Here is a 114328-nt window from a genome sequence, read left to right on the forward strand (position 1 = left end):
GTCGGCGACGACAGCGCTGCTCAGCGTGCGGCGCTGCTGGCGATGCCGGGCATCGGGCCGTGGACCGCGGACTACGTGCGGATGCGCGTTCTCGGCGATCCGGACATCCTGCTGCCGGGAGACGTCGCCGTCCGCGCCGGGGCCGCCGCAGCCGGCATCATCGCGTCGAAGAAGATCGATGGTGCGGGCGGCCCAGCCGCCGAACTCACGACCTGGGCAGAACGCACGGCCCCGTGGCGCAGCTACCTCTGCGCTCATCTGTGGCGCGCAGCACCCGTTCGCACTCCACGACCTCGACAGACACGGACTACGTCCTCGACCACACCTTCGACCAAGGAGGTCTCATGACCGCTCTCATCCAGACCATCGACACCGCAGACGGGCCGTTCACCATCCTCGTCGACGAGCACCAGCGCGTCCTCGCCTCGGGTTGGACCGCGGACCACGACGAGATCGTCGGCCGACTGGCCGAGAAGAACCGTCCGGCAGAGGTCCGCGACGGCACAACCGATGCCGCGTCCGCCGTCCGCGCGTACTACGACGGCGATCTCTCCGCTATCGACGACGTGCCGGTGCGACAGTTCGGCACCGAGATGCAGCGGGCCGGGTGGGACGCACTCCGGCGCGTCACACCGGGGCAGCCGCTGACCTATACGGAGTTCGCCGTGGCCCTGGGCAGCCCGAGCGCTGTGCGCGCCGCGGCATCCATCTGCGCGCGCAACGCGCCGGCGCTGTTCGTCCCGTGCCATCGCGTGCTGCGGGGGGATGGATCGATGGGCGGCTTCGCCTGGGGGGTCGACGTGAAGGAGTCGTTGCTCGCCCGAGAACGCGCCGCACGGTGAATTCGAGCGGAGCGCAAACAAAATCCGGAATGGTTCTTGCCCTCAGCCGGTTCACAGGAATAGGCTGGAGGGCTGTCGCGCCGACCGGTGCGAGGCTTCGAGCCTGAGGAGGACACCATGATTTCGATCGCCGTCGCGCAGATCACCGTTCCTGGCTCGAACCCGGCCCACACCGCCACCCGGTTCTCGCGCGGCTGATTCCCGGCCGCCCGCCGCATCCAGGGCGCTGCGCTTCGCAGCCGCGCCCTCCACTCGAACCTCTTCCGCTCCACAACTCGTCTGAGAGTCATGTCCTCCTCGCCTTCTTCGTCTTCAACGTCCTCTTCGCTGTCCACGCCCCGGGCACTGTGGCGCCTCGCGCCTTTCGTAAAGCCGGTCGTCTGGCGCTTCGTCGGCGGTGCCGCCAGCGCGCTCGCTGCTGCGATCATCGCCCTGATGGTGCCGATCGTGCTCGAGCAGATCGTGCGCGGCCCCGTGCAGTCCGGCGCGGTCGGAATGATCGTCCTCGGCGCTCTCGCCGTCCTCGCTCTCGGCCTCGGCGAAGCCGTCATGGTCTGGCTGCGGCGCTGGTTCATCCTCAAGCCCTCGACCGAGGTCGAGTACCGGATGCGCACGCAGCTCTACTCGCGCCTCCAGACGCTGCCGGTCGCGTTCCACGACCGCTGGCAGTCGGGGCAGCTGCTCAGCCGCATGATGCAGGACATCGGCCTGATCCGCCGCTGGTTGGCGTTCGGTCTCATCCTGCTCGTCGTCAACATCCTGACGATCATCATCGGCTCCGTGCTGCTGTTCCGCTGGCACTGGCTGCTGGGCGCGATCTTCATCGTCACGGCGATCCCGCTGTGGATCCAGGGCTACCTCTTCGAGAAGCGCTACGGGCGCCTGGCTCGCCAGAGCCAGGACCAGGCGGGCGACCTCGCGACCAGCGTCGAGGAGAGCGTCCACGGCATCCGCGTGCTCAAGGCCTTCGGCCGCGGCAAGCACGCCCTCAACCGTTTCAGCACGCAGGCGGAGAGCCTGCGCGAGACCGAGCTCAGCAAGGCCCGCGCGATCGGATCGATCTGGTTCTGGCTCGACCTCATGCCGCAGATCGCGTTCGGCCTCAGCCTGATGTCGGGCATCTGGTTGATCGCGCAGGGCGCCATCGAGCTGCCCGAGCTGTTCGCCTTCTTCGCTATGGCGACCGTGCTGCGGTGGCCGATCGAATCGATCGGGTTCCTGTTCTCGTTCATGCTGGATGCCCGCACCGCGACCGACCGCGTGTTCGACATCTTCTCCGAGACGAACGCGATCACCGACCCGGAGAACCCCGTGACGATCGCGGAGCCCCGCGGCGAGCTCGCTTTCGAGAACGCGCACTTCCGGTACCAGGATGCCGGCGCTGCAGAGCGCGACCTGCTCGACGGCATCGACCTCGTGCTGCGCCCGGGGGAGACCATGGCGCTCGTCGGCCTCACCGGCAGCGGCAAGACCACCCTCACCACGCTCCCGACGCGCCTGTACGACGTGACAGGCGGGCGCGTGACGCTCGATGGCGTCGACGTGCGCGACCTGACGCTCGTCGAGCTGCGTCAGCACATCGCGATGGCGTTCGAGGACGCCACGCTGTTCTCGGCCTCGGTGCGCGAGAACGTGCTGCTCGGCCGCGCCGAGCTCGACGTCCACAGCGAAGAGGGCGAGCGCGTGCTTCGCGAGGCACTCGACGTCGCGCAGGCCGGGTTCGTCGACCAGCTGCCTGAAGGCGTCGAGACGGTCATCGGCGAAGAGGGGCTGAGCCTGTCCGGTGGGCAGCGCCAGCGTCTCGCTCTCGCGCGCGCCGTCGCGGCCAAGCCCAGGGTGCTGGTGCTCGACGACCCGCTCTCCGCGCTCGATGTCGACACCGAGGCTCTCGTCGAGGAGGCACTGCGCCACGTCCTCGCCGACACCACGGCGATGATCGTCGCACACCGCCCGTCGACGGTCGCGCTCGCCGACCGCGTCGCGCTGCTCGAGCGCGGGCGCATCACCGCCGTCGGCACGCACTCCGAGCTCCTGAGGACGAGCACGCACTACCGCCACGTGATCTCGAGCCTCGAGGCCGAGGAGGCCGCGCGCACCGGCGCGATCCCGATCATCACCGATCAGGATCTCGAAGAGGCCGAAGAGGCTGCAGCCGCGGTCGAAGCATCCACCACCGAGGAAGAGGAGGTGCAGGCGTGAGCACGGCACTCACCGGAACCCAGGGCGAAGACCGCTCCAACTACACCCGCGAGGAGAGCAAGGCGATCCGCCAGCGCTCGCTGCGTCTGCTCGGCTCGCTCGTGTCGCCGCTGAAGGCGCAGATCGTTCTCGCAGCGATCGTGCTCGTGGTCTCGACGGCGCTGCAGGTCGCCGGCCCTATCCTCATCAGCATCGGGCTCGACAAGGCGCTGCCGCAGGTCCTCGATCACGCGGACTGGATGCCGGCGTTCACGATCGGCTTCATCTACCTGTTCGCCGGTGCCACGGCCGCGGCGCTCATCGGCTGGTACGTCGTCGTCGCCGCTCGCATCACGCAGGCCGTGCTGATCGATCTGCGCAAGCGCATCTTCCTGCACACGCAGCGTCTGAGCCTGGAGTTCCACGAGACGTACACGTCCGGCCGGATCATCTCGCGCCAGACCAGCGACCTCGACTCGATCCGCGAGCTCCTCGACGGCGGTCTGAACAACCTCGTCTCCGGCGTGCTCTTCGGTGCGTTCACGTTCATCGCGCTCATCGTGTGGGACTGGCAGTCCGGTGTGATCTTGGCTGTAGCGGGCATCCCGCTGTACCTGCTCATGCGCTGGTTCTACTCGCGGTCGCAGGTCGTGTTCCGCGAGTCGCGCGTGATCAGCGCCAAGGTGATCGTGCAGTTCGTCGAGACGATGACGGGCATCCGTGCGGTCAAGGCGTTCCGCAAGGAGCCCCGCAACGACGTGACCTTCCAGAAGGTCGCCGGGGACTACCGCGATGTGAACCGTCGTTCGATGCTGCTGTTCGGCACGTTCGAGCCGGGCCTCATGGCGGTCGCCGCGCTGACGCTCGGCCTCGTCGTGCTCTGGGGCGGCATCCGCGTCGCCGACGGTGCGCTCACCGTCGGCGTGCTGCTGTCGGCCGTGCTGTACGTGCGCAACTTCTTCGCGCCCATGCAGGAGATCGCGATGTTCCTGAACTCCTACCAGTCGGCCACCGCCGCTCTCGAGAAGGTGTCGGGCGTGCTCGAGGAGCAGCCGACCGTTCCCGATCCAGAGGTGCCGGTCGATCTGTGGGAGTCGCGCGGTCACGTGCGCTTCGAGGAGGTCACGTTCGGATACTCGGGGGAGAAGACGATCCTCCCGAACTTCTCGCTCGACATCGCCGCCGGTCAGACGATCGCGCTGGTCGGCACGACCGGTGCGGGAAAGTCGACGCTCGCGAAGCTCATCTCGCGGTTCTACGACCCGTCACTGGGTCGGGTCACGCTCGATGGCGTCGACCTGCGGTCGCTGCATCCGAAGGACCTGCGCCGCGCGATCGTCATGGTCACGCAGGAGGCGTACCTGTTCAGCGGGACGGTGGCCGACAACATCGCGCTCGGGAAGCCGGATGCCACGCTCGACGAGATCAGGGCGGCGGCCAGGGCGGTCGGCGCGGACGAGTTCATCTCGGCCCTGCCCGACGGATACAGCTCCGACGTGAACAAGCGCGGCGGTCGGGTGTCGGCGGGGCAGCGTCAGCTAATCTCGTTCGCGCGGGCGTTCCTCGCCGATCCGGCGGTGCTGATCCTCGACGAGGCCACGGCGTCACTCGACATCCCGTCGGAGCGGCTCATCCAGGATGCGCTGCAGACGCTGCTCAAGGACCGCACGGCGATCATCATCGCGCACCGCCTGTCGACGGTCGCGATCGCCGACCGCGTGCTGGTGATGGAGCACGGACAGATCATCGAGGACGACGCCCCCGCTGCCCTCATCGGCGGCACCGGCAAGTTCGCGCAGCTTCACGCCGCCTGGCAGGAGACGCTGGTCTAGCGCGGGCATCCGCCCGCCCTGCGCGGGAGGGGTCGCGTCTGGTCGCCTGGCGGGTGCTGAGGCGACGACTTGCGACCCCTCCCGACACCGGAGACGCGATGGGGCGGGACCGATACGATCGGAACGTGGATCCGTTGTGGATGCTGGCCGCCGAGTGGTGGTGGATCGCCCCGACCGCTGTCGGAGCCGGTGCCGTCACCGCCGTCGGCGTGCGCCGCAGTCGTAAGCGCAGCGGCCGACGCCTGGCGCTGGATGCCGCGCGCAGCGATCTGCGGGATGCTCAGCGCGAGGTCGGCGAGCGCCGGCGTGCCGTGAAGGTCGCGCGGGCCGAGCATGCCCGTCTGGTCGCAGAGCGGACGGCATCCCGAGCCTCGAGCGCCGATGTCGCCAGCGGGCGGCGCGCGCTGAAGCAGGCCGAGTACGACGCCAAGGCCGCGTCCGCTTACGTCCGTGCACGGCGGGCGCGCGTCAGCGCAGCCCAGGCAGAGTTGCCTCGCGCATCCCAGGCCGACCGCTATCCGGTCGCACGGCTGCACAGGGCCCACGACGCCATCACGGCGCGGTGGATGGACTACGAGACCGACCCGGCGAAGCTGATCGCCTACCCCGTCATGAGCAACGGCAAGGATCCGGCGATGGCGGCGTTCCTCGCCGCAGCGCGGCGGGCACGCGACCTGCGGCCATCGTCGACGTCCGGTGTGACGCCGGCGGAGTTCTCGGCGTACCGGGATGCCGTAGCCGATCTCGAGCGCACGTTCGACGTCGCCGAGTACACGGCGAAGGAGCGGGCCGCAGGGCGCGACCCCGGTGCCTCGCAGGCCTGGCAGGAGACAGCGCACGACGTGCTCAGCCGGTCGGCGGAGGCACTGGACCGCGCTGCCGGGGCCGCGGCGTCCGCATTCGCGACGTGGACCGCCCGCCGCAAGCCGAAGGACGACGAACCCACGCGTTCGTGAGGCGACGCCGAGCCGCCTACGCGGGCAGCGCGCGCGTGCGGACGAGTTCCTGGTACCAGCGGCCCGAGTCCTTCACCGTTCGCTCCAGCGTGTCGAAGTCGACCCGGACGATGCCGAACCGCTTGGCGTAGCCGTAGCCCCATTCGAAGTTGTCGAGCAGCGACCACACGAAGTAGCCGCGCAGGTCGACGCCCCGCGCCAGCGCCCGGTGCGCCGCAGTGAAGTGGCGGCGCAGATAGTCGGTGCGCTCCGGATCGGGCACCGACCCGTCCTCGGCGACCTGATCGTCGAACGCGGCACCGTTCTCGGTCACCATGAGCGCCTGGCCGGGGAACTGCTCCGACAGCGAGACGAGCAGCTCCTCCAGTCCCTCCGGCGCGATGTTCCAGCCCATCGCCGTGTACGGACCCGGTTGCTCGACGAACTCGACGAGCTGATCGCTGCCCGGCCACGCGGTTCCCGCTGAGGTGCCCTTGTGCCCGTCGTTCTGCTGCTTCTCGGAGACGCCGTCCCAGAGCCGCACGGTCGCGGTGGAGTAGTAGTTGACTCCGAGCACGTCGATCGGCTGGTTGATGGTCTGCAGGTCGCCGTCCTGCACGAACGACCAGTCGGTCACCCCTGCGGTGTCGGTGAGCAGATCGGCCGGGTACTCGCCTCGCAGCATCGGGCCGGTGAACGCACGGTTCGCGAGAGCGTCGATCCGGCGCATCGCCTCCGAAGCGCCGTCGCCCTGCCCGCGCAGCACGTGGAAGTTCAGGGTCACCGAGTAGTCGGGGTCGCCGGCGGACGTGGAGCGCAGCGCCTGGATCGCCCTGCCGTGCGCGAGGTTCAGGTGGTGCACCGCCGAGAGGGCCGATGCCGGCTCGGTGCGGCCGGGCGCATGACCGCCCTGGCCGTAGCCGAGGTATGCCGAGCACCAGGGCTCGTTCAGCGTGGTCCAGGTGTGCACCCGGTCCCCGAGCGCCTCACCCATGACCGAGGCATAGCGCTCGAACGCGTCCGTGGTCGCGCGGGAGGTCCAGCCTCCGGCGTCCTCGAGGTACTGCGGAAGATCCCAGTGGTAGAGCGTGGCGACAGGCCGGATGCCGCGCGCGAGCAGTCCGTCGACGAGGCGCGAGTAGAAGTCGACCCCGCGCTGGTCGACGGCGCCGTCGACAGTCGGCTGGATCCGCGGCCACGCGATCGAGAAGCGGTAGGCCTGCAGGCCGAGCTCCGCCATGAGGTCCAGGTCCTCATCGAGCCGGTGATAGTGGTCGCACGCCACATCCCCGGTGTCGCCGTTCCACACCTTGCCCGGCGTCTTGCTGAACGTGTCCCAGATCGACGGCGTGCGACCGTCCTCCGAAGCCGCGCCCTCGATCTGATACGACGCGGTGGCAGACCCGAACGTGAACGATGGCGGAAAGACGAGGCCCGTGTCGCGGTAGTCGGCGGAGCCGGTCGTGGTCGTCATTCGGTTCTCCTGGATCGAGGCGTGGAGAGACCCCGCGTCGAAAGACGACGGAGCCTCGGTGGGGGAGGGGATCCGAGACCCCGCCGCCGCTACGAGGATGAGACCTGGATAGAGGCGATGACCTCGCCGTACTCGGTCTCGCCGACCTGTGTGAATCCGACGCGCTCGAAGAACGCGGCAGGACCCGCGTCACCGGCTTCGTAGATCACATCGACGTGGTTCATCCCTCGGGAGCGAGCCTCTTCGATCAGCGCCTCGACGGCGTACCGTCCGATGCCGCGACCCTGGTCGTCGGCATCCACATTGATGCGCCACAGGACCGACCGGAAGTGCTCTTCCGGAGCCTCGGGGTCGAAGTTCGCGCTGACGAATCCGACGACCTCGTTGCGGTCGAGAACGACGCGCTGCCAGGAGGTCTGCGGGTTGATGACGGTAGCGGCGATCCCGTACGAGACGGGCGCGAGGTACTGCTCCTGCCCCGGCTTCAGGGACAGATTGTTGACGGCGACGATCGTCGCAGCGGACAGTTCGACCACGCGCAGTTCAGTCATAGCCCCAGGGTAACCTCTCTGGACGAGTGCGGACAGAAAGAAGTCCGGGAACGTGGACTGGGGCACTCAGGTATCTTGGTATCGAGACAAATTTGACTCGTGAACGGAGAATCTCCCGGTGACCGACGACGCCATCATCTACACCTACACGGACGAGGCACCGGCTCTCGCCACCGCATCGCTCCTCCCGATCGTCCAGGCATACGCCGGCAAGGCGGGCATCGAGATCGAGACGCGCGACATCTCGCTCGCCGGCCGCATCCTCGCAGCCTTCCCGCAGCGCCTCACCGCCGAGCAGGAGGTGTCCGACGCCCTCGCCGAACTCGGCGGACTCGCCACGCTCCCCGAGGCCAACATCATCAAGCTGCCGAACATCTCGGCATCCATCCCGCAGCTGAAGGCGGCCATCGCCGAGCTGCAGGCCCAGGGCTACGACATCCCGAACTTCCCGGACGAGCCGTCCTCGCTCGACGAGAAGGACATCCGCGCTCGCTACGACCGCATCAAGGGCTCTGCCGTGAACCCCGTTCTGCGCGAGGGCAACAGCGACCGCCGCGCGCCGCTGGCCGTCAAGAACTACGCCAAGAAGCACCCGCACACCAACAAGCCGTTCGCCGAGGGCTCGAAGACCCGCGTCGCCACCATGGGGCACGACGACTTCAAGCACAACGAGAAGAGCTGGATCGCCGCGCACGACGACGTCCTCACCATCCGCCACATCGCCGAAGACGGCACCGTCACCGTCCTCAAGGACAACCTCAAGGTGCTGCCGCGCGAGATCATCGACGCGACCTTCCTGTCGGCAGCAGCTCTCGACGCGTTCCTCGCCGAGACGCTCGAGACCGCCAAGAACGACGACGTGCTCTACTCGGTGCACCTCAAGGCGACGATGATGAAGGTCTCGGACCCGATCATCTTCGGCCACGTCGTCAAGACGTTCTTCGCCGACGTGTTCGCGCGCTTCGGCGATCAGCTCGCCGCCGCAGGCCTCAGCGCCAACGACGGCCTCGGCTCGATCCTCACCGGACTCGCCGGCATCGAGGGCGGAGCCGAGATCGCTGCGGACTTCGAGAAGAAGATCGCCGACGGCCCCCGTCTGTCGTACGTCAACTCCGACAAGGGCATCACGAACCTGCACGTCCCCTCGGACGTCATCGTGGATGCCTCGATGCCGGCGCTCGTCCGCAACGGCGGCAAGCTCTGGGGCGTCGACGGCGCCGAAGATGACACGCTCGCCGTCATCCCCGACTCGTCGTACGCCGGTGTGTACCAGGCCGTGCTCGACGACGTGATCGCCAACGGCCCGCTGAACCCGGCCACGATCGGCACCGTCCCCAATGTCGGCCTCATGGCGCAGGCGGCTGAGGAGTACGGCAGCCACGACAAGACGTTCGAGATCGCCTCGGCCGGTCGCATCGAGGTCGTGGACGGCGACGGAACCGTCGTCATCGAGCACCATGTCGGCGCCGGAGACATCTGGCGTGCGACGCAGACCAAGCACATCCCTGTCATGGACTGGGTGAAGCTCGCGGTCACCCGTGCCCAGGCGACCGGGGCCCCTGCCGTGTTCTGGCTCGACCTCAACCGCGCACACGACGCGCAGCTGATCGCCAAGGTGCACCAGGCGCTCGCGACCCTCGACACCGATGGAGCGCAGATCTCGATCCTCGCCCCTGAAGAGGCGACCCGCTACACGCTGGCACGTATGCGCCACGGCCTGGACACCATCTCTGTCACCGGCAACGTGCTGCGCGACTACCTCACCGACCTGTTCCCGATCCTCGAGGTCGGCACTTCGGCGAAGATGCTCTCGATCGTCCCGCTGCTCGCCGGCGGCGGGCTGTTCGAGACCGGTGCAGGCGGATCGGCCCCGAAGCACGTGCAGCAGCTCGTCGAGGAGAACTACCTGCGCTGGGACTCGCTCGGCGAGTTCTTCGCGCTGGCCGCCTCGCTCGAGCACTTCGCGGACCGCACCGGCAACGAGAAGGCGCGTGTACTGGCCGAGACGCTGGATGCCGCAACAGGCACCTTCCTCGAAGAGGACCGCTCGCCGGGCCGCAAGCTCGGAACGATCGACAACCGCGGCAGCCACTTCTACCTGGGCCTGTACTGGGCTCAGGAGCTGGCCAAGCAGACCAAGGACGCCGACCTCGCAGCGGCGTTCGCGCCGATCGCCGAGAACCTGACCTCGAAGGAGCATGACATCGTCTCCGAGCTCAACGGCGCCCAGGGCCACGCGGTGGACATCGGAGGCTACTACCGCCCCGACGTCGCCAAGGTCGCGCAGATCATGCGCCCGTCGCAGACGCTGAACGGGATCATCGACGCGGTCTGATGCTGAGTCGACGAAAGGCCGGATGCTTGATGCATCCGGCCTTTCGCGTTTTGATTGGCGCGCGGTGTCCGCCTCGTTCGCGCTGTTCAATCCTGTTCGCGCTGCAGAAGTATCAGCAGCGTCGACAGGGAACAGCAGCGCTAGGCTGGGATCAGCAGCGCGAGGCTGGGAACAGCAGCGCGAGGAGGTTGTCTGCGGGGCGTCAGTAGTGGACGTTGACGCCGACACCCTGCGGCGTCCAGTTGAACAACCACTGCGCGCGCCACTCCGGCATGCCGACGCAGCCGTGACTCATGCGCGTGCCCCAGTTGCTGTGCCAGTAGACGCCGTGCAGCGCCTGGTCGCCATTGAAGTACATGACCCACTTGACATCGGGCTGGAAGTAGTGCGGCGCCTTGGTGAGATCGCGGTTGCCCATGTTCTGGCTCGACGTCTTCCAGCCGATGGGGTACGTGCCGGGATGGGTGTTGAATCCGTCGACACCGGAGGAGACGTACCAGGAGTCGACGACGACGCCGTTCTCGATGGCGCTGACGACCTGGGTGGACAGGTTCACGTCGATCTGTCGCAGCAGGGTGGTCGTCTTGAACGCGACCTCTTCGACCTCGACCGGCTGAACGGCCGTGCCGTTCTCGAGCTGCGCGGCGAAATCGGACGCGAGCGTGCTGGTGTCGCCGAGGGTGCGGCCGGTGACGCCGGCGGTCAGCTCCTGCAGGACGGTGCCGCTGCCGTTGACGATGGTCTTGGCGTCCACGGGAGCGCGATCGACCTTCGAGGCGAGGGCGTCGACGGTCTCCTGGATGGCTGAGGCGTCTGCGGAGATCGTCAGCTCGCCGTCCGTGTCGACGACGTCGAGCCAGGTCGCTGCGACGGCTGGTGACACCGGAACCGTCCGCTCGTCGCCGACGTAGAAGCCGATTTCGGCCAGCATGCCGTTCAGCTGGTCGGCGACCGCCGCGGCCTCCTCGTCGCTGACCGCAGCCGGTGCCTCTGCCGGCGCGGCGGAGAACTCGAGCGTGCCCGCACCGTCACTCATCGCCTCGGTGATGGCGCCGGTGAGCGCGTCGAGGTCGATGCCGGTTCCCGCGACAGCGGGGGTGGTCGTGTAGGACGCGCTGCCGGCGTCGAACGACACCTTCGCGTCGATCGCGTCCTCGTAGCTCGCGGGAACCAGGCCGCGCAGAGTGTCGTGCGCGACCTCTGGGTCGAGTGAGATGTCGGCGGCGATGGGCTCGGGCAGCCAGGCACCGACGTTCCACATCGGGTGCTCGGCGTACGCGGCATCCGCAAGAGCCTTCGCGTCGATCGAGGCGCCGAGCTCGGACCCGGTCACGACCAGGTCCTCCGCGGAGTCGGTGAGCGAGATCTGCAGGCCGGCGAGGTGCGCCTCGACGGTCTCTGCCGCGGCGGCCGGCGTCAGTCCACCGACCGGAACGCCGGCGATCGTCGTACCCGGTGCGATGAGGATCGTGGATGCCGCGCCCGCAGCGAGAAGCAGCGCGCCGACGCCGACGCCGACCCAGAGGCCGGTGCGATGCCTCTTCGGCGCAGGCTCGCGGGGAGCCCACTCGACTGGACGAGCACCGTCGATCGGCGGCATCGCTTGCGTGCTGGTCGTGGACTCGCCGGTGGCTTCACCGGATGCGGCGACAAGGTCGGTCACGATTTCACCCCCCGAGAGTCAACGCGACAGTTTCTCTATCATACGTGGCCGCAGATAACGAGCGGGCAACGGTTGAGACGATGATGCCCCGGGATCACGCGGATCCCGGGGCATCATCGATGCGGCCGTGCGTCAGCTGCAGAGCTGCTGCAGTGCGGTGGCCGACTCGGTGACGTCGCTGGTGATCGTGCTGAGGTCGCCGGCAGCGTCGAGATCCTGCTCTACGACGACCTTGGTGAGCACCTCGCCCAGTGCGACGAAGTCGTCGTACACGGCGGTGGTGGCTTCCTTGACCTCGGTGTTGGAGACGCTGTCGACGGTGTCGCCGAGCTTGCCGATGTACTCGTTGAACTGGTCGACGGTCGCCTGCGGGTCGGCGCTCGCCGGGTCGATGCTGGACATCGCGTTGCTGGCCTCGGTCAGCTGCGGGATGACGATGCCGCACGCGTCCTCGACGGACTGGTCGGTGTTCGTCTCCTCTGCGGGAGCCGAGTCGCCCGAGTCCGCCTTGTCGGACGTGGGCTCCTCAGCCGCACCGGAGCAGGCGGTCAGGCCGAGGACGGCGACGGTGGCGATGGCGAATGCTGCGATACGGCGGTTCATGTGATTACCCCTCAATGACGGCACCACGAAGTGCGGTGCTCGATTCTCCGGTCGAGAAACCAGTCAAGCACACCGGCCACGGGGGTCTCGATGGGCAGAATGACCCATGAGCCGCCGCAGGGTCAGCCCTCGACGATGGCGATGCCGTCGATCTCGACGAGCATCTCCTCGCGCGGAAGACCCGTGAAGACGGTGGTCCGCGACGGGAGAACGCCGCTCGGCGTGTGCGCCGCGACGAACGCGCCGTACGCGTCGTTCATGGCGGCGAAGTCGGAGCGCTGCGTGAGATAGACGCGCAGCATGACGACGTCGTCGAACGTCGCACCCGACGCCTCGACGATCGCTTTCACGTTCTCGAGCGTGCGGGTGGTCTGCGCGGCCACGTCGCCCTCGAACACGTACTCGTTCGTCGAGGGGTCGACCGGTCCCTGTCCGGAGACCTGGACGAACGGGCCCTTGCGCACGCCTTGCGAGAACGTGTGAGCTGGAGCGGGGGCGGCGTCGGTCGTGATTCGAGTCTTCGTGCTCATCACCTCAGCCTAGTAGCCTTGTTAGATGCCTCTACAAATTCCGGATCCGACGCTCGGCCCGTGGGCGAAGGCGTTCCCGGCTCGCTCGCATGGGCTGCGGCTGAGCGAGATCCCGGATGCTGGATTGTCGCTATCCGAGTTCAGCACTCCGGTGATGACCCTGCACGAGCAGTCGGTCGCCCACAACGAGCAGGCCGTGTTCGACTGGGCGCGCGACGTCGGCGTCGTGCTCGCACCGCACGGCAAGACCACGATGGCGCCGGCGCTGTGGCAGAGCCTCCTGGATGCCGGGGCCTGGGGCATCACCGTCGCGACGCCGTGGCAGGCCGCCGTCGCGGTGGATGCCGGCGTCCACCGCATCCTCATCGCGAACGCCGTCACCGACGTCGCCGCAGCCGCCGATCTCGGCGCCCACCTGGCTGCCGATCCCGCACTGCGGATCATCTGCTGGGCCGATTCGACCGACACGGTCGCCCTCCTCGCCGCCGCCGGCATCGACCAGCACCATCCGCTCGACGTCCTCGTGGAGATGGGCGGCGCAGGAGGACGAACCGGCGCCCGCACGATCGAGGAGGGCGAACGGATCGCACGTGCGATCGACGACGCCCCAGGATTGCGGCTCGCCGGCGTCGGCGGGTACGAGGGTCCGTTCGGACCCGACCGCAGCGACGCGTCGGTGCGAGCAGTGGACGCGTACCTCCAGACGATCGTCGACCTGCACCGCCGGCTGACCTACGGCGAGGGGCCGACGCCCATCCTCACTGCCGGAGGCAGCGCCTTTCCGGACCGCGCAGCCGCCGTGCTCGCGCCGCTGCGCGGCGAGGCCGAGATCGTGCTGCGCTCCGGTGCCTTCCAGATCCACGACGACGGGTTCTACTCCCGGATGTCTCCGTTCGGCTCACTCACCGGCACCGCCCCGCTGCGCTCGGCCATGCACGCCTGGGCCCGTGTCGTCTCGCGACCAGAGCCGGGCCTCGCGCTGCTGGATGCCGGCCGCCGCGACGTGCCCTTCGACATCGACCTCCCCATACCGCAGTCGGTCGCGGGCGACGTCACCGCGCTGAACGATCAGCACGCATTCCTCTCCCTCGCCCCCGGCGCGCAGGTGGCCGTCGGCGACGTCGTCAGACTCGGGCTCTCGCATCCGTGCACGGCGTTCGACAAGTGGCGGGTCATCCCGGTGATCGACGATCCGGATGCCGATGATCCGCGCGTGATCTGGGCGGTGGCGACGTGCTTCTGAGTGCCGAGCAGGCTGGAGCCGGCCGGGTGCGCGTGTACCGCGGGGCGACCGTCGTCGACGGCACAGGAGCCGATCGGTACCGTGCGGACGTCGCGATCGAGGGCTCGACGATCGTCGCGGTCGTCCGCGCCGACGACGACGACGAGGCTCTCGAGCTTCCCTCCGGCGCGGTGGAGATCGAGGCCGACGGTCTGGTCCTCGCACCCGGCTTCATCGACATGCATGCGCACAGCGACCTCGCCGTACTCACGGGCGCCGATCATCAGGCGAAGATCAGGCAGGGCGTCACGACCGAGGTCATCGGGCAGGACGGACTCGGCTATGCACCGCTCGACGACGTCGCGGCATCCGCCGTCCCCGCGCAGATCGCCGGCTGGAACGGCGCTCCTGCCCTGCACATGACGGGCGGAGTCCCGTGGCGCACGGTGGACGAGCTGCTCGCCGCGATCGACGCGGCGACGGTCGCCAACGTCGCCGTGCTCGTGCCGCAGGGCAACCTCCGGATGATGACCATCGGGCACGAGAACCGTCCGGCGACTCCGGATGAGCTCGAGGCCATGTGCGCGCTGCTCGGCGCGGCCCTGGACGCCGGAGCCTTCGGAATGTCGAGCGGCCTGACCTACACACCGGGCATGTACGCCTCCACCGCGGAGCTGGAGACGCTCTGCCGCGTCGTCGCCGAGCGCGGCGGCTACTGGGCTCCGCACACCCGCAGCTACGGCGCCGGTGCGCTGGACGCGTACCGTGAGGCGCTCGACATCGGCCGCCGCACTGGATGCCCTGTGCACCTCACGCACGCCACCATGAACTTCGCCCCCAACCGTGGGCGGGCCGCCGAGCTGCTCGCCCTCGTCGACGAGGCGATCGCCGACGGTGTGGACGTCACGCTCGACACCTACCCGTACCTGCCAGGGGCGACGACTCTCTCGGCCCTCCTGCCCAGCCGCCTCGCGGCGGGCGGCGATCTCGTCGCCGGCATCCGGTCGCTGGACGACGCTCAGCGCGAGCAGGTGCGCGTCGAGCTCGAGGACATCGGGTGCGACGGCTTCCACGGGGAGCGGGCCGACTGGTCGCAGATCGAGGTCTCCGGCACCGCGAACCCCGCGCTCGCGCACCTGGTCGGGCGCACGATCGATGAGATAGCCGGTACCGAAGGACGCCGTCCCGTCGATGTCGTCCTCGACACGATCGTGGCGGATGCCGGGGCGACAGGCATTCTCATGCACATCGGCGACGAGCAGAACGTGCGCGCGATCATGCGGCACCCCCGTCACACGGGCGGCAGCGACGGCATCCTGATCGGCGCGAAGCCGCACCCGCGCGGGTTCGGGACCTTCCCGCGCTACCTCGGCCACTACGTGCGCGAGCTCGGCGTCCTCCGCCTCGAGGAGGCAGTGCAGCACCTGTCCGCCGCTCCGGCGCGACGTCTCGGCCTCGACCGCGGGGACACGCCGCGCGGCGTCATCCGTGCCGGCGCCATGGCCGACCTCGTGCTGTTCGATCCTGAGATGATCGCCGCCGGCGCGACATTCGACGATCCACGCGCGGCTCCGGTCGGCATCCATGAGGTGCTGGTGTCCGGCGTCGCGGTGATCTCCGGCGGCGAGGTCGCCGGCGCGACCCCGGGCAGCGCCCTGCGGATGCCACCGCCGCCGCACCGTGCCACGGTGCCGCTGATCGACTCGACGATCGATCCGCAGGCGGCTCCGTTCCTCCTGCATCACGATGCGCCGATCATCGGGTCAGGAGACCTCTCGAGGATCGCCTCCCTGCTGCGCGATGCCCTCGACCTCGCACCGGATGCCGCCCCAGAGGCCCCATCGATCCTGCTGCGCGTTGACGAGAGCCTCGGTGGGGAGGAGTCCTTCCGCATCGACGTCACCGCCGAGGGTGTCGAGCTCATCGGCGCCGCTCCCGTCGGCGTCTTCCGTGCCGCGATGGCCCTGCGGCAGCTGTGCACGCCCGAGACCGCGATCGCCACTCGTATCCCGGCCGGTGTCTGGCAGGGTGAGCCGGCGTATGGATGGCGGGGAGCGATGCTCGACGTCGCTCGGCACTTCCGCCCGGCCGATGACGTCCGTCGCCTCATCGATCTGCTGGCGATGCACCACCTGAACGTGCTGCACCTGCATCTCACCGACGATCAGGGCTGGCGCTTCGAGGTCCCCGGATTCCCGCGGCTCACCGAGATCGGTGCGCGGCGAGAGGCCACCCAGCGCGGCCACGGCCCGCGTGCGACCGTCGAACCCGGCGTCCACGAGGGCTTCTACACGACGGCCGAGCTGCGCTCACTGGTCGCATACGCGGCCGACCGCTTCGTGACCATCGTGCCGGAGGTCGAGCTGCCAGGTCACGTCCAGGCTGCGCTCGCCGCATACCCCGAGCTCGGCAACACCGACATCGGTGAGAGGGTCACGGCGCCATGGGAGCGGTTCGGCGTGAACCCGCGCGTGCTCGCGCCCACCGACGAGGCGCTCGACTTCGGCCGAGCCGCGATCGACGCGCTGTGCGACATCTTCGACTCGCCGTGGATCGGGATCGGCGGCGACGAGGTGCCTGTCGACGAATGGGCGCAGAGCGCTGCCGCCGGCGAACGGATGCGTCTGCTCGGGCTCGCGGAGCCGCACGACGTGCAGCCCTGGTTCACCGAGCATTTCGTGGCGCATGTCCACTCGCACGGCCGCACGGCCCTCGCGTGGGACGAGGTTCTCGAGGGCGACGTGCCCGATGGCGTGCGGATCCTCGCCTGGCGAGGACCGGCTGCGATGGCGGAGGCGCTGCGGCGCGGCATCCCGGTGGTCGGATGCCCCGATCTGGAGGCGTATCTCGATTACCGCCAATCCGAATCGGCGGACGAACCCGTGCCGGTCGGACCGCCCTTGACCATCGAGCGCGCCTACACCCTGACGCTTCCGGCCGGCGCCGTCGGCGGACAGGCGAACACCTGGACCGAGCACCTGCCCACCAGGGATCGGCTCGACTACGCGATGTTCCCGCGGCTGAGCGCGATCGCCGAGCGCCTGTGGGCCGGGGGAGAGCCGGGCGAAACGGAAGCATTCCTGCGGCGTCTTCCGCTGCACCTGCGGCGTCTCGCGCGTGCCGGGGTGCAGTATCGTCGGCTCCAGGGCCCGACACCCGATCAGCGACGAGACGGAATCCCTGGAAAACCGATAAGCGTCGCCGATCGCGAACGACACGTCTCCGACCTGGTCGCCGGTTTCCGCCATGGCCCAGCTCATGCTCCGAAGGTGAATTGACAGATATGTCCGAGACGGGTGAACCGCGACAGGCCGCACCGGCCGCGCGAACCAACGCGGCGACGCACGCCTTCGGGTCGTCGCAGAACCTCCGATCGCGCACCAAGGTCCTCCCGGAGCACGCCAGAGGACACAACCGCGCGCTCGTGCTGCAGACGCTGTACCACTCCGGATCGATGAGCCGGGCTGATCTGTCGAGGGAGACCGGCCTCACCCGCGTCACCATCTCTGACCTGGTCGCCGAGTTCATCGCCGACGGCATCATCATCGAACTCGGCATCCGCGAGACGGTCGGGCCGGGCAAGCCGCCGATCCTCGTCGACATCGACCGCCTCGGTCACCAGATCATCGGGTTGGATCTGTCTGATGCCGAGGTGTACCGCGGTTCGGTCATGAGCCTCGACGGCGACGTGCTCGAGCGCCGCGAAGTCGCGAGGCCGGCGCCGTCGGACGGCGAGGGCGCGTACGCCGCTGTGCGAGGGCTCGCGGAGGAGCTCGTCGCGGCATCCACGGCGACGCTGCTCGGCGTAGGGGTCGGCACCCCTGGCATCGTCCGGCCGGACGGCGTCGTGCTCAGCTCGCCGAACATCGGCTGGACGGACTTCGCGCTGGAATCCGAGCTCGGCCGCGATCTCGGGCTGCCGGTGATCGCCCGCAACGACGCGAACGCCGCGGTGCTGGCGGAGTACACGTTCGGCGAGGCTCGCTCGGACTTCGTCCTCATCAAGATCGGGTTCGGTGTCGGCGCCGGGCTCATCTCCGGCAGCCAGCCGCTTCTCGGCAGCCGGTACGCCGCGGGCGAGATCGGTCACGTCGTCGTCGGCACCGACGGCGGCCCGCACTGCGTGTGCGGTCGTGACGGGTGCCTCGAGGCCTGGCTCAGCGTCAGCCGACTGCGCGACGAGATCGCCGCCGATCCCGCATCCCGCGACGTGGTCCTGCGCGATGCCGGAACCCGGATGGCGATCGCCATCGCACCGATCGTGACCGCGCTCGACCTCTCCGAGATCGTGCTGTCGGGGCCGCTCGACCTGCTCGACGGGACGTTCATCGACGCAGCTACCCGGACTCTCCGGTCGCGGACCCTCGAAGGCGTCTTCGATGACGTCGTGATCCGTCCGACCCAGCAGCCGGATATCGTGCTCCGCGGAACGGCTGTGATGGTCCTCTCGAGCCAGCTCGGCGTCTCCTGAGGACGCCGCACTCTGAGACAATCGAACTGTCTTCCCCTTCTTCCCCGCGGCAGCGCTCATCGCGTTCGCAGTCCGCTCGCTTCTGAACAGGAGATCGCCGTCCATGGCTGAAGTCGTCATCGTCGAGAACGCCCCCGCTGCGGGTGCGCTGGTCGCGGATGAGATCGTTCGTCTCATCACGGAGAAGCCGGATGCCGTGCTCGGCCTGGCGACGGGTTCGACGCCGCTGCCGGTGTACCAAGCGCTGCCGCCGCGTCTCGCGGGAGTGGATGTCTCGCGCGTGCGCGGATTCGCCCTCGACGAGTACGTCGGCATCGACCCCGCTCACCCCGAGAGCTACCGCTCGGTGATCACCCGCGAGGTCGTCGAGCCGCTGGGGCTGGACCCCGAGCTGATCCGCACGCCCAACGGTGCCGCCGATGGCGTGCAGCACGCGGGTGACGACTACGAGGCGGCGATCGAGGCTGCCGGTGGCGTCGACCTGCAGATCCTCGGCATCGGCACCGACGGACACATCGGTTTCAACGAACCGGGATCCTCCTTCGCATCGCGCACGCGCGTGAAGACGCTCACCGTGCAGACCCGTGAGGACAATGCGCGGTTCTTCGACTCGATCGACGACGTTCCGATGCACTGCATCACCCAGGGCCTCGGCACGATCCTGCGTGCACGTCACCTCGTGCTGCTCGCGTTCGGTTCTGGGAAGGCCAGGGCCGTCGCTGCCGCGGTCGAGGGGCCGGTCAGCGCGATCCTCCCGGGGTCGGCGATCCAGCTGCACGAGCATGTCACGGTCGTCGTCGACGAGGCGGCGGCATCCGAGTTGAAGCTCGCCGACTACTACCGCTACACGTTCGACAACAAGCCGGCCTGGCAGGGCCTCTAACCCGGGCTGGCGCTTCCGAGCACGTCGGGCCACGCGATCGGGAGCAGGTGCTCGAGGCTCAGCGGTGCGAGTTCGAGCGTGCCGATCGCGTCCGGTGTGATCCAGCGGAGCTCGGCGAGTTCGGCCTGCACGGTCACGGCATCCGCCTCGATCGTCAGGGCGAACGCGTCGGCGATCACCCGGTGGCCGGGTTCGTTCGCGGCGGCGGAGATGAAGCGCCCTAGCGGTCGCATCGCGTTCTCGTCGATGCTGAGCCCCAGCTCCTCCTCCAGCTCGCGGGCGAGCGTCTGCGCCGGGTTCTCGCCGGCCTCCGGTTTGCCGCCCGGTTGCATGAATGCCGTCGTGCCCTGTTTGCGCACGACGAGGACACGTCCGCTCTCATCGTGGATGACGGCGGCGCTGACGTGGATGTCAGGCATGCGCGAACACCTTTCCCGGAGCCAGGATGCCGAGCGGATCGAACACGGCCTTGATCTGCCGCTGCAGCTCCCACTGATCCTCGCCGAGCTCGTCAGCGAGCCAGCGGCTCTTCAGGATGCCGATGCCGTGCTCTCCGGTGAGGGTGCCGCCCAGACGTACGGCGGCGCGGAACAGCTCGTCTGCTGCCGCCCAGACGTGGTCGGGGACCTCGCTGCCCTCGAAGATGAAGTTCGGGTGCAGGTTGCCGTCGCCGGCATGCGCGACCGTCGGGATCGTGAGCCCGTAGGCGGCTTCGATCCGAGCGATCTCGTCGAACATGGCCGGAAGCGCGCTGCGCGGCACCGAGACGTCTTCGATCAGAGTGGTGCCGAGGGCTGCCATGGCGCCGTGCATGGACCGCCGGATCGCCAGCAGCTGCTCGCCCTCCGCGCGGTCGGTCGTGAGCGTCACGGTGCCGCCTGACGCGCGCAGCGTCTCGGCGATGCGCGCAGCCTCGGCGGCGGCCGCAGGGCCGTCGGTCTGGATCGTCAGTTGTGAGGTGGTGGCCGCCGGCGCAGGCAGGCGGAGGTGCGCGTGCACGGCGGCGAACGCCGGGGCATCCATCAGTTCCATGATCGCGGGCTGGACTCCGGATGCCGTCACCGCCGCCGACCCGGCGGCCGCAGCGCGCACGGTCGGGAACAACGCGGTGAGGGTGCAGACCTCGCCTTCGACGAGTCTTCTCAGTTTCAGTGTGGCACCGACGACGACGCCGAGCGTCCCCTCTGATCCGATCACGAGCGCTGTGAGGTCGAGCCCGGTGACGCCCTTGACGCTGCGGTGGCCGAGGTGGAGGAGCCGGCCGTCGGCGAGGACGAGGTCGACGCCGAGCACGGCATCCCTGACGACGCCGTACTTCGCGCACAGCAGCCCGCCGGCGCCGGTGGCGATGTTGCCGCCGACCGTGGAGATGTCGCGGCTGGCGGGGTCCGGCGCCCACCACAGGCCGTCCTCGGCCAGGCGCGCGTTGAGCTGGGCGTTCAGGATCCCCGGTTCGACGACGGCGAGCAGATCGTCCTGTCGCACCTCGAGCACGCGATTCAGACGCATCGTGGACAGCACGATCTCGCCGGGGCCGGCGTTCGCGGCTCCCGCGAGACCGGTGCCGGCGCCACGCACGACGACGGGTGTGCGGGTCGCCGTCGCGATGCGCATCGTCTGCTGCACGTCGGCGACGGTTCGCGCGTGGACGACGGCGATGGGCCGCCCGGGGGAGCGGTGACCCGACCGGTCCGCCCTGGCGGCCTCGAGCGAGACCTCGCTCGCATCGACGATGTCGCCGAGTGCGTCGCGCAGGGCCGCGACCACTGTCACTTCAGGGTTCTCCGACCGGCGAAGAGACCCGCGGCGACCGCGACGACGGCGAACGCCACGCCGGCCCATGCCTGGCCCATCGACCACCAGGCGAGCGTGACGCCGGCGTAGATGAGCAGCTCGACGGCCGCGCGGATGAACGGATGCAGTTGCAGCACGGGACGCGGTGAGAGAAACAGCGCCCAGATCAGCAGCACGATCAGCGGGGAGCCGATGCCGAAGACGAGGTTCCACGGGAAGTCCCACATCGCGAAGCCCCACAGCGCCAATGACGCGAGCGCCACGACCAGGACGACGGCCCTGACGATGTCGAGCGGGGTGATGTTCGGACGGTTGACACCAGGCACGGCGTCGGGGGCTTCGGACATGCCTCCAGTCTATTCGGCGGGGGCGAGGGCCTCGTTCGTCGTCGCCGGCGCGAGGAGGTCTGCGGCGGTGTCCTCAACCGGCGCCGCGGTGAGAGGACTCTCCTCTGTCGACGCGTCCTCCGTCGATTCGGGGCTCGATGGAGTCTCACCGGTCAGCGCGTCGTCAGCCGCAGCGCCGTCGGTCGGAGGGGCGACGTCGGACGGCTCCTCCGGCGCAGGTTCGTCCGCAGCAGCATCGGCCAGTTCCTGGCAGGTCGGGCCGGAATAGAGCTCGGCCAACGTGGTGATCTCCTGCTCCCCTCGGCTGTCACCGAGGACGTAGCCGATCGAGACCTCGATCTGCGCTGCATCCTGAACCTGCGCGTCCGTCGGCCTCAGATCGACAGTGCCGGCGCCCTGCGCCGAGAGAATGGTGCGGTAGACACCGGCATCCGTGCCGGCGGCGCCTTCGACGACGACGCGGACGTTCGCGTCGGGAGCGCCGCTGAGTGGTACGGAGTACTGGGGCACCAGACCGTCCTCGCCGGTGCATGTCTGCGCGGCGGGCTCCCAGCCTGGAGCTCCGCTCGGTACCTCTGGCTCGGGTTCTGGTTCCGGCTCGGGTGTCGACGGCGGCTCGGTCGATTCGCTTCCGTCGCCACCTGCTCCGCCTGCGGGCCTCTCATCGCTCACCGGCGTGCTCGCTGCGGGAGGCGCTGCCTCCTCCGGCGCGGTGGCGGGCGGCGGCGCCTTCCGCGGCGCCACGTAATCGTCGCTGTCGTCGGGCGCTGGGAGCTCGAGGACGAGCATCTCGTCCGCCTCGATGTCGTTGCCGGGGACGAGCTCGGACGAGATCGACGAACCGTCCGCGTCTCCTGCGCTGGGGAGCGAGGTCACCGGGCTGGCGCTGACGAGCCCGGGGACGATCGTCGCTGCCGCTACGACACCCGCGACGACGAGGGCCGCCGAGCCGGCGCCGACCAGTGCGCCGATCCCCGAGATGGCGCCGCCGGGAGCCGCACCCGATGTCGAACCGGCGGCTGCACCTGACCCGCCGAGCGTCGTTCCCTCGAGGCCGCTCGGTGCGCCGGCGCCGGTCGCGACGACAGCGCCGGAGACGACGTCCGACGGCATCCCCGTGACGGCGATGGCCGGAATCCTGCCCTGCTGGAGCAGCGCGGTGTACCCGGCGGCTCCCGTGACGCCGAGGACCAGCGGGAGAAGGACGAGCGCGAGCCTGCTGGAGACGTCCTTGACCTCACCGGCGACGATGATGCACCGGGCGCAGTCGTCGAGGTGCGCGTCGAGCCGTCTCTGATCGCGCGTGCTGAGGTTGCCACGGGAATGGGCACCGAGGTGCGCGATCGTCCAGTGGCATTCGGAGTCGGATGCCGTGCTGCCCACGTGCGCCTGGATCCAGGCTTCGCGCAGGCCCTCGCGGGCACGGAAGGCGAGCTGAGACGCCGCGCCGGCCCTCATCCCGAGCAGCGGGGCGACCTCGGCGGGCTTCATCTGCTCGATCTCGGTGTACCAGAGCACTTCCTGCCAGCGCGTCGGCAGTCCGCGGAAGGCGTGAGCGGTGAGGCTGCGATCGAGGGCCTCATCCGCAGCCTGCTCGGTGCTCTCCGGGTCGACGATGGATTCGAGCTCGTCGATCGGGGTCTCACGGCGGGCGCGGCCCCAGGCAGCCGCCGTGTTGCGGATGCTCGTGAACAGGTATGCGCGGAAGGAGCCGTTCGGCCCGCCGCCGCGGACGACGGCCTGGAAGATGCGTGCGAACGCCTCTTGGACGAGGTCGTCAGGGTCGATGCTCGACGTGATGGATCGCGCGACGGCGATGCCCGATGGGTAATGACGGCGCCACAGTTCGCTGAACGCGTCTGCGTCGCCTGAGCGCGTGCGCAGGATCAGATCTGCGTCGGCTGTCTGGCCTGTCTCGAAGTCGTTGTGCACAGTCATCCATTGGTCGTGGGGCGAGGATGTGCCTCCACATGAACAAGCGCGCGAACTGGTTCCTCTCGACGCGCCCGAGCCATTGTCTCTCGAAAAGCTGAGTGAGGCCACCCCTGTGGAGAACTCGCATACAGCTCGCCGCAATCCGGGCATCGGCGCGCGTGGGCGCGGTTCAGCGGATGCGCGCTCCGGTCTGCACGTGCCTCATCTGCAGGTTCTCGTCGAGCAGCACGGCGTCGCCGAGGAACCCGGGAGCCAGTTGCCCGAGCTGGGAGTCGAGTCCGATCGCCCTCGCCGGGGTCGAGGTGAGCGCGCGCACCGACTCGACCAGCGGGACGCCGGCCTGGACCGCCCGTTGCAGCGCGACGTCCTGTGTGAGCGTGGATCCGGCTATCGAGCCGGTATCGTCCGCTCTGGCGACCCCGTCGGTCACCGTCACTCTGACTGCACCGAGGTCGTACCGTCCGTCTGCACTGCCGGCCGCCGCCATGGCATCCGTCACCAGCGCCACACGCCCGGGTGCGGAATCGAACAGCAGCTTGATGACCATCGGGTTCAGATGGATGTTGTCGGCGATGCCCTCCAGGACCACCCGGTGATCGGCGGCCGCGGTGAGGACGGGCCCCGGTGCGCGGTGATGGATGCCCGGCATCGCGTTGAACGCGTGCGTGAGGATCGTGGCACCAGCGTCGAACGCGGCGGCGGCCAGCGCGGCATCCGCGCTCGTGTGGCCGACGGCAGCGGCAGCACCCGACGCGACGATCATTCTGATGGCGTCGATGCCGCCAGGCAGCTCCGGGGCGATAGTGACCTGTCGCACCGTGCCGCGCCCGGCGTCGAGCAGCCGCTGCACGTCGGCCGCAACCGGCTCGCGCAGCAGCGACGGCTCGTGAGCGCCGTGATGCGCCGGGTCGAGGAACGGGCCCTCCAGGTGCGAGCCGAGAATGTCGGCATCCGTCTGCATGAGATCGGCGATCTCGCCGACCTTCCGCGCCAGGTCGTCGAGCGGTGCAGTGACGAGCGAGACCACGGCGCGCGTCGTGCCATGGGCGCGATGCAGGTCGCGCGCGGTGCGGATCGCGGTGACGGTCTCATCGAACGACGTGCCGTCATCGAAGGAGACGCCGCCTCCGCCGTGACCGTGGATGTCGATGAACCCCGGCGCGAGAACGGCGCCCGCGCCGGCGATGACGGTCGCATCCAGCACGGTGTCGGCATCCGGCCGGACGGCACCCGTGCCGACGGCAGCGACCACGCCGTCTTCGAAACGGACCCACGCGTCCGCCGTCTCCGCGCCGTCGCTGATGAGCCGGGCCGAGTGGATGACGGTTGAGACCATGAACAAAACCTACCGCGCACGGGGGAGTCCGCTATGCTCGAACGGTCGCGACTGGCGTCTGGGTGGGTCACCACCGGGGAGCGACCGTTACGGAATTCGACCGCGCGCCTGGGCCGATGACATCCATTCCCGATGGCAGCTTCCGCAACGAAAGAAGAGGACATGACTGATCCGTACTTCAACGCCCCGCTCTCCGAGGTCGATCCCGAAATCGCCGAGGTCCTCGACCGCGAGCTGAACCGTCAGCGCACGTTCCTCGAGATGATCGCGTCCGAGAACTTCGTACCCGTCTCGGTGCTGCAGTCGCAGGGCTCCGTGCTCACCAACAAGTACGCCGAGGGCTACCCCGGCCGTCGCTACTACGGCGGCTGCGAAGAGGTCGACATCGCGGAATCCCTGGCCATCGAGCGCGTGAAGTCGCTGTTCGGAGCCGAGTTCGCGAACGTCCAGCCGCACTCCGGCGCCACCGCCAACGCAGCCGTCATGCACGCCATCGCCCGCCCCGGCGACACGCTGCTCGGCCTCTCGCTCGACCACGGCGGACACCTCACGCACGGCATGAAGATCAACTTCTCCGGCCGCCTGTACGACATCGTCGCCTACGGCGTAGACCCCGAGACCTCGCTCGTCGACATGGACGAGGTGCGCCGCCTCGCGCTCGAGCACAAGCCGAAGGTCATCGTCGCCGGCTGGTCGGCGTACCCGCGTCAGCTCGACTTCGCCGCCTTCCGCGCGATCGCCGACGAGGTCGGCGCGTACCTGTGGGTCGACATGGCGCACTTCGCCGGGCTCGTCGCAGCCGGCCTCCACCCGAACCCCGTCCCGCACGCGCACGTCGTCTCGTCGACCGTGCACAAGACGATCGGCGGGCCCCGCTCGGGCTTCATCCTCTCGAACGACCCCGAGATCGCGAAGAAGATCAACTCCGCCGTCTTCCCCGGCCAGCAGGGCGGGCCGCTCATGCACGTGATCGCCGCCAAGGCCACGGCGTTCAAGCTCGCAGCGACGCCCGAGTTCAAGGACCGTCAGGTGCGCACGCTCTCCGGCGCGAGCATCCTCGCCGACCGTCTCACCCAGCAGGATGTCGCGGACGCGGGCATCGCGGTCCGCTCCGGCGGCACCGACGTCCACCTCGTCCTCGTCGACCTGCGGGATGCCGCGATCGACGGCAAGCAGGCCGAGGATCTGCTGCACGACATCCAGATCACGGTCAACCGCAACGCGGTCCCGAACGACCCTCGCCCGCCGATGGTCACCTCTGGCCTGCGCATCGGCACCGCAGCGCTCGCCACCCGCGGGTTCGGGGATGCCGAGTTCACCGAGGTCGCGGACATCATCGCGCTCGCGCTGCTGCCGGGCGCTGACACGGCTGCCCTGAAGGCCCGAGTGGTGCGCCTCGCCGAGGCGTTCCCCCTGTACCCCGACCTGCAGCAGTAGTAACCGCCCGCGAAACACCACTTCGAGCGTGAGACACCACGACTGACGTGAGACACCACGACTGAGGTGGTGTTTCGCGTCCAAAGTGGTTTTTCATCAGGGATTCGAGAGGAATACGACACATGACCGCGCAGATACTCGACGGCAAGGCCGCGGCGGCGGAGATCAAGAGCGAGCTCGCAGAGCGGGTCGCGGCGCTGCGTGCGCGGGGGATCATCCCCGGCATCGCCACAGTGCTCGTCGGGGCCGACCCGGCGTCGCAGCTGTACGTCGGGATGAAGCACCGCCAATCCGAGGCGATCGGGATGAACTCCATCCAGCGCGAGCTGCCGGCTGATGCGACGCAGGCCGAGGTCGAGGACCTGATCGACGAGCTCAACGCCGACCCCGACTGCCACGGGTACATCGTGCAGCTGCCGCTTCCGAAGCACATCGACACCGACGCGATCCTCGAGCGCATCGATCCGGCCAAGGATGCCGACGGTCTGCACCCGACCAACCTCGGTCGCCTCGTGCTGAACGTCAACGCGCCGATCCACACGCCGCTGCCGTGCACACCGCGTGGCGTGATCGAGCTGCTGCTGCGCAACGACTACGACCTGAAGGGCAAGCACGTCGTCGTCGTCGGTCGCGGCGTGACGATCGGACGCCCTATGGGCCTGCTGCTGACCCGTCGCGACATCAACGCGACCGTCACTCAGGTGCACACCGGAACGCCGGACATGAGCCCGTATCTGCGTCAGGCCGACGTGATCGTCGCCGGAGCGGGCGTCAAGCACCTGATCCGCGCCGAGGACGTCAAGCCGGGCGCTGCTGTGCTCGACGTCGGTGTCACGCGCGAGGACGATCCGGAGACCGGCAAGAGCAAGGTCTTCGGGGATGTGCATCCTGATGTCGCCGAGGTCGCCGGCTTCATCTCGCCGAACCCTGGTGGGGTCGGCCCGATGACCGTCGCGCTGCTTCTGACGAACGTCGTCGAGGCCGCGGAGCGGTCGGTCGGCGCGCGCTGAGCGTCACGATCCGCTGAACTTCGCCCGATCTGCTGACGAAATCGCCGAGAAAGTCCGCAGATCGGGAACGCATCCGCAGATCGGACCGCGAACGCAGCCCTGAGGGCTACAGCTCGTCGAGCATCCGGCGCTGCTCGGGCGTCAGCCCGTCGTTCAGCTCGTCGCGCCCGATCTTCGATTCGGGCGAGGTCGAGGTCGACGATGCTGCACCCGACGACGGGGCGGATGCCGCGGCATCCGATCGCTTGATGCGAGCCGAGACCGAGCCGATGACCTCGCCGGTCTTGGCCTCGATCCTGTCGTCGATCTGGTCGTAGACGACCCAAGCGATCAGCAAGTAGATCGGCGGCAGCACGTAACCCCAGAACCAGCCGCTGACGTCGACTCCGCTGAGCAGAACCGTGAGCACCCAGACGATGAGCTCGACGACGAAGACGAGCACGTACTGGACGACCTTCTCGCCTACCCGCGTGCGGGTGTCAGCCGACCTGGCAGCGGCACCGCGGAACGCCTTCAGCAGTGCGGGCTTCAGGGCCAGTGTCGCGAGTGTGAGGATGACGGACGCCCACAGCGCGTTCCAGCCCACGCTGACGCTGCGCATGAGCAGTCCGATCAGCAGCAGGACGACGACATTGAAGACGTACAGCGATGCTGCGCGGATCAGCCAGTTCTTCATGCGATCAGCCTTGCACACCAGTACCGACGGCGGCACCCGTGTCGGATGGACTCAGCCGCCGTGACTGCCCTCGATGCCCGTGATGCGCGCTTGCTCGTCGAAGCGGAAGGTCGCGGAGCCCGAAGGGTCGCTGACGGTGGCGCCGCTGAACGCCTCGTCAGTCCACTCCATGTTCCAGCCGGCCAGGCGTGCGGCATCCCATACCGAGGAGCGGGCGTCGCCGAGGTCGAGCGACGACAGCAGCCGGGGTGCCTTGGTCACGGCCTCGGCGAGCGTCGTCTGCGCGATCGGTGCATCGAGCAGGAACACAGCGCGCGTGCCGCCGCCGATCGGTGCCGAGTAGTACGGAGAACGACCGGTGATCTCGACCGCGATCGTGCCGATCTGATGCGCGGTGTTCGCGATCCAGGTCTCGAGGTCGTCGCCGATGTCGGCGGGGAACGGCACTTCAGCCTGCGCCAGCTCCTCAAGTCCGTACTGGGTGCCGTAGTCGCGCAGCTGCGCCGCGACACCCTGCGGGTCGCCCTGCGGGTGCGCCCATGCCCAGAGCATCGAGCGCGGCCCTGGTGCGATCGTCGCGATCAGGTGCGGGCGGGTGACGATGGTGCGCGTCGGGTCCGCTATCGAGCTGAAGGTCAGGGTCCCTGCATCCATGTCAGCATCCCAGCGGTGCTCGCCGAGGGCGTCGACGGCGTCGGTGAGCGCGTCCTGGCGCAGTGCGGCGAACAGGGCGGCGCGATCGGCGAGTGGCTGGAGTGCTGCGAAGGTCATGCGAACAGTCTGGCCGCAGATCCTATGAGTCCGCCACCTCCACCGTGTGGGCCCTCCTGCCCATCCGCCACACGCTGGGCACGGCGAGCGTGGCCACGGCGCACGCCGCGTAGAGCACGCCGGAGGTCACCAGGACGACGCCGACGTCCGCGTGGGTGATGAGCCATCCGTAGATGAGGGTGCCGATCGGCATCACCACGAAGCTGCCGAGCATGTCGTAGCTGGAGACGCGCGAGAGCTTGTCGGTGGGCACGTTCTCCATGAGGGTGACGTTCCAGCCTGTGCTGAAGACCTCGGCACCGGCACCCGCGATCAGCGCGGCGATCGCGAGGAGCACGACGGCCGGGTGGATGCCGAGCATGGTGAGCGGCACGGCGAAGAAGGCCATCCCGATCATGCCGAGCCGAAGCGGCCGGCGCAGCGGGAACCGCATGAGAACGACGGTCATCAGCAGCACGCCGATGCCCTCGGCGCTGACGACCCATCCCCAGCCGGTGATCCCCAGCCGGTCGTCGTTCTTCGCGATGTAGGGGCCTGCGACGCCCCACGCGCCGACGTGGATCGCGTTCATGATCATGAAGGCCAGGACGATCACCCAGAGCCAGGTGCGGCTGCGGAACTCGTCCCAGCCGGTGCGAAGGTCCCGAAGGAATGTCGAGCCCTCGTTGCGCGGCGGTGGCGGCAGCTTCACGAGTGCCAGCACCGGGATCGCGACGACCCATCCGCCGACCTGGACCACCATCGCCCACGCCGGACCCTCTGTCGCGACGAGGACGCCGGCGATGACCGGCCCGCCGATGGTCACCGCCGATCGCACGAACGACAGCATCGCGTTGGCCTGCTGCAGGTGCTCCGGCTTGGTCAGCTGCGGGATGATGCCCTGCATCGCCGGCAGCACGAAGGCCGTGGATGCTCCGTTCACCGCAGCCAGGCCGACGAGGAGCGGGATCGTGGCGGTCTGGGTGAACAGGAGAGCGGCGACGGTGCCCATCGACAGGATGTCGAGCACGTAGCAGCTCTGGATGATCAGGGCCCGGGGGAGCCGGTCGGCCACGACTCCGCCGAACAGCACGAAGACGATGTTCGCGACCGTGAACGCGGTGAGGACGTACGAGAGCGAGAGGGCTTCGTTGTCGACCTGCAGGACTGCGAAGGCGAGCGCGATCGACGACATCGATCCGGTGATCAGCGTGATCGCACGGGCGATGAAGAACCACCGGAATCCTGAGTCCTGCATCGCGCCGAGCATTCAGATATCTTTTCACCCCTTCCCCGGCGCCGGGGGACGCGGCCGGGGGTACCGCGCCATAGACTCGCAGACGATGATGACCCCGCGATCCGGCCGCCAGTTGGCCCTCTCCCACCACGACTACCAGGCCGAGATCGCCACTGTCGGCGCCACCCTCCGAGCGCTGCGCCACCGCGGCCGCGATCTCGTCGTGCCGTTCGACGCCGACGAGGTCCGTCCGGCGTACCGGGGCGCGACGCTGGCGCCCTGGCCCAACCGCATCGTCGACGGCCGCTATCGCCTCGGCGATGTCGAGCTGCAACTGCCGCTGACCGAGCCCGAACGCGGCCACGCCCTGCACGGGCTGCTCGGCTGGGCCGACTTCGCCGTGCGCACGACTCTCGACAGCACGGTCGAACCCGACCGCGTCGTTCTCGCGGCGACGATCGAACCTCAGACGGGTTATCCGTTCCGCGTCGAAGTGGAGGTCGAGTACCGCCTCGACGACGACGGTCTCTCGCAGACCGTGACTGCCCGCAACCTCGGGGCGGATGCCGCGCCCTGGGGCACCGGCCCGCATCCGTACCTCGTCGGCGGGCCGGGGAACGTGGACGACTGGACGCTTCTGCTGCCGGCATCCGAGGTCCTGACGGTCACCGAAGACCGACTGATCCCCACCGGCGTCGAGCCGGTCGACGCGCACCCCGAGTGGGACTTCCGGATGCCGCGGCCGATCCAGGACGTCTTCATCGACCACGCCTTCACCGGACTCGACCGCACGGATGACCTCGCCGAGGTGCGGGTGACGGCATCCGACGGCACCGGCGTGTCGATGAGCTGGGACCGGGGCTGCCCATGGGTGCAGATCCACACGGCCGACAACCCGACGTTGCCCGCAGCGCACCGCGCAGGGCTCGCCGTCGAGCCGATGACCTGCCCGCCGGATGCCTTCAACTCCGGTGTCGACCTGGTGACGCTCGCGCCGGGCGACGCGCACTCCGCCTCCTGGCGGATCAGGGCGATCTGATGCGCAAGAACTGGGCGGGCAACCTCACCTACCGGGCAGCGGAACTCGCCGAGCCCGCCTCCGTCGACGAGGCGCGCGAGCTGATCGCCCGCAGCCGCTCGATCCGTGTCCTCGGCACGCGGCACTGCTTCAACGACATCGCCGACACAGCGGGCACGCAGCTCAGTCTCGCCGGCCTGCCCCCGGTGATCGAGGTGACCGAGGCGCGGGATGCTGTGCGCGTCGCAGGCGCCCTGCGCTACGGCGACCTCGCGCCGGTTCTCGAGGCGCAGGGGCTCGCACTCGCCAATCTCGCGTCGCTTCCGCACATCTCGATCGCGGGCGCCGTTGCCACCGGAACGCACGGATCCGGCGACCGCACCGGATCGCTCGCGAGCGCCGTCCGCGCCGTCTCGCTCTTGACCGCCGACGGCGGCGTTCGCACCGTCACGCGCGGGGAGGCGGACTTCGACGGCGTCGTCGTCTCGCTCGGCGCGCTCGGCGCCGTGCTCGACGTCACCCTCGACCTGCAGCCCTCCGTGCCGTACGCGCAGCACGTGTTCGAGCATCCGCGCTGGGACGCCGTCCTCGAGGACCTCGACGCCGTCACCAGTGCCGGAACGAGCGTCAGCATCTTCTCGACCTGGCAGCGCACCGATGACGCCGATCAGATCTGGGTCAAACAGGCCCAGCCCGATGCCACGCGCGACGAACGCGAGGCCGTGATGGCGCGCCTCTCGGCCGCAGCGGCCACGCACCGGCGGCATCCGATCCTCTCCGAGCCCGCCGAGGCGGCCACCGAGCAGGACGGCGTCCCGGGACCCTGGTTCCTGCGCCTCCCGCATTTCCGTATGGACTTCACGCCCTCGGCCGGCGCCGAGATCCAGAGCGAGTACCTCGTGCCGCGCGCGGATGCCGTCGCCGCGATCGAGGCCGTGCGGGCCATGGCCGACCGGATCGCGCCGCTGCTGCTCGTGAACGAGATCCGAACGGTACAGGAGGATGACCTCTGGCTGAGCTCGTCATACGGCACGGATGCCGTCGGCCTGCACTTCACCTGGCGACCCGACGAGCCGTCCGTCCGGGCCCTCCTGCCCGAGCTGGAGGCTGCGCTGCCGTCGTCCGCTCGTCCGCACTGGGGCAAAGTGTTCACGCTTCCGGGCGACGAGGTCCGTGCCCGCTACCCGCGGTGGGACGACTTCGCGCAGCTGCGGGATCGCCTGGACCCCGAGCGGAAGTTCGTGAACGACTACCTGGAGCGGTTCGGCCTCTAGAGAGTGCGTCTCCAGTGGGTCTGCCTCTAGCTGGTGAGGGCCGCGGCCTGCCGTGCGGCGCCCAGCGCCACGTACTCGGCCGGCTCCGGCACCTCGACGGGCACACCGAGCACGTCGGGGGCGATCCGGCGCACGGCTTCGGACTGCGCACCGCCGCCGATCAGCATGGCTCGCTCGAGGGGGATGCCGAGGTCGCGGAGCGCCTGCATTCCGGCGCCGAGTCCGCGCAGCATCCCCTCGACGGCGGCGCGTGCGAGGTTCGGCCTGGTCGTCGAGGACAGCGTCATGCCCGTGAGCTCGGCCGTGGCATCAGGCAGATTCGGGGTGCGCTCGCCCTCGAAGTAGGGCACGAGGGTGAGCCCGCCGGCTCCGGATTCCGCCTGCAGTGCGAGTTCACTGAGCTCGTCGAGTTCGACGCCGAGCAGGGATGCCGTCGCGCTCAGCACGCGCGCGGCGTTGAGTGTTGCGACCAGGGGCAGGAAGTTGCCGGTCGCATCCGCGAACCCGGCGACTGTGCCCGTCGGGTCGGTCACCGGCCTGTCGCTCACTGCGAAGACGGTGCCCGAGGTGCCGATCGACACGACCACGTCGCCGGGCTCTGCTCCGAGACCGAGAGCGGCTCCGGCGTTGTCGCCGGCTCCGGCGCCGACCAGGCGGCCATCCGCGTCGCGCACGCTCTCGTCGTGTCCGAGCACCCGAGGGAGGATCGCGTCGTGCCCGAGCGCCGTGATCAGCAGCTCACGGTCGTACTCGCCGGTGGAGGGGTTCCAGTAGCCGGTTCCCGAGGCGTCCGAACGGTCGGTGACGAGCTCGTCGAGGACGGGGTTGTCGGGTCCGAATCCGCGCAGGCGCCAGGTCAGCCAGTCGTGGGGGAGTGCTACGGCCGCGACGCGGGCGGCGTGGTCCGGCTCGTTATCGCGCAGCCAGCGGAGCTTGGTGATCGTGAAGGATGCCACCGGCACGAGCCCGGTGCGCGCGGCGAGCTGCTCCGCTCCGAACTCCGCGACGAGATCGGCCGCGGCATCCGCTGACCGGGTGTCGTTCCACAGCAGGGCGTCGCGGATCACCCGACCGTCGGCGTCGAGCGCCACCATCCCGTGCTGCTGTCCGCCGATCGCCCACACGGCGATGTCGCTCAGCCCGCCGGCATCCGCAATCGCCGACTGCAGCGCCTCCCACCACACCTCGGGGTCGACCGATGTCCCGTCAGGATGCGACGCGCGACCTGTGCGCACGATCGCGCCGGAGGCGGCGTCCACGACGACGACCTTGCAGGACTGGGTCGAGCTGTCGACCCCCATCACGAGTGCCATGTTCGGCATCCTTTCATCGCATTGCCGAGACCCCGTCGTATCGTCGACACCCCGTCTTCGTGACGTCTGCACGACGGGGTCTCGACGCGAAGACGGGGTCTCGGCGAAGAGGAGGGCGGTCGGGTCAGCGTGCGCCGAGGAGGTGCTCGGTCGCGAGCTGCTGCAGCCGCACGAAGCCGAAGCCCTTGCCACCCAGGTACGCGTCGGCGTCGAAGTCCTCGAACGCGCTGCGGTCGGCGAGGAAGTCGTCGTACGACTCTCCGGGGTTCAGTGTCGGCGTCGAGAGCTCGTCGACCTTGGCTGCCGCCAGCGCCTCCTGCACCTCGGGGTCGGCGCGGAAGGCCGCTGCACGCTCCTTGAGCAGCAGGTAGGTGCGCATGTTCGCAGCAGCCGAGTCCCACACGCCCTTCTCGTCTTCGGTGCGGCTCGGCTTGTAGTCGAAGTGACGCGGGCCCTCGTACGCCGGGACCCCGCCGGGGCCGCCGTTCTCGAGCAGGTCGACGAGTGCGAAGGCGTTGTGCAGATCGCCGTGGCCGAAGACGAGGTCCTGGTCGTACTTGATGCCGCGCTGGCCGTTCAGATCGATGTGGAAGAGCTTGCCGTGGTACAGCGCCTGGGCGATGCCGGCGGCGAAGTTCAGGCCCGCCATCTGCTCGTGCCCGACCTCGGGGTTGAGTCCGACGAGTTCGGGCCGCTCAAGCGAGTCGATGAACGCGATCGCGTGGCCGAGCGTGGGCAGCAGGATGTCGCCGCGCGGCTCGTTGGGCTTGGGCTCGATCGCGAAGCGGATGTCATATCCCTTGTCGGTGACGTAGTCGCCGAGGAGGTTCACGGCCTCGCGGTAGCGCTCGAGCGCCGCGCGGATGTCCTTTGCCGAGTCGTACTCGGCGCCCTCGCGGCCGCCCCACATGACGAACGTCTTGGCGCCCAGCTCTGCACCGAGGTCGAGCTGACGGAACACCTTGCGCAGCGCGTAGCGGCGCACATCCCGGTCATTGGAGGTGAAGCCGCCGTCCTTGAACACGGGGGCGCTGAACAGGTTCGTGGTGACCATCGGGACGATGAGGCCGGTGTCGGCCAGAGCGCCCTTCAGCCGGTCGATCTGGTTCTGTCGCTCGGCGTCGGACGACCCGAAGGCGAACAGATCGTCGTCGTGGAACGTCAGGCCGTACGCGCCGAGCTCGGCGAGCTTCTCGACGGCGTGCACGACGTCCATCGCCGGGCGGGTCGGTCCGCCGAACGGGTCGGTGCCGTTGTACCCGATCGTCCAGAGGCCGAAGGAGAACTTGTCGTCGCGGGTGGGGGTGGGCATGGCTGCTCCTCTGCAAGCGGATGGACGAATATAAGTTGTGAAACACAACATATAGCATCCGCCGAGCGTCCGCAATCGCGTCGCGGCGCGCCAGAAGCCGAGACGTCAGGCGTGCGGCGGTGCGGTGGATTCGCGCACCACGAGCGTCGTGGGCATCCGGATCGGCTCGGGATCGTGGCCCTGCAGCACATCGAGCAGCATCCGAACCGCTGCCGTCCCCATTTCGGGAAGGGGCTGGCGCACCGTGGTCAGCTGCGGCACGTGCGATCCCGCGTCGAGGATGTCGTCGAAGCCGACGACCGACAGGTCGGAGGGCACACGCAGCCCCCGTTCGGCGGCGACCCGCATCATCTCGATGGCGGAGAGGTCGTTCGCCGCGAAGACGGCGGTCGGTGTGTCCGCGAGGTCGAGGATGGCGTTCGCTCCGGCCGTCGAGTCGGCGGCGCGATAGCTGCCGTCGACGACCAGGGTGGGGTCGAAGGGGATGCCGGCTGCCTCGAGCGCACTGCGGTAGCCCTGCTCGCGCTCCCTGGCGGATTCCAGGTCGGTGCGTCCGCGCAGGTGCGCGATGCGGCGGTGCCCGAGGGAGATGAGGTGCTCGGTGGCCGCCTGCGCCCCCTCGACGTTGGCCACGGTCACGGTGGCGGCGTCGGCGGCGCCGACATGAGGGTCGACCGCCACGATGGGCACCGACGTCTGGGTGGGGGTGGTCGTCGGCGTCACGAGGATCGCGCCGTCGATCAGTGTTCCGCCCAGCCGCGAAAGCGACCGCCGCTCCCAGCCCAGGTGCTCGCCGGCTGAGACGCTTCCGGCGTAGGCGAGCACGTCGTAATCGGTCGTCTCGAGAGCGGTGGAGACGCCGCGCAGCAGCTGCAGGGCGAACGGCTCGAACTCGGCGACGAGCACGCCGATGACGTTCGTGCTGCGCCGACGCATGGATGTCGCGACGATCGAACTCTCGTATCCGAGGTCCTCCACGATTCCCATGACGTGGGACAGCGTCTCGGGGGAGACGCCGTATCGGCCGTTGATCGCCTTGGACACGGTCGCGACCGAGACTCCGGCAGCGAGAGCGACATCGTTGATCGTGGTCCGACGGTTCATGGCATCATGATATCGGGATTGTAGAAAACGTTATCGATATCGATTGACACGCGCCGGGATCTGGTGTCAGAGTTGGCGCACAGCATATTGGTGTTGCTGGCAACAAATTGGCAGTGGGGCACCCTCCCTCCGCCGCATCCCACCGCTCGACGCAGCGGTGCAATCACTCGATGAAGAGGAGACACGGCAATGAAGACGCGCAATGCACGGGCCGCAGCGGCAGCCGTCGCAGCCCTGATGGCAGTCGGGCTGACCGCCTGTTCCGGCGGATCAGGCGACGCAGGCGATGGCGGCGAGACCACGCTCACGATGTGGCACAACTCGACCACCGGCCCAGGCAAGCAGTACTGGGAAGACGCCGCGGCGGCCTTCCACGACGAGAACCCCGAGGTGACGATCAAGGTCACGTCGATCCAGAACGAGGACATGGACGGCAAGCTGCAGACCGCCGTCAACTCCGGAGACATGCCGGACATCTTCATGGCGCGGGGTGGAGGCAAGCTCGCCGACATCGTCGGGGCCGGCAAGGTCAAGGACCTCACCGACCTGATCGACGACGACGTCAAGACCGCGTTCGGCGACGCGCCGTTCAGCGCCTTCACCGTCGACGGCAAGGTCTACGGGATGCCCAGCGCTGTGCTGCCCGGTGGAATCTTCTACAGCAAGGATCTGTTCGAGCAGGCCGGCATCTCCGCCGAGCCGACGACGATGGACGAGCTGGGAGAGGCCGTCGACAAGCTGAAGGACGCGGGCATCGCGCCCATCGCCCTCGGCGCCAAGGACGCCTGGCCTGCTGCGCACTGGTACTACTTCTTCGCGGTCCGCGCGTGCGACGAGGACATCATCTCGAACCTCGCGACCAACCCGGACTTCAGCGACGAATGCTGGCTCACCGCCGCGGACAACCTCGCGGACTTCGTGGCCACAGAGCCCTTCAACAGCGGATTCCTGACCACCTCCGCCCAGGAGGGCGCGAACTCCTCGGCCGGCCTCGTCGCCAACCACAAGGCAGCCATGGAGCTCATGGGCGCCTGGGACGTCGGCGTCATCGCCGGTCTGACTCCGGACGAGAAGCCGCTGCCGGATCTGGGCTGGTTCCCGTTCCCCGAGGTCGACGGCGGCGACGGTACGCCCGGCGCCATGATGGGCGGCGTCGACGGCTACTCCTGCTCGACGGACTCGCCTGAGGCCTGCGAGCAGTTCCTCAACTTCATCTCGTCGAAGGAGTGGCAGGAGAACTACGCCGTCGCGTTCCAGACGATCCCCGCATCGCAGGACGCCACCGGCGCCGTGACCGACCCGTCGCTCACGCCGCTGATGGAGGCCTACAGCAAGGCGCCGTACGTGGCACTGTGGCTGGACACCGCACTCGGCCAGAACGTCGGCAACGCGCTGAACACGGGCGTCGTCGAGCTGCTCGCCGGCCAGGGCTCTCCCGAGAAGCTCGTGTCGAAGATCACCGATGCATCGGCGAGGGGCTGAGCCGGGCGATGACAGAGACCCAGGTGATGGCGGCTGCCGTGCCTGAGAGCAACGTCCGCACCGGGGCCGGCGACATGCCGGCCCCGGTGCGCCGCCGCCCGCGCGCCGACTGGCGCAAGCGCGGTGAGATCGCGCTGCTCTCCGGACCCGCGCTGCTGATGTTCATCGGCTTCGTGATCTTCCCGGTGGCGATGGCCGCGTTCTACGGCTTCTTCAAATGGAACGGCTTCGGCTGGCCGACCGAGTTCGTCGGTCTGAACAACTATCTGCTGATCTGGCAGGACGAGTCGTTCCGCGACGCGGTGCTGCACAACTTCATCATCGTGGTCCTCTCCCTCGTCATGCAGGGCCCGATCGCCATCCTGTTCGCCCTGCTGCTGAACCAGAAGATCCGCGGTCGCTCGCTGATCCGCGTGCTGATCTTCATGCCGTACGTGATCTCCGAGGTCATCGTGGGCATCGGGTGGAGCCTGATGATGCAGGATGCGGGAGCGCTGAACTCCCTGCTCGAGAAGTGGGGCCTCGGTGCGCTCCAGCAGTCCTGGCTCGCCGATCCGTCCATCGCGATGTGGACGCTCATGGTCATCATCACGTGGAAGTACATCGGCTTCGCCGTGATCCTCATGCTCGCCGGCATGCAGTCCATCCCGGAGGAGCTGTACGAGGCCGCAGCCATCGACGGCGCCGGCTTCTGGAAGATCCAGTGGAGCATCACGCTGCCGCTGCTGGGACCGACCATCCGCATCTGGGCCTTCCTGTCGATCATCGGATCGCTGCAGCTTTTCGACCTCGTCAACATCATCTGGGGTCAGTACATCGCCGCGACCGCCGGCACATCGACGATGGCGACGTACATGTATCAGAACGGGCACCTCGCCGGCAGCTACGGCTTCGGCAACGCGGTCGCCGTCATGCTCTTCCTGATCTCCCTCGTCATCGCACTCGTCTACCAGCGCTTCGTCCTGCGGCGCGACACGGAGGGCGCTGTCACCGGCGCCAGCGGAAGGAAGCGCTCATGACGACCGACAGCCTGAGCACGTCGCTCGTGATCCAGCCGAAGCGCCCCGACGGCCGGCGGCGCGCACCCCAGGTGCGCTGGGGCAGTCCAGGCGTGTACCTCATCGCGATCGTGCTGATCACGATCTGCATCACCCCTGTGCTGTACATCATCATCGGCGGGTTCCGCACGAACGCGCAGATCACGGTCGACCCCTCGGGCTTCCCCACTCCGTGGGAGGTGTCCAACTACGGCGACGTGCTGGCGAGCTCCGAGTTCTGGAGCGCGATGCTGAACTCCACCATCGCGGCGGTGGGCACAACGGCCGGTGCCGTGCTCCTCGGCCTCATGGCGAGCTATGTGATCGCGCGATACGACTTCGGCGGTCGGGGCGTCATGTACGCGCTGTTCGCCGCAGGACTGATGTTCCCGATCACGGTGGCGATCACGCCGCTGTACCTGCTCATCCGCAACCTCGGCCTGGTGAACAGCCTGGCCGGGATCATCCTGCCGCAGATCGCTTTCGCGCTGCCGACGACGATCATCATCCTCGTGCCGTTCCTCCGGGCGATCCCGAAGGAGCTCGAAGAGGCGGCAGCCATCGACGGAGCATCCCGACTCGGGTTCTTCTGGCGGATGGTGATCCCGCTGAGCCTCCCAGGGGTCATCACCGTCGGCATCCTCGCCTTCGTCGGCTCATGGAACGGGTACATGCTGCCGCTGTTCATCCTCAGCGACCCCGGCCTGTTCACTCTTCCCCTCGGCGTGCAGAACTTCGCCTCGCAGTACTCGGTCGACACAGCGCGCGTGCTCGCGTACACGTCGCTGTCGATGCTGCCGGCGCTGATCTTCTTCAGCCTTTTCGAACGCCGCATCGTCGGCGGACTCACCGGCGCTGTGAAGGGCTGATCTGTGACCAACGCACTTTCGACGGAGACGCCCATGTCCGCGGACATCCCCGCCTACCCGGCCGCTTCACCGCGGGTGAGCGAACTGCTCGCGCGCATGACGCTGGAGGAGAAGGCCGCCCAGCTCGTGGGCTACTGGCTGGATCAGGGCGGTGAGGTCGTCGCCCCCATGCAGAACGAGATGGGTCGCACCGGCGCAGGCGAGGCACTCGCCGACATCACCAGGGACGGCATCGGGCACTACACGCGGGTGTACGGCACCCGCCCGGTCGAGCCTGCGGAGCGCGCCGCCTGGCTGTGGGAGGAGCAGCGCCGTCTGAAGCGCGAGACCCGGCTCGGCATCCCGGCGCTCGTGCACGAGGAGTGCCTCACGGGGCTCGCCGCGTGGAAGGCCGCGTCCTTCCCCACGCCGCTCGCGTGGGGCGCCTCGTTCGATCAGGAGCTCGTCGCCGAGATGGGGGCGCTGATCGGCGAGTCGATGCGCGATCTCGGCATCCATCAGGGGCTCGCCCCCGTGCTCGACGTGATCCGCGATCCGCGCTGGGGTCGCGTCGACGAATGCATCGGCGAAGACCCCTACCTGGTCGGAACGGTCGGAACGGCGTACGTGCAGGGACTCCAGTCCACGGGGGTGCACGCCACGCTCAAGCACTTCCTCGGATACTCCGGTTCACGCGCCGGCCGCAACCACGCGCCCGTCTCGGCCGGGCAGCGCGAGGTGGCCGACATCTTCCTGCCGCCGTTCGAGATGGCGATCCGCGACGGCGAGGTCCGGAGCGTCATGAACAGCTACGCCGAGATCGACGGGGTGCCCGTCGCCTCCGATCCGGCGCTGCTGACGGGGCTCCTGCGCGAGCAGCTCGGATTCGACGGCGTGGTCGTCGCCGACTACTTCGCCGTCGCGTTCCTGGAGGCCATGCACGCCGTCGCGGCCGACCGCGGCGAGGCGGCCCAGCTGGCGTTGACGGCCGGGATCGACGTCGAACTGCCATCCGGGGACGCGTATCTGGCGCCGCTCGTCGATCGTGTGCGATCCGGGATGCTGGACGAGGCGTACCTCGACCGCGCGGTGATCCGCGTGCTGAAGCAGAAGGAAGAGCTCGGTCTGCTCGACGAGGACGCCTTCGAGGGGCAGCCGCCGCAGGACGTCGACCTCGACAGCCCGCGTCACCGCGCAGTCGCACGCCTGTTGGCGGAGGAGTCCATCGTGCTCCTGTCGAACGACCCGATTGCGGGCTCGGGCCCCGTGCTCCCGCTCGCCGCGTCCGCGAACCGCATCGCGCTGATCGGTCCGAACGCCGACCGTGCCGAGGCTCTGCAGGGCTGCTACTCGTTCGCCAATCACGTGCTGGCGCACCACCGCGGATACGAGGTCGGGTTCGAGATTCCCAGCGTCCGGGAGGCGCTCGTCGAAGCGCTGCCAGGCGCGGACATCGTCGTCGCTCGAGGCTGCGACGTCGAGGGAGACGACCGATCGGGGTTCGATGAGGCAGCCGCTGCGGCTGCCGACGCCGACGTCGCGATCGTCGTCATCGGCGACCAGGCAGGACTCTTCGGCCGTGGAACCGTGGGCGAGGGGAACGACGTCGACTCGCTCGAGCTTCCCGGCGTGCAGCGAGAGCTCGTCGAGCGTCTGGTCTCGACCGGAACGCCGATCGTCATGGTCATGCTCACCGGGCGGCCGTACGCGATCGGCTGGGCGCTGGACGACGAGGACGCCCGCCCGGCGGCCGTGCTGCAGTCGTTCTTCCCCGGCGAAGAGGGCGGCCGTGCGATCGCCGCGATCCTCACCGGCGCGGCATCCCCGTCCGGGCGGCTCCCCGTGAGTCTTCCCCGGTCGGCCGGAGCCCAGCCGTACAGCTACCTGCATCCGATCCTCGGCGGGGCGTCGGACGTCACCTCGGCGGACTCGACTCCCGCGCGGCCCTTCGGTTTCGGGCTCTCATACACCTCGTTCGCGTACGACGACCTGGCGGTCGACGAGCACGCGGGCACCGACGGACGGTTCACCGCGTCGGTCACGGTCACCAACACGGGCGACCGGCCCGGTACAGACGTCGTCCAGCTGTACGCGCGCGACCGCGTCGCCTCGGTCACCCGGCCCGTGGCTCAGCTGCTCGGCTATGCGCGCGTGAGGCTGGCTGCCGGGGAGTCGCGGCGTGTGAGCTTCGACGTGCCGACCGCGCGCCTGGCGTTCACTGATCGCCGCGGAGTGAAGACCGTCGAACCAGGCGACGTCGACGTGTGGGTCGCCTCGCATGCCGCCGCCGCGTCGTCCACGACGGAGATGGATGCCGCGACCGGCGGTGTGATCTCGAACTCGCGCGGCCGCGACCACCGCGAGGTCCCCGGCACGGCCACGCCCCGACGGACCGTGGTGCTCACGGGCGATGTGCATGAGGTCACGGCCGGAGACGCGCGGATCGTCGAGGTCGTTCAGGGATGATCAGAGCGTCCAATCCGATCCTCCCGGGGTGTCACCCCGACCCGTCGATCTGCCGGGTCGGAGACGACTACTTCCTGGTCACCTCGACGTTCGAGTACCTGCCAGGGCTGCCGATCATGCACTCCCGCGACCTCGTGCGCTGGGAGACGATCGGCCACGCCATCGATCGCTCAGGGATGCTGGACTACCGTGGCATCCCTTCGTCCGGAGGGCTCTACGCGCCGACGATCCGGCACGACGGCGAGCGGTTCTGGATCGTCTGCACGCTGGTCGACCCGACGGATGCGACCCGCGGCGGGAACTTCGTCATCACCGCGGCGGATCCCGCCGGCCCATGGAGCGACCCGGTCTGGCTGGATGCCGACGGGATCGATCCGTCCGTCGCGTTCGACGAGGACGGCCGGGTGTGGATGCACGGAACCCGTCTCGCCCGCGACCCGCAGTGGCACGACCAGACGGAGGTCTGGGTGCGCGAGTACGCGCGCGACGAGCGGGCCCTGGTCGGCGATGAGCACGTCATCTGGCGGGGCGCCGTGCACGGAGCCGTCTGGGCCGAGGGACCGCATCTGTACCGGATCGACGGGCGCTGGTACCTGATCGCGGCCGAAGGTGGGACGGAGTTCCACCACGCCGTGAGCGTCGCGCGGGCGGACTCGGTGACCGGGCCGTACGAGGGCACGCGGTCCAATCCGGTGTTCACGCATCGTCACCTCGGGCGAGGCGTGGACGTCATCGGCGCCGGTCACGCCGACCTCGTCGAGGCGCCGGACGGATCATGGCACGCGGTCATGCTCGCCATGCGGGCTGCCGACGGGCATCACTATCCGCTCGGACGGGAGACGTTCCTGTGCCCGATCGCGTGGGAGGACGGCTGGCCGGTCTTCGCGCCGGGGCTCGGCCGACTGCCCGACAGCATCGAGATCCCCTGGGCGGATGCCGCGGCCCCCGCGGGGAGCTGGCAGCCGGACGACCGGCGGCCCGGCGTCGTCGAACCGGGCGATGCGCGATGGACGTCGTTGCGCGCTCTGCCGAACGACATCGCGACCGCGGATGCGCACGGGTCGTGGGTGCTTCCCGTCCGTGGCGAGACGCTTGCGGATGCCGGCACCGTTGCCTTCGTCGGCATCCGGCCGCAGCACGCCCAGGTCGACGTGACCGGCACCATCGACGTGTCCGGGCTCGCGGACGGCGAGCGGGCCGGCCTCGCCGTCCGGCAATCGGAGCAGGATCACGCGACCGTTCAGGTGACCAGGACGCACAAGGGACTCGTGGTTCGGGCGACGCACTGCCGTGGCGGAGTGGACACGGTGCTCGCCGAGCAGGTCGACGACGCGACGGATTCCGTGGGCCTCGGTGTGCGCGTGCGGGACTACTCCTACGAGCTCGTCGCCGGTGGAGAGGTGCTCGCCGCTGTCGACGGTCGTGAGCTCGACGCGTCATCCACCGGTGGTTTCCTCGGCGTCTGGCTGGGAGTCTTCGCGACCAGTGACGGTCTGCCGCCGAGCGGCACGGTGCGACTCGACGAATTCCGTTACGAGCCGCGCAGAGATGCCACCGCCGTGCCGATAGCCTGAGTGCACCCGCCGCAGCCCACAGGAACGAGCCATCGATGAAGGAACGCGCGACCGCCGTCGAAGCGGTGCGCCGCACGAACCTGGGCGAGGTGCTGCGGTTGGTCCACCGACACGGTCCGCGCTCGCGCTCGCTCCTCACGGCAGAGACGGGGCTCAACAGATCGACGGTCGCCGATCTCGTGACGGCGCTCGCCGAGCGAGGACTCGTGACCGAGCAGGAACCGGATGCGAACAAGCGCGTCGGCCGCCCGAGCCCCGTGGTCACGGCCAGCGCGGATGTCGTGGCGATCGGCGTCAACCCCGAGGTCGATGCGATCGAGGTCGGTGCGGTCAGCCTCGGAGGCGGTCTGCGGGCACGCGCGCGGATCGAGCTCACGGACGTGCCGGCTGTCGCTGATGCGGTCGCCACGATCGCGGATCTCGTCACGCGCTGGCGGAGCGAGGAGCTGGTCGGATGCCGGATCGTCGGTGTCGGCGTCGCCGTGCCGGGTCTCGTGCGAGCATCGGACGGGCTCGTGCGCCTCGCACCGCACCTGGGCTGGCGCGACGAGGACATCGCGACCCCTCTCGCCGAGGCTCTCGGGCTGCCGGTGACCGTCGACAACGACGCATCCCTCGGCGCTCGTGCCGAGCACCTGTTCGGCGCGGCGCGTGAGCACACCGACGTCATCTACCTCAACGGCGGCGCGAGCGGTATCGGCGGTGGGGTGATCCTGGACGGAACCCTGATCCGCGGAGCCGGCGGCTACGCAGGGGAGTGGGGCCAGACGAGGCCGGGCATCGCGAACGAGGCGCACCGCCGCACTCACGACGGTGTGCTCGAGGACGAGGTCAATCGCGCCCGGCTCATGGCGGCGGCGACGCTGGTCGCCGGTGATGACGACGCGCTCGCAGCGGCACTCTCCGGTGCCCCCGGCCCGACCGCCGACGAAGAGGTGGTGCGTCAGCGTCGAGTGCTCGCGGCCACGATCAGCAACGCGGTGAACGCGCTGAACCCGTCGATGATCGTGCTCGGCGGGTTCCTCGGCATCCTGCGCGACCGCGACCCCGAGGGATTCGACGCCGACGTTCGTGAGCGTTCTCTCGCCGTCGCGGCTGAGGGCCTCGAGATCGCCTCGGCAGCGCTCGGTCTGGACCGCCTGCTCATCGGCGCAGCAGAAGCGGCCTTCGCCGAGCTGCTCGCCGACCCGCTGACTTCCCGTCCTCAGTAGCCGGCGCGCTGAGTCGGGTCGGCTTCGGGGATCCAGTCGGCAGCGAGCTTCTCGGTCGCCCGCGCCAGGATCGACACGTCGGCGGCGACGAGCGCGAACGACGCTCCAGCGGCGAGGTAACGACGAGCGGTTTCGGGGTTGAAGGCGTTCACGCCGACCGGCTTGCCTGCCGCACGCACCTCGGCGATGGTCTGTTCGACCGCGGCGACCACATCGGGATGCTCCTGCTGGCCGAGCAGCCCCATGGACGCTGCGAGATCGCTCGGGCCGATGAACACGGCATCCACCCCATCGACGTCGGCGATCGCCCTGGCGTTCTGCACGGCGGCATCCGTTTCGATCTGCACGCTCAGCGAGGTGATCTCGTGCGCGCGGTGCAGGTAGTTCTCGATGCGATTGAACTGCCCTGCGCGCGCGAGCGCGCTGCCGACCCCGCGGATGCCGCGCGGCGGATAGCGGGTCGCGGCGACGGCGGCTGCGGCATCCGCGGCGGTGTTCACCATCGGCACCAGCAGATTCTGCGCGCCCGTGTCGAGAACCTGCTTGATCCAGACCGGATCCGCCGAGGGAACACGCACGACCGGCGTGATCGGATACGGCGCCACGGCCTGCAGCAGCGCCAGGATCGCGTCCAGGCCGATCGGGCTGTGCTCGCCGTCGATCAGCGTCCAGTCGAGACCGGAGCCCGCGACGATCTCGGCGGCGATCGGGCTGCCGGAGCAGATCCACGCGCCGACGAGCGGTCGGTCGGCGGCGGCCAAGCGATCGCGGAACGACGATCGAGGCTCTACACGAAACGGCATTCGATGACTCCCATCTCGCGATAGTCGCAGCGGACCTCGTCGCCCTTGTGCACCCACATCGGGCGCGTGAACGATCCTGCCAGGATGATCTCGCCGGCCTCGAGTCGCGCGCCGTGCTGGTGGAACTTGTTCGCGAGCCAGGCGACACCGGTCGCGGGGTGGCCGAGGACGCCCTGTGCGACCCCGGTCTCCTCGATCTCGCCGTTGCGGGAGAGCACACCAGGGACCCAGCGCAGATCGATCTCGTCCGGACGCATGCGCACATCGCCGAGCACCATCGCGCCGTACGCGGCGTTGTCGCTGATCGTGTCGACGATCGTCCGGCCCTCGAGCTCGATGTGCGAGTTGAGAACCTCGAGCGCGGGGACGGCGTAGTCGATCGCGGCCAGGGCATCGTCGAGCGTGCAGCCGGGCCCCTCCAACGGCCGGGCGAGCACGAAGGCGAGCTCGACCTCGATGCGCACGTTGGAGAAGTCGTCGAACGGGATGTCGGAGCCGGACGCGTACACGGTGTCGTCGAACATCACGCCGTAGTCGGGCTCGGTGATGCCTGTCGCCTGCTGCATCGCCTTCGAGGTGAGACCGATCTTCCGACCGACGAGCTTCCGCCCTGCTGCGAGGTTCTTGTCCCGCCATATGCCCTGAATGGCATAGGAGTCGTCGATCGTGGCATCCGGATACCTCGCCGTGATGCGCGGGATCACCGCGTGCGTGCGGTCGGCGTCCGCGAGTTCCCCCGCGAGCCGCGCGATGATGTCGGGTTGCAGCATCCGTTCTCCTTCATCTCCACTCGTCTATTTCTGCCATACGTACGCTTTTCGCGCGCGAAAGCGGGCGCGGCGCAGAAATAGATGGCTCTACAGCTGGTGTCCCAGCTTGTACTCGCCCTGCTTGTACTCCGGCATCGACTCCTCGCCCTCGTCGCGGCGCGTGTACGAGAATCCGTCCGCGCCGATGGTGACGGCCATCTCGCTGTCGTCGGTGCGGGCGTGCACGGGCTGCGGGTTGCCGTCGAGGTCGAGTACGAGCGACGCCTCGGTGTACCACGACGGGACGACGGGGTTGCCCCACCAGTCGCGGCGCTGATTGTCGTGCACGTCCCAGGTGACCACCGGGTTGTCGGGGTCGCCGGTGTAGTAGTCCTGCGTGTACACCTCGACGCGGTGTCCGTCGGGGTCGCGCAGGTACAGGTAGAACGCGTTCGAGACGCCGTGGCGCCCTGGCCCGCGCTCGATCGCATCCGAGCGGCGCAGAGCGCCGAGCTTGTCGCAGATGGCGAGGATGTTGTGCTTCTCGTGCGTCGCGAAGCACACGTGATGCATCCGCGGTCCGTCGCCCCCGGTCATCGCGGTGTCGTGCACGGTGGGCTTGCGGCGCATCCACGCGGCGTAGACGGTGCCCTCCTCGTCCTGGATGTCCTCGGTGACGCGGAAGCCCAGATCCTGCATGTACTTCACGGCGCGGGGCACGTCTGGGGTGACCTGGTTGAAGTGGTCGAGGCGGACGAGCTCACCCGGGACGTGCAGGTCGTAGCGCCACGACATCCGCTCGACGTGGTCGGCCTGGTAGAAGAACTCGTACGGGAAGCCGAGCGGGTCGACCACGCGCACCGAGTCGCCGATGCCCTTCACGAACCCTTCGGGGCTGCGGCGGACGTCGCAGCCGAGCTCTTCATAGAAGGCGACGGCCAGGTCGAGATCCTCCGGAGTGCGCACCCGGTACGAGAACGCCCGCACGGCGGCGAGCGGACCCTTGCGCAGCACGAGGTTGTGGTGGATGAACTCCTCGGTCGAGCGCAGGTAGATCGCCTCGTCGTCCTCCTCGGTGACGTACAGCCCGAGGATGTCGACGTAGAACTGACGGGATGCCGCGAGATCGGTGACCACGAGCTCCATATAGGCGCAGCGGAGGATATCGGGCGGCGACGCCTGGGGCGTGGCGATCGGATTGTCGGTCTCGATCGGCGCCTCTTGGCTGACGTAGTAGCCCGATGAGGTGAGCGTCATGTCTGCACGGTTCGTCATGTCAGCGTCCTCACTGCTTTCCGAAAACGGGGTTGTGGACCTCACCGAGGTTGATGTGCACGGCCTGCTGGTCGGTGTAGAAGTCGATCGAGCGGTAGCCGCCCTCGTGGCCGAGGCCTGATGCCTTCACGCCGCCGAAGGGGGTGCGGAGGTCCCGGACGTTGTTCGAGTTCAGCCACACCATGCCGGCCTCGACATTGCCCGCGAAGTTGTGCGCGCGCTTGAGGTCATTGGTCCAGATGTACGCCGCGAGACCGTAGCGCGTGTTGTTCGCCAGCTCCAGCGCGTCCTCGTCGGTGTCGAACGGAGTGATCGCGACGACCGGGCCGAAGATCTCCTCCTGGAAGATCCGGGCATCCGGCGACACATCGGCGAACACGGTCGGGGCGACGTAGTTGCCGGTCTCGAAGCCATCGGGGCGCCCGCCTCCGGCGACGAGGCGCGCCTCGGTCTTGCCGATCTCGACGTAGCTCATGACCTTGTCGTAGTGCTCGGGGTGCACCAGCGCACCGACCTCGGTCGACGGGTCGTGCGGGAACCCCACCTTGACGCGCTTCGCCTGAGCCGCGTACTTCTCGACGAACTCGTCATAGATGCTGCGTTCGACGAGGATGCGGGAGCCGGCCGTGCAGCGCTCGCCGTTGAGGGAGAACACCCCGAAGATCGTCGCGTTGATCGCGGCATCCAGATCGGCGTCGGCGAAGACCACCGCGGGCGACTTGCCGCCGAGCTCCATCGACAGGCCCTTGAGGTACGGAGCGGCGTTGGCGAAGATGATCTGCCCGGTGCGGCTCTCGCCGGTGAACGAGATCAGCGGCACGTCCGGATGCTTCACGAGGGCGTCGCCGGCGTCCTCGCCGAGGCCGTTGACGAGGTTGAAGACGCCCTTCGGCAGCCCTGCCTCCTCGAAGATGCCCGCCCACAGCGATGCCGACAGCGGCGTGAACTCGGCGGGCTTGAGCACGACGGTGTTGCCCGTCGCGAGCGCGGGGCCGAGCTTCCACGACTCGAGCATGAACGGCGTGTTCCACGGCGTGATGAGGCCGGCCACACCGATCGGCTTGCGGTTGACGTAGTTGATCTGGCGGCCGGGGACCTTGAACGTGTCATCCGCCTGGGCGACGATCAGATCGGCGAAGAAGCGGAAGTTCTCGGCCGCGCGGCGGGCCTGGCCCAGCGCCTGCGTGATCGGCAGACCGGAGTCGTAGGACTCGAGCTCGGCGAGGCGCTTGTCGCGGGACTCGACGAGGTCCGCGATGCGGTGCAGGACGCGCGAGCGCTCGCGGGGGAGCATCTTCGGCCACGGGCCCTCGTCGAACGCCCGTTTGGCGGCGGCGACGGCACGGTCGATGTCGGCTTTCTTGCCTGCTGCCGCGGTGGTGTAGTTCTCATTGGTCACCGGGTCGAGCACGTCGAACGTGTCGCCGTCGATCGAATCTACGAACTCGCCGTCGATGTAGTGCTGGATGTGATCGGGAAGATCAGCGGGGATGCGGTTGTCGGTCATGATTCCTCCGGTGCGGTGGACCAGTTCAGTGGACGTGGGTGGCGGCGGCGTCGCCGCGCATGTCGGAGTCGGCGCCGTGCTCTTTGCTGAGATAGGCGTCGAGCGTGGATGCGTGGTGCAGGCGCGCGGCGCGTTCGATCTCGACGACGGGGGCGCCGTTCTCGATCAGCGACACGATCTGTTCGTGCTCCTTGACGGACTCGTGCGCGCGGCCGGGCACGAAACTGAATGTCGAGTCGCGCAGGCGGTTCAGGCGCTGCATCTCGACCGTGACGAGCTCATGCAGCCGAGGGTTGGGGCACGGCGCGATGAGCACGGCGTGGAACTCCTGGTTCAGCTGGGTGAACGCCGACGGGTTGAAGTGGTCGAGCGTCTCGATCATCTTCGCGTTGATCGCGCGGGCGGCCTTGAGATCATCGACCGTCAGGCGCGGGGCGGAGAGCGCGGTCGCGCTGCCCTCGAGGATGCTGAGGGCCTCCATGCTGTTCCGGTACTGACTGTCGTCGACCATGGCGACGCGGGCTCCGATGTTGTGCTCGAACTGCACGAGCCCTTCGGCCTCGAGCTGGCGGATCGCTTCGCGCACCGGGACGACGCTCATATCGAGTTCCCCGGCGATGCTTCCGAGGACGAGCCGGTACCCGGGCGTGAACGTCTGGCTGGCGATGCGTCCCTTGATCCAGTGGTACGCCTGCTGCGACTTGCTCAGTGTCTTCCCCTCGGTCATCCGCGGCTCGCTTCGTACTTGGCGCGCCACTCGGCGTTCATCGGGAAAAGGCCGTCGACGGGATGCCCCGCCTCGACCTGCACGGCGATCCAGGAGTCCTCGTCCTCCTGGGCGAGCGTCGCGTCGACGACCTCCTCCGCGAGGGACGGCGGGATCACGATGACGCCGTCGCCGTCGCCGACGATCACGTCTCCTGGTTGCACGGCGGCCCCGCCGCAGGCGATCGTGACGTCGAGGTCCCACGGGACGTGCTTCCGTCCGAGAACAGACGGGTGGGCGCCCTGCGAGAAGACCGGAAGCCCGATGCGCGCGACCTCGTCGAAGTCGCGCACGCCGCCGTCTGTGACGACGCCGGCGGCCCCGCGTGCCGTGGCACGCAGCGCCAGGATGTCGCCGAGGGTGCCGGTCGTGGCATCCCCTCGGGCCTCGATCACGATGATCTCGCCCTCGTCGACCGTGTCGAACAGCCGCTTCTGCGCGTTGTAGCCGCCGCCGTGGCTGGTGAAGAGGTCTTCGCGTGCGGGGATGAAGCGCAGAGTGCGGGCCGTGCCGACGATCTTCGTGCCGGGGAGGTTCGCGCTCACGCCGTCGATGAAGCAGTGGTGGTGGCCGCGCTTGCGCAGCTGTGCCGAGAGCCCTGCGGTCGGCGCCTTCTCGAGCTTGGCGCGGAGTTCTGCGGACAGGGCGGTCGTCGTCGCGGGGGCCGGCTCCAGCCCGGCCGCCTCGGCCGATCCCCATGCCTCGGTACGCTGCAGGTCATCGACCGCCGGCATCGACCCGAGAGTCTCGTCGAACGGCACATCGCCCTGGACGACAGTGGTGACCAGGCGACCCGATGTGGGCGCACCCGGCGCGTTCGGAGCATCCACCTCGACCTCGACGACGTCGCCGGGAACGATCACGGACGACCCCGCCGGGGTGCCGGTGAGGATGACGTCGCCGGTCTCGAGCGTGAAGTGCTGGGAGAGGTCGGCGACGAACTGCGCGAGCGGGAAGATGAGGCCGGACGAGTCGTCGTCCTGGCGCAGCTCGCCGTTGACCCAGGTCCGGACGCGGATGTCGTGCGGGTCGACCGCGCGGGCGTCGATGAGGTCGGGGCCGAGCGGCGTGTAGCCGTCTCCGCCCTTGGAGCGGACGTTCGAGCCCTTGTCGTTCGCGCGCAGGTCGTAGAGGCCGAGATCGTTGGCCGCGGTGACGGAGGCCACGTGCGACCAGGCGTCCTCGAGGCTGACGTTGCGCGCCGGTTCGCCGATGACGAGGGCGATCTCGCCCTCGAAGGCGAGCAGCTCGGTGCCGGCCGGGCGCTCGACGGTTCCGCCGGAGGCCGCGACGGAGCTCGTCGCCTTGAAGAAGTAGGAGGGGTGGGCGGGGCGACGACCGCGCTGGTCGGCGCGGGATGCGTAGCTGAGGTGGATCGCGATGATCTTGCCCGGGCGGGCGACCTGGCTGCCGAGAATGGGCTGGTCCGTCACAGGTAGCGCCTCCTTGCGTCGATTCATCGCCCTTGTGCGATGTATTTGAAATCGTATATCATCCTGACAACGGGTGGCAAGCATCGCTTCACGACGACCTGATCACCCGGACAACGACGTCATCCAAGGAGCTTCAATGACTGATCAGCCCGGCTTCACACCGACCGGCACCATCGCCAGTCCAGCCGACCGGCGACGCGTGGTCTTCGCCACGGTCGTGGGAACCACCGTCGAGTGGTACGACTTCTTCATCTACGCCACCGCCGTCGGCCTCGTGTTCGGGGAGCTGTTCTTCAAGGCGCTGGGCGCCGACAGCATCCTCATCGGGTTCGCCACTGTCGGCATCAGCTTCCTGTTCCGCCCTCTCGGAGCGTTCCTCGCCGGGCACTTCGGCGACCGCCTCGGCCGCAAGCGGGTGCTGATGTGGACGCTCATCCTGATGGGAGCGGCGACCGCCCTCATCGGTGTGCTGCCGACGTACGAGAACATCGGCATGACGGCGCCGATCCTTCTCGTGCTGCTGCGGATCCTGCAGGGACTCTCCGCAGGCGGCGAGTGGGGAGGCGCGGTCCTGATGGCCGTCGAGCACGCGCCCAAGAAGAAGCGCGGGGCATTCGGCGCATCGCCGCAGATCGGCGTGCCGTTGGGGCTGCTGCTCGCATCGGGCGTCATGGCCATCATGACCGCCATCGCCCCGGGAGAGCAGTTCGTCGCGTGGGGCTGGCGCATCCCGTTCCTGCTCAGCGTCGTGCTGATCCTGGTCGGCTACTACGTGCGTCGCAACGTCGAGGAGAGCCCGGTCTTCGCTGAACTCGCCGAGCGCAAGGAGAAGGCGCGGATGCCGATCGTGCAGCTGTTCCGCAAGCACCTGCTGCTCGTGATCATCGCTGCGCTCGTGTTCGCCGGCAACAACGCCGTCGGATACATGACCACCGGCGGCTACATCCAGAACTACTCGACCGACCCCGAAGGCCCGCTCGCCCTCGACCGAGGACCCGTGCTCTGGGCCGTCGCGGGATCCGCAGTCACCTGGCTGCTGTCGACTCTGATCGCCGGCTTCGTCTCCGATCGGCTCGGTCGCCGCACGACGTACATCATCGGCTGGGTCCTGCAGCTCGTCGGCGTGTTCGCACTGTTCCCGCTGGTGAACACCGGAAGCATCGGACTGCTGTTCGCCGGGCTCGCGATCCTCACGATCGGTCTCGGCTTCACCTATGGCCCGCAGGCAGCGCTGTACACCGAGCTGTTCCCCGCCAGCATCCGCTTCTCCGGCGTCTCGATCTCGTACGCGATCGGCGCGATAGCGGGCGGCGCGTTCGCGCCGACGATCGCCACCGCGCTCGTCAAGAGCACCGGCACGACGATGTCGGTCACGTGGTACCTCGCCGGCATGACGGTTATCGGCCTCATCGCGACGCTGCTGCTGCGCGACCGCAGCGGCATCCCGCTCGGGCCGGATCACGAGGAGGAGCAGTCGGTCAGCCCGATCTACGGGCTTGCCAAGGCCTGAGCCATCGACGGGGCGGATGCATGCGGCATCCGCCCCGACAGAACGTACCAACAAGGAGAATCGATGCAGTTCCATCACCACGGCTACGTCTCTCAGGATCCGCGCATCGTCGCGGCGGCGGGCACGGGGATCGATCGCTCCGCTGATCTGCCGGACGAGATGGACGTGCTCATCGTCGGCTCCGGCCCCGCCGGTATGCTGCTGGCGGCGCAGATGTCGCAGTTCCCGAGCGTCACGACGCGGATCATCGAGAAGCGCGAGGGGCGTCTCGTGCTCGGTCAGGCGGACGGCATCCAGCCGCGCAGCGTCGAGACCTTCCAAGCATTCGGGTTCGCCGAACGCATCATCGCCGAGGCCTACAACATCGGATGGATGAACTTCTGGAATCCGGATCCCGCTAACCCCGAGAACATCATCCGGACCACCCGTACCGAGGACTACGGGTTCAAGATCAGCGAGTTCCCGCATCTCATCGTGAACCAGGCGCGGGTGCTGGACTACTTCGCCGAAGCGGCAGCCCACGGCCCAGGGCGCATCGTGCCCGACTACGGCGTCGAGTTCCTGGGCCTGACCGTGCACGACGAGGGCGATCACCCGGTCGAGGTGCGCGTCCGCCAGGCGTCGGGGGAGCGTACGATCCGAGCGAAGTACGTCATCGGCTCCGACGGCGCCCGCAGCGGCGTGCGGGAGGCGATCGGGCGCAAGCACGTCGGCGCATTCTCAGCACACGCCTGGGGCGTGATGGACATCCTGGTGAACACCGACTTCCCCGATTGGCGCACCAAGTGCGCGATCAACGCCAAGGCGGGCAACATCCTGCACATCCCGCGCGAGGGCGGATACCTCAGCCGCGTGTACGTGGACCTCGGCGAGGTCGCAGCCGACGACAACCACCGGGTGCGCCAGACGCCGATCGAGAAGATCATCGAGAAGGCCAACGAGATCCTGCATCCGTACACGCTCGACGTGAAGGAGATCGCCTGGCACAGCGTCTACGAGGTCGGACACCGGGTGACCGACGGGTTCGACGACGTCATCGACGATTCCGACCGCACGCCCCGCGTGTTCCTCACCGGCGACGCCTGCCACACCCACAGCGCCAAGGCCGGTCAGGGCATGAACGTGTCGATGCAGGACGGGTTCAACATCGGGTGGAAGCTCGGCGCCGTTCTCACCGGCCGGTCGCCGGAGAGCCTGCTCGCCACCTACGGCGCGGAGCGGCGCCCGGTCGCTCAGCAGCTGATCGACTTCGACCGCGAATGGTCATCGCTCATGGCGCGCAAACCAGAGGAGATCTCCGACCCGCAGGAGCTCGCCAACTACTATCTCGGCACGGCGGAGTTCCCCTCCGGCTTCATGACCCAGTACGGCCCCTCCGCCATCACCGGCGACGCGTCGCATCAGGGTCTGGCCGCCGGGTTCCCGATCGGCAAGCGGTTCAAGTCGGCCGAGGTCGTCCGGGTCTGCGACGGCAACGTCGTGCACCTCGGCCACCATGCGAAGGCCGACGGTCGCTGGCGCGTGTATGCGTTCGCGGATGCCGGTGGCACGCGCCTGCGCGAGTGGGCGTCGGCGGTCGCGCCTCTGATCGCCCGTGTCACCCCGGCGGATGCCGATGCGGATGCCGTCATCGACGCGAAGGTCGTGTATCAGGAGTCGTTCGATTCGCTCGATCAGCTGGCCGCGCCTCAGCTGTTCCTGCCGCGGACGGGGCCGCTCGGACTCACGGACTGGGAGAAGGTCTACTCCGCGGCGCCGAACGCCTGGTGCCGCAGCGACATCTTCGACGAGCGGGAGCTGTCCCGCGACGGCGTTGTCGTGGTAGTGCGCCCTGATCAGTACGTCGCCGCGGTGCTGCCGCTGGATGCCACGGCCGAACTCGCCGCCTTCCTCGACGGCGCGTTCCTCCCGGCCTGAGGCCCGCCCGGCTTCGGAAATCCCGGACGACCTGGCGTGTCGTCCGCGCGCCGATGACACGCCGGATGATCTCCGTTTTCCGAGCGGGAGGTGCGGATGCCGTGACACGTGTCATGCGCAGGAGATGACACCGCCCTCCTGATCGGGCGGACGGCGTCCGCCACGCTGGAACCATGACCACAGCAGCGGCAGCACCGACCCGTACGAGCGCATCCCGCACGAGCGCATCGGCCACAGCATCCGAGACAGCCGTCTCCATCACGGGCCTCACCAAGCACTTCGGCGTGGGGGAGCGCACGGTGAAGGCGGTCGACGGGCTGGACCTCAGCATCCGTCGTGGCGAGGTCGTCGCCCTCCTCGGCCCGAACGGCGCAGGAAAGACGACCGCACTCGACATGCTCCTCGGCCTGACGGACCCGAGCACCGGAACCGTCTCGGTGTACGGGAACAAGCCGGGCAGGGCCGCCAAGGACGGCGTGATCGCCGGGGTGCTGCAGACCGGAGGACTGCTCTCCGACCTCAGCGTCCGCGAGACGGTCGAAGTCATCGCATCGCTGCACGGGCGCGATTCGCTCGCGCGCGTGCCAGAGGTCCTCGCCCGCACCGAGCTCGACAAGCTCGCCCGCCGCCGTATCTCCAAGTGCTCCGGCGGCGAGCAGCAGCGGGTGAAGTTCGCACTCGCGCTGGTCGCAGATCCCGATATCCTCGTGCTCGACGAACCGACCGCAGGCATGGACGTGAACGCCCGCCGCCACTTCTGGGACGTCATGCGTGCCGATGCGGATGCCGGGCGGACCATCATCTTCGCCACGCATTACCTCGAGGAGGCCGAGCAGTTCGCGCGGCGGACCGTCGTCATGCACCGCGGGGTCATCGTCGCCGACGCGCCCACCGCGCAGCTGCGCGCGAACCTCGGCGGCCGCACGCTCGCCGCGAACCTTCCCGACACCGGCGGTGAAACCCTCGTCTCGCAGCTCGAGCAGACCGAGGGCATCGTCGAGGTCCGCGTCGACGCGAATCGTGTGAGCCTTCGCGCGCTCGACTCGGATGCCGCGGCATCCGTTCTTCTGAACGCCGGGGCGCACGATCTGGAGATCGCCGCGCCCACCCTCGAGACCGCCTTCACAGCCCTGACGGAGGACTGATCATGACCATGTCACTCTCACCCACCATGGTGCGCGTCGAGGCGATGCGGCAGATCCGCAACCCATACACGCTCGCTTTCACGCTCGGCATGCCGGTTGCGATGTACTTGCTGTTCGGCGCGAGCATGGGGTACGGCGACATCACCGCCGGCCACGGGAACGTCAAGTTCTACGTGATGGTCTCGATGGCCGCATACGGCACCGCCGTCGCCATGAGCTCGATCACATCGCTCGCCGCGACCGAGGCCAAGCAGGGGTGGGGGCGGCAGCTCGCGATGACCCCGCTCGGCACCACGGGATACGCGGTGACGAAGCTGGTCACCGCCGTCTCGTTCGCGGCTCTCGCCATGCTCGCCGTTTTCGCCGCAGGTGTGCTGACCGGTGCCGAGACGACGGAGGTGTGGCGCTGGTTCGCCGCTGCCGGAATCATCCTCGGAGTCGGTCTCATCTACGGCCTGTACGGGCTCGGTGTCGGGCTGTTCTTCAACTCCGATTCGGCCGCGGCGCTGGCGTCCATCTCGATGACCTTCTTCGCCTTCTTCGGAAACGTCTTCATGCCCCTGGACGGCGTGATGCTCGGCATCGCCCGTTTCACACCTTTGTACGGGTTCGTGGCGCTGAGCCGCTGGCCGCTCACGGATGGCGTTCTCACAACAGGGCAGACCGACTCGCTGTTGATGGTCTCGCTGAACGTCGTGGCATGGCTGATCGTGTTCGCCGTCCTCGTGGCATTCGGCGTCAAGCGGTCGCGTTCTCGCCGATAGTGTCGACAGCATGACGGATGACGTGACGCGATCGCGGGATGCGCGGGATGCGGCGGCGGCCACAGCGGCCGGCGTCGCCCCAGCCGCGTTGGGCGCACCGGGGAGCCGTCGAAGCAGGACGAGCCCTGGCCAGGGAGCCAGATCGCCGTGGGAACGCTTCGGATGGGTCATGGCCGCGGTCTGGCTGGTGTTCCTCGCCTACCCGGTGATCGCGCTGCTGCGATCGGATGCCGCACAAGCCTGGATCATCACCGGTTGGGTGGCGCTCGGAGCGTTCATCCTGGTCTACGTCGCGGGGTTCATGAACGGCATGAGCTTCGGCGGCGGCGGGCTCACGGACCCTCCGAAGCCGATCCAGTGGGTGGCCTTCGGAGGGATGATCGTGTGCGCGGTGCTGACGGTGCCGGCCGCGGGCGGGTCAGCGCTGAGCTTCATGCCGTTCATCATGTCGTTCGCATCGTACGGGCTCACGCGCCTGGCGCACTGGCTCACTCTGGCAGCGAGCATCGTCATCACCGCGCTGATCGTGTTCCTGACGCCCGGAGGGCTGGACTATCTGACGATCCTCGCGATCCTCGCACTTCTCGGCGTCGTCAACACGGTCTCGACGAGCCTCATCATCCGCTCCGCTGAGGCTGAGAAGCTCGGTCTCGAACTCGCCACCAGCGAGGGGCGCGAGGCCGTCGCCCGCGACGTGCATGATCTGGTCGGTCATTCGCTGACGGTGGTGAAGCTCAAGGCTCAGTTGGTGCGCAAGCTCATGGACAGCGACCCTGAGCGGGCCAAGGCCGAGCTCGCCGACATCGAATCGCTCACGGCAGAGGCGATCGCCGGTGTGCGTGCGACGGTGGCCGGGGTGCGCAATGCGACCCTCATCGATCAACTCGAGTCGTGCCGCGGAGCGTTGGCTGCCGCAGACGTGTCGATGCGGGTGGAGGGCGACGCGGCGGCGTTGTCGCCGGCGCAGTCGCTGACCGCGAGCTGGATCCTGCGCGAGGCGACGACCAACGTGCTGCGCCACGCCGGCGCGCGCACGATGACCGTGCGGATGGTGCCGGGGAGTTTCTCGGTCGCCGATGACGGTCGCGGTCTCGCCGGCGGTGAGGGCAACGGGATGCGGGGCATGCGAGAGCGTGCGACCACCGGCGGCGCAGCATTGACTGTGCACTCGAATGAGCCGGCTGGGACCCGGATCGAGGTGACATGGTGACGGATGCAGCGACGATCCGCATCGTCATCGTCGATGACCAGGCGATGCTGCGCGGCGCGCTGGCTGCGCTGCTGGAACTCGAGGACGATCTCACGGTCGTGGGGGTGGCAGGGGATGGCGAGCAGGCGGTCCGACTGGTCGCCGACACCGCCCCGGACGTGTGCCTGATGGACATCCAGATGCCGGGGATGGACGGCATCGCCGCGACGCGCGCTGTGTGCGCCGCCAGCCCTGACACGCGCGTGCTCATCGTGACGACTTTCGCGCGGCCCGGCTACCTTCGCTCTGCTCTGGATGCCGGCGCCAGTGGTTTCGTCGTGAAGGACGCCCCGGCGGAGCAACTGGCCGATGCGGTGCGACGTGTGCATTCGGGACTGCGGGTCGTCGACTCCGCGCTCGCCGAGGCGAGCCTGTTCGAAGGCGCCAACCCGCTGAGCGATCGCGAGCAGCAGGTGCTGCGGCTCGCGGCCGACGGACGCAGCGCAGCGGCCATCGCCGCCGAGGTATTCCTGTCTGCGGGGACGGTGCGCAACAACCTGTCGGCCGCGATCGGAAAGGTGGGGGCCGCGAATCGAGCGCAGGCCGTGCGGATCGCGCAGGACAAGGGCTGGATCTAGCCGATCGTCCGTGTCGGATGTCCGACCCCGCGCGTAGCGTGAGCCGCGGTCGGGCGCCGACGCTCGCCAGGAGGAGTGCGTGATGGATTGGAAGATCGAGCTAATCTTCGTGCCGGTGACGGATGTCGACAGGGCGAAGGCGTTCTACGTCGGGATCGGGTTCAACGCCGACCACGATCACGTGGTGCAGGAGGGCCTGCGGTTCGTCCAGATGACCCCGCCTGGGTCGGCGTGCTCGATCGCGTTCGGCGAGGGGCTGGGGGTCGACCTGGAGCCCGGTCAACAGAACACGATCCAGGTCGTCGTGCCCGATGCGGATGCTGCGCTCGCGCAACTGCGCGATGCAGGGGTCGAGGCCGACGGCGTCGACGAGCAGGCCTGGGGCCGGTTCGTGACGTTCGACGACCCGGATGGCAACACCTGGACTCTGCAGCAGATGCCCGACTACAGCACAGTCGGCTGATCCGCGACGCGTTCGCATTCGGGGCTTCCGAGTGCGGCGAGTCGGGAATACGGTTTGCCTGACGGGCGCTGTGTCTCTTCGCACGTCGCGCCTGTCCGCGACGGCAGATGGGTGCGCGTATGGAAGGTCTTGAGGTCACAGTCCTGCTCGGGCTGACGATTCTGGTCGGAACACTGCTCGCGCCCCGGGTGCGCCTCGCGCTGCCCCTGGTGCTCGTGGTGTTCGGTCTGCTGCTCGGATTCGTCCCGGCCCTGCGCGAGGTCCAGCTGCCGCCGGAGACCGTGCTGCTGCTGTTCCTGCCGGTCATGCTGTTCTGGGAGAGCCTGACGACGTCCCTGCGGTCGATACGTCGCGACTTCCGGTACATCCTGCCGATGAGCACGCTGCTCGTCGTCGCCTCGGCGTTCGCCGTCGCGGCGGTCGCCGCGCTGTTCGGGATGCCGTGGGAGATCGCGCTCATCCTCGGTGCGGCGGTCGCGCCGCCGGACGCCACGGCCGTCGCCGCCCTCGGGCGGCTGCTGCCTCGGCGCAGTTTCATGAAGCTGAAGGCCGAGAGCCTGACGAACGACGGCACGGCACTCGTGCTGTACGCGATCGCCGTCTCGCTCGCGGTCGGCGGTCAGGTCACGCCGCTGATGATCACCGGGACCGTCGTCGTGTCCTACGTCGGCGGCATCGCCGTCGGAGGACTGGTCGCGGCGGCCGCGTGGCTGCTGCTTCGGCGAGTGCACAGCACGATCGCGATCAATGTGACGATGCTGCTGGTGCCGTTTACCGCGTTCATGGTGGCCGAGCTGATCCATGCGTCCGGCGTGCTGGCTGTCGTGGTGGCCGGCCTCATCGCCGCCTACGTGGGCCCGCGGATCACGACGGCGGCATCCCGCCGCCAATCCGAGGCCGCCTGGCCGTTCGGGGTGTTCCTGCTCAACGGCGCGCTGTTCGTGCTCATCGGTCTCGAGGTGCAGTGGGTCGTTCACCAGACGTCGCTGCCGATGATCGGCTGGCTCTCACTCGCCACAGTCGCGGTGTGGGTCGCGCTGCTCGTCGTGCGGTTCCTGTTCCAGCTGCTCTCGGTGCCGTTCCAGCGCGGCGGCGCGCAGCATCCGCGGGGTCTGCGCACACGCATGATGGTGGTCAGCACGATGGCGGGCATGCGCGGTGCCGTCTCGCTCGCGATCGCTCTCTCCGTGCCGCTCACGATGCCGGACGGCTCGACGCTCACGGGCCGCGACGAGGTCATCTTCGTCACCGCGGGAGTGATCCTGCTGAGCCTGCTGGTCCAGGGGCCGCTGCTCCCAGCGGTGGTCCGCTGGGCACGGTACCCCGTCGACCACGGCGAGGACGAGGAGTTCGAGCTCGCTGAGCGTGCGATCTCGGGGTCGGCGATGGCGGCGCTCGACGCGTTGGCGTCCGAGCACGGCATCAGCGATGAGGTGCGCGATCGTGTGCGGCGGGACGGGTACGAGATGCTGGAGCTCGCCAACGCCAGGGCGATGGCGAGGGAGCGGGCGCTCATCGACGCCGAGGTCGGCGCGATGGAGGACATGCTCGGCGCTCCCGATCCGTTCGCCGACGGTTCCGTCGACGTGAGCAGCGCGCCGGCGGTCGTCGACGGAACGACGCTGCAGATGGTCGCGACGTCCGCCGATGTGGACCTGGAGCAGCGCTCGCCGCTGATCAGGCACGACGAGTTCTCCAGGCTCAAGCTGGCGATGCTCGACCACAAGCGCGAGGTGCTGCTGAGCCTGCGCCGGTCGGGGACGGTCGATGACATCGTCGTCCGGCGGATCTCTGCGAACCTCGACCTCGAGCAGGTTCGCATGCAGGGGATCGAACAGCTCGACTAAGCGATCAGCCGATCCGCGTCGCGCCGCCGGACACCTCGATGCCACCCTCGGCCGGAATCCTGACCTCGAGGGTGCTCGGCCGGCCGACGTGCCGTCCCTGCTGGATCCGGATCGCCTGCTCCGGATATCCCTGGTCGCGCAGGTACGCGCCGGTGGATGCCGCGGCCGAGCCCGTCGCCGGGTCTTCGGTGATCCTTCCGACGGGGAAGAGGTTGCGGGCCTCGAACTCCCACGGACTCAGGGCATGGAGCACGGTCACGGTCCCGAGCCAGCCCTGCTCGCGCATGAGGGCGGCGACCTCGGCGGGGGAGAACCGGAACTGGTGGAACACCTCCGGATCAGTGATGACGACGACCGGATGCCAATTGCCCGCGAACGATTCGCGTACGGGTAAGCGCGGGTCGATATCGGCCTCGCCGAGTCCGAGAAGGGCGAGCAGCCGGTCGCGCACCCGCACGTCGATGTCGCGGACCTCGGGCTCCACGCTGGTGAAAGACACCGTGACGGAGCCGTCGGTGCTCCGCGTCGGGCGCAGTTCCACGCGTCCCCCCTGTGTTTCGAAAGACAGGGTTTCGGAGGATGCGTCCCCGGCGCCGCCCCGTTCGACCAGTGCGACGGCCGTCGCGACGGTTGCGTGGCCGCAGAACGGCACTTCGGCGGCCGGCGACCAGAATCTCACCCGATACCTGTGCGTCTCGACATCCTGACCGATGACGAACGCCGTCTCCGAGTACCCGACTTCGGCCGCGATCCGCTGCATCGACGCATCGTCGAGGTGCGCAGCATCCAGGACGACAGCCGCCGGATTGCCGCCCTCCGGTGTCGCTGCGAACGCGCTGTAGCGCAGGATCTCGGGGGCATCGGCCATGGCGAGGAGCCTATCGGAGGGAGCGCATCAGCTGTTCACGCGGATGATCTCCTGCTGGTACGGCGCAACGACGGCGGGGGAGATGCGCAGGTCGAGAAGCAGGAAAGGCCGCTCGGATGCCGGCTCCGCAGACCACGTCTCCAGTCGCTCGAGGTCCTCGAGAGTGCGCACGACGACGCCTTCGCCACCGACTGCCGCGGCGAAGGCGGCGAAGTCGACCTCCGGGATGCGCATGGGGCCCTCGGCCAGGCCCTTGAGTCCGTACAGATGCACTTCCGCACCGTAGGCGGCGTCGTTCCAGACGACGGCGCAGCCACGGCCTCCTGCTGCACGAACGGCTGATTCGAGGTCCGCGATCGCCATCAACCCGCCGCCGTCACCGCTGGTGAGGACGATCGTGGATTCGGGCCTCGCGCGGGTCGCGCCGACGACACTCGGCCAGCCCTGGCCGATCGCCTGGAAGGCGGTGCCGATCATCATCATGCGGTCGGGCGATGCCACCGGCCAGTACATGTTCGCCCACCCGATGAAGTGCCCGCCGTCCGAGACGACGACGCGGTCCTGCGGCAGCAGCTCGGCGATGCGACGGGCGGCGGAGCGCGGGTCGAGTCGGCCGTCGGGGGCGAGTTCGTCGCCGCCGTCATACGTCCGGGCCGCCGCCACGTCGACGGTCTCACGCCACGGCCCGCCTTGAGAAACCACTTCCGGCGCGAAAAACCCTTCCCCGCGTGGTTTCTCGTGCCGGAGATGGTTTCTCATGGAGGCGAGGCGCTGGACGAGCGCCTCCGCCACCACGCGAGCATCACCGCGGACGAACCCGCCGACGTTCGCGTGCGTCGCGGCCGGCGCGACATCCACCTGGAACACCCGGGTCCCCGGTGCGAACAGCTCGCCGAAGCGCATCGTGAACTGGTTCAGCGACGCTCCGAAGACGACCGCGACATCCGCCTCGCGGACGAGGTCCATGGCGCCCTCGGCGCCGAACCCACCCGTCACGCCCAGGTCGTGCTCCGCGGAGGGGAAGACACCCCGCCCCAGCGCGGTGGATGCCGTGAGCGCCCCGGTCGCGTCGGCCAGAGCGCCGAGCGCTTCACCGGCTCCCGCAAGCCACGCGCCCCGGCCGGCCAGCAGGAACGGGCGCTCGGCTTCCCGAAGAGCTGCTGCGATCTCATCGAGCATCCCGTCGGCGAACTCGCCCTTCGGTGCGAGCGGAGCAGGGGAGCGCGGTGACGGCGCCTCGGGCACCGGCCCTGCCTCGAGCGCGGCGACATCATAGGGGATGGCCAGCACGACCGGCAGTCGATAGGTCAGAGCATGCTCGATGGCGATGATCGTGGTCGCCGCGGCATCCGCTCTGCCCACCGTGTAGGTACGAGAGCCGACGGCCGACGCCAGGGCGATCTGGTCGACGTCCCACGGCCGCGGACCCGATGTGGGCTCGTCGCCGACGACGAGAACCAGCGGAATGCGTGCCTGAACCGCCTCAGCGAGCGCCGTCAGCGTGTTCGTGAAGCCGGCGCCGTACGTGGCCGTACCGGCGGCGATCCTGCCCGACGCGCGATAGTGCGCATCGGCCGCCACCACCGCGCCCTGTTCGTGGCGGACCGCGGTGAACGAAGCGTCGGTGTCGCGTTCGAGAGCATCGAGGAAGTACGCGTTGCCGTTGCCCATCACGCCGAAGACGGCGTCGATGTGCTGCGCCAGAGTGAGGGCGACGTGAGCGGAGACGGAGGGCATGACAGTGCCTTTCGAGACGGTATCGGTGAGAGATTCCGTATGTGTCTCGCGCGGCGCATCGATGCGACGTCGGCTTCGTGCCCTTTTTTCGAGCACCGGCTGAACCGGACCCCTCGATTCTAGCTCCGCACTCCGGCCAGAATGGTCGCATGGCGACACGCGCGGCTTCTCTCTGGCACGACCTGGTTCGGCGTTCGAGGGCCGGCTCCCTGTCGCTCGAGACGACGGCGCTTCTCGTCGGGGCAGCGTTCTTCTCCGTCGGATTCGTGGTGTCGCTCCCGCCGTTCTGGGGACGAGAGCTCGACATCGCCGGCGCCTGGTCGATCGGGGCGTACGCCGCCGTCGGCGGAGCGGTCGTCGCCATCCTCTCGGTGCTGCTGGGGCGGGTCGTCGTGCGGCGGGGCCGGATAGCCGCACAGGCCGACGGCCTCACCATGCGCGACGATCGCCTGCGCTGGTACGACACGGCGGCCATCACCCTCGCGTACGCCGCGACCGCCCTGCTGGGCTGGTCCGGCATCGCCGCGCTGCTCGAACTCAGCTTCGCGGATGCTCCTGTCTACGACTTCCCCGGTGCGATCCTCGTGGCCGTGGCCTTCGCGCTCACGGCATACGTGTGCTTCCTGAGCGCGGCATCCCTCACGCCCATGATGCTCTCGCTGGTGCTCGCGATCTTCCTCGTGGTCGGCGCCTTCGCGAGCATGCTCACGGCGACCGACCGGCACTGGTGGCGCGACAACCTCTCGGCCCTCGGCATGGCGAGCAACGATTCCGCCTGGATCTTCAACGGAACGCTGATCGTCGCTGGGGTCATCGTCACGACGGTCAGCCGCTATGCGACCGCCGGTCTGCCCGTCGCCGATCCGCAGCAGAAGCGCGGCCGCCACTACATTCGGATCGGCATGATCCTGATGGGGATCTTCCTCACCTGCGTCGGTGTCTTCCCCGTCGACGCGTTCTTCATCGTGCACAACACCGTGGCAACGGGCATGGCCGTCGCCTTCGCAGCGGTCGTGATCGCGCTGCCGTGGCTGCTCCCATCGATCTCGAGCGTGTTCGTGGGGATGGGCTACGTGTACGTCGCCGTGATCGTGCTGCTGGGCATCTTCTTCGCGACCGGCTACTACAACCTCACCGCGGTCGAGCTGATCGCCGCGATACTCATCTTCAGCTGGATCATCGTGTTCCTGCGCGCCGCCGACGACGTGCAGTCGCAGCCGGCGACCGAGAACGCCGTCGAGCGGCAGCCGGCGGTGTGAACTCAGTCGCGCAGAGCGCGAGTGGCTTCGCGGGTGCGCTGGAGAGCATCCATCGTCTCGGCGAACCGACGTTTGCCGACACCGACGAACAGGCAGTCGACGACCGTGAGCTGTGCGATCCGGCTGACCATCGCGCCGGCCCTGAAGGACGACTCCCGCACCTCGGTGAACAGCGCGTGGTCCGCGGCACGCGCGAGGGGCGAGCTCTTGGCGGACGTCACGGCGATCGTCGCTGCGCCGCTCTGTCGTGCGGTGCGCAGGAACCGCACCGTCTCGTTCGTCGTCCCCGAATGGGAGAACCCGATCGCGACGGTCGGTCCCGTGTGCAGCACCGTCGCCGCGACGGCTTCATGCGGATCGCGGAGCACGTGGGCGTTGCGTCCCACGCGAAGGAGCTTCTGCGCCAGGTCCTCGGCGACGAATTGGCTGGCTCCGATTCCGTACAGCAGGATGCGGTCGGCCCGATCGATATCGGTGATCGCGGCCTCGAGGACGTCGAAGTCGAGCGCCTCCACGGTCTCCTCGATGGCGAGCAGCTCGAGGGCGGCGAGTTTGGAGACCGCCTCGCGCAGCGAATCGCCGTCCGAGATCTCGGATCCGACCATGCCCCTGGCGGAGAACTGCGCAGCCTCCTTGCCGAGTTCGGTCGCCAGAGCCATGCGCAGGGGAGCGTAACCGCTGAATCCGATCGCTCGGCAGAATCGTACGACCGAGGCCACCGATGTGCTGCATCGGTTCGCGAGTTCGTTGATCGTCATGTCGACGACGACCGACGGGCTCTCGCGTACGACGGTCGCGATGCGCGCTAGGGACGGCGGCAGGGTCGAGGCGGCCGCTTCGATGGTGGTCTGAATGCTCATCCGCGCTCCTGAAGGCTGGGATTACAGTATGTCGCGTCGAGGGTCTTGTCTCGGCGGCGAGTCGACCGATGGTAAATTCTTTTCAAGAAGTTTATGCGCCATGTAGACTCTTTCCGAAGCTGAGTTGTTCTGAGAGTTGAGAGATGCCGATCGAGCACCCCATCATTGCCGTCGATCTCGGAAAGACGCGCTGTCGCCTCGCGGTGATCGCCGCCGACGGGCGTGAGTCGTATGCGGGTGCGGGTTCCCCCGGCCTCGCGACATCCGATGGCGTCCAGACGGCTCTCGCCGCGATCCTTCCTCTGCTCGCCCAGATCGGCGACATCCAGAGGCTGAGCATCGGCGTCGCCGGCGCGTGGAGCGTCCCGGATGCCGCACGTGAACTCGCCGCCCGACTGGCGCAGTCCACCGGCGCGGCCATCGCTGTGACCTCCGATGTCGTGACAGCTCACGCCGGGGCGCTCAGCGGAGCGCCGGGCACTCTCCTCATCGCCGGCACCGGTGCCGCCGCGCTCGGTGCGGATTCCTCAGGGGTGCGCCTGGTGGACGGCTGGGGCCCCGATCTCGGGGACCTCGGGGGCGGGTCATGGATCGGTCGCGAGGGGATCCGCGCGACGCTGCGCGCTCGCGACGGCCTCGGCGGGCCGACCGTCCTGGGCGATGCGGTGCGCTCGCACATCGCTCCGGCTCCGGATGCCGTCGCCTGGCTGGCCGGCGACGAGCCCGTCGCCCGGCAACTCGCCAGCGTCGCGCCGCTCGTGCTCGATGCGGCGGCGGCCGGCGACGACGTCGCCGCCGGGATCGCCGCCGAAGCCGCGCGCCTGCTCACAGCTTCAGCTGTCGCGGCATCCGATGATGCCGATGTCGTGATCCACGGCGGCCTCGGCGACCACGCCTGGTTCCGCGCCGAGCTCGAGCATCTCCTGACCTCCGCCGGGCGTGTGATCGTGGCCGCGGCCGGCGACGCCCTCGACGGCGCTGCGCTGCTCGCGCGCCATACCGATATGCCCCATGAAAGGTTCGTCCACCGTGCCTGACAACACCGTGCCTGATACCACCTCCTCCGACTCCACTCGCCTCGCAGAACTGCTCGGCGTGCTCTCGCAGCTCGACACCGAGGCGGCCACGACGGAGCGCGGCGATCTCGACCTGCTCGACACTGTCGATCTCGTGCGTCGGATGAACGCCGAGGACCACCGCGTTCCGGTCGCCGTCGCCGAGCGCGCAGTCGACATCGCTCGCGCGGTCGACGGGATCACCGAGCGGTTCCGCCGTGGTGGGCGGCTCATCTACATCGGTGCCGGCACTGCCGGACGCATCGGCGTGCTCGACGCGAGCGAGTGCCCGCCGACGTTCGGCACGGATCCGTCCATGGTGGTCGGGATCATAGCCGGGGGAGAGCCGGCGATCCGCTCGGCGGTCGAGAACGCGGAGGATGACGCCGATGCGGCGGAGGCTTCGCTGCGGGAGATCGCACTCACCGACCGCGACACCGTCGTGGGGATCTCGGCGTCCGGTCGCACGCCGTACGTCGTCGGCGGACTGCGGTACGCGCGGGCGATCGGCGCATTGACGGTGGCGATCGCCTCGAACCGCGACTCCGATATCGGGACGGCGGCCGAAGTTCCGATCGAGATCGTGACCGGCCCCGAGTTCATCTCCGGGTCGACGCGTCTGAAGTCGGGGACCGCCCAGAAGCTCGTCGTGAACATGCTGACGACGCTGTCGATGATCAAGCTCGGCAAGACCTACCGCGGCGTGATGGTCGACCTGCTGGCGACCAACGAGAAGCTGCATGCCCGGTCGATCCGGACGGTCACGGAGATCGCGGGAGTCGGGGTCGGCGAGGCTGCTGAAACGCTGCAGGCGGCCGGCGGGTCGGTGAAGCTCGCCCTGCTGACGCTGGCCACCGGTGCGGACGTGCAGCGGGCGCGCGGGGCGCTGGCTCAGGCAGACGGCATTCTGCGTGAGGCGATCGCGGCGCTCAGCTGATCCGGATCTCGAAGCCTTCGCCGCCGGGCGCGATGACGAGCTGCGTCAGATCGTCGACGTGATGGGCGGGGCCGAACGCGGGCGCGTGCGGTCCGACGCCGATGACCGTCATGCCGGCGTCGAGTCCGGCGCGGATGCCGGCGCCTGAGTCCTCGAAGACCACGCAGTCCTCGGGAGCGATGCCGAGCGTGGATGCCGCGAGCAGGAAGCCCTCCGGATCGGGCTTGCTGTTGGTCACCCGCTCTGCCGTGATGGCGAGCTCGGGGATGCTGAGCTCCGAGGCGCCCATCCGAGCGGTCATGAGAGCGACGTCCGCGGAGGTGACGATGGCGTGCGGGTAGCCGTGGAGCGCGTGCAGCAGCTCCGCCGCCCCGGCGATCGCGACGACGCCCTCGGTCTCGGCGCTCTCGCGGGCGAGCATCCGCCGATTCTCCTCGAGGTTGATCGCGTGGTCGCGCTCCGGGAGCAGGATCGACATGCTCTGCCATCCCTGACGCCCGTGCACCGTCGCGAGCACGGTGTCGCGGTCGAGGCCGTGGGGCTCGGCCCACTCCAGCCACAGCCGTTCGACCACGGCCGTCGAGTCGACGAGCGTGCCGTCCATGTCGAGGAGCGCGGCGCGGGCGGTGAGAGTCGTGACCATGCGTCCAGGCTAGCCCGGGCGATGAGTACCCCCGCCGCCCACTATCCTGGGTACATCCCCCGATGCTCCACCCGGCAACCCGCGCGCCGGACGATCTTCGGCGCGCTCAGACATGCAAGGACGCAGATGAACGACTTCGCGGCACAGGGCTTCGTGACACACCGTGACGACTGGATGGCCAGAGAGGAGCTCGCCGAGCGGATGGTTCCGCTGGTCGGTGCGCTGCGACGTGATCACGAGGTGGTGACGTCGCTGCACGGGCATCGCCTGCTCGGTCTGTCGACCACCGGCATCATCGAGCTGCACGAGCGCGTCGCTCAGCTCGGTCACGAGGAACTCGCTCTCGACGACACTCTCGCCGTGCTCGAGGGGCTGCGCGATCTCGAACCAGGAGCCTCGTCGATCGATGTCGCCCGGCTCGTCGCCGGACGAACGGATGCCCCGCTCGACGAGTACCTGCGGGAGGCACTCGCCCCCGCGATGGGAGCGACCCCGGCTGAACCAACTGATGTCGTTCTCTACGGGTTCGGTCGTATCGGGCGTCTGCTCGCCCGCATCCTCATCGCGCATAACAGCGGCGGCAGCGGTCTGCGGCTGCGCGCGATCGTCGTGCGTCGAGGGTCGGAGAACGACCTCGTCAAGCGTGCGTCGCTGCTGATGCGCGACTCCGTGCACGGCCGCTTCGCGGGCTCCGTCACCGTCGACGAGGACGCCGAGCAGATCATCGCCAACGGCACCCGCATCCAGGTGATCTACTCGAACGACCCGGCATCCGTCGACTACACCGGCTACGGCATCCAGAACGCGATCGTCGTCGACAACACCGGGCGCTGGCGCGACGAAGCGGGTCTCAGCCGTCACCTCGAGGCGAAGGGCGTCGCCCGCGTGCTGCTGACCGCCCCTGGCAAGGGGGTGCTGAAGAACATCGTCCACGGCATCAACGACGCGACCATCACGCCCGAGGATCGCATCCTGTCCGCGGCATCCTGCACGACGAACGCGATCACGCCGGTCCTGAAGGCCGTCGACGAGGCATACGGGATCGTGCGGGGTCACGTCGAGACCGTTCACTCCTTCACGAACGACCAGAACCTCATCGACAACTTCCACTCCGGCGATCGCCGCGGGCGTTCGGCGGTGCTGAACATGGTCATCACCGAGACGGGTGCGGCGAAGGCGGTGGCTCGAGCCCTTCCCGAGCTCGAGGGCAAGCTCACCGGGTCGTCCATCCGCGTTCCCACTCCCGATGTCTCGCTCGCCGTCCTCCACCTGACGCTCGAGCGCCCGGCGACGAAGGACGAGCTCAACGACTATCTGCGCCGCGTCTCACTGCACTCGAAGCTGCGGCAGCAGATCGACTACGTCGAGTCGCCGGAGGTCGTCTCGACGGACTTCGTCGGGTCGCACCGCGCAGGCATCGTCGATGGGCTCGCCACGATCGCGAACGAGCAGGACGTCATCCTCTACGTCTGGTACGACAACGAGTACGGCTACTCGTGCCAGGTCATCCGCGTGCTCGAGGTCATGGCAGGCTCGCATCCCGTCGTGCTGCCTCCGCGCCGCGAGGTGACGCTGCAGGGCTGAGGTCTGCGGCGGGTGTGCCCGATGGGATGCTGTATCGATTCGGTCGGTTCTGATCGTTCATAACCGACCGAATCGATACAGGCTGAGCGGAATCGGTCAGCCGTTCAGACGGCTGACGATGTCGGCACCCACATCGCCGGTGACGGCGACGTACTCGCCGTTGACGACCAGTGTCGGAGTGCCGGCTCCGCCGGTCTGCGGATTCTGCGGCAGCTGCTGCGCCTGATCGACCGTGAACTGCCGGTAGGTGCCATCGGCGATGCACTCCGCGGCATCCGCTCCGCCGACCTCGGCGGCGAGTGACGTCAGCTCGTCGTCCGGCACGCCAGGGCCGCTGGGCTTCATCGCGAACAGCTTCGTGAAGAACGGGTAGGCGGCGTCGGGGGCAGCGTCCGCGACGCAGTACAGCGCGCTTCCCGACCGCTCCGAGAACTGCGTGCCGGATGCCGCGTTGAGACCCGAGAGGGCGACGGGCTGCAGACGCAGGCTGATCGCGCCGTCGTCGACGAGATCCTGGATGCTCGGACCGTAGAGCTCCTCGAAGTCCTGGCAATGCGGACACGCGAAGTCGAACCAGAGCTCGACGTCATCAGGACCATCGCCGATCGTGATGGCACCGGTCTGCTGATCGACGATGGCTCCGCCGGGAGCCAGGGCTTCCGTGCCCTTCCGCTGGTTGAGCACCACGACAAGGATGCCCGCGACGACCAGCGCGATCACCACGCCGATCGAGATCCAGACAGCGAACCAGTTGGGCCTTCGAGATTCCGCAGCCATCGTCGTCCGTCCTCGTCGGGTCAGCGTTCGAATCGACCCTAGCGGGTGGGCGATGTCGGCGGTGGCGGGCAGGATGGGGGAATGGACACCGTGATGCTGCGGGCGGAACGCCTGCGCTCGCACCGGTTGACTGCGCCTGCGCGCTCGGTAGCGGATGCCGCGCGCCACATACTCGCCGTGCAGGCCCAGGAATTCTGGGGCGGCCGCTGGGCCTTGGCATCCCGCGCCACGGGTGCGCCGACGCTGAGCGCCGTCGATCGGCTGTTCGAGCGCGGCATCCTCATCCGGGCGTGGACGCAGCGCGGCACCTTGCACATCGTCCCCGCGCGCGACTTCGGATGGATGCTGCAGGCCACCGGCGCACGTCAGATGCGCGCACAGGAGCCGAGGCTGCGCGAGCTCGGGCTCGACGCCGATGTGCTGACGCGGGTTGAGGGCGCCGTCCGGGCGGCGCTGCGAGGCGGCAACGCCCTGACGCGCGCAGAGCTGGTCGATCTGTTCACCGGCCTCGGCGTCGACCCCGCCGGACAGCGCGGCGCCCACGCGATCGGCGCCCTCGCGCTGCGCGGCATCATCTGCCAGGGGCCGGTGGTGGCGCGACCGGGCGGAGTGAGCCGCGAGCAGTACTTCGTGCTCGTCGAGGAGCACATCCGCGAGTCGGCGTGGCCCGCTGATCCCGCTGCCGAGATGTTCGTGCGATACATCAGCGGGCACGGTCCGGCGACGGCTGCCGATTTCGCCTGGTGGGCCGGTCTCACGCTCACAGTGGCGCGTGCTGCGGCGTCGGCGGCACAGGGCGACGACCGCATCCACGAGGTCGACGACGGCGTCTTCGCCGCGCGGGACCGGCCGCGGCGCAGTCCGCGTACGGCATCCGTGCTGGCCCTCGCCTCATTCGAGGAGTACTACATCTCGTACGCCGACCGCTCGGTCGCGTGTGCGCCGGAGCATTCGGCGGCCGTTGGGCCGGGCAAGAACGGCATGGTGCGCCCGATCCTCCTGGCGGACGGCGCGGTCGTCGGCACCTGGCGGCACTCGACCGCCGTCGGCCGCCACGCCGACGATCCGGTGCCAGAGCTGCTCGCCCCGGGAAGCGCGAGCGACGCCGACGTCATCGCAGCCCTCGACCGCTACGCCGCCTTCATCACCGGCTGATCGCGCGCCTCAATCCACCGCGTGCCGGTCGAGGAACGCATAGACCTCGCTGTCGTCGACTCCGGGGAACGCGCCGCGGGGGAGCGGCGAGAACATGTGCGTGTGGACGCGTGCGCTCGGCCAGGAATTGCCGTTCCAGCGCGCGGCGAGTGCGGGGTCGGGGCGGCGGCAGCAGGCCTCATCCGGGCAGGTCGAAACCACGCGGTCCGACGTCTCGCGCCCACGCCACCAGCGCGCGTCGTCGAACGGCACCCCGACCGTGACGGAGAACTCGCCGTCGCTGCCCGATCCCGTCTGCGTCGCGCACCAGAACGTGCCAGAGGGGGTGTCGGTGTACTGGTAGCGCTCGGTCGTGCGGTTCTGCTGGGTGAAGGCCGCCCGAGCCTGGAACTTGCGGCAGACCGGTTGGCCCTCGACGGCGCCGGTGACGTCCATCGGCAGCGGCAGGTCATCGTTCTCGTAAACGCGGGTGATGGCGCCGCTGTCCTCGACGCGCAGGAAGTGCAGCTTCATGCCCAGGTGCTCGGTCATGAGATTCGTCATCCGCATGCCCGCTGCTTCGTGAGTCACCCCGAATGCATCGCGGAAGTCCTCTACGGCGAGGTTGCGGTCCTTCTTCGCCTGCTGCAGGAACGCGACACCAGCAGTCTCGGGGATGAGGCACGCAGCGGCGAAGTAGTTGATCTCGAGCCGTTGCTGCAGGAAGTCCGCGTAGTCCGTCGGCGGGGTGTGGCCCAGCAGTCGGTGCGCCATGGCCTGCAGCGCCATCGACCGGAGGCCGTGGCCGCCGGGAATGGATGCCGGCGGCAGATAGATGCGACTGTTCTCCAGGTCGGTGACCGACCGCGTGGAGTGCGGGAGATCGCTCGCGTAGATGAGTTCGAATCCCAGCTTCTCGGCCATGAGGATCACGGTTCGGTGGGTGAGCGCTCCGCTGACGTGGCCGGCCGACTTCAGTTGCTTCTCGGCGAGCTTCTCGATCTCGGCGACGTAGTTGTTCTGCGCGCGCATGCGCAGCCGCAACTCGGTGTTGGCTCGGCGAGCCTCCTCCGGCGTCGCGATCGCCTCGCGCTCCCGCCTCTGCAGCTCGCGGTGCAGTCCGAGGATCGACTCGATCGTCTCGTCCGGGATGCCCTTCGACACCCGGACCGGACTGACGCCGAGCTGGCGGAACACGGGGCTCGCCTGCGCCTTCTCTAGCTCGATCTCGAGCGCTGCCCGCCGGTTCGGCGGTTCGCCCGAGATGAGGTCGGCGACGTCGGTGTCCGTCGCTTGGGCGATCGCCTGCAGCAGGGACAGCTTCGGCTCGCGCTTGCCGTTCTCGATCAGGCTGAGCTGCGACCCGGCGACGCCGACCTTCGCGCCGAGTTCGTCCAGCGTGAACCCGTGCGAGACGCGGTGGTGCCTGATGCGATGACCCAGTGTCGTGAGATGGATGCCGGAGCTGCTCATTCTTTGAGCATAGCGAAAGAAACGAGCTTCTTTAGATCGGAATCGTCCGAAAACGGCCGTCAAGGTTGCACAGAATGGATGCAGGCACCGATCCCTTCGATCCACGGATCCTCAACCCAAGGAGCAGAAATGGCTATGGCCGAGACCTTCACCCCTCGCGTTCCCGCGGTCTCCGCAGTGCGCACCCTGGGCGCGGCTCCGACGTACGACACTCCTGCCCTGTCCGAGCTCAAGGCGTGGGTCGAAGAGATCCGCGAGCTCACGCAGCCCGCCGCCGTCCACTGGGTCGACGGGTCGCCCGCCGAGAACGACGCGATGCTGCGCGGTCTCGTCGACGAGGGCAAGCTCATCAAGCTCAACCCCGAATGGCGTCCTGGCTCGTACCTGGCCCGCTCGCACCCGAGCGACGTCGCTCGCACAGAGGCGCGCACCTTCATCGCCTCGGAGCAGGAGAAGGACGCCGGCCCCACGAACAACTGGGCGGACCCGTCCAAGATGCGCACCAAGATGACCGAGATCTTCGAGGGCTCGATGCGCGGCCGGACGATGTACGTCGTGCCGTTCTCGATGGGTGCCGTGGGCGGTCCGCTGTCGCACATCGGCGTCCAGGTCACCGACAGCGCGTACGCCGTGGCATCCATCGGAATCATGACTCGGGTCGGCGACGCCGTGACCCGCCAGATCGCCGAGGGCGCTCCCTGGGTCAAGACCGTCCACTCCGTCGGAGCTCCGCTCGCACCGGGCGAGGCCGATGTCGAGTGGCCGTGCAACGACGACAAGTACATCGTCCACTTCCCCGACACTCTCGAGGTCTACTCCTACGGCTCGGGTTACGGCGGAAACGCCATCCTCGCCAAGAAGTGCTTCGCACTGCGCATCGCCTCGGTGATCGCCCGCGATGAGGGATGGCTCGCCGAGCACATGCTCCTCATCCGAGTGATCGACCCGAACGGCAAGGCCTACCACGTGGCCGCCGCCTTCCCCTCGGCGTGCGGCAAGACGAACCTCGCGATGCTCCGGCCGACGATTCCTGGCTGGAAGGTCGAGACGCTCGGCGATGACATCGCCTGGATCCGTCCCGGTGAGGACGGCCGCATGTGGGCCATCAACCCCGAGGCCGGATTCTTCGGTGTCGCACCTGGCACCGGCGAGTCGACGAACGTGACCGCGATCGAGACGCTCTGGGGCAACACGATCTTCACCAACGTCGCGCTGCGCCCCGACGGTGACGTCTGGTGGGAGGGACTCACCGACACCCCGCCCGCGAACCTCATCGACTGGGAGGGCAACGACTGGACGCCCGACTCCGGACGCCCCGCAGCCCACCCGAACTCGCGCTTCACGGTCGCTGCTGCGCAGTGCCCGCAGATCTCCGACGACTGGGAAGAGGCCGTCCCGCTCGACGTCATCCTGTTCGGTGGCCGTCGCGCGAGCAACGTCCCGCTCGTCGTCGAGGCGACCGACTGGACGCACGGCGTCTTCCTCGGCTCGACCATCTCGTCCGAGCGCACCGCCGCGGCCGAGGGCACGCTCGGCGAGCTGCGCCGCGACCCGTTCGCGATGCTGCCGTTCTGCGGTTACAACATGGGCGACTACTTCGCGCACTGGCTCAAGGTCGGACGCTCCCTGCGCTTCGACCGTGCACCGCGGATCTTCCAGGTCAACTGGTTCCGCCGCGGATCGGATGGCCGCTTCCTGTGGCCCGGCTTCGGCGACAACGCCCGAGTCGTCGACTGGATCATCCGTCGCATCAGCGGCGAGGTCGCAGCCGTCGACAGCCCGATCGGCCGCCTGCCGCTGACCTCCGATCTGAACCTCGACGGGATCGACATCCCTGAGCAGGATCTCGAGGAGCTGTTCAGCGTCGACCCGGCTGCCTGGGCTCAGGAAGCCGATTCCACCGAGGCGTTCTACGACACTTTCGGCGAGACCCTGCCGGCGGCGCTCCGCACCGAGCTCGCGTCGCTGCGGTACCGCCTCGCACAGGCGCAGTAGGCGCCTCGCACAGACTCGCGGCGGCGGGATGGCAGGGACAAACCCATGGCTGAGTGGTCCCGATCATCCTGCCGCCGCGATACAGCCGGGCCTGTCCCGCTCTGCAGACGTTTCGGGGGAATCAGTCTGCAGATCGGGACAGCGTCCGCACCTTCGCGCACTCGCGGGTCGTTGAGCGAAGCGCGAAGCCCGAAGATGAAAAGGGCTGACGAAGCGAGTTGAAGCCTCGTGACGACCGGATGCTACGCCAGCAGCTGATGCCTCGCGAGATCCCGGTAGAGCGGAACCTGCTCGATGAGCTCCGTGTGCGTGCCGGTGCCGACGACCTCGCCGTCCTCCAGCACGACGATCACGTCGCTGTCGACAACGGTCGACAGCCGATGTGCGATCACGATGAGGGTGCGATCGGCCGAGACGGCGTCGATGGCCTCGCGCATGCGCTGCTCGTTCACGCCGTCGAGAGATGACGTCGATTCGTCCAGCAGCAGGATCGGTGCCTCGGTGAGCAGGGCCCGCGCGATCGCGAGCCGCTGACGCTCACCGCCCGAGAGCATCACGCCGTCCTCGCCTACCGGTGTCTGCAGACCCAGAGGCCCCCGCTCCAGCACGTCGCCGAGGTTCACGGCGCGCAGGACGCGCTCGCAGTCAGCATCCGTGGCGTCGGGGGACGCGAGCCGCAGGTTGTCGGCGAGGGTGCCGGCAAGGGTCGGGGCATCCTGCTCGACATAGCCGAAGTTCGCGCGCAGCTCGGCCCGCGGGTACGTGCGGATGTCGTCGCCGTCCAGACGGATCGATCCGCCGGTGGGGTCGTAGAAGCGCTCGATGAGAGACAGGATCGTGCTCTTACCGGCACCGCTGGGCCCCACCAGCGCCACGCGCGCACCGCGCGGGACGGAGAACGACACCCCGCGAAGCACCTCAGCGCGTTCGGTCTCCTCGGGCACCGCATCGCCCTGGCGCTCGAGATGAGCGTCGACGAGCAGCGTGCGTGCTTCGCTGGCCGCCGCCTCGCGGGCTGCGACGACAGCGTCGGGGTAGCGGAAGCGGACGTCGTGGAAAGAGAGCGCGGGAACCGTCGGCCCGGCATCTGCCGACGGGACGGATTCCGCCGACAGCGACTGGGCGATCGCGGCATCCTCCTGGTCCTCCGTCGGCAGGTCGAGCACCTCCTGGATCCGTCCGAGCGCGCCGAGCGCCTGGTTCACCGAGGTGATCGCGCCAAACGTCGTGGCGAGCGGCATGATCAGCATGAAAAGGAACATGACGAACGTGACCAGGGAGGCGACGGTGATGGCACCGGCCGCTACCCGGAAGCCGCCGACGCCGAGCACAGCGAGCAGCGACAGCTGCAGGGCGACGCCGGCGATCGGCACGACCAGCGCCGAGACCTTCGCGATCCGCACGCCGATGCCGTAGGCCTCGTCGGCGAGCCCTGTGACGGAGTGCGTCTCGCGTTCGGTCGCTCCCGACGCTCGTACGGTGCGAATCGACCCGACCGCGCGCTCGACGGCCGAGGCGAGTTCGCCGACCTTTACCTGCTGGGCCGTGGATGCCGTGCGGATGCGGCCGCTGAGCAGCACGACGACGACCAGGGAGACGCCTACGACCACGACGATGATCAGAAGAAGGAGCGGGTCGATGACGAGCATCGCGATCAGAGCGCCGAGGAAGAGCAGCGCGCTGCCGACGGCGTCTGCGAGCCCCTGGGTGAGGACGGCGTACAGCAGCGTCGTGTCGGTGCCGACACGTGAGACGAGGTCGCCGGTGCGTCGAGCATCGAATTCGCGGATCGGCAGGTGCAGGATGCGGGCGATGAGCTTGCGGCGACTGGAGAGCACGACGGCGGTTCCTGTGCGCTGCAGCAGGTAGTGCTGGTACCCCGAGATCACCGACGAGACGATCACGAACCCGACGAGTGCCCAGATAAGCATGCCGAGCGGCCGGCTCTCCTGGACGAACCCGATCACCTGACCGACCAGCAGCGGCTGGGCCAGCGAGGTGAGTGCGCCGATGACGCTGAGCACGGCGACGACGATCAGCGTGCGCTTGTGCTCGAACAGGAAGGGGAGAAGCTGGCGGAATGTGGCGCGCGGACCGTCCTGCGGCGCACCGCGTCCGCGCCGGCGAGTGGGCGCCGTACGAGACATGCGAGACCTCGATCTGAAGAAAAAGGGGTTACCTACGACCGTACTTCCTGTGTGCGGCCTGCTTCGTCACGCCGAGGGCGCTGGCGATCGCCTGCCAGGAGTATCCGGCCAGGCGTGCGCGGCGCACCTGCGCTTCTTCGGCGCGGGCGATCTCGAGACGGATGCCGGCGAGCCGGTGCAGTTCGGCGATCGGCTCGCCGTCCGGGTCGAGGGCCTGCGCGGTGTGAACGGTCATAGCGTCAATCTATGTTGACCGCTCGGTCTGTGTCAACAAAAGCTGACGCTTGAGTGCGTCATGCTGTATGACTTCGGTCGGTTCTGATCGTTCGAAGCCGACCAAAGCGATACAGCATCCGTCGCCGACCGGCAGAATGGGCGGATGCTGACACCGCCCAAGCTCGTTCCCGGCGACCGCGTCGCCGTCCTCTCGCCCGCCTTCGCGGCTCCTGCCGTCGCGCCTGAGCTGCACGAGCAGGCGCTGCGCCGCCTCACAGAGCTGACCGGACTCGTCCCGGTCGAGTACCCGACGACCCGCGAACTCGGTGCCTCGCCCGAGGCGCGAGCGGCCGATGTCAACGCAGCGTTCGCCGACCCGAGCATCCGGGCCATCCTGGCGACCATCGGCGGCGACGACCAGATCCTCGTGGTGCCGCATCTCGATGCCGCGCTCGCACAGGCCGATCCGAAGCCCTTCGTCGGGTACAGCGACAACACCAACCTCCTGAACTGGCTGTGGGGCCTCGGCATCCCGGGCTTCTACGGCGGCTCGACCGCCGTGCACCTCGGACCCGGTCCCGCCGTCGACGACATCCACCTGCGATCGTTGCGCGCTGCGCTCCTCGACGGCGGAGAGCTCGAGCTCACCGAGCCAGGGGAGTCCGAAGACGTCGGCAAGCGCTGGGAGGACCCGCGTGCTCTCACGGAGTACGGCGACCGCGTCGTGACCGCGCCATGGATCTGGGCAGGACCGGCCGCGCGGGTCGAGGGGCGAACGTGGGGCGGCTGCCTCGAGGTGCTCGACGGCGTGGCGTTCGCTGATCGTCTGCCTCCGGCATCCGATCTCGAGGGTGCGATCCTGCTGATCGAGACGAGCGAGGAGCGGCCCCCGGCATCCTGGGTCGCGCGATGGATGCGCGGACTGGGGGAGCGGGGCATCCTCTCGGCGGTCGCCGGAGTCGTCGTCGCCCGTCCGCCGGTGAGCGACTTCGACTTCCGCCCCTCAGCATCCGAGGCCGAGGCGCTCCGCCGCGCCCAGCGCGACGTCGTCATCGAGACGGTCGCCCGCTACAACCCGGATGCGGTCGTCTGCGTCGGCGTGCCGTTCGGGCACACTCGTCCGCAGTGGATCGTGCCGTACGGCGGCCGGATGCTCCTCGACGGCGCGGCACGCACGATCCACGCGATCTACTGACGCCGAGCCCCCGTCTACGTACCGAGGCCCCGTCGTAGATGTGACTCTGCGACGGGGCCTCGGTTATGAGACGGGGCCTCGGCAAGCGGGACGCGGTAGCGCGGGCTACAGCTCAGCGCTCTGCGCGAGCCCGAGATCGGACTCGTAGTCGTGATCCTTGGTCTCGGGCGTGAAGATCAGCGCGATGAAGGTCAGCACGCCCATGGCCGACAGGTACAGGCCGACCAGCCACGGCTGGCCGCCGACAGCACTCCACAGCGCAACGGCGATGAACGGCGCGACGGCGGCACCGAGGATCGAGGACACGTTGTACGAGATCGCCGACCCCGAGTACCGCACATTGGTCGGGAACAGCTCGGGCAACAGCGCCCCCATCGGGCCGAAGGTCGTGCCCATGAGCATGAAGCCGAGGATCAGGAACGCCTGGGTCAGCGCTCCCGTGAACCTCGGGTCGACCTGCGGAAGCAGGAACACGTTGAAGCTGAGACCGAAGACGATGATCGCCGCGGTGACCCACATCAGCAGGCGACGGCGTCCGACAGCGTCAGCGATCGGGCCCGACAGCAGCGTGAAGATGCCGAAGAACACCACCCCGACGATCTGCATGAGCACGAAATCGGTGTATCCGAACCCCAGACCTGGCACCTTGGCATCGGTCAGGGCGACACCGTAGGTGAGCGTGAAGTTCGTCATCAGGTAGAACAGCACGTATGTCGCCAGCATGATGAACGTGCCGAGGAGGAGCTGCTTCCAGTAGTGGCGGAACACCGTCGCCAGAGGCATCTTCCGGATCGCTCCGGTCTCGGCGGCCTTCTTGAACGTGTCGGACTCGACGAGCCGCAGTCGCACCCACAGGCCGATGATGACCATGACGGCCGAGAAGAGGAACGGGATGCGCCATCCCCATGCCAGGAACGCCTCGGACTTCAGCGACGGGTCCTCGGCGTGCGGCAGAAGCCAGTTGATCGCCAGGAAGATGAAGTTCGCGATGATGAAGCCGATCGGGGCACCCAGCTGCGGGAACGACCCGTACCAGGCGCGCTTGCCCTTGGGGGCGTTCTCGGTCGCGACGAGCGCGGCCCCTGACCATTCGCCGCCGAGCGCGAAGCCCTGCGCCAAACGCAGGACGAGCAACAGGAGAGGCGCGACCCAGTTGATCTGCTGGAACGTCGGCAGCACGCCGATGAGGACGGTTGCGATTCCCATGGTGAGCAGGGATGCCACCAGCGTCGCCTTGCGCCCGTACTTGTCGCCGAAGTGGCCGAAGACCATCGCGCCGATGGGGCGCGCGACCATGGCGGCGCCGAAGACGGCGAAGGACGCCAGGAGCGACGCGGTCTCGTTGTCACTCGGGAAGAAGAGGATCGGGAAGACGAGAACAGCGGCCGTCGCGTAGGCGTAGAAGTCGTAGAACTCGATGGTGGTGCCGACCAGGCTCGCTGTGATGACGCGCGAGCGGGGGTTGGCAGGTTTGACGGTGGTGCTCAAGGTGCTCCTGACGATCGGTGCTCAGAGAAAGAGCACCCCGGGAGTTTACGCCACCTGGGAATCAGCTGAGCGCGAATTGCCGCGTATTACCGCCAGAGCATTCCCATTCCGGCGTTGGCGAGTGTCAGGATGCCGACGAGCCAGAAGACGGCGGCGGGCACGGCGTCACCGCGCTTCTGGCGAGCGGACCCGATGCCGAGCAGCGCCCCGATGATCAGCAGCACGACGAGTTTCACGCCGATCTTGACGTAGTTCAGGTCGTACGAGATGCCCCACGGGGCTGCGAGGGCAAGGCCGGCGAGACCGGCGATCGCCAGGCCGTAATCCATTACCCGCGTGATCTGGCGCTTGCCGCCGAACGCCTGGGCCGCCCACGCTCCGAAGAGCACGGCGAAGCCGATGAGGTGGATGAATACGACGATCAGGCGCAGGGTCTCCATGCGCTCAGGTTATCGGCGGAGTGCCTTGACCACCAGCGCGGTGCGGAGCGCGGCATCCGCTGCCTCGGCGCCCTTGTCCTCCTTCGACCCCTCGAGGCCGGCGCGATCCAGACCCTGCTGCTCGTCGTCGATCGTGAGCACACCGAAGCCGACCGGCTTGCCGGCGTCGAGAGCCACGCGTGTGAGGCCGTCGGTCGTCGCGGCCGACACGTACTCGAAGTGCGGGGTGCCACCGCGGATGATGACGCCGAGCGCCACGACAGCGTCCGCGCCGCCGGCGAACGCCGCTTGTGAGGCCACCGCGAGCTCGAACGATCCAGGGACGCGAACGATCTCGTAGGACGCTCCGGATGCCGTGAGCACGCGCTCAGCGCCGGCGATCATCCCGTTCGTGATGACCTCGTGCCAGGTGCCGGCGATGACGACGACGCGGAGGCCGGTGCCGTCGATCTTCTCGGTGGGGGAAGGGGCTCCTGCGCCGCTCATGCGTTGTCCTTTCCGTGCGCGAGGGCCTCGGCGAGCTCTGCTTCGCCGATGATGTGACCCATGCGATCGCGCTTGGTCTCGAGGTACTGGTGATTGTTCGGTCCGACGCCGACGATGAGCGGCACCTGTTCGATGACGTCCAGGCCGAGCTCCCGCAGCTGCTTGACCTTGTCGGTGTTGTTCGTGAGCAGGCGCACCTTCGAGATCCCGAGGTCGCTGAGGATGCCGGCCGCGGCGGCGTACTCGCGGGCATCGGCCGGAAGGCCGAGAGCGAGGTTGGCGTCGACGGTGTCGAGCCCCTCCTCCTGCAGGCTGTACGCACGCAGCTTGTTGATGAGGCCGATCCCGCGCCCCTCGTGGCCGCGCATGTAGATGACGACGCCGCCGTCCTGCTCGATCGCATCCAGCGCCGCGTCCAGCTGCGGTCCGCACTCGCATTTCAGCGAGCCGAACGCCTCACCCGTCAGGCACTCGGAATGCACGCGCACCAGCGCTGTCTCGGCGGGCTCGCCGGAGACGACCGCGATGTGGTCGGTGCCGGTGACACGGTCCTTGTACGCGAGGAATCGGAACACACCGTGGTCGGTGGGCACCGTGGCGTCCGCACGCAGGCTTACGCGGCGTCGGCCGGCGCGGGACGATGTGACAGGGCCGTCCAACGGGTCGATCTCGTTGAGGTGGGCGATGAGCTGCTCGATCGTGATGACCGGAACGCCATCGCGCTTGCCGAGCTCCTTGAGACCGGGCAGGCGCATCATGCTGCCGTCCTCCGCGACGACCTCGGCGATCGCACCGACCGGCTGGAGACCAGCGAGCTTCATGAGGTCGACCGCGGCCTCGGTGTGGCCGCCGCGCTCGCGCACGCCGCCGTCGACCGCGCGAAGCGGGAGCACATGCCCTGGGCGGATGACGCTCGTGGACGTCGAGGCCGGATCCGCGAGCACGTTGAGGGTGCGTGCGCGGTCGGACGCGCTGATGCCCGTCGTGACTCCCTCTGCAGCATCCACGCTCACCGTGTACGCGGTCGAACGCGCATCCTCGTTGGCCTCGACCATCGGGGGGAGGTTCAACGCATCGGCGAGGTCAGCGGGCATGGGAGCGCAGATGAATCCGGACGACCAGCGCACGGTCCACGCGACCCACTCCGGTGTGGCGAGCTCGGCCGACAGGATGACGTCGCCCTCGTTCTCGCGGTTCTCGTCGTCGGCGACGATGACAGGGCGACCTGCACGCAGCGACTCGAGAGCTTCTTCGATGGTGGCAAGGCTCATCGCGAGCCTCCTTCCGAGACAGCCCGGAACGCCAGGAGGCGTTCGACATGACGGGCGAGGATGTCGGTTTCCAGATTGACGCGGTCGCCGACGGTGCGGCTTCCCAGGGTGGTGGCGGCGAGGGTCTCGGGGATCAGCGAGACCTCGAGCCAGTGCTCTGCGTCGCCGGCGGCGCTCACGCCGCTCACGGTGAGGGACGTGCCGTCGATCGAGATCGACCCCTTGTCGACGACGAGCGGTGCGAGGTCGGCGGGGATCGCGACGCGGAGCACGCTCCACTGATCACCGGGGCGGACCTCGACGATCTCACCGGTGCCGTCGACATGTCCCTGGACGATGTGACCGCCCAGACGCGCGCCGACCGGCATCGCCTTCTCGATGTTGACGGGGGTGCCGACGGATGCCGCCGCCAGCGCCGACACGTCGAGCGTCTGCTTCATGACGTCGGCGTCGAAGGTGCCGGAGGTCGACCCGACAACGGTGAGGCACACACCCGACACTGCGATGGACTCGCCGTGCACGGCATCCTGCGCGGCCTTCGGCGCACGGACGGTGAGACGCCAGCCGTCGCCGGACGGTGCGATGGCGGTGATCTCGCCGATCTCCTCGATGATTCCGGTGAACATCAGCGGACTCCTTCTTGTGTTTCGAATCGCGCGATCGCGAGCATGTCGGCGCCGAGCGGAACCCATTCGTCGATCGTCAGTCGGCGGGCGGCGCCGATCGTGGGAACGCCGATGTCGGTGAGGGCCAGGCGCTCGCCGCCCAGCAGCACCGGCGCCACATAGGCGAGGATCCGGTCCGCGAGGCCGGCGGCGATGAACGCGCTGGCCAGTGTCGGCCCGCCCTCGATGAAGACGCTCTGGATGCCGCGGGCATGAAGATCTCGCGTGACGGCGTGCAGGTCGCCCGTGCCGTAGAACAGCGGCTCGTGCGGGTGCCTGCGGACCGCGGCATCCGCCGGTGTCTCACGCGTTCCGATCACGACCGGGATCGGCTGGTGCGCGTGCAGGACGTCCCCGTCGCGGGCGGTGAGCGAGGGGTCGTCAGCGAGCACGGTGCCGGTGCCGACCACGATCGCGTCGGCCGCTGCGCGGCGACGGTGCACGTCGGCGCGGGCCTCGGGGCCGGTGATCCACTGGCTCGTCCCGTCGCCTGCGGCGGCGCGGCCGTCCAGGCTCTGCGCCCATTTGACGGTGATGTGCGGGCGGCCCAGCCGCTTCGCGGTCAGCCAGTCAGCGATGAGGGCGTGCGCGGAGCCGGCCTGTTCGCCCGACTCGACCTCGACGCCCGCGGCGCGCAGGCGCTCTGCCCCGCCGCCGGAGACGGCGCCTGGGTCGTCCAGTGAGTAGATGACGCGGGAGACCCCGGCTTCGATGAGTGCGAGGGCGCACGGGCCGGTGCGGCCGGTGTGGTTGCACGGTTCGAGAGTGACGACTGCGGTCGCGCCGCGCGCGGCGCCGTCCGCGAGCTTCGAGAGCGCGTCGACTTCGGCGTGCGGGGTTCCTGCGCCGCGGTGCCAGCCCTCGGCGATGACGTCGCCGGCTGGGGAGAGGAGGACGGCCCCGACCTGCGGGTTGATGCCGCGGGGGCCGTTGGCTGCGAGTTCGAGCGCACGCGTCATCGCGCGGCGCTCCGCCTCGGTCACTGCCATCCGTCGTCCTTCGTCCAGGCTCCGGGGATGACAGAATGCGCGTCGCCGCGCATCGTGCTGCCTCCCATCCGGACTAGTGAGATCTCTCTCACATCACCGTCGGTACCGGAATTCCACCGGATCGGCACTTCGGAGATCCGAAGCGCTCGCGGACTGTCACCGCCGGTTCGGATTCACACCGACCCCGGAGCACGTTGATGCTCAGTGTACTCAACGCATGCACGCGCATTTCATTCCGGTGACGCACTCCGTCATTTCAGGAGGCGCGACAGCCGCCGATCGGCGAGGATCTTGCCGCCGGTCTGGCACGTCGGGCAGTACTCGAGCGAGCGGTCGGCGAAGAACACGCTGCGGACGGTGTCGCCGCAGACGGGGCACGCCTCGCCTCGGCGCGCATGCACCTGGAAGCCGGCGCGTTTGGTGTCCTTGAGGTCGGCAGGCGGCTTGCCGGATGCGGCGGTCACGGCATCCTTCAACGTCGTCTGCATCGCCTCGTACAGGCCGTCGATCTCGTCGGCGTCGAGCTTTCCGCTGATCGCATAGGGAGACATCTTCGCGGTGTGCAGGATCTCATCGCTGTATGCGTTGCCGATCCCCGCGATGACGGACTGATCGCGCAGCAGGCCCTTGATCTGCATCCGCCTGCCCTCCAGGAGACCCGCGAAGGCGTCGCGGGTGAACGCATCGCTGAGCGGCTCCGGACCGAGGCGCGCGATGCCGGGCACGTCCTGCGGATCGCGCACGACGTACACCGCGAGGGACTTCTTCGTGCCGGCCTCCGTGAGGTCGAATCCTCCGTCGTCGTCGAGTGCGACGCGGAGTGCGATCGGCGACTTGCCCGGCTTGATCAGCGTCGTCGGCAGCAGCTCGTACCAGCGCAGCCAACCGGCCTTCGCCAGATGGAAGGCGAGGTGCAGCTCGGCGCCGCACGAGAGCACCACGAACTTGCCGTGCCTGCTTGCGGCCGTGATCGTCGCACCGTGCAGGGCGGTGTTCGGTGGATCGTAGGTCTTCAGCGCTGCGATCTCGCCGACGCTCGTGCGCGTGATCGCGTGCCCGACCGTGCGCTCGCCGAGGAAGTCGACGAGGCCCTGGACCTCAGGCATCTCCGGCATGCGCCCATCCTGCCATCCGGGTGGGACGTTCGGGAGGGTATGTGCGTCAGGCGAGCGCGACCGGCCAGGCGACCGGCATCCGGTCGTCGGATGCCAGGAGGCCGGCCACCCACCCGTCGTCGCGGTGCGCACCGTGCATGAACGCCTGGCGCATGGTGCCCTCGTAGCGGAAGCCCAGGCTTCGCGCGAGCCGGGCGGACGGGACATTGCCGGCGACGGCGCGCCAGCTCAGCCGCACGAGGCCCAGTGCGCCGAACCCCCACTCGGTGACGGCGAGTGCCGCTTCTCCGAGGAGGCCGCGGCCACGGTGCTCCGCCACACCCCAGTAACCGATCTCCGCCGCACCCTGATCGATGTGATGGAGACCGACGGCGCCGACCAGCACATCCTGCTCGTAGATCGTCCAGACCGTCTGCGACGCATCCTCCCACCACTCGGCGACGAGCCGAACGAAGTCCTCGGCGTCCGTGCGTGCGTAAGGGCTCGGCACGGACGTGAAGCGCTGGATGGCCGGATCCTGGCAGGCGGCGGTGATCGCATCGATGTCGTCAGCGGTCGGTGCGCGGAGGACGAGGCGTTCGGTGCGCAGCGTGACGGGTTCCATCCGGACAGGCTAGTGGCTGTTCGCGATACCGATGCGATGCGCTGAGCCTGCCGAGCCTGCCGCAATGTCCGATGCCGCGTCTAAGCTTGCCTGGTGACTGTTCCGGGGATTCTGCGCGCCTTGGAAGAGGCGAACCTGTACCACGACGCCCTCGCCTGGGCGCAGACCGATGCCGACCTCGGGCTCGTCGACGGGCTCGACGCCCCGACGATCGCAGGGCTGCTCGAGAAGCGTGCGAGCTCGGGGCATCCGGCATCCCTCCTCGTCATCGCGCCGACCGGGCGTCGCGCCGAGTCGCTCGCCGCAGCGCTGGGCTCGTTCGTCCCGGATGCCGAGATCCTCAGCTTCCCGGCCTGGGAGACGCTGCCGCATGAGCGTCTGAGCCCCAGCGCTGACACGGTCGGACGGCGCCTGGACACCCTGCGCCGCATCACGACCTGGGCGGGCGATCACCCGCTCATCGTCGTCGCCTCCGTGCGCGCGGCTCTGCAGCCCATCGCGTCCAACCTCGGTGACACCGCACCGCTTTCGCTCGCGCTCGGCGCCCGCGGTCTCGATCTCGACGACACGATCGAGCAGCTGGTCGAACGGGCGTACACCCGAGTCGACATGGTGTCCCGTCGCGGCGAGTTCGCGGTCCGCGGCGGAATCCTCGACGTCTTTCCGCCGACGAGCGAGCACCCGTATCGCGTCGAGTTCTTCGGCGACGAGATCGACCAGATCCGCGCGTTCTCGGTCGCCGATCAGCGCTCGCTCCCCGGTGACGTCGACCTGGTCGAGCTCCCTGCGACCCGCGAGCTGCTGCTGACCGCGGACGTGCGCGACAAGGCCCGCTCGCTCGTCGCCGGGTTCCCCGCCATCGCAGGGATGCTGGAGAAGATGGCCGAAGGCATCCCCGTCGAGGGCATGGAGTCCCTGCTGCCCGCCGTCGCCGGCCCCCTGAAGTCGCTCGCCGAGTACTTCGCCCCTGGTACCGCCGTCGCGCTCGTCGACCCGGAGCGCGCGAGCACCCGTGCGCAGAGCCTCGGCGAGACGAACCGCGAGTTCCTGGATGCCGCGTGGAGCGCTGCGACGTCCGGAGCATCCGCCCCGATCGACTTGGGCGCGGGCGACTTCCTCAGCGTCGCGCGGTTGCGCGAGATCGTCCGTGCGCGCGACGGCGTGTGGTGGCGGTTCAGCCCGTTCGCCACCGACGACGCGGATGCCGCGAACATCGATGCCTCGATCATCCCGTCCTTCCACGGCAACGTCGACGGTGCGATCGAGTTCGTAGCCGCTCGCCTGGCCGATGGCTGGCGCGTCGTGGTCGTGGCATCCGGCGCAGGCCTCGTCGACCGCGCGCGCGACGTGCTCTCCGACCGCGGGCTCGCCGCGCGTCCCGTCGAGACGCTGACCGATGCTCCGGATGCCGGTGTCGCGACTCTCGTGCTCGGATCCCTGGAATCCGGGTTCCAGGTGCCGGAGGCGAAACTCGCCGTCCTCACCGACAACGAGTTCTACGGCCGCACGATCGGCGGCGACCAGCGCGTCGTCAAGAAGCTCGCCTCCAGACGGCGCAATGTCGTCGACCCGCTGCAGCTGAAGAACGGCGACCACGTCGTGCACGCGACGCACGGCATCGCGAAGTTCGTCGAGATGACGCAGCGCGAGGTCTCGACGGGTGGTCGCAACGCCACCAAGACCACCCGCGACTACCTCGTGCTCGAGTACGCACCGTCCAAGCGCGGCTACCCCGGGGACAAGCTGTACGTGCCGACCGACCAGCTCGACCTGCTCTCGAAGTACGTCGGCGGCGAGGCTCCGACCCTGTCGAAGATGGGCGGCAGCGACTGGTCAGCAGCCAAAGGCAAGGCCCGCAAGGCCGTCCGCGACATCGCCGTCGAGCTCGTCAAGCTGTACTCGGCGCGCATGGCGGCCAAGGGGTACGCCTTCGCCCCGGACACGCCCTGGCAGCGGGAGCTCGAAGAGGCCTTCCCCTTCGCCGAGACACTCGACCAGCTGCAGACGATCGATGAGATCAAGGCCGACATGGAGCGGGACATCCCGATGGACCGCTTGCTCTCGGGCGATGTCGGCTTCGGCAAGACCGAGGTCGCCGTGCGCGCTGCATTCAAGGCGATCCAGGACGGCAAGCAGGTCGCGATGCTCGTCCCGACCACACTGCTGGTCAAGCAGCACCTCGAGACGTTCACCGAGCGGTTCGCCGGGTTCCCCGTCAAGGTCAGGCCGCTCTCACGGTTCCAGACCGACAAAGAGGCGCGCCTCGCACTCGAGGGACTGCTCGACGGCTCGGTCGACATGGTCATCGGCACCCACCGCATCCTCACCGATCAGGTGATGTTCAAGGACCTCGGGCTGCTGATCATCGACGAGGAGCAACGGTTCGGCGTCGAGCACAAGGACCGACTGAAGAAGCTCAAGACCAACGTGGACATCCTCGCCATGAGTGCGACGCCGATTCCGAGGACGCTCGAGATGGCGGTCACCGGCATCCGCGAGATGTCGACGCTTGCGACGCCACCGGAGGACCGGCACCCGATCCTCACGTTCGTCGGGCCGCGGAGCGACAAGCAGATCGCGGCCGCGATCAGGCGCGAGATCCTGCGCGAGGGTCAGGTGTTCTTCGTGCACAACCGGGTGCAGTCGATCCAGCGCGTCGCATCCGAGCTCGCTGAGCTCGTCCCGGAGGCGCGGATCGCCGTTGCGCACGGCCGGATGGGCGAGCACCAGCTCGAGCAGGTCGTCGACGACTTCTGGGAGCGCAAGTACGACGTGCTCGTGTCGACGACCATCATCGAGACCGGTCTCGACATCTCGAACGCGAACACGATCATCATCGACAAGGCCGACAAGTACGGTCTGTCGCAGCTGCACCAGCTTCGAGGGCGCGTCGGACGAGGACGCGAGCGCGCCTACGCGTACTTCCTCTACGACGACTCCAAGCCGCTGTCCGAGACGGCTGCGGATCGTCTGCAGACGATCGCGATCAACAACGACCTGGGCTCCGGCATGCAGGTCGCGCTGAAGGACCTCGAGCTGCGCGGCGCTGGCAACATGCTCGGCGGGGAGCAGGCCGGCCACATCGCCGGTGTCGGCTTCGACCTGTACCTGCGCATGATCGGCGAGGCCGTGGCGAACTTCCGCGGCGAGGACACGTCGAGTGACGTCGAGCTCCGGATGGAGATTCCGGTGGATGCTCGCATCCCCGAGACGTACATCGACAGCGAGCGGCTGCGGCTCGAGGCCTACCAGAAGCTGTCGGCCGCTGCCGTGCCGAGTGCGAAGGGCGATGCGATCGACCTCGTGGTCGAAGAGCTCACCGACCGGTACGGCACTCCTCCGGAAGAGGTCGAGGGACTCGTTTCCGTCGCGCGGCTGCGTCGTCGTGCCGCAGCCTCCGGCCTCACGGATGTCGTGGTCATGGGCTCGAACCTGCGGGTGGCGCCCGCTCGCCTCGAGGACTCGATGAAGGTCCGCCTGCAGCGGCTCTACCCGAAGTCGAAGCTCGTCGCCGGGGGAGAGGCGCTGCTCGTTCCGGTCCCAGCGGACGTCGAGATCCTCGAGTGGGTTTCGCAGCTCATCGCCGCGATGTTCCCCGAGCCGGTCAAGACCGCGAACTGATCAGCGGCCGGATCAGGCACCCAGATACAGCAGCGTGCCGTCCGGGTCTCGCACCTGCGCGACGCGTTCGCCCCAGGGCATGTCCTCGGGGTCCGCGACTGACGTCGCCCCGGCATCCACTGCCCGGGCGTGCGCGCTGTCGACGTCGTCGACGTACAGCCAGATCGCGACCGGATCGCCGGGGGAGACGCCTGGCTCGAGCCCGATTCCGATGCTCCCGCCCCCGACGGCGAGAGCGACGTACACGTCTGTTCCGTCCTGCTCGTAGTGGTAGTCGATGGATGCCGAGAACGCAGCCTCGTAGAACGCCACCAGTCGCGGCAAGTCGGTCGTGCGCAGGATCGGGAACAGCCGTGTCACCGTCATGTCGTGACGGTACGCCGCGGCGCGCGCCACGGCAATACTGTCACGCCTCGTGCCGGCATCCCGTGCACCGCTTCGGATCCGGCGCGCGGCGCGCCGGCACCGTGCCGGATGCCGCGGCGTGTCGCCGGTGTCGCCCGAAGTTGTGCACCGCAGTGAACTCGTCGGGCTAGTCTGGCGGCATGTTGTACGAGCACCTCGGGGCTCGGCCCCGCATCGATGACACCGCCGTCGTCGCGCCGACCGCTGTGATCTCCGGCGACGTCGAGATCGGCGCCAACTGCCAGGTGCTGCACGGTGCCGTGATCACCGCCGAGGGCGGACCGATCACGCTCGGCGAGCACGTGATCGTGATGGAGAACGCACTCATCAGGGCCACGGCTGCCAACGCGGTGCACATCGGCGATCACACGCTCGTCGGCACGCTCGCGAGCGTCGCCGGAGCGACCGTCGGCGAGGAGGTGTTCTTCGCCTCAGGCGCCCGGATCTTCAACGGCGCGATCGTCGGGTCGCGCTGCGAGATCAGGGTCAACGCGATCGTGACCCGTCGTGCCGTGCTGCCCGAGGGCACCGTCGTCCCGATCGGATGGGTGGCCGCCGGCGACCCGGTGCAGCTGTTCTCACCCGACCGCGCCGACGATATCGCCGCAGCTCAGCCCGACCTGGACTTTCCAGGGCACGTGTTCGGAGTCGACCGCGACACCCCTGATCTCATGGTGCAGCTCACAGAGCGCTACGGCTCGTCCCTCGCGCGGCACGCCGACGACCACGCGGTGTAGCGGCTTCGACTCGCCATCGGCTCGCTCAGCCAGTTCCGTCTTCGGAGCTGCGCGCCTTCGCTCAACGACCCGCAACTGTTCTGCGCGGGTCGTTGAGCGAGCGAAGCGAGACGAAACGCCGAACCGACTCAGATGACGCCCTGCGCGAGCATCGCGGCCGCGACGCGCTGGAACGCGGCGATGTTCGCCCCTGCGACGTAGTCGCCGCCAACGCCGTACTTCTCCGCCGCGTCGAACGCCGCCTGGTGGATGTCGCGCATGATCTCGCGCAGCTTGTTCTCGCTGTCCTCGAACGTCCAGCGCTGACGCGCCGCGTTCTGGCTCATCTCGAGCGCTGAGGTCGCCACACCGCCGGCGTTGGCGGCCTTGCCGGGGGCGAACAGAACCCCTGCGCGCTGGAAGGCTGCGACGGCATCCGGGACGCAGGGCATGTTCGCGCCCTCGGAGACGGCCCGAACGCCGTTCGCGATCAGGGCTTCGGCGTCTTCGAGGCTGAGCTCGTTCTGCGTGGCCGAGGGGACGGCGATGTCGACCGGAACGTCCCAGACGCTGCCGTCCTGGACGAAGCGGGCGCTTGCGCGTCGAGCCGCGTACTCGCTGATGCGGCCGCGTTCGACCTCCTTGATCTGACGGAGCAGATCCAGGTCGATTCCGGCGTCGTCGACGACGTAGCCGGAGGAGTCGGATGCCGTCACCGCGGTCGCACCGAGCTGGGTGGCCTTCTGGATGGCGTAGATGGCGACGTTTCCGGAACCGGAGATGCCGACGCGCTTGCCCTCGAACGACTCGTTGTGGACGGCGAGCATCTCCTGCGCGAAGAAGACCGCGCCGTAGCCGGTGGCCTCCGTGCGCACCTCGGCGCCGCCCCATCCGGTGCCCTTGCCCGTGAACATGCCCGACTCGTGACGGTTGGTGATCTTGCGGTACGTGCCGAACAGATAGCCGATCTCGCGGCCGCCGACGCCGATGTCGCCGGCGGGGACGTCGGTGTGCTCGCCGAGGTGGCGGTACAGCTCGCTCATGAACGACTGGCAGAAGCGCATGATCTCGGCGTCGGTCTTGCCGTGCGGGTCGAAGTCCGACCCGCCCTTGGCGCCGCCGATGCCCTGACCGGTGAGCGCGTTCTTGAAGATCTGCTCGAAGCCGAGGAACTTGATGATCGACAGGTTCACCGAGGGGTGGAACCGCAGTCCGCCCTTGTACGGCCCGAGAACCGAGGAGAACTGGATGCGGTAACCACGGTTGACCTGCATCTTGCCGGCGTCATCGATCCACGGCACGCGGAACATGATCTGCCGCTCCGGCTCGACGACCCGGTCGAGGATCCCGGCCTCGACGTACTCCGGATGCTGCTCAAGCACCGGCGAGATCGTTCCGAGAACCTCGTGCACGGCCTGCTGGAACTCGGGTTCGTGCGGGCTGCGGGCCAGCACCGTGTCGAACACGGGCTGGACGGACTCGGTGAGCGGGTGGAATTCAGTGAGAGTTGCGGTCACGCGGGGACGGCTTTCTGAGTTGAACGGCTGAGGGGCGATCGTGTCGCGTGAGAAGTGCGCCGGATCGGGCGCGAGATCTCACTTTACCCCGGGGTTTTCCGTGTGAGGAACGGGCGGGATCACCCGGTGTTCTGCAGGCCGGCGGCGACGCCGCTGACCGACAGCAGGAGGAGACGGCGCTGTTCGTCGTCGGCTCCCGACCCCTCGGGGGCGGATGCCGCAGACCGCAGCTCGCGCAGAGCGCGCAGCTGCAGCAGGGACAGGGCGTCGACGTACGGGCTGCGCAGGGCCACCGCTCGCTGCAGGATCGGCTTGTTCTCGAGCAGGCCGGAGCCTCCGGTGAGGCGGATGACCCACTCCCTGGTGAGGGCCAGTTCGTCGAGCACCAGCTGGGCGAGATCATCGCGGTCGCCGAGGGCGAGGTAGCGGCGAGCGATGCGCTCGTCGGTCTTCGCCAGGCTCATGGCGACGTTGTCGACCATGGTGCGCAGCAGCGGCCACTCGCGGTAGGCCTCCGCGAGGCGCGCCTCGTCGCCGACTGCTTCGAGCGCAGTGCCGAGTCCGAACCAGCCGGCCAGGTTGATGCGAGCCTGCGTCCACGCGAACACCCACGGGATCGCCCGCAGGTCCTCGAGGGACTCGACGGAGAGACCGCGGCGAGCAGGGCGGGAGCCCAGCGCGAGCAGCCCGATCTCCTCCATGGGGGTGACCGTGGCGAACCACGGAGCGAAGCCGTCCGCCTTGACCAGCGAGAAGAAGCGCTCGCGGGAGGCGGCATCCATCTTCTGCGCGATGTCCGCGTAGCGGGCGGCAGCGCCGCTGGTGCGCTGCTCGACGCTCGGCGACGATGCGAGCAGGGTGGCGGCGGCGACCTGGTCGATGTGCCGCATGGCGATCGCGGGCTCGCCGTAGCGGGCGAAGATCACCTCGCCCTGCTCGGTGAGCTTGAAGCGTCCGTCGACGGAGTGCGGAGGCTGCGCGAGGATCGCCGAGTTGGCGGGGCCGCCGCCGCGTCCGAGTGCTCCGCCGCGACCGTGGAACAGGGTCAATGCGATGCCGGCATCCTGCGCCCACAGCGCGATCTTCTCCTGCGCCTCGTAGAGCGCGAGGTTCGCCGCGACGGGTCCGACATCCTTCGACGAGTCGGAGTAGCCGAGCATGACCTCGAGCCGGTTCTCGGTCTCGGACATGCGAGCGCGGAACTCGGGGAACTCGACGACCTCAGCGAGGATCGCGGGCGCCGCCTGCAGGTCGGCGAAGGTCTCGAACAGCGGAACGACGTCCAATACCGGCACATCGTCGCCCAGGGCGTGCCTGGCGAGGCGATGCACGTTCGCGAGGTCCTCGGCGGACTGCGTGAACGAGACGACGTAGCGTCCAGCGGCGCGCAGACCGTAGCGGCGCTGGATCTCGGCGATCGCTCGGAACACCTCGAGAACCTCGAGCGTCTGCTCGCTGAGCTGCTGGTCGTCGCCGGCTTCGAGCTCGGCAAGGGCCTGGCGGTGCACCTGCGAATGCTGGCGCACCTCGAGCTCGGTGAGGTGGAACCCGTAGGTCTCGACCTGCCAGATCAGATGCTGGATGCCGCCGAACGCGTGCCGCTTCGCGCCGGATGCCGCGAGGGACTCCTGCACGGCGCGGAGATCTGCGAGAAGCTGCTCCGGCGCGGTGTACGCGCCGTCGCCGCCCAGGCGGGTCGCGGCGACGCGGCGGGCGAGCGAGAGCATCACGCGGCGGTGCGGCTCCTCCGGAGAGCGTGCGGCGATCTCGTCGGCCACGTCCTGCTGCGACGCCGAGAACGCGTCCCACATCGCGGCGACCTCGTCGCTTGGCGGCGTGCTGTCGGCGTCGAGGGTGAGTCCGCGGCCGATCCGGTCGATGGCGCGCTCGAGCCCGCGGAGGACGTGGTCGGCGGCGATCTGGGCCGCTTCGCGGGTGACGGATGCCGTGACGAACGGGTTGCCGTCGCGGTCGCCGCCCACCCACGACCCGACTCGCACGAAGGCGGGTACGACAGGGGTGCTGGCGCCGGAGTCCTCTCCCCGCAGCGCGTCGTCGATCCGGCGGTAGACGTGCGGGACCGTCGTGAAGAGCGTCTCGTCGAACACCGACATGACGGTACGGACCTCGTCGGTCGGCGAGGGCTTCTGTGCCCGCAGGGGCGCGGTGCGCCACAGCGTGTCGACCTCTTCCAGCATCCGGCGGCGTGCACGGTGCTCCTCCGACCCGCCGTCGCTCGCGCCATCGTGATCGGTGAGCAGCTCCGACAGGCGGCGGATGCTGGTGGAGACGGCACGACGCCGCGCCTCGGTGGGATGAGCGGTGAACACCGGGTGGAAGCGGAGCCCTGCCAGGCGCCGCCGCGCCTCGTCGTCGCCGACCTCGCGGCGCAGCTGCTCGTACGCGGCCGCCACCGTGTCCGTGGCATCCTCGCGCCCAGGCTGACCGGCGCGCTCGCGGAGGATGCGCACCCGCTGGTGCTCCTCGGCGAGGTTCACGAGGTGGAAGTAACAGGTGAAGGCCCGGGCGACCTCATCGGCCCGCTCGATCGTGAACGACTCGGCGATCTCGGTCGCGCGCTCGAACGCCTCGGTTCCTTCCGCGAGGGCGGTCTCCGCCTCATACGCCTGGATCGTCGCCAGACGCAGACGCTCGACGTCCTCGAACAGTCCCGGGCTGCCGCACTCGCGCAGCACCTGACCGAGGAGGGCACCGAGCATGCGCACGTCCGCACGCATCTCGTCGGGAATCCCGCGTCCGGCTTCGAACCGGCCGATGACGCGGATGGCCTCTGTGTTGGTGGGCTCGGGGGTCATTCTTTCGAGGTTAGCGGCGTCCTGGCGGCAGTCCCGACCACGTGACGAGGCGTGACGACCGGGGCATAGCATGGAGCGGATGTCTGATACCCGAAACTTTCTGCGCTCGCAGCAGTTCCCTGCCGTGCTGCTCCTTGTCGCCGCCGCGTTGGGCATTCTCCTCGCGAATCTCCCGAGCTTCGGCCCGATCGATGCGGTGCTGGGCTTCCACATCGCGATTCCGGGGACCGGCATCGACCTGTCGGTCGCGCACTGGATCTCGGACGGCCTGCTGGCGATCTTCTTCTTCGTCGTGGCGATGGAGCTCCAGTACGAACTCACCCGAGGCGAGTTGAACTCCTTCGGCAAGGCGCTGCAGCCGGCCATCGCCGCAGCGGGTGGCGTCCTCGTGCCGATCATCATCTACCTCGTCATCGCAGGTCGAGATGCGACTGCATCCGGTTGGCCGATCCCCACCGCCACCGACATCGCTTTCGCCCTGGGCGTCCTCGCCGTATTCGGCAAGGGACTGCCCGCAGCCGTGCGCGTCTTCCTGCTCGCGCTCGCGATCCTCGACGACATCATCGGCATCGTCTTCATCGCCGTGCTGTTCGCGCACGATCTGAACTGGCTGTACCTCGTCCTCGCGATCGTCGGCGTCGTCGCGTTCGGCTTCCTGTCCCGGATGCTGCCGGACAAGCGCTCCTGGATCATCATCACGGCCATGATCATCATCGGTGTGGTGGTCTGGGCGCTGGTGCTGCTGTCCGGCATCCACGCCACGATCGCCGGCGTCATGCTCGGACTCGCGATCGCGCAGTCGCCGTCGATGAGAGCCCGTCACGTGCTGGAACCGTGGGTGAACGGTGCGATCCTGCCGATCTTCGCGTTCGCGGCAGCGTTCGTGGTGATCCCCGCAGTGTCTCCGTCCGAGCTCTCGCCGGCGTTCTTCGGCATCGCCGTCGCTCTTCCGCTCGGCAAGATCATCGGCATCACCGCGTTCGGCTGGATCGCGATTCGGATCGGCTCCCGTGGCCGGCCCCCCGCTCTGACGGTCACCGATCTGCTCGCCGCCGGGACGCTCGGCGGCATCGGGTTCACCGTGTCGCTGCTGCTGGCCAACCTGGCGTTCGCGAGCGACCCCGCAACCCGCGACCAGGCGATCCTCGGTGTGCTCGTCGGATCGCTGATCTCCGTGGTGCTCGCCGGGTTCGTCGTCTCCGCCAGGGCGGCGTGGCACCGCAAGGTGACGGCTGCGAGTTCCTGACGATCTGGAGGATGCGATGACCGACATCGACGCGCTGCGCGGCGCCGCCGACACCATGAAGGCCGTGCGCGAGCGCTGCGTGTGGTCGCAGCAGATCACGCATCGCGACCTCGTGCCGTACCTGATCGAGGAGTCGCACGAGGTCATCGACGCCGTCGAGGGCGGTACGCGCGCGGATCTGCGGGAGGAGCTCGGCGACCTGCTGTGGCAGGTGCTGTTCCATGCCGCTATCGCAGCGCAGGATCCGGATGACCCGTTCGACATCGACGACGTGGCCCAGACTCTGACCGAGAAGATGGTGCGACGGCATCCGCACGTGTTCGGCGATGCCGTCGCGACCACTCCGGATGAGGTGCTCGTGCACTGGAACGCCGCGAAGGCGGCCGAGAAGCGCGAGCGCCGCAGCGTGCTCGATGGTGTGCCATCGGCGATGCCGTCGCTGGCGCGTGCGCAGAAGGTGCTGGGTCGCGCGGCTTCGGTGGGAGCGGGGGAAGAGGTCGCGCTCGCCGCACACGACGCGGCCGAGATCGGCGCAGCGCCGGAGACGGAGGAGGAGCTCGGCGACCTGCTGCTGACGCTCACCGCCACGGCCCGCGCGAACGGCTGGGACGCCGAGCGCGCCCTGCGCGAGCGCCTGCGGCTGCTCGAGGACGAGGTCCGCGACGCCGAAGCCTGACGCCGCCGGGTTCCCCGTGCACAACTTCGGACTCGGCGCCCGACACTCCGCTGTGTGCCGCTGATTCGCGGCGTGTCGCCCGCGGCATCCGAAGTTGTGCCGGCGTGCGAGCCGCCGACGACACCTGGAAAGATAGAGGCGTGGCTACTGTGAACCCGCCGCGCGGCATGCGCGACATCCTCCCCGCCGACAAGGCCCGTCGTGAGCGCCTGCTCTCCGTCATCCGCGAACGCTACCTGGCGCATGGATTCGACGAGATCGAGACGCCCGTCGTCGAGGAGTACGACCGCCTGCACGCCGGCATCGGCGGCGACAACGAGAAGCTGTCGTACAACATCCTGCGCCGCGGTCTGGATGCCGACGCGATCCGCGAAGCAGCCGACGATCCCGCCGCGCTCAGCGACCTCGGGCTCCGCTACGACCTGACCGTCCCCCTGGCCCGCTTCTACGCCAGTAACCGCGGCCAGCTGCCCACGGTCTTCCGTGCGATCCAGATCGGCGCGGTCTGGCGCGCCGAGCGCCCGCAGAAGGGCCGTTATCGCCAGTTCGTGCAGTGCGACATCGACATCATCGGGGACGACTCGGCGCGCGCCGAGGCCGAGCTGATTGTGGCATCCCTCGACGCGCTCGGCGCGCTGGGACTGGACGGCGCGACGGTCCGCGTCAACGATCGCCGCGTGCTCGATTGGATGCTGGATGCCTTCGGCTTCTCCGCCGACGAGCGTCCCGGAGTGCTGATCACGATCGACAAGCTCGACAAGATCGGCCCTGATGGCATCGTCTCCGAGCTGCGCGAGCGCGGGGCGACTGCATCCGCCGTCGACGCGTTCGAGGTGTATCTCCGCCGCCCGCAGACCATGGAGTACAACCCGTACGGCGAGCGGCAGATCCGCAAGGCTCTGCCGGAGAACGCGCCGGACGAGATCGTCGCGCACCTGGTCGGCATCGGCGAGGCCGTCGCCGTCGGTACCGGCGCTGCCGACATCCCCCTCATCTTCGATCCCTTCCTCGTGCGAGGCATGGGCTATTACACCGGCACGATCTTCGAGCTCGCGCACCCCTCGGTGTCGTACTCGCTCGGCGGCGGCGGACGCTATGACGGCATGATCGGCCGATTCCTCGGCCAGCAGGTCCCAGCCGTCGGGTTCTCGCTCGGATTCGAACGCCTCGCCGATCTGCTCGAACCCGAGGCGGATGCCGGAACCAGGGCCATCGTGCTCGTCCACGACGCCGACGTGCCGCTGGCCGAGCTCATCGCCCACAAGGCCGCGCTCATGGCGCAGGGTCGGGTGCGGCTGGAGCGCCGCGTGAAGAACTTCAAGGCGCTGCTCGATCGCTCGGCCGCCGATGGCTACACCGCGTTCGCAACAGTGTCGGCCGGCACCGATCCCGGATCGCTGGAGATCAAGCCGCTCAACTGACCCTCGCCGCCGTCCGGTCTCGGGAACACCTGCACGACCCGGGAACACTTGCACGACGCATCCGCGGTTTCAGTCGTACATCCGTACCCGCGTCGTGCAGGTGTACCGGGGCTGCCGGGCCACCGGCTCCCGCCCGCTCCGACCTTGTCTCGCGACCCCGGGCGTTCATGCCGCGTTCACGCGGTTCCTGTCGAATGGGCGCATGATCAGGGCGCGCATCCTGGCAGCTGCGGCAGCGCTTGGCCTCGTCGCGCTCGGCATCCGGACTCTGCTGACCCGTCAGGCCGCGATCGCGCGGCGTCGAATCGGCAAGCCGCTGGGTGAGGAGTCGATCGACGCCGATCGCGTGTGGAAGAAGTCCCTCGACGGCACGCCGATCGAACTGCTGCTGCTCGGCGACTCGCTCGCCGCCGGTCTCGGTGCTGAGCGGCGCAAGGAGACGTTGGGCGGGCGGATCGCCAAGGCCGTAGCCAAACGGATGCTGCGCCCCGTGCGGCTGCGAACGGCAGCCGTCGTGGGATCGGAGTCCACGGCGCTCGCCGGGCAGCTCGACGCGCTGCCGGAGGACTACCGTGCCGACGTCGCCGTGATCGTGATCGGCGGCAACGACGTCACGCATCTCGTGCCGCCGTGGTCGGCGGCGGCCGAGCTCGAAAGGGCCATCACCCGCCTCCAGGAGCGCGGCACTCCGGTGGTCGTCGGCACCTGCCCAGACCTCGGCACCCTGCAGCCGGTGCCGCAGCCGCTGCGCTCTTTGCTCTCGCGGATGTCGCACCGGCTCGCGCTCGAGCAGACCAAGGTCGCCTGGCGTACAGGGGCCGTTCCCGTCGACCTGCGCCAGGCGGTGGGTCCGACGTTCCGCGAGCAGCCGGATGAGATGTTCGGTCTCGACCGATTCCACCCGAGCGCCGCCGGCTACCGCCGTACGGCAGAGGCCCTGTTGCCCGCCGTGGAGATGGCGCTCGCCGCGCCCGCTGTCAGGGCGACGGCGTCGATGCCCGCGTGAGGCGCAGTCGCAGCATCCGGTAGGCCACGCCGATGAGCAGGACACCCGTGCCGATCAGCGATGCGAGTACCGGCAGGGTGTTCACGAGAACGAGGCAGCCCAGCACGCCGAGCACCTGCAGCGCGCGCGGATAGCGGCGCGCGGCGCCCGCCTGCCGGAACGCCGCGGCATTCGCGATCAGGTAGTACAGCAGCACGCCGAACGACGAGAATCCGATCGCGCCACGCAGGTCGGCGACGAGCACGATCACGATCACGATGATCGCGACAGCGATTTCGGCACGATAGGGCACCCGCCAGCGCGGATGCACCGCGCTGAGGAACCGTGGCAGATCGGACTCCCGTGCCATCGCGAGCGTGGTGCGTCCGATGCCGGTCAGGAGGGCGAGCAGAGCGCCGAGCGATGCCGCGGCTGCGGCGATGCGGACGACGGGTTCCAGCCCCGTCAGCCCTGCGGCATCGACGACGGCTGCCAGAGGAGCGGTATGGGCCGAGACATCCGCACCCAGCGTCAGCAGGACGACGACGGCGACGAGCACGTAGACGACCAGGGCTCCGGTCAGCGCCAGGACGATCGCGCGCGGGATGCTGCGCGCTGGGTCGACGACCTCCTCACCCATCGTGGCGATGCGCGCGTACCCCGCGAACGCGAAGAACAGCAGCCCGGCGCCCTGCAGCACGCCGTACGCGGTGAGATCGGACAGGGGAGCGGGTCCCGAGGACGGCACCGACGCGAACCCGACCGCGACGACGACGGCGAGTCCGAGCAGGGAGACGGCGACGAGGATGCGGGTCAGCAGTGCCGTGCGCGTCACGCCGAAGCAGTTCACGGTCGCGAGAGCGGCGACGGCGACGGCGGCGACGAGCGGTTCCCACCCGGCGGGGGCCGCGTACGCCGCGAAGGTCATCGCCATCGCCGCGCAGCTGGCGAGCTTGCCGATCACGAAGCACCATCCGGCGATGAAGCCCCACCACGGGCCGATCTCCGCACGCGCATACGCGTACGTGCCACCGGCGACCGGGTGCACGGCAGCGAGCTGGGCCGACGAGGTGGCGTTGCAGAAGGCTACGACCGCGGCGATCGCGAGGGCGATGAGCAGTCCAGACCCTGCGGCCTCGAGCGCCGGGCCCCAGACGGCGAATACTCCTGCGCCGATCATCGAGCCGAGTCCGACGGCCACCGCGTCGGTGAGGGTCAGGCGTCGGGCGAGCTGCACCCGTTCATCGTGGCACGCGCAGGTGAACGATCGGGATCAGCTCGTACGCGCGCTGGTTACCCGTCTCTTCTCGCGGACGTACACCTCGCGGCGCACCTTCGCCACGACGTCGCCGTCGCGATCGGTGATCTCGGTCTCGAACCACTCGAGCACCTTCTGGCCGCCGTGGGCTCGGTCACGGATCTGTTCCGCACGCTCCTTCGAGACGTGGAAGTGCGCCGTAAGCACCCCGCGGCCCGGTTTGAGGAACTCGATCTCGCCGCGGGTGTCCCACACGACGTAATCGCGTCCGAGTTGGTGCATCACGAGCATGAAGAAGTACGGGTCGGTCATCGCCGACATGGACCCGCCGAAGGCGGTCCCCACGTAGTTGCGGGTGAGGACGTTGACGTGCAGTTCGACCGTCGCGTGCGTCCAGTCGTCGCTGAACCGGCGGATGCGGATGCCGGTGAACAGGTTCGGGATCCACAGGCTCATGCCGAGCGCCAGACGACGCGGAGTGATCTTCATGATCTCAGTCTGGCGATCCGCTCCGTGCGCCCGAAAGTGTTTGCAGGGTTATCACAGTTGTTCTAGTAGTACTAGAATTAGTCACACAAGGAAAGGGGCGCCATGCTGATCAGAATCGACGCGGACAGCACGCGACCACTGTTCGAGCAGGTCGCGTCCTCTGTGCGCGGCGACATCCTCGCCGGACGCGTCGGGCCAGGCGATCGACTGCCCACAGCGCGCGACGTGGCAGAAGCGCTCGACATCAATCTGCACACGGTGCTGCGCGCCTACCAGCAGTTGCGCGACGAGGGTCTGGTCGACCTTCGACGCGGACGCGGTGCCGTGATCTCGGCATCCGCTGCTCCACTCGCGGAACTCGCCGGGGACGTCGCGGATCTCGTCCGCCGCGCAGCCTCTCTCGGAATCTCGTCCACAACTCTGGCCGCTCTGATCACAGAGGCCGTCGTCGTCACGGAGGTCGACTCATGAACACATCCGAACAGCGCCCCGCAGACCTGCGCCGCGCGCGGCGGGCTTTCCTCTTCGTCGGACTCGCGGCCCCTCTCGTGATCGCGGCCGCCGCGCTCGCCCCGATCCTCATCTGGCTCCCTGAGCTGCCCGACCGGGTCGTCACGCACTGGGGGCCCAACGGACCGGACGGCTTCGGCAGCCCCGACATGTACATCTGGCTTCAACTCATCGTCGGGCTCGGCGTCCCGCTGCTTCTGACGCTCCCCGTGCTCGGCCTGATGCGCGAGGCGTGGGGCATGACCTGCCGGCTTCTCGCAGCGGTGTCACTCGGCGCCTCCGTGCTGATCGCCTCGGCATCCGTCGGCTCCGTCGCCGTGCAGCGCGGCGGCGGTGACGGCGCGGGCATCGGCATCGTCATGGCGATCGGCTTCAGCGGGATGCTCGTGTTCGGGGTCGTCGGCTGGTTCCTGCAGCCGAACGTGACGATGTCACCTGCCACGCGCCGCGCCGTGCAGCTGGGCCTGGCGCCAGGGGAACGCGCCGCCTGGTTCGGAACGGCGGCCATGGGGCGACCCGGCGTCATCGGACTGGTGCTGGCGGTGCTGCTCCTGGCCGCCACGACCGCTTGGGTGTTCGTGATGGACGTCGGGGTCGGCTGGATCCTGGCAGCGGCGACGCTGCTCGTGATCGTGCTGATCGCCACGAGCCTCGTGTTCCGAGTCCGAGTGAGCGCCGAGGGGTTGCGGGTGCGGTCGATCGCCGGCTGGCCGCGCTGGAGCATCCCGGCATCGGACATCACCGACGTGCGCGCCGTGTCCGTCAACCCGATGGGCGACTTCGGCGGGTGGGGCGTGCGCATCGCGGTCGACGGTCGGATGGGGGTGGTCCTGCGTACAGGCGACGGTCTTCAGGTGACGCGCCGGAGCGGCCGCCGATTCGTCGTCACCGTCGACGATGCCGCGACCGCAGCCGCCGTTCTGTCCACTGCAGTGAAGGGAGTCAGCTCATGACCCGCATCCGCCCGATCGCCACCATCTCGTTCGTCATCCTGGCCCTGGGGCTCGCTTGGCTCGTCGCCCTGCCCCTGTGGATGGATGGCGGACTCGCGAGTCCGCTGTTCGGCGTTCTCGTCCCGCTGATGATGTTCACTCCGACGATCGCCGTCGTCATAGTGATGCTCGTGCTGCGTCCCGTGCCGGCGGGCGAGAGACTGCGATTCCTCGGCATGTGGCCGCTGCGCCCGGCGAAGCGCGTCGTCTGGATGATCGTCGTCGGCCTGTTCGCACCGCTCGTGCTCGTCGTGGCATCCGTCGCGGTGGCGGCGCTGTTCGGCTGGGTGCAGCTCGACCTCGTGCACTTCTCGGGCTACGCCGACGTGCTGGCGGAGGTCGCGCCTGCCGGTGCGCCCGTGCCGCCCGCCGGTCTCGCGATCCTGTCGCAGCTCGTGCTCATCCCGATCGCAGCCACGACCGTCAACGCCGTCGTCGCCTTCGGGGAGGAGCTCGGATGGCGGGGATTCCTCGTGCCGGCGCTCCGGCCGCTCGGCACCTGGCCCTCGTTACTGCTCAGCGGAGCGATCTGGGGCGTCTGGCACGCACCGATCATCCTGCTCGGCTACAACTTCGGTCGGTTCGACCTCACCGGCGTGCTGTTCATGACGGGCGGATGCATCGCCTGGGGCATCCTGCTGGGCTGGTTGCGCCTGCGCTCGGCGTCGGTGTGGCCCGCTGTCTTCGCGCACGGCATGATGAACGCGTCCGCCGCGCTCATCACGCTGCTCTACGCATCGGGCACGACCTTCGACATGGCGGTCGCAGGCTCCCTCGGCGTCGCCGGATGGATCGTCTGCGCCATCGCGGCCGTCGTGCTCGCAGTGACGGGCCAGTTCCGTCGGCAGCCGGAGCTCGCCGGAGCCCCAGGGCGGCTGCTCTCGCCGCCGCGCTCCTGAGCCTTGACGGCATCGACCGGGCGGGGTTGGGTGGAGCCATGGCCGAATCCACACCGGCGAACTGGCGCCGCACCGATGAGTTCCTCTCCGATCTGCTCGTCGGACACGACCCCGGTCTCGACGCGGCGCTCGCCGCGCAGCATGACGCCGGGCTTCCCGAGATCGAGGTCGCGCCGGTCAGCGGCAAGCTGCTGAACCTGCTCGCACGCTTCAGCGGCGCGCGGCGCGTGCTCGAGATCGGCACGCTGGGCGGCTACTCGACGATCTGGCTCGCGCGAGGCGTCGGCGACGGGGGAGAGGTCGTGACGATCGAGGCGGAGCCGGCGAACGCGGCGATCGCACGAACCAACATCGACGCAGCAGGAGTCGGCGATCGTGTGGCGATCCGCATCGGGCGCGCAGCAGACGTTCTCCCGACCCTCGAAGGCTCGGATCCGTTCGACCTCGTCTTCATCGACGCTGACAAGGAGTCGAACACGATCTACCTCGACTGGGCCGCACGTCTCGGTCAGTCCGGAACCGTCGTGATCGTCGACAACATCGGCCGTGAGGGCGAGATCGTCGACGACGACACGACCGACCCGATGGTGATCGGCACCCGCGACGGTCTGCGGATGCTGGCCGACGATCCGCGCTTCGACGCCACGGCGCTGCAGACCGTCGGGATCAAGGGCTGGGACGGCGTCGCGCTCGCTCTCGTCCTGTGACGGGCGGATGCCGCGCACTAGACTGGCGACGGATCGACGACGCTCCACACACCACCCTTTCTCTGAGCAAGGAGCACATACGTGGCACTCATCGAGGCTGTAGGCGCACGCGAGATTCTGGATTCCCGCGGCAACCCGACCGTCGAGGTGGAGGTGCTCCTCGACGACGGCATCGTCCAGCGGGCAGCTGTCCCCTCCGGCGCATCCACCGGCGCATTCGAGGCGTATGAGCTTCGTGACGGCGACAAGTCCCGCTACGGCGGCAAGGGCGTCCTGAAGGCCGTCGAGGCCATCATCGACGAGCTCGGCCCTGCGATCGAGGGCGTCGAGGCGAGCGAGCAGCGCATCGTCGACGAGATCCTCAACGAGACCGACGGCACCGAGAACAAGAAGCGCACCGGTGCGAACGCCATCCTGGGCGTGAGCCTCGCCGTGGCCAAGGCCGCCGCGGACAGCGCCGACCTGCCGCTGTACCGCTACCTCGGCGGACCGAACGCGCACGTTCTGCCCGTGCCGCTGTTCAACGTCATCAACGGCGGCGAGCACGCCGACAACGGCATCGACATGCAGGAGTTCTTCCTCGCCCCGATCGGCGCAGAGACGTACTCCGAGTCGCTCCGCTGGGGCGTCGAGACCTACCACGTGCTGCGCAGCGAGCTGAAGGCCGCCGGCTACGCCACCGGCCTCGGCGACGAGGGCGGTTTCGCCCCCGACCTGCCCAGCAACCGCGAGGGTCTCGAGTTCCTCATCAAGGCGATCGAGAAGGCCGGCTTCACCCCGGGCAAGGACATCGCCCTCGGCCTCGACGTCGCCGCCACCGAGTTCTTCAGCGACGGCGTGTACCGCCTCGACAACAAGGACTGGTCTGGCCCCGAGCTGATCGAGTACTACCAGGGTCTCGTCAATGACTTCCCGATCGTCACGATCGAAGACGCCCTCGCCGAGGACGACTGGGACAACTGGAAGCTCCTCACCGACGCGCTCGGCTCGAAGGTCCAGCTGGTCGGAGACGACCTGTTCGTCACCAACCCGCAGCGTCTCGCCGACGGCATCAAGCGCGGCGTCGCCAACTCGCTGCTGGTCAAGGTCAACCAGATCGGCACCCTGACCGAGACGTTCGACGCCGTCAGCCTCGCCCAGCGCTCCGGCTACACCGCCATGCTGTCGCACCGTTCGGGTGAGACCGAGGACACCACGATCGCCGACCTCGCCGTCGCTACGAACGCAGGTCAGATCAAGACCGGTGCGCCCGCTCGCAGCGAGCGCGTCGCGAAGTACAATCAGCTTCTGCGCATCGAGGAGGACCTCGCGGACGCCGCCGTGTTCGCGGGTCGCTCGGCGTTCCCCCGGTTCCAGGGCTGAATGCTGACGCAGCGCAGCTGAGACACGACAGAAGGGGGAACCATGGCCAGGCGTCCGGTTCCCCCTTCTCGTGTTCAGGCACCGTCTGTTGCACAGGCACAGCGTGCTCAGGCGGAGCGCGCATCCCGACGGCCTCAGGTCGACGTTCGCGACTGGGCTTCGGGCATCCGCCTGTCCGGATTCATGGTCATCATGCTCTCGCTGGTGATCCTGGGCGCTTGGGTCCTGGTGCCGACGCTCGGCACCTACATCGACCAGCGGCAGAAGATCGCGGCGCTCGAGGCATCGGTGCAGGTGAGTGCCGAGCAGATCGAGGAGCTCGAGCAGGTGCGTGAACGCTGGGACGACCCGGCGTACATCACCACGCAGGCGCGCGAGCGGCTGTACTACGTCAAACCCGGCGAGGTCGTGTACCTCGTGGACAACGATCTGGACCCGGCATCTCTTCCGCAGGAACAGGCGCCGGTGAGCGACGAACTGGAGGAGACGCCGGCGGACTGGATGCCGCAGCTGCTGCGCTCCGTCGCCGGTGCCGGGCTCGCTCAGAACGCCACGTCCGCGGAGTAGTCCACGGGTTTCCCAGGTGGGGCTCCCGTAGGCTGTGACGGTGACGACGCCCCCCTTCGCCCTGCCGACGCCTGCCGAGATCGACGTGGTGTCGGCGCAGCTCGGTCGCCGGGCGCGCGGCGTCGTCGGGATCGCCGCTCGGTGCGTCTGCGGGAATCCGACCGTGGTCGCCACCAGCCCCCGTCTCGATGACGGATCGCCGTTCCCGACGTTCTACTACCTCACCCATCCGGCGGCCACCGCGGCCATGTCGACGCTCGAGGCCACTCAGGTGATGCCAGAGCTCGCCGCGCTGCTGGAAGCGGACGAGACGGTCGCCGACGCCTATCGCGCGGCGCACGAGGCCTACCTGGCCGACCGTGCGCAGTTCGGTGAGGTGCCGGAGATCGACGGCATCTCCGCCGGTGGCATGCCCACGCGCGTGAAGTGCCTGCATGCACTCGCCGGACACGCGCTCGCCGCCGGCCCCGGCGTGAATCCGATCGGGGATGCCGCGCTCGAGCGCTCGAGCTGGTCGCCCGAGCGCTGCCAATGCGAGGATCCGGGAGCCGCGACGCGATGAGGTGGAAGGCGATGCTGCGAGGCACCGTCGCAGCGGTTGCGGTCGCGGCATCCGTTCTGCTCACCGGAGCGACGGCGACACCATCGCCGACGCCCACCCCGCCGATTCCCGACGACCCGACCGATCCGGTGCGGGCGCTGGAGTACTGGCTCGACGGCGCCGGCATCCGCGAAGCCTGGCAGACGACGCGGGGCAAGGGCGTGACGATCGCCGTCATCGACACCGGCATCGGCAAGGTGCCCTCGGTGTTCGGCGATGCTGTCGTCGGCGGCACCGACGTGTCGGGGAGCGGGTCGCCGGACGGACGCTCGCCCGTGGGCGTGGTCGACGGCGACCACGGCTCCTGGGTCGGGTCACTCGCGGCCGGGCGCGGCAAGACGGATGGCACCGGAATGATCGGCGTCGCGCCGGAGGCGAACCTGTTGTCGGTGTCGATCGGCTTCGGAGCATCGGCATCCGTCCCCTTCGTCGATCAGGTCGCGAAGGGCATCCGGTGGGCTGTCGACAACGGCGCGGACATCATCAACATGTCCTTCACGACGAACACGCTCGACTGGGATGAGAGCTGGGACGACGCGTTCCTGTACGCCTATGAGCACGACGTCGTGGTCGTGGTCGCTGCGGGCAACCGCGGCAGCGGCACGTCGATGATCGGTGCACCGGCGACGATCCCCGGCGTGCTGACCGTCGGCGGCGTCGACCAGACGGGGACAGCCAGCGTCGAAGCCTCGACGCAGGGCATCACGATCGGCATCTCTGCGCCCAGTGAGGGCCTTCTCGGCGTCTCGGCCGATGGCGAGCTGGCCTCCTGGCGCGGCACGAGTGGTGCGGCGCCCATCGTCGCCGGTGCCGCCGCTCTGATCCGGTCGGCTCACCCCGAATTGGATGCCGCGAACGTGATCAACCGCATCATCAAGACCGCGATCCCCGTCGAGGGCGTGACGGACCTGCCGGATCCGCTGTACGGATACGGCCTGCTCGATGCCGCCGCAGCGGTGAAGACGTCGCTGCCCCTGGTCGACAAGAATCCGATGGGCGATCTCGCCGAATGGGTGCGGCTCTACCGCCGCGCGGACGCGGCACCGGCCCCTGAGCCGGAGGTGAAACCGGCCGAGGTGCTGCCGCTGCCGGCCGCCGATCCGCCCAGCGAGCCCGGTTCTCCGCTGATTCCGAGTGCCGAGTCGCTGCGCTACGGTACTCTGCCGCTCTTGGTGCTCACAGTCCCTGGTATTCTGATTGCGCTAGGCGTCACCGCAGCTGCCCGGCGCATCCGATCGGCGCGCAAGCCAAGCACGCCAGCAGCCTGACGAGGAGTTGTCCTTCTGTGCCTGAGAACAGCACTGAGCGAGTGAACACTGTGCCTATGAACAGCAGCGTGCCCAAGATTCTGGTCGTCGGTGGCGGCTACGCAGGTTTCTACACGGCGTGGAAGCTCGAGAAGCACCTCCGCAAGGGCGAGGCAGAGGTCACCATGGTCGACCCGCTGCCCTACATGACCTACCAGCCGTTCCTGCCGGAGGTCGCGGCCGGCTCGATCGAGGCGCGTCATGCTGTCGTCGCTCACCGCCGTCACCTCAAGCGCACGAACGTCATCACCGCCAAGGTGACCGGCATCAACCACGCGAAGAAGGTCGCCACGATCACACCTCCGCTCGGTGAGTCGTACGAGTTCGAGTACGACCAGATCGTGGTCACCGCCGGTGCCGTGTCGCGCACGTTCCCGATCCCGGGCATCGCCGACAACGCGATCGGTCTGAAGACCATCGAAGAGGCCGTTGCGGTCCGCGACCGCCTCATGTCGAACTTCGACAAGGCCGCATCGCTGCCTGCGGGCCCCGAGCGCGACCGTCTGCTCACGGTCGTCGTCGTCGGTGGTGGCTTCGCCGGCATCGAGGCGTTCGCCGAGCTCCGCTCGCTCGCCTCGTCGCTGGTCGGCAAGTACCCGCAGCTGACCTTCGACGACACGCACTTCCACCTCATCGAGGCGATGGGGCGCATCATGCCCGAGGTTTCGCAGAAGACGAGCGAGTGGGTGCTCAAGGACCTCGCCAAGCGCGGCGCGTACGTGCACCTCGACACGCAGGTTCAGGGTGCAGAGGGCGGCAACGTAGCACTCTCCACCGGCGAGGTCATCCCGACCGACCTCATCATCTGGACCGCGGGCGTCATGGCGAATCCGACGGTGGTCCGCGGCGGCGACCTTCCCGCGGAGGAGCGCGGTCGCATCCAGACCCGTGCCGACCTCCGCGTCGGCACGCCAGAAGCCTTCGTCGAGGGCGCCTGGGCGGCCGGTGATGTCTCCGCCGTTCCCGATCTCTCGGGTGGCGGCGTGGGCGGCTACTGCGTCCCGAACGCACAGCACGCCGTTCGTCAGGCCAAGCGCCTCGCGAAGAACCTCACCGCGGTCCTGCGCGGCGAGGAGACCAAGGACTACTTCCACAAGAACCTCGGTGCCGTGGCCGGTCTCGGCCTCTACAACGGTGTCTTCCAGTCGGGCAACCTCGCGCTCAAGGGCTTCGTCGCCTGGGTCGCGCACCGCGGCTACCACGGCCTCGCGATGCCGACGTGGGAGCGCAAGTGGCGCGTCCTGTGGGGCTGGTGGAACAACCTGTGGCTGGGTCGCGACCTCGTGAACCTGCAGACCGTGCAGAACCCGCGCTACATCTTCGAGGAGTTCGCCGCGCGTCCGCGTCCGGCAGCGGATGCTGCTCCCGCGGCCAAGCCTGCTGACAAGCCCGCAGCCGCCAAGGCGACCGCGAAGAAGGCTCCGGCGAAGCCGTCCGTCTCGGCCGCCGAGGCTGCGAAGGCAGCCGCGAAGTAACGCGACAACGCAGAGACCGCCCTCTCCCGCATTCGGGAAGGGCGGTTTCTGCGTTCTCGAGGCGGTGCCCCCACTGGGACTCGAACCCAGACTGAAGCGATTTTAAGTCGCCTGCCTCTGCCATTGGGCTATGGGGGCATGACATCCTCAGCCTAGGGCGTCTCGAGACTCCGAGGTCGTATGGTGGGGGAGTGCTCGACCTCACCGCGCCGCCGACGTCCGCAGCCGATCGTGCCTGGGAGGACCCGTCGCGATGGTGGCCGCGTCTGACCGAGGCCACGGCTCACCTCCCTGCACCTGTCGGCGTGATCGATCTCGATGCGCTGCGCCACAACGCGATGGACATGCTCGTCCGCGCCGGCGGCATCCCGATCCGCGTGGCTTCCAAGTCGGTGCGGGTGCGTGCCGTGCTCGACGCCGTGCTGCGGATCCCCGGGTACCGCGGCATCCTGTCGTTCACGCTCGCCGAGGCGCTCTGGCTGGCCGAGACCCACGACGACATCGTCGTCGGCTATCCGACCGTCGACCGGGCGAGCCTGGAGCGGCTCGTGCACGACGAGGAGGCGGCATCCCGCATCACGCTCATGGTGGATGACGTCGCCCACCTCGACCTCGTGGACAGCATTGCTGCACCGGGCGACCGCGCCACAGTGAGGGTCGCGATCGACGCGGATGCGTCGTGGCGCTCATCGGCGCTCGGGCACATCGGCGTTCGCCGGTCGCCCCTGTTCACGGCATCCGACGTGACGCGCTTCGCGCGCACGATCGTCGCCCGGCCCGGGTTCGAGCTCGTCGGCCTGCAGATGTACGAGGCGCAGATCGCCGGTCAGGGCGACAACGGCCCTGATTCCCCCATCATCCGCACGGTGCAGGCACGTTCGCGCGCCGAACTCCGCACCCGACGAGCGGAGATCGCCGACGCGCTCACCGATATCGCACCGCTCGAGTTCCTCAACGGGGGCGGCACAGGATCTCTGGAGTTCACGGGCAGCGACGAGTCCGTGACCGAGGCGTCAGCCGGCAGCGGGCTGCTCGGCGGGCACCTCTTCGATGGCTACCGCTCGTTCCACCCCGCGCCGGCGAGTGCATTCGCATTCGACGTCGTGCGGCGACCGGCCGCCGACATCGCCACCGTCCTCGGCGGCGGATGGATCGCCTCCGGCCCCGCCGTCGCATCTCGCCAGCCGCGCGCGATCTGGCCCGAGGGACTGCGCACCATGCCGCGTGAGGCTGCGGGCGAGGTGCAGACGCCGCTGCAGGGTCGTGCGGCGGCTGGGCTCAGCGTCGGCGACCGTGTCTGGTTCCGGCACGCCAAGAGCGGTGAGCCGGCCGAGCGCATCGAGACGTACCACCTGGTCTCCGGCACCGAGGTAATCGATGAACTGCCGACCTACCGCGGCGAAGGGAAGACGTTCCTGTGACCAGACCCGGTGGCACCTGGCAGAACTGGGGCCGGTCGGCGACCGTGAAGCCCGCCAGCGTCGAACGACCGCGCAGCCCTGAGGGAGTGCAGCGCGCAGTGCGAGCCGCGATCGCCCACAACCTGCCCATCAAGGCTGTCGGTGCCGGTCACAGCTTCACCGGCATCGCCGTCGCACCCGGTGTGCTGCTCGAACTCGACGACATGCAGGGGCTGGTCTCGGTTGACGCCGAGCAGTCCAGGGTGACGCTGTTCGCCGGCACCCGGCTGCACAGGATTCCGCGGCTGCTCGCGCCGCACGGCCTCGCGATGCAGAACCTCGGGGACATCGACCGTCAGTCGATCGCCGGCGCCATCTCCACCGGAACGCACGGCACCGGTGCCGGGTTCGGCGGCCTGGCCACCCAGGTCGTCGCGGCCACGCTGATCACGGGCGACGGCGAGTTCCTGCGTGTCAGCGAGACGGAGAACGCCGAACTGCTGCCCGCCGTGGCGCTCGGGCTCGGGGCTCTCGGCATCCTCGTCGAGGTGACCCTCCAGTGCGTGCCGGCCTTCGTCATGCACGCGATCGACGAGCCGGCACCGCTCGATGAGGTGCTCGAGACGCTCGACGAGCGGGTCGCGGCATCCGACCATTTCGAGTTCTACTGGTTCCCGCACACCGAGGTCGCCCTCACGAAGCGCCAGACGCGTCTGCCGGAGTCCGCCCCGCGCCGCCCGCTGCCGAAGCTGGGGCGCTGGATCGACGAGTCGCTTCTCTCCAACGGCGTCTACCGGGTCGTGTGCGCCGCCGGTCAGATCGCACCCGTCATCACGCCCCCGTTCAGCCGGCTGGCCGTGAAGCTCACCGGCGATCGCGAGTACATCGACCGCTCGCACACGGTGCTCACCCAGAACAGGACGGTGCGATTCCGCGAGATGGAGTACGCACTCCCCGCCGAGAACATCGCTCCGGCGTTCCGGGAGGTGCAGGCGCTCATCCGCCGACGAGGATGGAAGATCGAGTTCCCGATCGAGGTGCGCTTCGCCGCATCCGACGATCTCTGGCTCTCCACCGCGCACGGCAGAGCGAGCGGATACATCGCGGTCCACCGCTACTGGCGCGCAGACCCGACCGAGTACTTCGAGGCGGTCGAACAGATCTGCCTCGAGCACGGCGGCCGGCCGCACTGGGGCAAGCTGCACACGCTGGACGCCGCCCGGCTGCGCGAACGCTACCCGCGGTTCGATGACTTCACGGCGCTGCGCGATCGCCTCGATCCTGCTCGCCGATTCGCCAACACATACCTGGATCGCGTGCTCGGTGAGTGACCCGATCCCCAGTGCACACGCAGGGTGCCTGGATAGGATGAAAGAAATTCGCTCCGAGGGGGTTGCCTGAGATGGAATGGCTCATTCCGGTACTGATCGTCGTCGCCGTCGTGGTGCTGATCGGCATCTATCTCTGGGCGACGTACAACTCCCTCGTGCAGCTGAACGTCCGCGTCGATGAGGCCTGGAGCGGCATCACGGTGCAACTGAAGCGACGAGCCGATCTCATCCCCAACCTCATCGAGACGGTCAAGGGATACGCCTCGCACGAGAAGGCCGTGTTCGAGAACGTGACGCGCGCTCGGGCCGAGACACTCGCAGCCACCAGTCCAGGGGAGGCGGGCATCGCCGAGGGCCATCTGCAGCAGGCGCTGAAGAGCCTGTTCGCCGTCGCCGAGGCGTACCCGCAGCTGCAGGCGAGCCAGAACTTCCTGCAGGTGCAGCACGCGCTGGTCGACACCGAGGACAAGATCCAGGCCGCACGTCGCTTCTACAACGGCGGTGTGCGCGAGTTGAACACGAAGATCAAGGTCTTCCCGAACAACCTGTTCGCCCGCAGCCTCGGCTTCACCGAGCGCGAGTTCTTCGAGGTCGCCGACGGCGCGGCGATCGCCGAGCCGCCGCGCGTGCAATTCTGATCGAGACGGTCACCAGGCCGACAGCACGACCCCGGCGTTCTTGACCGTCACATCGCCGCGGAGCATCCAGTTCTCCGTGCGATAGGTCAGTGACTTCGTGGCGCCGTCGATGCCCGTTCCGGTGACGGTCGCGACGAGGATGCCGTCGTCCGCGCGGAACGTCGGAGGCGTCACCGTCAGGGTCGGCGGCGCTTCGACGCGGTACCGGATGCCGTCGACCTCAGCGAAGTCGGCAGCCCAGGGGAGTCGGATGCCGCAGCCCTTCGACACCTCGGTCGACGGCTGCGCGCAGGTCTCCACGAGGGCGTCGAACGGCCGCCGCGCGAGAGCGCTCAACTGGTCATCGGTGAGCTCGGACGCCACCCCTGAGCCGGCTCGCGGCGCTGTCGAATCGCCCTCTCGCGGCCACAGCGCGATCACGACGACAGCGACGACGATGAGTGCGACGACGATGATCGCCGCGACGCCGACGCGCGCCCTCCTGGTCACGCCTGACGCTGCCGATCGTGCACGTGCCGCAGCACGCCGCCGCGATTGATGTGCAGAGCAGCGGCCACGGCATCCGAGGCATCGCCCCACCCGGAGACGGAGATGTTCTCCAGGCCCTGCCAGGAAGCCGCCAGAGCGAGCTCGTCGGCGATCGCGTCGGCGTCGCCGGGCCGCGCCTGCGGCTCCCACCAGGCCGACTGCACCTGCAGCGTCGAGGAAGCCCGTTCCGACTTCAGATCGATGCGCGCGACGATCCGGTCGCCGACGAGCACGGGCAGGGAGTAGTACCCGTAGCGGCGTTTCTCCGCCGGCACGTAGATCTCGATCCGGTAGTCGAGATCGAACGCGCGCAACGCGCGATCACGGAACCATACGACCGGGTCGAACGGCGTGAGGATGGCTGCGGCATCCACTCGTCGGGGCACGACGGCCTCGCGATGGATCCATGCCGGAACCGGCCGACCGCCCCGCTCCCAGCCGCGCACCTGGACCGGCTGCAGATCGCCGGCATCGACCAGATCGTCGATCGCCTGACGAATCGAGACGCGATCACGGACACGGTAGTAGTCGGCCAGGTCGGACTCCGTCGCCACGCCCTGAGATCGTGCGGCTCGATGGACGAGCTCGCGGATGGCATCCTGCCGCGGCACCTCGCGTGAGCGTACATCGGCCGGGATCACCTGCTCCTCCAGCGCGTACAGCCGCTCGAACCCGCGTCGACCGCTGATCGCGACGTCTCCGGTGCGCCACAGATGCTCGAGCGCCAGCTTCACCTCGTCCCAGTCCCACCAGGTGCCGCGCTCCCGCGGCGCGTCGGCACGCAGCTCGGCCGGCCGCAGAGGCCCGCGATCGCGCAGCTCGTCCTGCACCCACGAGAGCGTGCGCGAGTTCTGGCTCACCCACGAATCGGGCGCGGCCCAGCGCCGTCGGAAGTCGTCCATGCGGAACCGCCACAGCGACCAGTCATCGACGGGGACGAACGTCGCCTCGTGCGCGAGGTATTCGACGTAGTGCGTCGTGCGCGACATGAACACGCGGTCGAGCAGTGCAGGGTCGTAGGCACCCAGGCGCGAGAAGAGCGGCAGGTAGTGACTGCGGGCGAAGACGTTCACGGAGTCGATCTGCAGCACACCGAGCCGCTCCATGGCTCGGTGCACGTGGCGCGCGGAGACCTGAGCCACCGGACGCCGACGAGTGAACCCCTGGGCGGCCAGGGCGACGCGACGAGCCTGGGCGGCGCTGAGTGTCTCTGGCACCCGGTCAGCGTACCGCCCGC

Annotated in this window: 98 protein-coding genes, 1 tRNA gene and 2 riboswitches (1 of these 101 running past the window's edge); of the genes, 53 read left to right on the forward strand and 46 right to left on the reverse strand. The window is 68.7% G+C overall.

Annotated elements, in window-relative coordinates; translation table 11 throughout:
* The 5 genes from LQZ87_RS02985 to LQZ87_RS03005 form a co-directional block, all read left to right on the forward strand.
* Positions 1-348, forward strand: partial view of an Ada metal-binding domain-containing protein gene (locus LQZ87_RS02985; protein WP_230101976.1) — the final stretch only. 1212 nt of this gene lie to the left of the window's left edge; 348 of the gene's 1560 nt are visible here — the last part of the coding sequence; the start codon falls outside the window, past its left edge; the stop codon is at positions 346-348.
* Positions 345-842: a methylated-DNA--[protein]-cysteine S-methyltransferase gene (locus LQZ87_RS02990; protein ID WP_230101977.1), complete on the forward strand. Its 498-nt coding sequence runs from the start codon at positions 345-347 to the stop codon at positions 840-842. Before LQZ87_RS02985 ends, LQZ87_RS02990 begins: the two co-directional genes overlap by 4 nt.
* A gap of 288 nt (positions 843-1130) precedes the next feature.
* The gene (locus tag LQZ87_RS02995) at positions 1131-3041 is read left to right on the forward strand and encodes an ABC transporter ATP-binding protein (protein ID WP_230101978.1); all 1911 of its coding nucleotides are present in this window, start codon (positions 1131-1133) and stop codon (positions 3039-3041) included.
* Entirely contained in the window at positions 3038-4852 is a 1815-nt protein-coding gene (locus LQZ87_RS03000; protein WP_230101979.1) for an ABC transporter ATP-binding protein, read from the forward strand. The genes LQZ87_RS02995 and LQZ87_RS03000 overlap by 4 nt, the downstream gene beginning before the upstream one ends.
* A gap of 125 nt (positions 4853-4977) precedes the next feature.
* The gene (locus LQZ87_RS03005) at positions 4978-5808 is read left to right on the forward strand and encodes a hypothetical protein (RefSeq protein WP_230101980.1); all 831 of its coding nucleotides are present in this window, start codon (positions 4978-4980) and stop codon (positions 5806-5808) included.
* 16 nt (positions 5809-5824) lie between these two features.
* Here LQZ87_RS03005 and LQZ87_RS03010 read toward each other — a convergent pair whose 3' ends face one another.
* Together LQZ87_RS03010 and LQZ87_RS03015 are read right to left on the reverse strand one after the other, a co-directional pair.
* Positions 5825-7261, reverse strand: coding sequence for a GH1 family beta-glucosidase (locus tag LQZ87_RS03010; protein ID WP_230101981.1), 1437 nt, complete (start codon positions 7259-7261; stop codon positions 5825-5827).
* 89 nt (positions 7262-7350) lie between these two features.
* On the reverse strand, positions 7351-7812 hold the full coding sequence (locus LQZ87_RS03015) for a GNAT family N-acetyltransferase (protein WP_230101982.1): 462 nt from the start codon (positions 7810-7812) through the stop codon (positions 7351-7353).
* Between the two features lie 118 nt (positions 7813-7930).
* Between LQZ87_RS03015 and LQZ87_RS03020 the strand changes: the two genes are divergently transcribed.
* Entirely contained in the window at positions 7931-10147 is a 2217-nt protein-coding gene (locus tag LQZ87_RS03020) for an NADP-dependent isocitrate dehydrogenase (RefSeq protein WP_230101983.1), read from the forward strand.
* 202 nt (positions 10148-10349) lie between these two features.
* Here LQZ87_RS03020 and LQZ87_RS03025 read toward each other — a convergent pair whose 3' ends face one another.
* The 3 genes from LQZ87_RS03025 to LQZ87_RS03035 form a co-directional block, all read right to left on the reverse strand.
* Positions 10350-11810: a L,D-transpeptidase family protein gene (locus tag LQZ87_RS03025; protein ID WP_230101984.1), complete on the reverse strand. Its 1461-nt coding sequence runs from the start codon at positions 11808-11810 to the stop codon at positions 10350-10352.
* Positions 11811-11942: 132 nt separating this feature from the next.
* A complete protein-coding gene (locus LQZ87_RS03030; RefSeq protein ID WP_230101985.1) occupies positions 11943-12413 on the reverse strand; it encodes a hypothetical protein in 471 nt (156 codons plus the stop codon).
* A gap of 122 nt (positions 12414-12535) precedes the next feature.
* The gene (locus tag LQZ87_RS03035; protein ID WP_230101986.1) at positions 12536-12943 is read right to left on the reverse strand and encodes a RidA family protein; all 408 of its coding nucleotides are present in this window, start codon (positions 12941-12943) and stop codon (positions 12536-12538) included.
* Positions 12944-12968: 25 nt separating this feature from the next.
* Between LQZ87_RS03035 and LQZ87_RS03040 the strand changes: the two genes are divergently transcribed.
* The 4 genes from LQZ87_RS03040 to nagB all read left to right on the forward strand — a co-directional run bounded on the left by LQZ87_RS03040 (position 12969) and on the right by nagB (position 19519).
* Entirely contained in the window at positions 12969-14186 is a 1218-nt protein-coding gene (locus LQZ87_RS03040; protein ID WP_230101987.1) for an alanine racemase, read from the forward strand.
* Complete coding sequence (locus LQZ87_RS03045) at positions 14177-17443, forward strand: family 20 glycosylhydrolase (protein ID WP_230101988.1); 3267 nt, start codon at positions 14177-14179, stop codon at positions 17441-17443. Before LQZ87_RS03040 ends, LQZ87_RS03045 begins: the two co-directional genes overlap by 10 nt.
* Positions 17444-17448: 5 nt before the next feature.
* The gene (locus tag LQZ87_RS03050; RefSeq protein WP_230101989.1) at positions 17449-18636 is read left to right on the forward strand and encodes an ROK family transcriptional regulator; all 1188 of its coding nucleotides are present in this window, start codon (positions 17449-17451) and stop codon (positions 18634-18636) included.
* A gap of 103 nt (positions 18637-18739) precedes the next feature.
* Complete coding sequence (gene nagB / locus LQZ87_RS03055) at positions 18740-19519, forward strand: glucosamine-6-phosphate deaminase (protein ID WP_230101990.1); 780 nt, start codon at positions 18740-18742, stop codon at positions 19517-19519.
* On the opposite strand, the gene LQZ87_RS03060 is transcribed toward nagB, so the two are convergent.
* From LQZ87_RS03060 to nagA, 5 genes are all read right to left on the reverse strand, one after another.
* Positions 19516-19938 carry an NUDIX domain-containing protein gene (locus LQZ87_RS03060; RefSeq protein ID WP_230101991.1) on the reverse strand — a complete coding sequence of 141 codons (423 nt, stop codon included), beginning with the start codon at positions 19936-19938 and terminating at the stop codon, positions 19516-19518. The two genes, nagB and LQZ87_RS03060, sit on opposite strands and share 4 nt — an antisense overlap.
* Positions 19931-21292 (reverse strand): FAD-linked oxidase C-terminal domain-containing protein, encoded by a 1362-nt coding sequence (locus LQZ87_RS03065; protein ID WP_230101992.1) that lies wholly within the window; start codon positions 21290-21292, stop codon positions 19931-19933. The genes LQZ87_RS03060 and LQZ87_RS03065 overlap by 8 nt, the downstream gene beginning before the upstream one ends.
* On the reverse strand, positions 21289-21660 hold the full coding sequence (locus LQZ87_RS03070; RefSeq protein WP_230101993.1) for a YrdB family protein: 372 nt from the start codon (positions 21658-21660) through the stop codon (positions 21289-21291). Before LQZ87_RS03070 ends, LQZ87_RS03065 begins: the two co-directional genes overlap by 4 nt.
* Before the next feature lie 9 nt (positions 21661-21669).
* Positions 21670-23598, reverse strand: a complete 1929-nt coding sequence (locus LQZ87_RS03075) for a sigma-70 family RNA polymerase sigma factor (RefSeq protein ID WP_230101994.1) — start codon at positions 23596-23598, stop codon at positions 21670-21672.
* 166 nt (positions 23599-23764) lie between these two features.
* Positions 23765-24931, reverse strand: a complete 1167-nt coding sequence (gene nagA / locus LQZ87_RS03080; protein WP_230101995.1) for an N-acetylglucosamine-6-phosphate deacetylase — start codon at positions 24929-24931, stop codon at positions 23765-23767.
* A 37-nt stretch (positions 24932-24968) separates the two neighbouring features.
* A riboswitch (ZMP/ZTP riboswitch) is annotated at positions 24969-25052 on the forward strand.
* A 41-nt stretch (positions 25053-25093) separates the two neighbouring features.
* On the opposite strand from nagA, the gene glyA reads away from it, so the two are divergent.
* Positions 25094-26368 (forward strand): serine hydroxymethyltransferase, encoded by a 1275-nt coding sequence (gene glyA / locus LQZ87_RS03085; protein WP_230101996.1) that lies wholly within the window; start codon positions 25094-25096, stop codon positions 26366-26368.
* Positions 26369-26490: 122 nt separating this feature from the next.
* On the forward strand, positions 26491-27378 hold the full coding sequence (locus LQZ87_RS03090; protein WP_230101997.1) for a bifunctional methylenetetrahydrofolate dehydrogenase/methenyltetrahydrofolate cyclohydrolase: 888 nt from the start codon (positions 26491-26493) through the stop codon (positions 27376-27378).
* Between the two features lie 106 nt (positions 27379-27484).
* Here the strand turns inward: LQZ87_RS03090 and LQZ87_RS03095 are convergent, their stop codons facing one another.
* The 3 genes from LQZ87_RS03095 to LQZ87_RS03105 are packed head-to-tail and all read right to left on the reverse strand — an operon-like array spanning position 27485 to position 30062.
* Positions 27485-28054 carry a hypothetical protein gene (locus LQZ87_RS03095; protein WP_230101998.1) on the reverse strand — a complete coding sequence of 190 codons (570 nt, stop codon included), beginning with the start codon at positions 28052-28054 and terminating at the stop codon, positions 27485-27487.
* 51 nt (positions 28055-28105) lie between these two features.
* On the reverse strand, positions 28106-28825 hold the full coding sequence (locus LQZ87_RS03100; RefSeq protein WP_230101999.1) for a DUF6882 domain-containing protein: 720 nt from the start codon (positions 28823-28825) through the stop codon (positions 28106-28108).
* Positions 28826-28847: 22 nt separating this feature from the next.
* Positions 28848-30062 carry an MFS transporter gene (locus LQZ87_RS03105; protein WP_230102000.1) on the reverse strand — a complete coding sequence of 405 codons (1215 nt, stop codon included), beginning with the start codon at positions 30060-30062 and terminating at the stop codon, positions 28848-28850.
* An 85-nt stretch (positions 30063-30147) separates the two neighbouring features.
* Here LQZ87_RS03105 and LQZ87_RS03110 point away from each other — a divergent pair, with 85 nt between their 5' ends.
* Positions 30148-31080, forward strand: coding sequence for an aldose 1-epimerase family protein (locus LQZ87_RS03110; RefSeq protein WP_230102001.1), 933 nt, complete (start codon positions 30148-30150; stop codon positions 31078-31080).
* A complete protein-coding gene (locus LQZ87_RS03115; RefSeq protein WP_230102002.1) occupies positions 31080-32333 on the forward strand; it encodes a D-arabinono-1,4-lactone oxidase in 1254 nt (417 codons plus the stop codon). Before LQZ87_RS03110 ends, LQZ87_RS03115 begins: the two co-directional genes overlap by 1 nt.
* A gap of 26 nt (positions 32334-32359) precedes the next feature.
* Here LQZ87_RS03115 and xylB read toward each other — a convergent pair whose 3' ends face one another.
* The 3 genes from xylB to LQZ87_RS03130 all read right to left on the reverse strand — a co-directional run bounded on the left by xylB (position 32360) and on the right by LQZ87_RS03130 (position 36062).
* Positions 32360-33646: a xylulokinase gene (gene xylB / locus LQZ87_RS03120; protein ID WP_230102003.1), complete on the reverse strand. Its 1287-nt coding sequence runs from the start codon at positions 33644-33646 to the stop codon at positions 32360-32362.
* Positions 33647-33770: 124 nt separating this feature from the next.
* Positions 33771-34958 (reverse strand): xylose isomerase, encoded by a 1188-nt coding sequence (gene xylA / locus LQZ87_RS03125; protein ID WP_230102004.1) that lies wholly within the window; start codon positions 34956-34958, stop codon positions 33771-33773.
* A gap of 105 nt (positions 34959-35063) precedes the next feature.
* Complete coding sequence (locus tag LQZ87_RS03130) at positions 35064-36062, reverse strand: LacI family DNA-binding transcriptional regulator (protein ID WP_230102005.1); 999 nt, start codon at positions 36060-36062, stop codon at positions 35064-35066.
* A gap of 189 nt (positions 36063-36251) precedes the next feature.
* Here LQZ87_RS03130 and LQZ87_RS03135 point away from each other — a divergent pair, with 189 nt between their 5' ends.
* The 6 genes from LQZ87_RS03135 to LQZ87_RS03160 all read left to right on the forward strand — a co-directional run bounded on the left by LQZ87_RS03135 (position 36252) and on the right by LQZ87_RS03160 (position 44680).
* The gene (locus tag LQZ87_RS03135) at positions 36252-37544 is read left to right on the forward strand and encodes an extracellular solute-binding protein (RefSeq protein WP_230102006.1); all 1293 of its coding nucleotides are present in this window, start codon (positions 36252-36254) and stop codon (positions 37542-37544) included.
* Positions 37545-37618: 74 nt separating this feature from the next.
* Complete coding sequence (locus LQZ87_RS03140; protein WP_230102327.1) at positions 37619-38563, forward strand: sugar ABC transporter permease; 945 nt, start codon at positions 37619-37621, stop codon at positions 38561-38563.
* On the forward strand, positions 38560-39450 hold the full coding sequence (locus tag LQZ87_RS03145; RefSeq protein WP_230102007.1) for a carbohydrate ABC transporter permease: 891 nt from the start codon (positions 38560-38562) through the stop codon (positions 39448-39450). The genes LQZ87_RS03140 and LQZ87_RS03145 overlap by 4 nt, the downstream gene beginning before the upstream one ends.
* Positions 39451-39483: 33 nt before the next feature.
* Positions 39484-41895 (forward strand): glycoside hydrolase family 3 N-terminal domain-containing protein, encoded by a 2412-nt coding sequence (locus LQZ87_RS03150; protein ID WP_230102008.1) that lies wholly within the window; start codon positions 39484-39486, stop codon positions 41893-41895.
* Complete coding sequence (locus LQZ87_RS03155) at positions 41892-43469, forward strand: glycoside hydrolase family 43 protein (RefSeq protein WP_230102009.1); 1578 nt, start codon at positions 41892-41894, stop codon at positions 43467-43469. Before LQZ87_RS03150 ends, LQZ87_RS03155 begins: the two co-directional genes overlap by 4 nt.
* A gap of 35 nt (positions 43470-43504) precedes the next feature.
* Positions 43505-44680 (forward strand): ROK family transcriptional regulator, encoded by a 1176-nt coding sequence (locus LQZ87_RS03160; protein ID WP_230102010.1) that lies wholly within the window; start codon positions 43505-43507, stop codon positions 44678-44680.
* Here the strand turns inward: LQZ87_RS03160 and LQZ87_RS03165 are convergent.
* From LQZ87_RS03165 to LQZ87_RS03190, 6 genes are all read right to left on the reverse strand, one after another.
* The gene (locus tag LQZ87_RS03165) at positions 44674-45483 is read right to left on the reverse strand and encodes an HpcH/HpaI aldolase/citrate lyase family protein (RefSeq protein ID WP_230102011.1); all 810 of its coding nucleotides are present in this window, start codon (positions 45481-45483) and stop codon (positions 44674-44676) included. The two genes, LQZ87_RS03160 and LQZ87_RS03165, sit on opposite strands and share 7 nt — an antisense overlap.
* Complete coding sequence (locus LQZ87_RS03170; RefSeq protein ID WP_230102012.1) at positions 45468-46253, reverse strand: fumarylacetoacetate hydrolase family protein; 786 nt, start codon at positions 46251-46253, stop codon at positions 45468-45470. Before LQZ87_RS03170 ends, LQZ87_RS03165 begins: the two co-directional genes overlap by 16 nt.
* Positions 46254-46340: 87 nt before the next feature.
* A complete protein-coding gene (hpaD, locus tag LQZ87_RS03175; RefSeq protein WP_230102013.1) occupies positions 46341-47507 on the reverse strand; it encodes a 3,4-dihydroxyphenylacetate 2,3-dioxygenase in 1167 nt (388 codons plus the stop codon).
* A gap of 10 nt (positions 47508-47517) precedes the next feature.
* A complete protein-coding gene (hpaE, locus tag LQZ87_RS03180) occupies positions 47518-49014 on the reverse strand; it encodes a 5-carboxymethyl-2-hydroxymuconate semialdehyde dehydrogenase (protein ID WP_230102014.1) in 1497 nt (498 codons plus the stop codon).
* A 25-nt stretch (positions 49015-49039) separates the two neighbouring features.
* Positions 49040-49741, reverse strand: coding sequence for a GntR family transcriptional regulator (locus LQZ87_RS03185; RefSeq protein ID WP_230102015.1), 702 nt, complete (start codon positions 49739-49741; stop codon positions 49040-49042).
* On the reverse strand, positions 49738-51213 hold the full coding sequence (locus LQZ87_RS03190; RefSeq protein WP_230102016.1) for a fumarylacetoacetate hydrolase family protein: 1476 nt from the start codon (positions 51211-51213) through the stop codon (positions 49738-49740). Before LQZ87_RS03190 ends, LQZ87_RS03185 begins: the two co-directional genes overlap by 4 nt.
* A gap of 136 nt (positions 51214-51349) precedes the next feature.
* Between LQZ87_RS03190 and LQZ87_RS03195 the strand changes: the two genes are divergently transcribed.
* The 8 genes from LQZ87_RS03195 (at position 51350) to LQZ87_RS03230 (ending at position 60686) form a co-directional block, all read left to right on the forward strand.
* Positions 51350-52723 (forward strand): MFS transporter, encoded by a 1374-nt coding sequence (locus tag LQZ87_RS03195; protein ID WP_230102017.1) that lies wholly within the window; start codon positions 51350-51352, stop codon positions 52721-52723.
* Between the two features lie 63 nt (positions 52724-52786).
* Positions 52787-54640, forward strand: a complete 1854-nt coding sequence (locus LQZ87_RS03200; protein ID WP_230102018.1) for an FAD-dependent monooxygenase — start codon at positions 52787-52789, stop codon at positions 54638-54640.
* A 173-nt stretch (positions 54641-54813) separates the two neighbouring features.
* Positions 54814-55785, forward strand: coding sequence for an ABC transporter ATP-binding protein (locus tag LQZ87_RS03205; protein ID WP_230102019.1), 972 nt, complete (start codon positions 54814-54816; stop codon positions 55783-55785).
* 2 nt (positions 55786-55787) lie between these two features.
* A complete protein-coding gene (locus LQZ87_RS03210; RefSeq protein ID WP_230102020.1) occupies positions 55788-56549 on the forward strand; it encodes an ABC transporter permease in 762 nt (253 codons plus the stop codon).
* 10 nt (positions 56550-56559) lie between these two features.
* On the forward strand, positions 56560-57759 hold the full coding sequence (locus LQZ87_RS03215; protein WP_230102021.1) for a histidine kinase: 1200 nt from the start codon (positions 56560-56562) through the stop codon (positions 57757-57759).
* Entirely contained in the window at positions 57753-58376 is a 624-nt protein-coding gene (locus LQZ87_RS03220; RefSeq protein WP_230102022.1) for a response regulator transcription factor, read from the forward strand. The genes LQZ87_RS03215 and LQZ87_RS03220 overlap by 7 nt, the downstream gene beginning before the upstream one ends.
* An 82-nt stretch (positions 58377-58458) precedes the next feature.
* The gene (locus LQZ87_RS03225) at positions 58459-58839 is read left to right on the forward strand and encodes a VOC family protein (protein WP_230102023.1); all 381 of its coding nucleotides are present in this window, start codon (positions 58459-58461) and stop codon (positions 58837-58839) included.
* Positions 58840-58958: 119 nt separating this feature from the next.
* The gene (locus LQZ87_RS03230; RefSeq protein WP_230102024.1) at positions 58959-60686 is read left to right on the forward strand and encodes a Na+/H+ antiporter; all 1728 of its coding nucleotides are present in this window, start codon (positions 58959-58961) and stop codon (positions 60684-60686) included.
* 4 nt (positions 60687-60690) lie between these two features.
* On the opposite strand, the gene LQZ87_RS03235 is transcribed toward LQZ87_RS03230, so the two are convergent.
* Entirely contained in the window at positions 60691-61554 is an 864-nt protein-coding gene (locus tag LQZ87_RS03235) for a PhzF family phenazine biosynthesis isomerase (RefSeq protein WP_230102025.1), read from the reverse strand.
* Between the two features lie 27 nt (positions 61555-61581).
* A complete protein-coding gene (locus tag LQZ87_RS03240) occupies positions 61582-63291 on the reverse strand; it encodes a thiamine pyrophosphate-binding protein (RefSeq protein ID WP_230102026.1) in 1710 nt (569 codons plus the stop codon).
* Positions 63292-63440: 149 nt separating this feature from the next.
* Here LQZ87_RS03240 and LQZ87_RS03245 point away from each other — a divergent pair, with 149 nt between their 5' ends.
* Positions 63441-64550 (forward strand): DUF998 domain-containing protein, encoded by a 1110-nt coding sequence (locus LQZ87_RS03245; RefSeq protein WP_230102027.1) that lies wholly within the window; start codon positions 63441-63443, stop codon positions 64548-64550.
* A 2-nt stretch (positions 64551-64552) separates the two neighbouring features.
* On the opposite strand, the gene LQZ87_RS03250 is transcribed toward LQZ87_RS03245, so the two are convergent.
* Positions 64553-65410, reverse strand: coding sequence for a MurR/RpiR family transcriptional regulator (locus LQZ87_RS03250; RefSeq protein WP_230102028.1), 858 nt, complete (start codon positions 65408-65410; stop codon positions 64553-64555).
* Between the two features lie 143 nt (positions 65411-65553).
* Between LQZ87_RS03250 and LQZ87_RS03255 the strand changes: the two genes are divergently transcribed.
* A complete protein-coding gene (locus LQZ87_RS03255) occupies positions 65554-66447 on the forward strand; it encodes a BadF/BadG/BcrA/BcrD ATPase family protein (protein WP_230102029.1) in 894 nt (297 codons plus the stop codon).
* Positions 66440-67402, forward strand: coding sequence for an N-acetylmuramic acid 6-phosphate etherase (gene murQ, locus LQZ87_RS03260; protein ID WP_230102030.1), 963 nt, complete (start codon positions 66440-66442; stop codon positions 67400-67402). The genes LQZ87_RS03255 and murQ overlap by 8 nt, the downstream gene beginning before the upstream one ends.
* Here the strand turns inward: murQ and LQZ87_RS03265 are convergent.
* Entirely contained in the window at positions 67395-68045 is a 651-nt protein-coding gene (locus tag LQZ87_RS03265) for an HAD-IA family hydrolase (protein ID WP_230102031.1), read from the reverse strand. The two genes, murQ and LQZ87_RS03265, sit on opposite strands and share 8 nt — an antisense overlap.
* 174 nt (positions 68046-68219) lie before the next feature.
* Here LQZ87_RS03265 and LQZ87_RS03270 point away from each other — a divergent pair, with 174 nt between their 5' ends.
* A complete protein-coding gene (locus tag LQZ87_RS03270) occupies positions 68220-69629 on the forward strand; it encodes a glyceraldehyde-3-phosphate dehydrogenase (protein ID WP_230102328.1) in 1410 nt (469 codons plus the stop codon).
* A 96-nt stretch (positions 69630-69725) separates the two neighbouring features.
* On the opposite strand, the gene LQZ87_RS03275 is transcribed toward LQZ87_RS03270, so the two are convergent.
* A complete protein-coding gene (locus LQZ87_RS03275; RefSeq protein WP_230102032.1) occupies positions 69726-70406 on the reverse strand; it encodes a thioredoxin domain-containing protein in 681 nt (226 codons plus the stop codon).
* 81 nt (positions 70407-70487) lie between these two features.
* Here LQZ87_RS03275 and LQZ87_RS03280 point away from each other — a divergent pair, with 81 nt between their 5' ends.
* The gene (locus LQZ87_RS03280; protein WP_230102033.1) at positions 70488-71561 is read left to right on the forward strand and encodes a winged helix DNA-binding domain-containing protein; all 1074 of its coding nucleotides are present in this window, start codon (positions 70488-70490) and stop codon (positions 71559-71561) included.
* Positions 71562-71570: 9 nt separating this feature from the next.
* On the opposite strand, the gene LQZ87_RS03285 is transcribed toward LQZ87_RS03280, so the two are convergent.
* Positions 71571-73013, reverse strand: coding sequence for an XRE family transcriptional regulator (locus LQZ87_RS03285; RefSeq protein WP_230102034.1), 1443 nt, complete (start codon positions 73011-73013; stop codon positions 71571-71573).
* Positions 73014-73142: 129 nt separating this feature from the next.
* Here LQZ87_RS03285 and LQZ87_RS03290 point away from each other — a divergent pair, with 129 nt between their 5' ends.
* The gene (locus LQZ87_RS03290; protein ID WP_230102035.1) at positions 73143-75008 is read left to right on the forward strand and encodes a phosphoenolpyruvate carboxykinase (GTP); all 1866 of its coding nucleotides are present in this window, start codon (positions 73143-73145) and stop codon (positions 75006-75008) included.
* 242 nt (positions 75009-75250) lie between these two features.
* On the opposite strand, the gene LQZ87_RS03295 is transcribed toward LQZ87_RS03290, so the two are convergent.
* Both LQZ87_RS03295 and LQZ87_RS03300 read right to left on the reverse strand, forming a co-directional pair.
* Complete coding sequence (locus LQZ87_RS03295; protein WP_230102036.1) at positions 75251-77155, reverse strand: ABC transporter ATP-binding protein; 1905 nt, start codon at positions 77153-77155, stop codon at positions 75251-75253.
* A 28-nt stretch (positions 77156-77183) separates the two neighbouring features.
* Entirely contained in the window at positions 77184-77390 is a 207-nt protein-coding gene (locus LQZ87_RS03300) for an AsnC family protein (RefSeq protein WP_230102037.1), read from the reverse strand.
* Positions 77391-77534: 144 nt separating this feature from the next.
* On the opposite strand from LQZ87_RS03300, the gene LQZ87_RS03305 reads away from it, so the two are divergent.
* Positions 77535-78566: a S66 peptidase family protein gene (locus LQZ87_RS03305; RefSeq protein WP_230102038.1), complete on the forward strand. Its 1032-nt coding sequence runs from the start codon at positions 77535-77537 to the stop codon at positions 78564-78566.
* 105 nt (positions 78567-78671) lie between these two features.
* Here the strand turns inward: LQZ87_RS03305 and LQZ87_RS03310 are convergent, their stop codons facing one another.
* The 8 genes from LQZ87_RS03310 to LQZ87_RS03345 form a co-directional block, all read right to left on the reverse strand.
* Complete coding sequence (locus LQZ87_RS03310) at positions 78672-80054, reverse strand: MFS transporter (RefSeq protein ID WP_230102039.1); 1383 nt, start codon at positions 80052-80054, stop codon at positions 78672-78674.
* Between the two features lie 86 nt (positions 80055-80140).
* The gene (locus tag LQZ87_RS03315; RefSeq protein WP_230102040.1) at positions 80141-80494 is read right to left on the reverse strand and encodes a Fe-S protein; all 354 of its coding nucleotides are present in this window, start codon (positions 80492-80494) and stop codon (positions 80141-80143) included.
* 9 nt (positions 80495-80503) lie between these two features.
* Positions 80504-80980, reverse strand: a complete 477-nt coding sequence (ribH, locus tag LQZ87_RS03320; protein WP_230102041.1) for a 6,7-dimethyl-8-ribityllumazine synthase — start codon at positions 80978-80980, stop codon at positions 80504-80506.
* Complete coding sequence (gene ribA / locus LQZ87_RS03325; RefSeq protein WP_230102042.1) at positions 80977-82251, reverse strand: GTP cyclohydrolase II; 1275 nt, start codon at positions 82249-82251, stop codon at positions 80977-80979. Before ribA ends, ribH begins: the two co-directional genes overlap by 4 nt.
* Positions 82248-82877, reverse strand: coding sequence for a riboflavin synthase (locus LQZ87_RS03330; protein ID WP_230102043.1), 630 nt, complete (start codon positions 82875-82877; stop codon positions 82248-82250). Before LQZ87_RS03330 ends, ribA begins: the two co-directional genes overlap by 4 nt.
* On the reverse strand, positions 82877-83905 hold the full coding sequence (ribD, locus tag LQZ87_RS03335) for a bifunctional diaminohydroxyphosphoribosylaminopyrimidine deaminase/5-amino-6-(5-phosphoribosylamino)uracil reductase RibD (protein ID WP_230102044.1): 1029 nt from the start codon (positions 83903-83905) through the stop codon (positions 82877-82879). The genes LQZ87_RS03330 and ribD overlap by 1 nt, the downstream gene beginning before the upstream one ends.
* Positions 83906-83955: 50 nt before the next feature.
* A riboswitch (FMN riboswitch) is annotated at positions 83956-84102 on the reverse strand.
* 54 nt (positions 84103-84156) lie between these two features.
* Positions 84157-85020 (reverse strand): DNA-formamidopyrimidine glycosylase family protein, encoded by an 864-nt coding sequence (locus LQZ87_RS03340; RefSeq protein ID WP_230102045.1) that lies wholly within the window; start codon positions 85018-85020, stop codon positions 84157-84159.
* A gap of 46 nt (positions 85021-85066) precedes the next feature.
* On the reverse strand, positions 85067-85624 hold the full coding sequence (locus LQZ87_RS03345) for a GNAT family protein (RefSeq protein ID WP_230102046.1): 558 nt from the start codon (positions 85622-85624) through the stop codon (positions 85067-85069).
* A gap of 93 nt (positions 85625-85717) precedes the next feature.
* Here LQZ87_RS03345 and mfd point away from each other — a divergent pair, with 93 nt between their 5' ends.
* The gene (mfd, locus tag LQZ87_RS03350; protein ID WP_230102047.1) at positions 85718-89245 is read left to right on the forward strand and encodes a transcription-repair coupling factor; all 3528 of its coding nucleotides are present in this window, start codon (positions 85718-85720) and stop codon (positions 89243-89245) included.
* 12 nt (positions 89246-89257) lie between these two features.
* Here mfd and LQZ87_RS03355 read toward each other — a convergent pair whose 3' ends face one another.
* The gene (locus LQZ87_RS03355; RefSeq protein ID WP_230102048.1) at positions 89258-89611 is read right to left on the reverse strand and encodes a VOC family protein; all 354 of its coding nucleotides are present in this window, start codon (positions 89609-89611) and stop codon (positions 89258-89260) included.
* A 179-nt stretch (positions 89612-89790) separates the two neighbouring features.
* Between LQZ87_RS03355 and LQZ87_RS03360 the strand changes: the two genes are divergently transcribed.
* On the forward strand, positions 89791-90387 hold the full coding sequence (locus tag LQZ87_RS03360) for a gamma carbonic anhydrase family protein (protein ID WP_230102049.1): 597 nt from the start codon (positions 89791-89793) through the stop codon (positions 90385-90387).
* 128 nt (positions 90388-90515) lie between these two features.
* On the opposite strand, the gene gdhA is transcribed toward LQZ87_RS03360, so the two are convergent.
* Complete coding sequence (gene gdhA / locus LQZ87_RS03365) at positions 90516-91883, reverse strand: NADP-specific glutamate dehydrogenase (RefSeq protein ID WP_230102050.1); 1368 nt, start codon at positions 91881-91883, stop codon at positions 90516-90518.
* Between the two features lie 119 nt (positions 91884-92002).
* The gene (locus LQZ87_RS03370) at positions 92003-94699 is read right to left on the reverse strand and encodes a phosphoenolpyruvate carboxylase (RefSeq protein WP_230102051.1); all 2697 of its coding nucleotides are present in this window, start codon (positions 94697-94699) and stop codon (positions 92003-92005) included.
* 79 nt (positions 94700-94778) lie between these two features.
* On the opposite strand from LQZ87_RS03370, the gene nhaA reads away from it, so the two are divergent.
* From nhaA to LQZ87_RS03390, 4 genes are all read left to right on the forward strand, one after another.
* Entirely contained in the window at positions 94779-95945 is a 1167-nt protein-coding gene (nhaA, locus tag LQZ87_RS03375) for a Na+/H+ antiporter NhaA (RefSeq protein ID WP_230102052.1), read from the forward strand.
* Between the two features lie 16 nt (positions 95946-95961).
* Positions 95962-96621, forward strand: a complete 660-nt coding sequence (locus LQZ87_RS03380; protein WP_230102053.1) for a MazG family protein — start codon at positions 95962-95964, stop codon at positions 96619-96621.
* Positions 96622-96788: 167 nt separating this feature from the next.
* Positions 96789-98042 (forward strand): ATP phosphoribosyltransferase regulatory subunit, encoded by a 1254-nt coding sequence (locus tag LQZ87_RS03385; protein ID WP_230102329.1) that lies wholly within the window; start codon positions 96789-96791, stop codon positions 98040-98042.
* A gap of 202 nt (positions 98043-98244) precedes the next feature.
* On the forward strand, positions 98245-99048 hold the full coding sequence (locus LQZ87_RS03390) for an SGNH/GDSL hydrolase family protein (protein ID WP_230102054.1): 804 nt from the start codon (positions 98245-98247) through the stop codon (positions 99046-99048).
* On the opposite strand, the gene LQZ87_RS03395 is transcribed toward LQZ87_RS03390, so the two are convergent.
* Positions 99020-100264, reverse strand: coding sequence for an APC family permease (locus tag LQZ87_RS03395; RefSeq protein ID WP_290368238.1), 1245 nt, complete (start codon positions 100262-100264; stop codon positions 99020-99022). The genes LQZ87_RS03390 and LQZ87_RS03395 overlap by 29 nt on opposite strands.
* 36 nt (positions 100265-100300) lie before the next feature.
* Positions 100301-100774 (reverse strand): DUF4442 domain-containing protein, encoded by a 474-nt coding sequence (locus LQZ87_RS03400; protein ID WP_230102055.1) that lies wholly within the window; start codon positions 100772-100774, stop codon positions 100301-100303.
* 102 nt (positions 100775-100876) lie between these two features.
* On the opposite strand from LQZ87_RS03400, the gene LQZ87_RS03405 reads away from it, so the two are divergent.
* The 9 genes from LQZ87_RS03405 (at position 100877) to LQZ87_RS03445 (ending at position 109194) form a co-directional block, all read left to right on the forward strand.
* Positions 100877-101245 carry a GntR family transcriptional regulator gene (locus LQZ87_RS03405; RefSeq protein WP_230102056.1) on the forward strand — a complete coding sequence of 123 codons (369 nt, stop codon included), beginning with the start codon at positions 100877-100879 and terminating at the stop codon, positions 101243-101245.
* Positions 101242-102237 (forward strand): DUF1648 domain-containing protein, encoded by a 996-nt coding sequence (locus LQZ87_RS03410; RefSeq protein ID WP_230102057.1) that lies wholly within the window; start codon positions 101242-101244, stop codon positions 102235-102237. Before LQZ87_RS03405 ends, LQZ87_RS03410 begins: the two co-directional genes overlap by 4 nt.
* Positions 102234-103175, forward strand: a complete 942-nt coding sequence (locus LQZ87_RS03415; protein WP_230102058.1) for a CPBP family intramembrane glutamic endopeptidase — start codon at positions 102234-102236, stop codon at positions 103173-103175. The genes LQZ87_RS03410 and LQZ87_RS03415 overlap by 4 nt, the downstream gene beginning before the upstream one ends.
* 38 nt (positions 103176-103213) lie before the next feature.
* The gene (locus tag LQZ87_RS03420) at positions 103214-103882 is read left to right on the forward strand and encodes an O-methyltransferase (RefSeq protein WP_230102059.1); all 669 of its coding nucleotides are present in this window, start codon (positions 103214-103216) and stop codon (positions 103880-103882) included.
* Between the two features lie 81 nt (positions 103883-103963).
* Entirely contained in the window at positions 103964-105244 is a 1281-nt protein-coding gene (gene eno / locus LQZ87_RS03425; RefSeq protein WP_230102060.1) for a phosphopyruvate hydratase, read from the forward strand.
* 42 nt (positions 105245-105286) lie between these two features.
* Complete coding sequence (locus LQZ87_RS03430) at positions 105287-105811, forward strand: septum formation initiator family protein (RefSeq protein WP_230102061.1); 525 nt, start codon at positions 105287-105289, stop codon at positions 105809-105811.
* 40 nt (positions 105812-105851) lie between these two features.
* Positions 105852-106373 carry a DUF501 domain-containing protein gene (locus LQZ87_RS03435; protein ID WP_230102062.1) on the forward strand — a complete coding sequence of 174 codons (522 nt, stop codon included), beginning with the start codon at positions 105852-105854 and terminating at the stop codon, positions 106371-106373.
* Positions 106374-106384: 11 nt separating this feature from the next.
* A complete protein-coding gene (locus LQZ87_RS03440; RefSeq protein WP_230102063.1) occupies positions 106385-107680 on the forward strand; it encodes a S8 family serine peptidase in 1296 nt (431 codons plus the stop codon).
* A gap of 56 nt (positions 107681-107736) precedes the next feature.
* Positions 107737-109194, forward strand: coding sequence for an FAD-dependent oxidoreductase (locus LQZ87_RS03445; RefSeq protein ID WP_230102064.1), 1458 nt, complete (start codon positions 107737-107739; stop codon positions 109192-109194).
* A gap of 65 nt (positions 109195-109259) precedes the next feature.
* Here the strand turns inward: LQZ87_RS03445 and LQZ87_RS03450 are convergent.
* A tRNA-Leu gene (locus LQZ87_RS03450) sits at positions 109260-109332 on the reverse strand.
* Between the two features lie 53 nt (positions 109333-109385).
* Between LQZ87_RS03450 and LQZ87_RS03455 the strand changes: the two genes are divergently transcribed.
* From LQZ87_RS03455 to LQZ87_RS03465, 3 genes are all read left to right on the forward strand, one after another.
* Positions 109386-110615: an alanine racemase gene (locus LQZ87_RS03455; RefSeq protein WP_230102065.1), complete on the forward strand. Its 1230-nt coding sequence runs from the start codon at positions 109386-109388 to the stop codon at positions 110613-110615.
* The gene (locus LQZ87_RS03460) at positions 110612-111925 is read left to right on the forward strand and encodes a D-arabinono-1,4-lactone oxidase (RefSeq protein WP_230102066.1); all 1314 of its coding nucleotides are present in this window, start codon (positions 110612-110614) and stop codon (positions 111923-111925) included. The genes LQZ87_RS03455 and LQZ87_RS03460 overlap by 4 nt, the downstream gene beginning before the upstream one ends.
* 71 nt (positions 111926-111996) lie before the next feature.
* Positions 111997-112563 (forward strand): LemA family protein, encoded by a 567-nt coding sequence (locus LQZ87_RS03465; protein WP_230102067.1) that lies wholly within the window; start codon positions 111997-111999, stop codon positions 112561-112563.
* Positions 112564-112572: 9 nt separating this feature from the next.
* Here LQZ87_RS03465 and LQZ87_RS03470 read toward each other — a convergent pair whose 3' ends face one another.
* Both LQZ87_RS03470 and LQZ87_RS03475 read right to left on the reverse strand, forming a co-directional pair.
* Entirely contained in the window at positions 112573-113052 is a 480-nt protein-coding gene (locus LQZ87_RS03470) for a hypothetical protein (RefSeq protein ID WP_230102068.1), read from the reverse strand.
* Positions 113049-114308 (reverse strand): crosslink repair DNA glycosylase YcaQ family protein, encoded by a 1260-nt coding sequence (locus tag LQZ87_RS03475; protein WP_230102069.1) that lies wholly within the window; start codon positions 114306-114308, stop codon positions 113049-113051. Before LQZ87_RS03475 ends, LQZ87_RS03470 begins: the two co-directional genes overlap by 4 nt.
* Positions 114309-114328: the final 20 nt, after the last annotated feature.

Source organism: Microbacterium sp. Bi121 (assembly GCF_918698005.1).
In the GTDB taxonomy this organism is placed as follows: domain Bacteria; phylum Actinomycetota; class Actinomycetes; order Actinomycetales; family Microbacteriaceae; genus Microbacterium.

What these genes read in the sequence shown, in the direction of transcription:
- LQZ87_RS03215 (WP_230102021.1), top strand. Translation starts at nt 56,560, where the DNA reads ATGACGGATGACGTGACGCGATCGCGGGATGCGCGGGATGCGGCGGCG.
- LQZ87_RS03195 (WP_230102017.1), top strand. Translation starts at nt 51,350, where the DNA reads ATGACTGATCAGCCCGGCTTCACACCGACCGGCACCATCGCCAGTCCA.
- LQZ87_RS03345 (WP_230102046.1), bottom strand. Translation starts at nt 85,624, where the DNA reads ATGGAACCCGTCACGCTGCGCACCGAACGCCTCGTCCTCCGCGCACCG.
- ribD (WP_230102044.1), bottom strand. Translation starts at nt 83,905, where the DNA reads ATGGCAGTGACCGAGGCGGAGCGCCGCGCGATGACGCGTGCGCTCGAA.
- LQZ87_RS03075 (WP_230101994.1), bottom strand. Translation starts at nt 23,598, where the DNA reads ATGACTGTGCACAACGACTTCGAGACAGGCCAGACAGCCGACGCAGAT.
- LQZ87_RS03115 (WP_230102002.1), top strand. Translation starts at nt 31,080, where the DNA reads ATGCGCAAGAACTGGGCGGGCAACCTCACCTACCGGGCAGCGGAACTC.
- LQZ87_RS03145 (WP_230102007.1), top strand. Translation starts at nt 38,560, where the DNA reads ATGACGACCGACAGCCTGAGCACGTCGCTCGTGATCCAGCCGAAGCGC.
- glyA (WP_230101996.1), top strand. Translation starts at nt 25,094, where the DNA reads ATGACTGATCCGTACTTCAACGCCCCGCTCTCCGAGGTCGATCCCGAA.
- ribA (WP_230102042.1), bottom strand. Translation starts at nt 82,251, where the DNA reads ATGAGCCTTGCCACCATCGAAGAAGCTCTCGAGTCGCTGCGTGCAGGT.
- LQZ87_RS03385 (WP_230102329.1), top strand. Translation starts at nt 96,789, where the DNA reads ATGCGCGACATCCTCCCCGCCGACAAGGCCCGTCGTGAGCGCCTGCTC.
- LQZ87_RS03275 (WP_230102032.1), bottom strand. Translation starts at nt 70,406, where the DNA reads ATGGCTGCGGAATCTCGAAGGCCCAACTGGTTCGCTGTCTGGATCTCG.
- LQZ87_RS03300 (WP_230102037.1), bottom strand. Translation starts at nt 77,390, where the DNA reads ATGACCGTTCACACCGCGCAGGCCCTCGACCCGGACGGCGAGCCGATC.
- LQZ87_RS03100 (WP_230101999.1), bottom strand. Translation starts at nt 28,825, where the DNA reads ATGACCTTCGCAGCACTCCAGCCACTCGCCGATCGCGCCGCCCTGTTC.
- LQZ87_RS03060 (WP_230101991.1), bottom strand. Translation starts at nt 19,938, where the DNA reads ATGCCTGACATCCACGTCAGCGCCGCCGTCATCCACGATGAGAGCGGA.
- LQZ87_RS03380 (WP_230102053.1), top strand. Translation starts at nt 95,962, where the DNA reads ATGACCGACATCGACGCGCTGCGCGGCGCCGCCGACACCATGAAGGCC.
- LQZ87_RS03070 (WP_230101993.1), bottom strand. Translation starts at nt 21,660, where the DNA reads ATGTCCGAAGCCCCCGACGCCGTGCCTGGTGTCAACCGTCCGAACATC.
- ribH (WP_230102041.1), bottom strand. Translation starts at nt 80,980, where the DNA reads ATGAGCGGCGCAGGAGCCCCTTCCCCCACCGAGAAGATCGACGGCACC.
- LQZ87_RS03295 (WP_230102036.1), bottom strand. Translation starts at nt 77,155, where the DNA reads ATGTCTCGTACGGCGCCCACTCGCCGGCGCGGACGCGGTGCGCCGCAG.
- LQZ87_RS03050 (WP_230101989.1), top strand. Translation starts at nt 17,449, where the DNA reads ATGTCCGAGACGGGTGAACCGCGACAGGCCGCACCGGCCGCGCGAACC.
- LQZ87_RS03240 (WP_230102026.1), bottom strand. Translation starts at nt 63,291, where the DNA reads ATGCCCTCCGTCTCCGCTCACGTCGCCCTCACTCTGGCGCAGCACATC.
- LQZ87_RS03160 (WP_230102010.1), top strand. Translation starts at nt 43,505, where the DNA reads ATGAAGGAACGCGCGACCGCCGTCGAAGCGGTGCGCCGCACGAACCTG.
- LQZ87_RS03210 (WP_230102020.1), top strand. Translation starts at nt 55,788, where the DNA reads ATGACCATGTCACTCTCACCCACCATGGTGCGCGTCGAGGCGATGCGG.
- LQZ87_RS03220 (WP_230102022.1), top strand. Translation starts at nt 57,753, where the DNA reads ATGGTGACGGATGCAGCGACGATCCGCATCGTCATCGTCGATGACCAG.
- LQZ87_RS03265 (WP_230102031.1), bottom strand. Translation starts at nt 68,045, where the DNA reads ATGGTCACGACTCTCACCGCCCGCGCCGCGCTCCTCGACATGGACGGC.
- LQZ87_RS03090 (WP_230101997.1), top strand. Translation starts at nt 26,491, where the DNA reads ATGACCGCGCAGATACTCGACGGCAAGGCCGCGGCGGCGGAGATCAAG.
- LQZ87_RS03355 (WP_230102048.1), bottom strand. Translation starts at nt 89,611, where the DNA reads ATGACGGTGACACGGCTGTTCCCGATCCTGCGCACGACCGACTTGCCG.
- LQZ87_RS03440 (WP_230102063.1), top strand. Translation starts at nt 106,385, where the DNA reads ATGCTGCGAGGCACCGTCGCAGCGGTTGCGGTCGCGGCATCCGTTCTG.
- LQZ87_RS03235 (WP_230102025.1), bottom strand. Translation starts at nt 61,554, where the DNA reads ATGGCCGATGCCCCCGAGATCCTGCGCTACAGCGCGTTCGCAGCGACA.
- xylA (WP_230102004.1), bottom strand. Translation starts at nt 34,958, where the DNA reads ATGCCCACCCCCACCCGCGACGACAAGTTCTCCTTCGGCCTCTGGACG.
- LQZ87_RS03270 (WP_230102328.1), top strand. Translation starts at nt 68,220, where the DNA reads ATGGCCAGAGAGGAGCTCGCCGAGCGGATGGTTCCGCTGGTCGGTGCG.
- LQZ87_RS03255 (WP_230102029.1), top strand. Translation starts at nt 65,554, where the DNA reads ATGCCGATCGAGCACCCCATCATTGCCGTCGATCTCGGAAAGACGCGC.
- LQZ87_RS03245 (WP_230102027.1), top strand. Translation starts at nt 63,441, where the DNA reads ATGGCGACACGCGCGGCTTCTCTCTGGCACGACCTGGTTCGGCGTTCG.
- LQZ87_RS03280 (WP_230102033.1), top strand. Translation starts at nt 70,488, where the DNA reads ATGGACACCGTGATGCTGCGGGCGGAACGCCTGCGCTCGCACCGGTTG.
- LQZ87_RS03170 (WP_230102012.1), bottom strand. Translation starts at nt 46,253, where the DNA reads ATGCTGCAACCCGACATCATCGCGCGGCTCGCGGGGGAACTCGCGGAC.
- LQZ87_RS03135 (WP_230102006.1), top strand. Translation starts at nt 36,252, where the DNA reads ATGAAGACGCGCAATGCACGGGCCGCAGCGGCAGCCGTCGCAGCCCTG.
- LQZ87_RS03370 (WP_230102051.1), bottom strand. Translation starts at nt 94,699, where the DNA reads ATGACCCCCGAGCCCACCAACACAGAGGCCATCCGCGTCATCGGCCGG.
- hpaD (WP_230102013.1), bottom strand. Translation starts at nt 47,507, where the DNA reads ATGACGAACCGTGCAGACATGACGCTCACCTCATCGGGCTACTACGTC.
- LQZ87_RS03165 (WP_230102011.1), bottom strand. Translation starts at nt 45,483, where the DNA reads ATGCCGTTTCGTGTAGAGCCTCGATCGTCGTTCCGCGATCGCTTGGCC.
- LQZ87_RS03315 (WP_230102040.1), bottom strand. Translation starts at nt 80,494, where the DNA reads ATGGAGACCCTGCGCCTGATCGTCGTATTCATCCACCTCATCGGCTTC.
- LQZ87_RS03185 (WP_230102015.1), bottom strand. Translation starts at nt 49,741, where the DNA reads ATGACCGAGGGGAAGACACTGAGCAAGTCGCAGCAGGCGTACCACTGG.
- LQZ87_RS03390 (WP_230102054.1), top strand. Translation starts at nt 98,245, where the DNA reads ATGATCAGGGCGCGCATCCTGGCAGCTGCGGCAGCGCTTGGCCTCGTC.
- LQZ87_RS03095 (WP_230101998.1), bottom strand. Translation starts at nt 28,054, where the DNA reads ATGAAGAACTGGCTGATCCGCGCAGCATCGCTGTACGTCTTCAATGTC.
- LQZ87_RS03340 (WP_230102045.1), bottom strand. Translation starts at nt 85,020, where the DNA reads ATGCCGGAGATGCCTGAGGTCCAGGGCCTCGTCGACTTCCTCGGCGAG.
- LQZ87_RS03465 (WP_230102067.1), top strand. Translation starts at nt 111,997, where the DNA reads ATGGAATGGCTCATTCCGGTACTGATCGTCGTCGCCGTCGTGGTGCTG.
- LQZ87_RS03030 (WP_230101985.1), bottom strand. Translation starts at nt 12,413, where the DNA reads ATGAACCGCCGTATCGCAGCATTCGCCATCGCCACCGTCGCCGTCCTC.
- LQZ87_RS03015 (WP_230101982.1), bottom strand. Translation starts at nt 7,812, where the DNA reads ATGACTGAACTGCGCGTGGTCGAACTGTCCGCTGCGACGATCGTCGCC.
- LQZ87_RS03420 (WP_230102059.1), top strand. Translation starts at nt 103,214, where the DNA reads ATGGCCGAATCCACACCGGCGAACTGGCGCCGCACCGATGAGTTCCTC.
- LQZ87_RS02990 (WP_230101977.1), top strand. Translation starts at nt 345, where the DNA reads ATGACCGCTCTCATCCAGACCATCGACACCGCAGACGGGCCGTTCACC.
- LQZ87_RS03415 (WP_230102058.1), top strand. Translation starts at nt 102,234, where the DNA reads ATGACCCGCATCCGCCCGATCGCCACCATCTCGTTCGTCATCCTGGCC.
- LQZ87_RS03130 (WP_230102005.1), bottom strand. Translation starts at nt 36,062, where the DNA reads ATGAACCGTCGGACCACGATCAACGATGTCGCTCTCGCTGCCGGAGTC.
- LQZ87_RS03330 (WP_230102043.1), bottom strand. Translation starts at nt 82,877, where the DNA reads ATGTTCACCGGAATCATCGAGGAGATCGGCGAGATCACCGCCATCGCA.
- LQZ87_RS03410 (WP_230102057.1), top strand. Translation starts at nt 101,242, where the DNA reads ATGAACACATCCGAACAGCGCCCCGCAGACCTGCGCCGCGCGCGGCGG.
- LQZ87_RS03150 (WP_230102008.1), top strand. Translation starts at nt 39,484, where the DNA reads ATGTCCGCGGACATCCCCGCCTACCCGGCCGCTTCACCGCGGGTGAGC.
- nagB (WP_230101990.1), top strand. Translation starts at nt 18,740, where the DNA reads ATGGCTGAAGTCGTCATCGTCGAGAACGCCCCCGCTGCGGGTGCGCTG.
- LQZ87_RS03110 (WP_230102001.1), top strand. Translation starts at nt 30,148, where the DNA reads ATGATGACCCCGCGATCCGGCCGCCAGTTGGCCCTCTCCCACCACGAC.
- LQZ87_RS03035 (WP_230101986.1), bottom strand. Translation starts at nt 12,943, where the DNA reads ATGAGCACGAAGACTCGAATCACGACCGACGCCGCCCCCGCTCCAGCT.
- nagA (WP_230101995.1), bottom strand. Translation starts at nt 24,931, where the DNA reads ATGGTCTCAACCGTCATCCACTCGGCCCGGCTCATCAGCGACGGCGCG.
- LQZ87_RS03010 (WP_230101981.1), bottom strand. Translation starts at nt 7,261, where the DNA reads ATGACGACCACGACCGGCTCCGCCGACTACCGCGACACGGGCCTCGTC.
- LQZ87_RS03360 (WP_230102049.1), top strand. Translation starts at nt 89,791, where the DNA reads ATGTTGTACGAGCACCTCGGGGCTCGGCCCCGCATCGATGACACCGCC.
- LQZ87_RS02995 (WP_230101978.1), top strand. Translation starts at nt 1,131, where the DNA reads ATGTCCTCCTCGCCTTCTTCGTCTTCAACGTCCTCTTCGCTGTCCACG.
- hpaE (WP_230102014.1), bottom strand. Translation starts at nt 49,014, where the DNA reads ATGACCGACAACCGCATCCCCGCTGATCTTCCCGATCACATCCAGCAC.
- LQZ87_RS03430 (WP_230102061.1), top strand. Translation starts at nt 105,287, where the DNA reads ATGGCCAGGCGTCCGGTTCCCCCTTCTCGTGTTCAGGCACCGTCTGTT.
- LQZ87_RS03305 (WP_230102038.1), top strand. Translation starts at nt 77,535, where the DNA reads ATGCTGACACCGCCCAAGCTCGTTCCCGGCGACCGCGTCGCCGTCCTC.
- LQZ87_RS03140 (WP_230102327.1), top strand. Translation starts at nt 37,619, where the DNA reads ATGCCGGCCCCGGTGCGCCGCCGCCCGCGCGCCGACTGGCGCAAGCGC.
- LQZ87_RS03400 (WP_230102055.1), bottom strand. Translation starts at nt 100,774, where the DNA reads ATGAAGATCACTCCGCGTCGTCTGGCGCTCGGCATGAGCCTGTGGATC.
- LQZ87_RS03225 (WP_230102023.1), top strand. Translation starts at nt 58,459, where the DNA reads ATGGATTGGAAGATCGAGCTAATCTTCGTGCCGGTGACGGATGTCGAC.
- LQZ87_RS03230 (WP_230102024.1), top strand. Translation starts at nt 58,959, where the DNA reads ATGGAAGGTCTTGAGGTCACAGTCCTGCTCGGGCTGACGATTCTGGTC.
- LQZ87_RS03250 (WP_230102028.1), bottom strand. Translation starts at nt 65,410, where the DNA reads ATGAGCATTCAGACCACCATCGAAGCGGCCGCCTCGACCCTGCCGCCG.
- nhaA (WP_230102052.1), top strand. Translation starts at nt 94,779, where the DNA reads ATGTCTGATACCCGAAACTTTCTGCGCTCGCAGCAGTTCCCTGCCGTG.
- LQZ87_RS03285 (WP_230102034.1), bottom strand. Translation starts at nt 73,013, where the DNA reads ATGAGCAGCTCCGGCATCCATCTCACGACACTGGGTCATCGCATCAGG.
- LQZ87_RS03155 (WP_230102009.1), top strand. Translation starts at nt 41,892, where the DNA reads ATGATCAGAGCGTCCAATCCGATCCTCCCGGGGTGTCACCCCGACCCG.
- LQZ87_RS03405 (WP_230102056.1), top strand. Translation starts at nt 100,877, where the DNA reads ATGCTGATCAGAATCGACGCGGACAGCACGCGACCACTGTTCGAGCAG.
- LQZ87_RS03040 (WP_230101987.1), top strand. Translation starts at nt 12,969, where the DNA reads ATGCCTCTACAAATTCCGGATCCGACGCTCGGCCCGTGGGCGAAGGCG.
- LQZ87_RS03290 (WP_230102035.1), top strand. Translation starts at nt 73,143, where the DNA reads ATGGCTATGGCCGAGACCTTCACCCCTCGCGTTCCCGCGGTCTCCGCA.
- LQZ87_RS03205 (WP_230102019.1), top strand. Translation starts at nt 54,814, where the DNA reads ATGACCACAGCAGCGGCAGCACCGACCCGTACGAGCGCATCCCGCACG.
- xylB (WP_230102003.1), bottom strand. Translation starts at nt 33,646, where the DNA reads ATGGCACTCGTGATGGGGGTCGACAGCTCGACCCAGTCCTGCAAGGTC.
- LQZ87_RS03445 (WP_230102064.1), top strand. Translation starts at nt 107,737, where the DNA reads ATGAACAGCAGCGTGCCCAAGATTCTGGTCGTCGGTGGCGGCTACGCA.
- LQZ87_RS03105 (WP_230102000.1), bottom strand. Translation starts at nt 30,062, where the DNA reads ATGCAGGACTCAGGATTCCGGTGGTTCTTCATCGCCCGTGCGATCACG.
- LQZ87_RS03200 (WP_230102018.1), top strand. Translation starts at nt 52,787, where the DNA reads ATGCAGTTCCATCACCACGGCTACGTCTCTCAGGATCCGCGCATCGTC.